The sequence below is a fragment of the Citrobacter sp. CK185 genome (assembly GCF_030333565.1).
Taxonomy (GTDB): domain Bacteria; phylum Pseudomonadota; class Gammaproteobacteria; order Enterobacterales; family Enterobacteriaceae; genus Citrobacter_B; species Citrobacter_B koseri.
In genome coordinates this window covers 1-84733 of record NZ_JAOWFR010000018.1, presented here as the reverse complement: position 1 = coordinate 84733, position 84733 = coordinate 1, and the positions used below count along the sequence as shown (strand labels likewise).

Below are 84733 nucleotides of genomic sequence, written 5' to 3'. Positions count from 1 at the left end.
GTGGAGCGGTAGTTCAGTTGGTTAGAATACCTGCCTGTCACGCAGGGGGTCGCGGGTTCGAGTCCCGTCCGTTCCGCCACCCTAATTAGGGGCGTAGTTCAATTGGTAGAGCACCGGTCTCCAAAACCGGGTGTTGGGAGTTCGAGTCTCTCCGCCCCTGCCAGAAAATTATCCTTAGCATTTGCTAAGGATTTTTTTTGCCTGAAAAACGGCCCCCGGCATATCCATTCAACTCCTTTCCCGGCATCCTTGCCATTGCTGTCCCTTTAATCTTCCAGGACGTTTGTTTTTAACAGATCGCGGATCAACGTATGTTTATCGCTATTTTGTAGCCATATTGCATATAACGGGCGTGAAAGCGTAGCGCTGTCGGCAACGGTATGAAGCCCGCCTTTTTCTTTGGCCCAGCCAACTGGAAGCCAACTGCATCCATTAAGAGCAGACAGTTGCTGTCTCGCCAGTTCAGCTGAACTGGTGGTAAGAACGGGAACCTCATCGCTCGCAATCAAACCCACTTCATGCTGTTGAAAATCAGGCCCCCACTCAAGACGCAGATAATTTAATTCATCTTTCATCTGTGATGGGCTGCTGCAATACAATGCGAGTGTGAAATGTCCCAGCAATTGGCTGCTAAACTCATCCATTTTTGGTGCTTCGGTGGTAATGAGCAGATCAAGCTGGCGTTCATGGAGTTGCTTTACTAACGACTGGCGTTGAGCGATCCTGGCTTCAAATTGCAGACTGGCTTGCGGCTCCAGAGACTGATATAAGCGTGCCAGCCAGCCATTGAGCATGCACTCCCACAGAGAAGCGCTGGCACCGATAGAAAACTCATTATGCCGCGATGTATGCGCCACTTCCTTACGTGCCGCCTGCCACGTATTCATCAGCGTTTCTGCATAGGGTAGTAGCTTCTCACCTGCTGCGGTTAAGCGGATATTGTTTCTGTGCCGGGTGAACAGGTTCACACCAAGCTGATTTTCCAGTTGTCTTATCCGAAAACTGACCGCCGATTGGGTCAGGTAGAGCGCTTCTGCCGCTCGTCCAAAGTGGCGTGTCCGGCTAACTTCCAGGAAAGTTTTTAACAATTCCGTATCCACAACGCTCTCCACAAAATTATTTGTCGTAATGATTTAAATCTTTTGTTTTACACTCTGTCAAGCGTAACTAATACTCCGCGCCATAAATAGCTCGGCCAAAGAATTAGGAGCGTGCAGGATGGCGGAAAGCTTTACGACGACTAATCGATATTTCGACAACAAATATTATCCACGCGGATTCTCTCGTCATGGTGATTTCACCATCAAAGAGGCACAACTGCTTGAACGTCATGGTTATGCCTTCAATGAGCTGGATCTGGGGAAACGTGAGCCAGTAACCGAAGAAGAGAGACTGTTTGTCGCGGTATGCCGTGGCGAACGTGAGCCGGTGACAGAAGCAGAACGCGTCTGGTCTAAATATATGACGCGTATTAAGCGTCCAAAACGTTTCCACACTCTGTCTGGCGGTAAACCGCAGATGGAAGGTGCGGAAGACTACACCGAATCTGACGATTAATAAAAAAAGGGCGAAATGCCCTTTTTTTACGTCAGTAGTTTTTGTAAATGAATCAGTAGTCTGTCTATTGCCCGATAGCCCACAGCCTCCTGCAAATGCAGGCGCGTAATATTCTCCGTTTGTTCCAGATCGGCAATGGTACGGGCAACCTTCAGTAAGCGCTGCCAGGCTCGTATAGACAATCCCAGATGTATCAGCGTCTCCTCCAGCCAGTGCGCATCATCACTGTGTAGAGAGCAGTACTTTCGTATACCCTGGCTGTCCAGATGGGCGTTTAGCTTCCCCTGTCGTTCGTACTGGCGTTTCCGTGCGGATATCACCCGTACTTTCACTGTAGCGCTGTCCTCGCCTTTCACCGCTGCCTGGCTGAGTATACCGGGCGGTGGCAGGGGAATTTCGAGCGAGAGATCGAATCGATCGAGAAAGGGGCCGGATAAACGGCTGAGGTAGCGCAACGTCTGTTCCGGGCTACAGCGATTATGGTTCCCCTGATAGTGACCGGTCGGGCTGGGATTCATTGCTGCAATCAGTTGGAAGCGCGCAGGATAGGTGATCTTTGCCCGGGTGCGCGAAAGGTGTATCTGACCAGACTCAATAGGTTCACGTAGCGCATCCAGCGTGCGTCGTTCAAACTCAGGCAGTTCATCCAGAAACAAAATACCGTTGTGCGCCAGCGATATTTCTCCTGGCGCGGGTATTGAACCTCCCCCCACCATTGCCGTTAATGACGCGCTGTGATGAGGCGAGCGGAAAGGACGTCGTTTCCACTGCCTTTGTACCGTATCGGCGTTCACCAGGCTGAGAATCGCCGCGCTTTCCAGCGCTTCTTTGTCGCTTAATGATGGCAGTAGCCCATTAATGCGGCTGGCCAGCATGGTTTTTCCCGTACCTGGCGGGCCTATCAGCAGCAGGTTGTGCCCTCCTGCGGCCGTGATTTCCAGGCCTCGTTTCCCCTGTTCCTGACCGATAACATCACTGAGATCGTCATGCAGTAAACAGGTGTCAGAATCGGTAGAGACTGGTTTCTCAAGATCCCGTTTCCCTTCCAGAAATGCGCATACCGTTTGCAGATGATCTGCAATCAGGCATCCCTCTCCGCTGATTAGCCCAACTTCTGTTGTATTCTCTTTTGCAACAATGATATGTCTGCCTGCCCGAATTGCCTCGGTTGCACTGGATATCGCGCCTGGAACGCCACGTAACGCACCTGTAAGGGCCAGTTCGCCCACCAGTTCATATTCATTAAGCTTATTTGTTGTAACTTGCTCTGACGCCGCCAGAAGCGCAATTGCGATAGGTAAATCATATCTTCCGCCCTCTTTGGGTAAATCTGCCGGGGCCAGATTAATGGTGATTTTCTTCGCCGGAAATTCATACCCGCTATTGATGATTGCGCTGCGAACCCGATCCCGGGCCTCCTTTACCGTCGTTTCAGGTAGCCCAACCATTGTTAAACCCGGCAGGCCATTACTGATATGCACCTCGATGGTTATTGGGGGCGCATTAACGCCAAGTGCGGCGCGTGTGTGAACAATCGACAGTGACATAATTCCTCCCGTTGAGAGAATTATGCTGCATTAAAAACCAGGAATATCCTGCACGATCGTTAACTTTCGGCGCGTATTCCGGTAATTTTATCGCCTTTTCAAAATATGCTTTGCTGTTCGGAAGCGTGCTCGCAAAAAATCACAGATGCGAAAAAAAGATGGGGGTTGCTGTTGTTTATGAAGCAAAAAGTGAAAATTTTTCATTTCCTGTTTTTTGTATAAAAAACAATGATTTTTTGCTAAACCGTTAGCTGCGTCAGAAAAATGAAAATAAAAATATCTTGTGCTATTGGCGAAAGCTATGGTAACTCTTTAGGCATTCCTTCGAACAAGATGCAAGAATAGACAAAAATGACAGCCCTTCTACGAGTGATTAGCCTGGTCGTGATTAGCGTGGTGGTGATTATTATCCCACCGTGCGGGGCTGCACTTGGACGAGGAAAGGCTTAGAAATCAAGCCTTAACGAACTAAGACCCCCGCACCGAAAGGTCCGGGGGTTTTTTTTGACCTTAAAAACATAAACGAGGAGCAGACAATGACTAATAGCATAAAATTCTGTTTCTCCAGATTTACGGCGGGGATGTAGCTATGAATGGGGCACAGTGGGTGGTACATGCTTTGCGAGCACAGGGCGTTGAAACCGTTTTTGGTTATCCCGGTGGCGCAATTATGCCGGTTTACGATGCGTTGTATGACGGCGGCGTGGAACATCTGTTGTGTCGTCACGAGCAGGGTGCGGCGATGGCGGCAATTGGCTATGCGCGTTCAACGGGCAAAACGGGCGTCTGTATCGCCACGTCCGGCCCTGGCGCTACCAATTTGATCACCGGTCTGGCTGACGCACTGTTAGATTCCGTGCCGGTTGTGGCCATCACGGGTCAGGTTTCCGCTCCGTTCATCGGAACGGACGCTTTTCAGGAGGTTGATGTGCTGGGGCTGTCGTTGGCATGTACGAAGCACAGCTTCCTCGTGCAATCGCTGGAAGAGCTGCCGCGCATCATGGCTGAGGCTTTCCGGGTTGCGAACTCGGGTCGTCCTGGCCCTGTTCTGGTTGATATCCCCAAAGATATCCAGTTAGCCAATGGTTCACTGGAGCCGTATTTCACCACCGTTGAAAATGAAACGGCTTTCCCGCACGCGGATGTTGAGCAGGCGCGTCGGATGATGGCGCAGGCGCAAAAACCGATGCTGTACGTGGGCGGCGGCGTAGGCATGGCGCAGGCCGTACCCGCGCTGCGCGCATTTATCGCTGCGACGCAAATGCCGGTGACCTGCACGTTAAAAGGCCTGGGCGCGGTGGATGCCGACTATCCGTATTATCTCGGTATGTTGGGGATGCATGGCACTAAAGCGGCAAACTTTGCGGTGCAGGAGTGCGATCTGCTGATTGCCGTAGGGGCACGTTTTGATGACCGGGTGACGGGCAAGCTGAATACCTTTGCGCCGAACGCCAGCGTGATCCACATGGATATCGATCCGGCGGAAATGAACAAACTGCGTCAGGCGCATGTCGCGTTGCAGGGCGATCTGAACGCATTATTGCCCGCGTTACAGCAACCGTTAAATATTGACGCCTGGCGCCAGCACAATGCTGAACTGCGTACTGAGCACGCCTGGCGTTACGATCATCCCGGTGAAGCCATCTATGCGCCGCTGCTGTTAAAACAGCTGTCGGAACGTAAACCCGCAGACAGCGTGGTGACGACGGATGTGGGCCAGCATCAGATGTGGTCTGCGCAGCATATGACGTACTCGCGCCCGGAGAATTTCATCACCTCCAGCGGCTTAGGTACGATGGGTTTTGGCCTGCCTGCGGCGGTTGGCGCGCAGGTTGCGAGGCCGAATGATACCGTTATCTGTATCTCCGGTGACGGCTCTTTCATGATGAATGTACAAGAGTTGGGCACCGTAAAACGCAAGCAGTTGCCGTTGAAGATTGTCTTACTCGATAACCAGCGGTTAGGCATGGTTCGACAATGGCAACAACTGTTTTTCCAGGAACGATATAGCGAAACCACCCTTACCGATAACCCCGATTTCCTCATGTTAGCCAGCGCCTTCGGCATTCCTGGCCAACACATCACCCGTAAAGACCAGGTTGAAGCGGCGCTCGACACCATGCTGAACAGTGATGGGCCATACCTGCTTCATGTCTCAATCGACGAACTTGAGAATGTCTGGCCCCTGGTGCCGCCTGGCGCCAGTAACTCAGAAATGCTGGAGAAATTATCATGATGCAACATCAGGTCAATGTGGCAGCTCGTTTCAACCCGGAAACGTTAGAACGTGTTTTACGCGTGGTTCGCCACCGTGGTTTTCAGGTGTGCTCCATGAATATGGAAGCCGCCACCGATGCGCAAAATATAAATATCGAATTGACCGTTGCCAGCCCCCGGTCGGTCGACTTACTGTTTAGTCAGTTAAGTAAACTGGTAGATGTTGCACATGTTGCTATCTGCCAGAGCACAACCACATCACAACAAATCCGCGCCTGAGCGCAAAAGGAAGAAAAATGACGACGAAAAAAGCTGATTACATCTGGTTCAATGGTGAGATGATTCGTTGGGAAGATGCGAAGGTTCATGTGATGTCCCACGCACTGCACTACGGTACTTCCGTGTTTGAAGGGATCCGTTGCTACGACTCTCACAAAGGTCCAGTGGTGTTCCGCCATTGTGAACACATGCAGCGTTTGCATGATTCAGCCAAAATCTATCGTTTTCCCGTCTCCCAGAGCGTTGATGAGCTGATGGAAGCCTGCCGCGACGTTATCCGTAAAAACAACCTGACCAGCGCGTATATTCGTCCGCTGGTGTTTGTGGGCGATGTGGGGATGGGCGTTAACCCGCCTCCGGGATACAGCACTGACGTCATCATCGCGGCGTTCCCATGGGGCGCATACCTGGGCGCAGAAGCGCTGGATCAGGGGATCGATGCGATGGTTTCTTCCTGGAACCGCGCAGCGCCAAACACCATTCCGACAGCGGCAAAAGCGGGCGGTAACTACCTTTCTTCACTGCTGGTAGGGAGTGAAGCGCGTCGTCATGGCTACCAGGAAGGTATCGCGTTGGATGTGAATGGTTATATTTCCGAAGGCGCAGGCGAAAACCTGTTTGAAGTGAAAGATGGCGTGTTGTTTACCCCGCCGTTTACCTCCTCCGCGCTGCCAGGTATTACCCGTGATGCGATCATTAAGCTGGCGAAAGAGCTGGATATCGAAGTGCGTGAGCAGGTGCTGTCTCGCGAATCTCTGTATCTGGCGGACGAAGTGTTTATGTCCGGTACTGCGGCAGAGATCACACCGGTTCGCAGCGTGGACGGTATCCAGGTAGGCGAAGGCCGCTGCGGTCCGGTCACCAAACGTATTCAGCAAGCATTCTTTGGCCTCTTCACCGGTGAAACCGAAGATAAATGGGGCTGGTTGGATCAGGTAAATCCATAAATTAAAAATAAATGGGACGGCACGCACCGTCCCATTTAACAGACAGACACTGGGAGTAAATTACGCATGCCTAAGTATCGTTCCGCCACAACCACACATGGTCGCAATATGGCGGGTGCCCGCGCGCTGTGGCGCGCCACCGGGATGACCGATGCCGATTTTGGCAAACCGATCATCGCCGTCGTGAACTCATTCACCCAATTTGTGCCGGGTCACGTTCATCTGCGCGATCTCGGTAAGCTGGTCGCCGAACAGATTGAAGCCGCTGGCGGCGTCGCCAAAGAGTTCAACACCATTGCCGTGGATGATGGCATCGCTATGGGTCACGGGGGCATGCTGTATTCACTGCCGTCTCGCGAACTGATCGCCGACTCGGTGGAGTACATGGTGAACGCCCACTGTGCGGATGCGATGGTCTGTATTTCCAACTGCGACAAAATCACCCCAGGGATGCTGATGGCCTCGCTGCGCCTGAACATTCCGGTAATTTTTGTCTCCGGCGGCCCGATGGAAGCCGGGAAAACCAAACTTTCCGATCAGATCATCAAGCTCGATCTGGTTGATGCGATGATTCAGGGTGCGGACCCGAAAGTTTCTGACGATCAGAGCAATCAGGTCGAACGCTCCGCTTGCCCGACCTGTGGGTCGTGTTCCGGGATGTTCACCGCTAACTCAATGAACTGCCTGACGGAAGCGCTGGGCCTGTCGCAGCCGGGCAACGGCTCGTTGCTGGCAACCCACGCCGATCGCAAGCAGCTGTTCCTCAATGCCGGTAAGCGCATTGTTGAGCTGACTAAACGTTACTACGAGCAGGATGACGCTTCCGCACTGCCGCGTAATATCGCCAGTAAAGCGGCGTTTGAAAACGCCATGACGCTGGATATCGCCATGGGCGGTTCGACCAACACCGTTTTACACCTGCTGGCGGCGGCGCAGGAAGCGGAAATCGACTTCACTATGAGCGATATCGACAAGCTTTCCCGCAAGGTTCCACAGTTGTGTAAAGTCGCGCCAAGTACGCAGAAATACCACATGGAAGACGTCCACCGTGCAGGCGGCGTGCTGGGTATTCTGGGCGAGCTGGATCGCGCCGGGCTGATGAATCGCGATGTAAAAAACGTGCTGGGTCTGACGCTGCCGCAAACGCTGGAGCAGTACGATGTTATGATCAGCCAGAATGAAGCGGTAAAACAGATGTTCCGTGCAGGCCCGGCGGGTATCCGCACGACGCAGGCGTTCTCGCAGGATTGCCGCTGGGATTCGCTGGATACCGACCGCGCCGAAGGCTGCATTCGCTCGCTGGAACATGCCTACAGCAAAGATGGCGGTCTGGCGGTGCTCTACGGTAACTTTGCTGAAAACGGCTGTATCGTAAAAACCGCAGGCGTGGATGACAGCATCCTGAAATTTACCGGCCCGGCGAAAGTCTATGAAAGCCAGGACGATGCGGTTGAGGCGATCCTCGGCGGTAAGGTGGTTGCCGGTGATGTGGTGGTTATTCGCTACGAAGGGCCGAAGGGTGGTCCTGGTATGCAGGAAATGCTCTACCCGACTACCTTCCTGAAATCGATGGGGCTGGGTAAAGCCTGTGCGCTGATCACCGATGGCCGTTTCTCCGGCGGCACGTCTGGCCTCTCTATCGGTCACGTCTCACCGGAAGCGGCCAGCGGCGGTAATATCGCCATCATTGAAGATGGCGACATGATTGCTATTGATATTCCAAACCGTGGTATTCAACTGCAACTGAGCGATGCGGAAATCGCCGCGCGTCGCGAAGCGCAGGAAGCCCGTGGTGATAAAGCCTGGACGCCGAAAGATCGTCAGCGTCCGGTCTCCTTTGCGCTGCGTGCTTATGCCAGCCTGGCGACCAGCGCCGATAAAGGCGCGGTACGCGATAAATCGAAGCTGGGAGGTTGATGATGGCCGAGTCGCAACCCCTGTCAGCCGCCCCGGAAGGGGCGGAGTACCTGCGTGCGGTACTCCGCGCGCCGGTATATGAAGCAGCGCAGGTGACGCCGCTGCAAAAAATGGAAAAACTCTCTTCGCGCCTCGACAACGTTATTCTCGTGAAGCGTGAAGACAGGCAGCCTGTACACAGCTTCAAGCTGCGCGGAGCCTACGCGATGATGGCGGGGCTCACCGAAGAACAAAAAGCCCACGGCGTTATCACCGCATCGGCGGGTAACCATGCTCAGGGCGTGGCGTTCTCCTCCGCGCGTTTGGGTGTGAAAGCATTGATTGTGATGCCGCTGGCGACCGCCGATATCAAAGTGGACGCGGTGCGCGGGTTTGGCGGGGAAGTGCTGCTGCACGGCGCGAACTTTGATGAAGCGAAAGCAAAAGCTATCGAGCTGGCGCAACAGCAGGGCTTTACCTGGGTTCCGCCGTTCGATCATCCGATGGTGATTGCCGGGCAGGGCACGCTGGCGCTGGAACTGCTCCAGCAGGATGCGCATCTCGACCGCGTATTCGTGCCGGTTGGCGGCGGTGGACTGGCGGCAGGCGTAGCGGTGCTCATCAAACAGCTGATGCCGCAAATCAAAGTGATCGCCGTTGAAGCGGAAGATTCGGCCTGCCTGAAAGCGGCGCTGGATGCCGGTCATCCGGTGGATCTCCCGCGTGTGGGACTGTTTGCCGAAGGCGTGGCGGTTAAACGTATCGGCGATGAAACCTTCCGTCTGTGCCAGGAATATCTCGACGACATTATCACCGTCGATAGCGATGCGATTTGCGCAGCGATGAAAGATCTGTTCGAGGATGTGCGTGCGGTGGCGGAACCTTCCGGTGCGCTGGCGCTGGCGGGGATGAAAAAATACATCGCCCAACACAATATTCGCGGCGAACGCCTGGCGCATGTGCTTTCTGGCGCGAATGTGAACTTTCATGGTCTGCGCTATGTGTCTGAACGCTGCGAGCTGGGTGAACAGCGCGAAGCGCTGCTGGCGGTGACTATCCCGGAAGAGAAAGGCAGCTTCCTGAAGTTTTGTCAGCTGCTGGGCGGTCGTTCCGTTACTGAATTTAACTACCGTTTTGCCGACGCTCAAGATGCCTGCATTTTTGTCGGCGTTCGTCTGAGCCGTGGACTGGAAGAGCGCAAAGAGATTCTCGCGCTGCTGCATGAAGGCGGCTACAGCGTGGTGGATCTCTCCGACGACGAAATGGCGAAACTGCATGTGCGCTATATGGTTGGCGGACGCCCATCGAAACCGTTGCAGGAACGTCTGTACAGTTTCGAATTTCCAGAGTCACCCGGCGCGCTGCTGAAGTTTCTGCACACGCTGGGAACGCACTGGAATATTTCGCTGTTCCACTATCGCAGCCACGGTACCGACTATGGTCGTGTGCTGGCGGCGTTCGAACTGGGCGAAAACGAGCCAGATTTCGAAACCCGGCTGAATGAGCTGGGCTACGAGTGCCACAACGAAACCCACAACCCGGCGTTCCGCTTTTTCCTTGCGGGTTAGGGTGTTCGGGAAAATGCCTGATGGCGCTGCGCTTATCAGGTCTACGTTCTTTTGAGCCGTAGGCCGGATAAGGCGCTTGCGCCGCCATCCGGCTAGTGGTTGGGCAGAATGTTCCAGAACGCATCAATAAGCGGCTCATGCAGCCGCTTTTTTTGTGCGCAAACGCCCAGCTCAAACGGCGTTTTCTCGTCGCTGCGCTCCAGGATCATCACGCGGTTACGCACGGGTTCAGGGCTATTTTCCAATACCACTTCCGGCAGCAGTGCCACGCCGCAGCCGAGCGCGACCATCGACACCATCGCTTCATGTCCACCGACCGTTGCGTATATCGACGGATTGCTGATTTTCTGACGGCGGAACCACAGCTCAATACGGCGACGCACCGGGCCTTGATCGGCCATGATAAACGGCACCGTTGACCAGTCGGGTTTATCCACTGAGACCTGATTTCGCACCGGGCAAGGCAATGCGGGAGCTATCAGCACCACCGCCAGATTCTCCAGCATTGAAAACGCGACCGCGCCGGGCAGGGTTTCCGGTTTACCAGCAATCGCCAGATCCGCCTCGCCCGTCACCACTTTTTCCATCGCATCGGCGGCATCGCCGGTGGTGAGTTTGATTTCCACAGAGGGATGCTCCGCCCGGAAACGGTCAAGAATGGGCGGCAGATGGCTATAAGCGGCAGTGACCGAGCAGAAGATATGCAGCTCGCCCGACAGCGACGGGCCTTGTTGGTCGATGGTGTGGCGTAACTGCTGATACTGCAACAGCGTTTGCTGGGCGAACGTTCGCAGCTCTTCTCCCGCTTCGGTGAGCGTAACGGTACGGTTATCGCGAATGAACAGCGGCTGACCGAGATCCTCTTCGAGGCGTTGAATCTGCCGGGAGAGCGTGGAAGGGCTAACGTGCATTGCCCGCGCGCTGCGGCCAAAATGGCGACTTTCCGCCAGATGCAGGAAGGTTTTCAGATCGCGTAAATCCACTGGCTTTACTCCCGATGTCTACGTTGCAGAAATTGCAATGTGATGTTGTGAATATATCAATTTCCGCAATAAATTTCCTGTCATATAGTGAGTTCATTCTCTCTTGCACAGACACGGCAAGCGAACCGAACAATAAGCACGACACAACATCACGGAGTTACAGATATGGCTAACTACTTTAATACACTGAATCTGCGCCAGCAGTTGGCGCAACTGGGTAAATGTCGCTTTATGGGCCGCGATGAATTTGCCGATGGCGCGAGCTACCTTCAGGGTAAAAAAGTGGTCATCGTCGGCTGTGGCGCTCAGGGGCTGAACCAGGGCCTGAACATGCGTGACTCCGGTCTGGATATCGCCTACGCCCTGCGTAAAGAGGCGATTGCCGAGAAACGTGCTTCCTGGCGTAAAGCGACCGAAAACGGCTTCAAAGTGGGGACTTACGAAGAGCTGATCCCGCAGGCTGATCTGGTGGTTAACCTGACGCCGGACAAACAGCACTCCGACGTGGTGCGTTCCGTACAACCTCTGATGAAAGACGGCGCGGCGCTGGGTTACTCCCACGGTTTCAACATCGTGGAAGTGGGCGAGCAGATCCGCAAAGATATCACCGTGGTGATGGTGGCGCCGAAGTGCCCGGGTACTGAAGTCCGTGAAGAGTACAAACGTGGTTTCGGTGTACCGACGCTGATCGCCGTTCACCCGGAAAACGATCCGAAAGGCGAAGGGATGGCGATTGCCAAAGCATGGGCGGCGGCAACTGGCGGTCATCGTGCGGGCGTGCTGGAGTCCTCCTTCGTGGCGGAAGTGAAATCTGACCTGATGGGCGAGCAGACCATCCTGTGCGGTATGCTGCAAGCGGGTTCTCTGCTGTGCTTCGATAAGCTGGTGGAAGAAGGTACCGACCCGGCATACGCGGAAAAACTGATTCAGTACGGCTGGGAAACTATCACCGAAGCGCTGAAGCAGGGCGGCATTACGCTGATGATGGATCGTCTGTCCAATCCGGCAAAACTGCGTGCTTATGCGCTGTCTGAACAGCTGAAAACCATCATGGCGCCGCTGTTCCAGAAACACATGGACGACATCATCTCCGGTGAATTCTCCTCCGGTATGATGGCGGACTGGGCGAACGACGATAAGAAACTGCTGACCTGGCGCGAAGAGACCGGTAAAACCGCATTCGAAACCGCGCCGCAGTATGAAGGTAAAATCGGTGAGCAGGAGTACTTCGATAAAGGCGTTCTGATGATCGCGATGGTGAAAGCGGGCGTTGAGCTGGCATTCGAAACCATGGTGGATTCCGGCATCATCGAAGAGTCTGCGTACTATGAGTCACTGCACGAACTGCCGCTGATCGCCAACACCATCGCCCGTAAGCGTCTGTATGAAATGAACGTGGTTATCTCTGATACCGCCGAGTACGGCAACTACCTGTTCTCTTACGCTTGCGTACCGTTGCTGAAAGCGTTCATGACTGAAATTCAACCGGGCGATCTGGGTAAAGCGATTGCTGAAGGCGCGGTTGACAACGCACAGCTGCGTGATGTGAACGAAGCGATTCGTGGCCACGCTATTGAGAAGGTTGGCCAGAAACTGCGTGGCTATATGACGGATATGAAACGCATTGCGGTAGCTGGTTAAACAGGTTGTCGGGTGGCGCTAACGCTTACCCGACCTACAAAAAGCCATTATTTCGTAGGCCGGGTAAGCGTTAGCGCCATCCGGCAAAAAAGCCCGGTGTTTATACTCACCGGGCTTTTTATTAGTTGCGATACAGCACCTTAATGATGTGGTATCCGAACTGAGTGTGCAGTGGGCCGGTTGGTTCCAGCACCGGGCAGGAGAAGACCACTTTGTCGAACGCCGGAACCATCTGGCCCTGACGAAACTCACCTAAGTCACCGCCTCTTTTGCCTGACGGGCAGATAGAGTGCTTTTTCGCCAGTTTGCCAAAGTCGGCGCCATTCTTGATTTGTTCCAGAAGATCCAGCGCCAGCTTCTCTTCTTTTACCAGGATATGCAGTGCTGCTGCGGTTTTCGCCATTATTTCGCTCTCATGTCTCAAAGGTTGCCCGCCACTTTATCATTCCTTAGGGCGTCGGACATATACTCTTCGCCATCGCAGGACAGATGTCCCGCCGGGTTTAATGAACCGGGAGATGAACGACACTTTTATCAGACATATTCCCTCTGCAACAGGACAGCCGTCCTGTCTTTCCATCTCAGGAGAGAGATAACATGAGCTCAATGAAAAACGCAGAATTTTCAGGCGACTGGCTGACAGGGCTAACCCAAATCGTACGCGATCCGCAGCTGTATGAGCTGCTCAAATATTGCCCGCTGGACATCATGCAGCGCTGGCGCGTTGAGGAAATACCTCGCGGAGCGCTGATTTGCCGTCAGGGCGACATTTGTCGGCAATTCTCGCTGATTGTTTCCGGTGAGGTGGATGTCTTTTACGAAGCTGAAGACGGGCGCCGTTATCGGCAGGCACATTACCGCAAAGGCGACATGCTGGGCGAGCTGGAGATTTTTGAGTCGCGGCATTACATCTGTTCGGTGATGGCGGTTGGTAGCGTTCAGTTGTTAAGCCTGCCGCAGGCGGATTTTCATCGCTGGCTGGCGCTGGATAACCATTTTAACCAGCGGATGCTGCGCTTTTTCAGCCAGCAATATTATCAGTTGTCGAAAAAGGCCAGCAGCGACAATTTGTACTCGCTGTATCAACGGGTTTGCCAGGCATTATGGCAGCGATATCAACATGATGAATCGACCACGATTTTGCTGGATAAACAAAATCTCAGTCAGGAATTTGCGGCGACGACGCGCAGTATCAACCGTATTTTGCACGATCTGAAATCGCTGAAAATTATTGATACCGACGGTGAGCGGATCGTCTTATTAGCCCCTGAAAAACTGAAACAGGAGGCGGAGATCTGAGTCCCTCAGCACAGTAAGGAGACAGAAGATGCAACCCCATATTCGATTAAGCAATAGCATGACCGGTGCGCGGTATGCGCTATTGCCCGGCGATCCTGAGCGGGTGGACAGGATCGCCCACTTTCTTGATAACCCTGAGATACTGGGGCAAAACCGGGAGTTTCGGGCGGCGCGCGGCACATATAAAGGGATTGAGATTCTGGTGCTGTCGACGGGAATCGGCGGGCCATCAACGGCCATTGCCATTGAAGAGTTACGGCAGATTGGTGTAGACACGCTGATTCGCATCGGTAGCTGTGGGGCATTGCAGGATACGCTGGCGCTGGGTGATCTGATTATCGCCAACGGTGCGGTCGCCGATGACGGCACCAGCAAAACCTACGCGCCAGCCTGCTATCCGGCCTGCGCAGACCCGCAGCTTATCGCCACGTTGATCCAGCAGGCGAAGCAGATGAACATTCCTGCGATTTGCGGGCTGGTGCGCAGCCACGACAGCTTTTATACCGATCGTGAAGCTGAACTGGATGCGGAATGGTCAGCGCGCGGCATTCTCGGGGCGGATATGGAAACGGCGGCGCTGATGGTGGTCGGCGCATTACGTGGGCTGCGTACGGCGTCGTTGCTGAACGTGGTCGTTGCCCACAACGGCTGTCTGGACAGCAGTATTAATGATTATGTTCAACAGGAAACGCTGTGTCTGCGGGGTGAAGAACGTCAGATTTCCCTGGCGCTACAGGCCATTTATTTCGATAGCCAGCAAGGAGAGCAGTGATGGACTTTTTCAGTATTAATAACGTGATGGTCAACATTCCTCTCGGCGAAGGCGGGTATGCGCTGTCGTGGATTGAGGCTATCGGCACGGTCTTTGGTTTATTGTGCATCTGGTGCGCCAGCCGGGAAAAAATCATCAATTACCTGTTTGGTCTGATTAACGTCACCCTGTTTGCCGCGATCTTTTTCCAGATTCAGCTATATGCCAGCCTGCTGCTTCAGGTGTTCTTCTTTGCCGCCAATATCTATGGCTGGTATGCGTGGAGCCGTCAGAATGAGGCGCAAGAGGCGGTGCTGAAGGTGCGCTGGCTCTCCCGCCAGCAAACGCTGGTGCTGAGCGGTGTGTGTATTGTCGCCATCCTGCTGATGACGCGGTTTATCGACCCGGTGTTCGCCATGCTGACCCATATTATGCTCGGGATGCTGCAAACGGTAGGAGTTCAGGTGGCGATGCCAGAGCTACAGCCAGACGCGTTCCCGTTCTGGGATTCCACCATGCTGGTGCTGTCAATTGCGGCGATGGTGCTGATGACTCGCAAATATGTGGAAAACTGGCTGCTGTGGGTGCTTATCGACGTCATTAGCGTGGTGATTTACGCGGTACAGGGCGTCTATGCGATGTCGCTGGAGTATGTCCTGCTAACGGCGATTGCGATTATGGGATCGTACAGCTGGGTCCTGAGCGCAAAACGCAACGGCTATACGCCGCTTGCCGCCAGCACCACCTGATTAACGCTTTCCAGGCTGTCTGAAAGGGCAGCCTGTTACTCCCTCGGCCCTGCTTTCTGCTACAATCCTTCCCCCGTTCGAAGATTGAGCAATATTCCCATGCGTTTAAACCCCGGCCAACAACACGCTGTCGAATTCGTCACCGGCCCCTGCCTGGTGCTGGCGGGCGCGGGTTCTGGTAAGACTCGCGTTATTACCAATAAAATCGCCCATCTGATTCGTGGTTGCGGCTATCAGGCGCGCCATATTGCGGCAGTGACCTTTACCAATAAAGCGGCACGTGAAATGAAAGAGCGTGTCGGGCAAACGCTGGGGCGTAAAGAGGCGCGCGGGCTGATGATCTCCACTTTCCATACGTTGGGGCTGGATATCATCAAACGTGAATATGCGGCGTTGGGGATGAAATCGAACTTTTCGCTGTTTGACGATACCGATCAGGTCGCATTGCTGAAAGAGCTAACTGACGGTCTGATTGAAGATGACAAAGTTATCTTGCAACAGCTGATCTCGACGATCTCTAACTGGAAAAACGATCTGATGACGCCCACTCAGGCGGCGGCAAGCGCAAAAGGGGAACGCGACCGCATCTTCGCTCACTGTTATGGTCTGTACGATGCGCATCTGAAGGCCTGCAATGTGCTCGATTTTGACGACCTGATTCTATTGCCGACGCTGCTGCTACAGCGTAATGAAGAGGTGCGTGAGCGCTGGCAGAACAGGATTCGCTATCTGCTGGTGGATGAATACCAGGATACCAACACCAGTCAGTATGAACTGGTGAAGCTGCTGGTGGGAAGTCGCGCGCGCTTTACGGTGGTGGGTGATGATGACCAGTCGATCTACTCCTGGCGCGGCGCGCGTCCGCAAAACCTGGTGTTGTTGAGTAAGGATTTCCCGGCGCTACAGGTGATCAAGCTGGAGCAGAACTATCGTTCCTCCGGGCGCATTCTGAAAGCGGCGAATATCCTGATTGCCAATAACCCTCACGTCTTTGAAAAACGCCTCTTTTCTGAACTGGGCTATGGCGCGGAACTCAAGGTGCTGAGCGCGAACAATGAAGAACACGAGGCCGAACGCGTTACCGGCGAGCTGATTGCCCATCACTTTGTGAATAAGACTGAATACAAGGATTACGCCATTCTGTATCGCGGGAACCACCAGTCGCGGGTGTTTGAAAAATTCCTTATGCAGAACCGTATTCCCTACAAAATTTCTGGCGGCACGTCGTTCTTCTCCCGCCCGGAGATTAAAGACCTGCTGGCCTATCTGCGCGTACTGACCAACCCGGATGATGACAGCGCTTTCCTGCGGATTGTGAATACGCCAAAACGAGAAATCGGCCCGGCCACGCTGCAAAAGCTGGGCGAATGGGCGATGGCGCGCAACAAGAGTCTGTTTACCGCCAGTTTTGATGTGGGGCTGAACCAGACGCTGACCGGGCGCGGCTATGATTCACTGACCCGCTTTACCCATTGGCTGGGGGAAATTCAGCGTCTGGCGGAGCGTGAGCCGATTGCCGCCGTGCGCGATCTCATCCACGGTATTGATTACGAATCCTGGTTGTATGAGACCTCGCCGAGCCCAAAAGCGGCGGAAATGCGCATGAAGAACGTCAACCAGCTGTTTAGCTGGATGACCGAAATGCTTGAAGGTAACGAACTTGACGAACCCATGACGCTCACCCAGGTGGTGACGCGCTTTACGCTACGCGACATGATGGAGCGTGGTGAAAGTGAAGAAGAGTTGGATCAGGTACAGCTCATGACGCTGCATGCCTCGAAAGGGCTGGAGTTCCCGTACGTGTTTATGGTGGGGATGGAAGAAGGATTCCTGCCGCACCAGAGCAGCATTGACGAAGACAATATCGATGAGGAGCGCCGTCTGGCCTATGTGGGGATCACCCGCGCGCAGAAAGAGCTGATCTTCACGCTGTGCAAAGAGCGTCGTCAGTACGGCGAACTGGTGCGCCCGGAACCAAGCCGCTTTTTGCTGGAACTGCCGCAGGACGATCTTATCTGGGAGCAGGAGCGTAAAGTGGTAACGGCCGAGGAGCGGATGCAGAAAGGGCAGGCCAGCATAGCCAATATCCGCGCCATGATGGCGAAAGCAAAAGCGAAGTAGGTATTTTCCAGGCCGGATAAGCGTAAGCGCCATCCGGCAGCCAGTATCTAATGAACGTCCAAAGGCCAGTGGACATAGCTTTGCCACTGGCTTTCCTGATCGATCAACTCTTTACCCAGCGGGTGATGCTCCAGCCACCCTTGCGGCAAGGTTAACGTCAGATTCTCATCCTGCGCCTGCAACGTAATCTGTGGCACCAGATCGTCACGGCGACGGCTGGCAAAAATGATCGCCAGACGCAACAGGCGACAAAGATGTTCAGCGACGCGCGGCGGCACCGCATTCTGCTGGTGGAGGGAAGAGAGGTCGATCGGGTTGGTCTGATTTAACAGCAGGGTGGCTAACAGCTTCTTTTGCGCGGGGGTGAATCCCGGTAAATCCAGATTACGTACCAGATAAGCCGCGTGCTGCGGCGCCTGTTTAAAATCAACGCTCAGGCCGATTTCATGCAGCTGACAGGCACTGGTCAGGAGTTCGCGACTGATCGGCTCAAGATGCCACTTATCTTCCACCTGATCGAGAAAGTTTACCGCCAGATCCGCTACGCGATGCGCCTGTTCGGTATCGACCATAAATCGACGCTGAATGTTACGCAGCGTGCGGCTGCGAATATCCTGATCCACCGCCAGATGCAGCATGCCATACACCAACCCTTCGCGCAGCGCTCCGCCCGCAAGCGTCATACACTGGATGTCCAGTTCGGTGAAAATCGCGATCAGAATGGCCAGACCGCTGGGGAATACCAGCGCGCGTTCCAGCGTTAACCCTTCAATTTCCAACTCTTCCAGACGGCCGCAATGAATTGCGCGTTGCTTCAGCTGTTGAAGTTTCGCCAATGTGATGCGCTCATCCATGCCCTGCGCCATCATGATTTCCTGCAACGCCTGGACGGTGCCAGACGCGCCTACGCAGACTTTCCAGCCATGCTTGCGTAGCTCATCGGCGACCGGACGCAGCACTTCACGCGCGGCTTTTTCCGCTTCATCGAAGTTTTCTTGCGCCAGATTGCGATCGGTAAAGTAGCGTTCAAGCCAGGTGACGCAGCCCATTGACAGGCTAAACAGAGAGGTGGTTTGTGCGCCGGTTCCGGTGACCAGTTCGGTGCTGGCGCCGCCAATATCGACCACCAGACGCTGATCGGCGCCGCCGGTGGTATGGGCAACACCCTGATAAATCAGCCGCGCTTCTTCTTCGCCGCTAATGACCTGGACAGGACAACCGAGGATCTCCTGCGCTTTGGCGATAAACTCGCCCGCATTGACGGCGAGACGCAGCGTTGCCGTGGCGACGACGCAGATTTGCGGTTGAGGAATATCCTGTAGGCGTTCAGCGAAAAGGCGCAGACATTGCCAGCCGCGCTCCATCGCTTCAGCGGAAAGCGAATTATCACTGTTCAGGCCCGCAGCCAGACGCACCTTGCGCTTAATTCGCGTGAGCGTCTGGATGCTTCCAGCCACCTCGCGTACAACCAGCATATGAAAACTATTGGAACCGAGATCAATTGCGGCATACAGCGAAGTGGAAGTGAGCATATATTACGTTAACCTGAACGACGACGATTACGCGGCGCGCCGGTGCGACGCGGTCCATTGCCTGGGCGCGAGCGCGTCAGGCGCAACGGCTTCGGCAAATTGGTCATCAGCGCTTCCGGGTTATATTTGCTGACCGGGATAGAGTGACCAATATAAGCCTCAATGGCAGGCAGGTTCAGCGCGTACTCTTCACAGGCCAGGCTGATAGAGTGACCGCTCGCTCCTGCGCGACCCGTACGTCCGATACGGTGAACGTAGTCTTCGCAGTCATCCGGCAGGTCATAGTTAAAGACGTGCGTTACGGCCGGAATGTGCAGACCGCGCGCGGCAACGTCGGTTGCGACGAGGATATCGAGATCGCCACGGGTAAACTCGTCGAGAATACGCAGACGTTTTTTCTGCGCAACGTCGCCGGTCAACAGGCCGACACGATGACCGTCAGCTGCCAGATGCCCCCAGATGTCTTCGCAGCGGTGCTTGGTATTGGCGAAAACAATGGCGCGATCCGGCCACTCTTCTTCGATCAGCGTTTGCAGCAAACGCATCTTCTCTTCGTTAGAAGGGTAGAAGAGCTCTTCTTTAATACGGTGGCCTGTCTTTTGTTCCGGTTCCACTTCAACATATTCGGCGTTGTTCATCTGCTCGAACGCCAGTTCGCGAACACGGTAAGAGAGGGTTGCGGAGAACAGCATGTTCAGACGCTGATTGGCCGGCGGCATACGGCGGAACAGCCAGCGGATGTCTTTAATAAAGCCCAGATCGTACATGCGATCGGCTTCATCCAATACGACGACCTGAATGGCGCCGAGGTTAATGTGGTTTTGTTTCGCGTAGTCGATCAGACGACCCGTGGTGCCGATCAGAATATCGACGCCGCTTTCCAGCACTTTCAGCTGTTTGTCGTAGCCGTCACCGCCGTAGGCCAGGCCTAATTTCAGGCCGGTGGTCTGCGCCAGCGGTTCCGCATCGGCGTGGATCTGCACGGCCAACTCACGCGTTGGCGCCATAATTAAGGCGCGCGGCTGGTTCACCTTGCGATCGTCAATCGCGGGATGAGAGAGAAGATAATGAAACGAAGACGTCAGGAACGCCATCGTTTTTCCGGTTCCGGTTTGCGCCTGCCCTGCGACATCACGACCCGCCAGCGTTAGCGGGAGGGCCAATGCCTGAATGGGCGTACAATTATGAAACCCTTTATTTTCAAGGGCTTCTATCACCTTTGGGTGCAGGGCGAAGTCGGAAAACTTCTGTTCTGTTAAATGTGTTTTGCTCATAGTGTGGTAGAATATCAGCTTACTATTGCTTTACGAAAGCGTATCCGGTGAAATAAAGTCAACCTTTAGTTGGTTAATGCGACATCAACACGTCGTTGATGAAGGCGAAACCAACACACCAGGCTTATTCCTGTGGAGTTATTATGAGCGATAAAATTATTCACCTGACTGACGACAGTTTTGACACGGATGTACTCAAAGCGGACGGGGCTATCCTCGTTGATTTCTGGGCAGAGTGGTGCGGACCGTGCAAAATGATCGCCCCGATTCTGGATGAAATCGCTGACGAATATCAGGGCAAATTGACGGTTGCTAAACTTAACATCGACCAAAACCCAGGCACTGCGCCGAAGTATGGTATCCGTGGCATCCCGACCCTGCTGTTGTTCAAAAACGGTGAAGTCGCAGCAACCAAAGTGGGCGCACTGTCCAAAGGTCAGCTGAAAGAGTTCCTCGACGCCAACCTGGCGTAAGACGGAAGTTTCATGTTCGGGTGACCAGCATCCTAAATTATTCGGATGACTGGACGCCCGGCTTGAGTCGTGCTAACTTAGTGTTGACTTCGTATTAAACATACCTTATTAAGTTTGAGTCTTGTTTTTTCCAACGCTTCCCGTTTTTTCTCGCGCGAGAAGTGAACAGATTCCTGGTTTGTCACTCAATCCGTCTTGTCGTTTCAGTTCTGTGTACTTTCCTGTGACCAGACAGCGAACAGACATGAGTTGGTGGCCGTAAACAGGCATGGATGATCCTGCCATACCATTCACAACATTAAGTTCGAGATTTACCCCAAGTTTAAGAACTCACACCATTATGAATCTTACCGAATTAAAGAATACGCCGGTTTCTGAGCTGATCACTCTCGGCGAAAATATGGGGCTGGAAAACCTGGCTCGTATGCGCAAGCAGGACATTATTTTTGCCATCCTGAAGCAGCACGCAAAGAGTGGCGAAGATATCTTTGGTGACGGTGTGCTGGAGATATTGCAGGATGGATTTGGTTTCCTCCGCTCTGCAGACAGCTCCTACCTCGCCGGTCCTGATGACATCTACGTTTCTCCCAGCCAAATCCGCCGTTTCAACCTCCGCACTGGTGACACCATTTCTGGTAAGATTCGCCCGCCAAAAGAAGGCGAACGTTACTTTGCGCTGTTGAAAGTTAACGAAGTTAACTACGACAAACCTGAAAACGCTCGTAATAAAATCCTCTTTGAGAACTTAACGCCGCTGCACGCGAACTCACGTCTGCGTATGGAACGTGGTAACGGTTCTACTGAAGATTTAACGGCTCGCGTACTGGATCTGGCTTCCCCGATTGGCCGTGGTCAGCGTGGTCTGATCGTCGCACCGCCGAAAGCGGGTAAAACTATGCTGTTGCAGAACATCGCGCAGAGCATTGCTTACAACCATCCTGACTGCGTACTGATGGTGCTGCTGATCGACGAGCGTCCAGAAGAAGTGACCGAAATGCAGCGTCTGGTAAAAGGTGAAGTGGTTGCTTCCACCTTCGACGAACCGGCATCCCGTCACGTTCAGGTTGCTGAAATGGTGATCGAGAAGGCGAAGCGTCTGGTTGAACACAAAAAAGACGTCATCATTCTGCTCGACTCCATCACTCGTCTGGCTCGCGCCTACAACACCGTGGTTCCGGCTTCCGGTAAAGTCCTGACCGGTGGTGTGGACGCCAACGCCCTGCACCGTCCGAAGCGTTTCTTCGGCGCGGCGCGTAACGTGGAAGAGGGCGGCAGCCTGACCATTATCGCAACGGCGCTGATCGACACCGGTTCTAAGATGGATGAAGTGATCTACGAAGAGTTTAAAGGCACCGGTAACATGGAGCTGCACCTCTCCCGTAAGATCGCTGAAAAACGCGTCTTCCCGGCTATCGACTACAACCGTTCCGGTACGCGTAAAGAAGAGCTGCTCACCACTCAGGAAGAGCTACAGAAAATGTGGATCCTGCGCAAAATCATCCATCCGATGGGTGAAATCGACGCGATGGAATTCCTCATTAACAAGCTGGCAATGACCAAGACCAACGACGACTTCTTCGACATGATGAAGCGTTCGTAAGTCCGGCTGATACCGAAAACGCCACGTTTTTACGTGGCGTTTTTCTTTTGCGATTTATCTGATCTGTTAGTCAAATAAACAAGTCATCATCACATTCATTATGTGGAATTGCTGTGGGCTGTATAAACTACGAGTGGTCGAAAGTGTAATGTTCTGAATGCTCTCTTCTAGAGACAGACGTAACGCATTATACTTTAAGGAAATGATATATGCTGAGAGCACATACACTGTGAATTTACTCGCTGCTTTATCTGAGCTAATCAGTATTTTTTTATTCACAACCATTTTTATTTTTCTTGCGCGAAAAGTAGCCATCAAGATAGGTTTAGTGGATAAACCCAATTTTCGTAAACGGCACCAGGGGGTGGTTCCTTTGGTTGGCGGGATTTCTGTGTTCGCAGGAATCAGCTTTATGTTTGCTCTCTCGGATTACTATATTCCGCACGCATCGTTATACCTTTTTTCTGCTGGTGTGCTGGTTTTGGTCGGCGCATTGGATGATCGTTTTGACATTAGCGTGAAAATTCGCGCTGTGGTACAGGCCGCTATTGCTGTTGTCATGATGGTGATAGGGAAACTCCATCTCAGTAGCCTGGGGTATATTTTCGGTCCCTGGGAATTGGTGCTCGGCCCCTTTGGCTATTTCCTCACGCTCTTTGCCGTCTGGGCGGCGATCAATGCTTTCAATATGGTTGATGGTATTGATGGCTTACTTGGCGGGCTGTCCAGCGTCTCATTTGCCGCAATGGGGCTGATTCTGTGGTTTGATGGGCAGACGAGTCTGGCGGTATGGTGTTTCGCCATGATCGCCGCGATTCTGCCCTATATCATGTTAAACCTTGGTGTTCTGGGGCGTCGTTATAAAGTCTTTATGGGCGATGCGGGCAGTACGCTGATTGGCTTCACGGTTATCTGGATCCTGCTGGAAACCACGCAGGGTAAAACGCATCCTATCAGCCCGGTTACTGCGCTGTGGATTATTGCGATTCCATTAATGGACATGGTGGCGATTATGTATCGTCGCCTGCGTAAGGGCATGAGCCCCTTTTCTCCCGATCGCCAGCATATTCATCATTTGATCATGCGTGCAGGGTTTACTTCCCGACAGGCATTTGTTCTCATTACGCTCGCCGCTGCGATTCTGGCTTCCATTGGCGTTGCCGCAGAATATTCCCATTTTGTTCCAGAATGGGTCATGTTGGTGCTCTTTTTGCTAGCATTCTTCCTTTACGGTTACTGCATTAAGCGTGCCTGGAAGGTGGCGCGATTTATTAAGCGCGTGAAGCGCAGACTACGCAGAAACCGTGATAACAATCCAACGATAACCAAGTAAATTGAGGATGCGATGACACAACCATTACCGGGGGCACACGCCGTGAGCGCTGAAAATGAACTGGATATTCGTGGGTTGTTTCGTACCTTGTGGGCTGGGAAGCTATGGATTGTGGGAACAGGGCTGGCTTTTGCGCTGATTGCGTTAGCGTATACGTTTTTTGCCCGTCAGGAGTGGAGTGCAACGGCGATTTCCGACCGCCCCACCGTCAATATGCTGGGCGGCTATTACTCCCAACAGCAGTTTTTGCGCAACCTTGATATCAAAGCCAGCCTCGCGCCGGCCGATCAGCCTTCGGTAATGGATGAAGCGTATAAAGAGTTCGTCATGCAACTGGCGTCCTGGGATACGCGTCGCGATTTCTGGCTACAGACCGATTATTACAAGCAGCGCATGGTCGGCAACAGCAAAGCCGATGCCGCGATGCTGGATGAAATGATCAATAACATTCAGTTCACGCCTGGCGATTTCACTCGCAACACCAATGATAGCGTGAAGCTGATTGCGGAAACGGCGCCCGATGCCAACAACCTGCTTCGCCAGTATGTGGCGTTTGCCAGCCAGCGTGCGGCGAGCCATCTGAATGATGAGTTAAAGGGTGCATGGGCCGCGCGGACTATCCAGATGAAAGCGCAGGTTAAACGCCAGGAAGAGGTGGCGAAAAGCATTTTCTCTCGTCGTGTTCATAGCATTGAACAGGCGCTCAAAATTGCCGAGCAGCATAATATTTCTCGTACGGCGACCGATGTTCCTGCCGATGAATTACCCGACTCTGAGCTGTTTTTGCTTGGCCGCCCTATGCTACAAGCGCGTCTTGAAAACCTTCAGGCTGTCGGTCCAGCATTCGATCTGGACTATGATCAAAACCGGGCCATGTTGAACACGCTGAACGTGGGGCCGACGCTGGACCCGCGTTTCCAGACCTATCGTTATTTGCGCACGCCGGAAGAACCGGTAAAACGCGATAGCCCGCGCCGTGCTTTCCTGATGGTTATGTGGGGCATTGTTGGGGCGCTGATCGGGGCTGGCGTCGCATTAACCCGCCGCCGCGCGATTTAGCAACATCTCAGCAGTGAGGGGTTAGGCCCTCACTGCCTATTCGAAGAGAATCGATGTGAAAGTACTGACTGTATTTGGCACGCGACCGGAGGCCATTAAGATGGCGCCTCTGGTTCATGCGCTGGCAAAGGACCCTCATTTTGAGGCAAAAGTCTGCGTTACTGCGCAGCATCGGGAGATGCTCGATCAGGTTTTGAATCTCTTTTCTATTGTGCCTGACTACGATCTCAATATTATGCAGCCGGGTCAGGGGCTGACAGAGATTACCTGTCGAATCCTGGAAGGATTAAAACCGATTCTTGCCGATTTTAAACCTGATGTCGTATTGGTGCATGGCGATACGACAACCACTCTCGCCACCAGTCTGGCGGCTTTCTACCAGCGTATCCCTGTCGGTCATGTAGAGGCCGGGCTGCGAACCGGCGATCTCTACTCCCCCTGGCCTGAAGAGGCGAACCGCACCTTGACCGGTCGCCTGGCGATGTACCATTTTGCGCCGACGGAAAATTCACGGCAGAATTTACTGCGGGAACAGATCCCTGATAACCACATCTTTGTCACCGGCAATACCGTGATTGATGCGCTGATCTGGGTGCGCGATCGCGTACTGGCCAGCGATACGCTACGCGCCGAACTGGCAAAGCGGTATCCTTTCCTGTGTGACGATAAAAAAATGATCCTGGTGACCGGACATCGCCGTGAGAGCTTTGGCCGGGGGTTTGAGCAAATCTGTCATGCGCTGGCGGAGATAGCCGCTACCAATCAGGATGTACAAATTGTGTATCCGGTTCACCTGAACCCCAACGTCAGCGAACCGGTTAACCGCATCTTGGGTCATGTTGAAAATGTGATACTGATTGAGCCGCAGGATTACCTGCCGTTTGTCTGGCTGATGAACCACGCCTGGCTGATCCTTACCGATTCCGGCGGGATTCAGGAAGAGGCGCCGTCATTAGGCAAACCGGTGTTGGTTATGCGCGAAATGACGGAACGGCCAGAAGCCGTTACCGCTGGCACGGTGCGTCTGGTGGGAACCGATTCACACCGTATTGTGGAAGAAGTTACACGTTTGCTGCACGACGAAAATGAATATCAAACCATGAGCCGCGCCCATAATCCTTATGGCGACGGGCAGGCGTGCGGCCGCATTTTACACGCGTTAAAAAATAATCGGGTATCGCTATGAGTTTTACGACCATTTCTGTTATTGGGCTGGGATACATCGGGTTGCCGACGGCTGCGGCCTTTGCTTCTCGCCAAAAGCACGTTATTGGCGTGGATATCAATCAGCAGGCGGTGGACACCATCAACCGTGGAGCCATCCATATTGTTGAGCCGGATCTGGATAGCGTCGTGAAAACTGCGGTTGAAGGAGGATTCCTCCGGGCCACGACAACGCCGGTAGCAGCCGACGCGTACTTGATCGCCGTGCCGACGCCGTTCAAGGGCGATCACGACCCCGATATGGTTTATGTCGAAGCGGCCGCGAAATCTATTGCTCCCGTACTGAAAAAAGGCGCGCTGGTCATCCTCGAATCCACCTCGCCGGTGGGTGCGACAGAACAAATGGCCGAATGGCTGGCGGAAATGCGCCCGGATCTGACTTTCCCGCAGCAGGCGGGGGAACAGGCTGATGTGAACATTGCCTACTGCCCGGAGCGCGTATTGCCGGGTCAGGTCATGGTGGAGCTCATCAAAAATGACCGCGTGATTGGCGGCATGACGCCGGTATGCTCCGCGCGTGCCAGCGAGTTGTACAAGATTTTCCTTGAAGGCGAGTGTGTGGTGACTAATTCCCGCACCGCCGAAATGTGTAAGCTCACGGAAAACAGCTTCCGTGACGTCAATATCGCCTTTGCGAACGAGCTGTCGCTGATTTGCGCCGATCAGGGGATTAACGTCTGGGAACTGATTCGTCTGGCGAATCGTCATCCACGCGTGAATATTCTCCAGCCTGGGCCGGGCGTGGGAGGCCACTGCATCGCCGTCGATCCGTGGTTTATTGTGGCGCAAAACCCGCAGCAGGCGCGGCTGATCCGTACCGCGCGTGAAGTGAACGACGGTAAACCACACTGGGTGGTGGCGCAGGTGAAAGCCGCAGTGGCGGATTGCCTGACGGCAACGAATAAGCGCGCCAGCGACATCAAAATCGCCTGCTTTGGTCTGGCGTTTAAACCAAATATTGACGATCTGCGTGAAAGCCCGGCGATGGGCATTGCGCAGGAGATTGCGCAATGGCATGCCGGTGAAACGCTGGTGGTAGAGCCTAATATTCATCAGTTGCCGAAAAAACTGGAAGGTCGCTGCACGTTAGCCACGCTGGAAAATGCGCTGGCGGAAGCGGATGTGCTGGTCATGCTGGTTGACCATCATCCGTTTAAAGCGATTAACGGCGATGCCGTGCGGCAACGCTACATTGTGGATACGAAAGGAGTCTGGCGCTGATGAAACGGATTCTGGTCACTGGCGGCGCGGGATTTATCGGCTCTGCCGTTGTGCGCCACATCATTGATGAAACCCCCGACGCCGTGGTGGTGGTGGATAAGCTCACCTACGCCGGAAACCTGATGTCGCTGGCGCCAGTTGCACAGCATGAGCGCTTTGCCTTTGAGAAGGTGGATATCTGCGATCGGGCATCGCTGGACCGCGTTTTTCAGCAGTACCAGCCGGATTACGTGATGCATCTGGCGGCGGAAAGCCACGTTGACCGGTCTATCGACGGCCCGGCTGCGTTTATTGAAACCAATATCGTGGGAACCTACACGCTGCTGGAAGCGGCCCGGACTTACTGGGCGACGCTCAATGATGAGAAAAAATCGGCGTTTCGTTTCCACCATATCTCCACTGACGAGGTGTATGGCGATCTGCATTCCACGGATGATTTCTTTACTGAGACCACGCCGTATGCGCCGAGCAGTCCTTATTCCGCCTCGAAAGCCAGCAGCGATCACCTGGTGCGCGCGTGGTTGCGCACCTATGGTCTGCCGACGCTGGTCACTAACTGTTCCAATAATTACGGCCCTTACCACTTCCCGGAAAAGCTGATCCCATTGATGATCCTGAACGCGCTGGCGGGTAAACCGCTGCCGGTGTATGGCAATGGACAACAGATCCGCGACTGGCTGTACGTTGAAGATCACGCCAGGGCGCTGTATCGCGTGCTGACGGCGGGCGAAGTGGGTGAGACATATAACATTGGCGGCCATAATGAGCGTAAGAATCTGGAGGTTGTGGAAACGATTTGCGATCTGCTGGAAGAACTTGCGCCACAAAAACGGCAGGGCGTGGCGCATTATCGCTCCCTGATCGCTTTTGTGGATGACCGTCCAGGCCATGATTTACGCTATGCCATCGACGCAGCGAAAATTGCGCGTGAACTTGGCTGGACGCCGCAGGAAACCTTTGAAAGCGGAATGCGGAAAACCGTGCAGTGGTATCTGGCGAATGAGGCCTGGTGGAAGCCCGTGCAGGATGGCAGCTATCAGGGTGAACGTTTAGGTCTGAAGGGCTAAACCCGGAGGAGGAACGCATGAAAGGTATCATTCTGGCGGGCGGCTCTGGCACCCGCCTGCATCCGATTACGCGCGGCGTGTCGAAGCAGCTTCTGCCGATTTATGACAAGCCGATGATCTACTATCCGCTGTCGGTACTGATGCTGGCGGGTATCCGGGAAATCCTGATTATCACCACACCGGAAGATAAGCACTATTTTCAGCGTCTGCTGGGCGATGGTTCGGAGTTTGGCATTGAGTTGCAATATGCCGAACAACCCAGCCCGGATGGGCTGGCGCAGGCCTTTATCATTGGTGAAACATTCCTTAACGGCGAGCCGTCCTGTCTTGTACTGGGCGACAATATCTTCTTTGGTCAGGGTTTCAGCCCGAAATTGCGTCATGTGGCGGCGCGAACCGAAGGGGCGACCGTTTTTGGTTATCAGGTTATGGACCCGGAACGTTTTGGCGTCGTGGAGTTCGACGACAATTTTCGCGCAGTCTCGCTGGAAGAAAAACCGAAACAGCCGAAATCAAACTGGGCGGTGACCGGTCTCTATTTTTACGACAGCAAGGTAGTAGAGTACGCGAAGCGCGTGAAGCCTTCCGAGCGCGGTGAGCTGGAGATTACGTCCATTAATCAGATGTACCTTAATGACGGCAAGCTGACGGTTGAGTTGCTCGGTCGTGGCTTTGCGTGGCTGGATACCGGCACCCATGACAGCCTGATTGAAGCGAGCACGTTTGTGCAGACGGTTGAAAAACGCCAGGGCTTCAAAATTGCCTGTCTGGAAGAGATCGCCTGGCGTAACGGCTGGCTGGATGACGAGGGCGTAAAACGCGCCGCCAGTTCTTTAGCGAAAACCGGTTATGGCCAATATTTACTGGAGCTACTCCGTGCCCGTCCGCGCCAGTATTGAACCATTAACGTGGGAAAATACGTTCTTTGGCGTCAATAGCGCTATTGTTCGCGTGAACCCTGCCGCGCCGGTGTTAACGCCAGAGGCATTGCAACCCTGGTCGCGCGTGCAGGCGAAAATTTCTGCTGCGCGCACGGATGAATTAGATGCGCTGCAACAGTTGGGGTTTTCGCTGGTAGAAGGCGAAGTCGACTTCAGCCTGCCGGTCGCTGGCGTTGAACGTATTTCTGGCGTGGAAATTGCACAAATTGCCGATATTCCCGCGTTACGTCAACAGGCGCCCGCCGCGTTTGCGCAAAGCCGTTTCCGCGCACCGTGGTATGCGCCGGACGCCAGCGCCCGTTTTTATGCTCAGTGGATTGAAAATGCCGTGCGCGGCACCTTCGATCACCAGTGTCTGGTTATCCGGGCGGCGAATAACGATATTCGCGGGTTTGTCTCGCTGCGCGAACTGAACGACACCGATGCGCGCATCGGCCTGCTGGCCGGGCGTGGCGCAGGAGCAGAATTAATGCAGGCAGCGCTCGCGTGGGCGCAGTCTCGCGGAAAGACAACATTGCGGGTGGCGACCCAGATGGGCAACACCGCCGCGCTTAAACGTTATATACAGAGCGGTGGCAACGTAGAAAGCATCGCGTACTGGTTATACAGGTGACAAAATGATTCCATTTAACGCGCCGCCGGTGGTGGGAACCGAACTCGATTACATGCAGTCAGCGCTGGGAAGCGGCAAACTTTGCGGAGATGGCGGCTTTACGCGCCGTTGCCAGCAGTGGCTGGAGCAACGTTTTGGCAGCGCTAAAGTGTTGCTGACGCCATCCTGTACGGCGTCACTTGAAATGGCGGCACTGCTGCTGGACATCCAGCCGGGCGATGAAGTCATTATGCCAAGCTACACCTTCGTTTCTACCGCCAACGCCTTTGTGCTGCGCGGGGCGAAAATCATTTTCGTCGATATCCGCCCGGATACCATGAACATTGATGAAACGCTGATTGAAGCGGCGATTACCGACAAGACGCGCGTCATTGTCCCGGTGCATTACGCGGGCGTCGCTTGCGAAATGGACACCATTATGGCGATTGCGAAGCGTCATAATCTGTTTGTGGTGGAAGATGCCGCGCAGGGCGTGATGTCAACCTGGAAAGGCCGTGCGCTGGGGACGATTGGTCATATCGGTTGCTTCAGTTTTCACGAAACCAAAAACTACACGGCAGGTGGTGAAGGCGGTGCGACGCTGATTAACGACCGTTCCCTGATTGAACGGGCGGAAATCATCCGTGAAAAAGGCACCAATCGCAGCCAGTTCTTCCGGGGACAGGTGGATAAATACACCTGGCGGGATATCGGCTCCAGCTATCTGATGTCCGATCTCCAGGCGGCGTATCTGTGGGCGCAGCTGGAAGCGGCCGATCGCATCAATCAACAGCGTCTGGCGCTGTGGCAGACCTACTATGACGCGCTGGCGCCGCTGGCGCGCGCGGGACGTATTGACCTGCCCTCTATCCCGGACGACTGTAGGCACAACGCACATATGTTTTATATCAAGTTGCGGGATATTACCGATCGCAGCGCGCTGATCAACTTCCTGAAAGAAGCGGAAATCATGGCGGTGTTCCATTACATCCCGCTACATGATTGTCCGGCAGGCGACAAGTTTGGCGAGTTCCGTGGCGAAGATCGGTACACCACCAAAGAGAGTGAGCGCCTGCTGCGCTTGCCGCTGTTTTATAATCTGTCTCCCGTTAATCAGCGAACGGTGATTTCGACCTTGCTGAACTATTTCTCCTGATATGTCGCTTGCGAAAGCGTCCCTGTGGACGGCCGCCAGTACGCTGGTGAAAATTGGCGCAGGCTTACTGGTCGTAAAACTGCTGGCGGTGTCGTTTGGCCCTGCGGGCGTCGGCCAGGCGGGTAACTTCCGCCAGATGGTGACCGTGCTCGGCGTGCTGGCCGGGGCCGGGATATTTAACGGGGTGACGAAGTATGTCGCTCAGCATCATGATAACCCTGCCCGGTTGCATAACGTGGTGGGCACTTCATCCGCAATGGTGATGGGGTTCTCCACGCTACTGGCGCTGGTCTTCGTGCTGGCGGCGGCCCCCATTAGCCAGGGGCTGTTTGGGCATAGCCACTACCAGGGGCTGGTGCGTTTAGTGGCGCTGGTGCAGATGGGGATCGCCTGGGCGAACCTGCTGCTGGCGCTGATGAAAGGGTTTCGTGACGCTGCCGGGAATGCGCTGTCGCTGATTGTGGGGAGCCTGGTGGGAGTTGTTGCCTACTATGGCTGCTACCGTCTGGGCGGCTATGAAGGTGCGCTGCTGGGTCTGGCGCTGGTGCCTGCGCTGGTGGTGATCCCGGCGGCGATTATGCTGGTTAAACGCGGCGCGATCCCGCTTAGCTACCTGAAACCGTCGTGGGATAAAGGGCTTGCCGGACAGCTCAGCAAATTTACGCTGATGGCGCTGATTACGTCCGTCACGCTACCGGTGGCTTATGTGATGATGCGAAACCTGCTGGCGGCGCATTACAGCTGGGATGATGTTGGTATCTGGCAGGGCGTAAGCAGTATTTCCGATGCCTATCTACAATTTATTACCGCCTCGTTTAGCGTGTACTTATTGCCAACGCTGTCGCGTCTGACCGAAAAGCAGGCGATTACGCGCGAAGTGGTGAAATCGCTGAAATTTGTTCTGCCTGCGGTGGCGGCGGCGAGTTTTACGGTCTGGCTGCTGCGCGATTTCGCCATCTGGCTGCTCTTTTCCGCCAAATTCACCGCCATGCGCGATCTGTTCGCCTGGCAACTGGTGGGCGATGTGCTGAAAGTGGGCGCGTACGTTTTTGGCTATCTGGTGATCGCGAAAGCGTCGCTGCGGTTTTATATTCTGGCTGAGATTAGCCAGTTCATTTTGTTGACGGCATTCGCTCACTGGCTTATCCCCGCGCATGGCGCGCTGGGGGCGGCACAGGCGTATATGGCCACTTATGTGGTCTATTTCTCTCTCTGTTGTGGCGTGTTTTTACTCTGGCGTAGGCGGGCATGACTGTACTGATTCACGTACTGGGATCGGATATCCCTCACCATAATCAAACCGTGCTGCGGTTTTTCAATGATGCGCTGGCCGCGACAAGCGAGCATGCGCGCGTGTTTATGGTTGCAGGTCAGGATGCGGGGCTCAGGGAAAGCTGCCCGGCTCTGTCGCTGAGTTTCTACGCCGGGAAAAAAACGCTGGCTGAGGCGGTCATCGCCAAAGCGAAAGCCAATCGCCGGCAACGTTTCTTCTTCCACGGTCAGTTCAATACCAGCCTGTGGCTGGCGCTGCTAAGTGGCGGAATCAAACCTGAGCAGTTTTACTGGCACATCTGGGGCGCGGATCTGTATGAAGTTTCCCGTGGGCTGAAATTCCGTCTGTTTTACCCCGTTCGCCGCATGGCGCAAAATCGAGTGGGCTGTGTGTTCGCTACTCGTGGCGATTTGAGCTATTTCGCCCGTCAGCACCCGCGCGTGCGTGGTGAACTGCTCTATTTCCCGACGCGAATGGACTCTTCGCTTAATAACATGGCAAACGATCGTCCGCGTGAAGGGAAAATGACGGTTCTGGTGGGTAACTCCGGCGATCGCAGTAACGAACATATTGCGGCGTTACGCGCGGTGTATCAGCAGTTCGGCGACACGGTAAATGTGATCGTGCCGATGGGCTATCCGGCCAATAACGACGCGTACATTGATGAAGTCCGTCAGGCGGGACAGGCGCTGTTCAGTGCGGAAAATTTACACATCCTCAGCGAAAAACTGGAATTCGATGCCTATCTGGCGCTGCTTCGCCAGTGCGACCTCGGGTATTTCATCTTTGCCCGTCAGCAGGGAATCGGCACGTTGTGCCTGCTTATCCAGGCGGGTGTCCCGTGCGTGCTTAACCGTGAGAACCCGTTCTGGCAGGATATGGCGGAACAGCATCTGCCCGTGTTGTTCACGACGGACGCGCTTAATGAAGGCGTGGTTCGTGAGGCGCAGCGGCAGCTGGCGTCCGTGGATAAAAGCGGGATCACCTTCTTTAGCCCAAATTACCTTGAACCGTGGCATAACGCGTTACGCATTGCCGCAGGAGAAGCCGCATGAGCCTGATGCAATTTAGCGGGTTACTGGTCGTCTGGCTGCTCTCCACGCTGTTTATCGCCACGTTGACCTGGTTTGAGTTTCGCCGCGTGCGCTTTAACTTCAACGTATTCTTTTCATTGCTGTTTTTGCTGACCTTTTTCTTCGGCTTCCCGTTGACCAGCGTGCTGGTGTTCCGCTTTGACGTCGGCGTGGCGCCGCCGGAAATCCTGTTGCAGGCGTTATTGTCCGCCGCGTGTTTTTATGCCGTTTATTACGTGACCTATAAAACCCGCTTACGTAAACGCGTGACGGATGTGCCGCGCAAGCCGCTATTTACCATGAACCGGGTGGAGACTCACCTTACCTGGGTCATGCTGATGGGGATTGCACTGGTGAGCGTTGGCATCTTCTTTATGCACAATGGGTTCCTGCTGTTCCGGCTGCACTCTTACAGCCAGATCTTCTCCAGCGAAGTCTCCGGCGTGGCATTGAAACGCTTCTTCTACTTCTTTATTCCGGCGATGCTGGTGATCTACTTCCTGCGCCAGGACAGTAAAGCGTGGCTGTTTTTCCTGGTGAGTACCGTTGCGTTTGGCCTGCTGACCTACATGATTGTCGGCGGCACGCGCGCTAACATCATCATCGCGTTTGCCATCTTCCTGTTTATCGGCATTATTCGTGGCTGGATCTCGCTGTGGATGCTGGTGGCGGCGGGTGTGCTGGGAATTGTCGGGATGTTCTGGCTGGCGCTGAAGCGCTATGGGCTGAACGTGAGCGGCGATGAGGCGTTTTACACTTTCCTGTATCTGACCCGCGATACCTTCTCGCCGTGGGAGAACCTGGCGCTGCTGTTGCAAAACTACGACAACATCGATTTCCAGGGACTGGCGCCGATCGTCCGTGATTTTTATGTCTTTATTCCTTCGTGGCTGTGGCCTGGGCGTCCGGGCATTGTGCTGAATTCAGCCAACTACTTTACCTGGGAAGTGCTGAACAACCACTCAGGCCTCGCCATTTCCCCCACGCTGATTGGTTCGCTGGTGGTGATGGGCGGCGCTCTGTTTATCCCTCTGGGGGCGGTCGCGGTTGGGCTGATTATCAAATGGTTTGACTGGCTGTATGAGCTTGGCAACCGCGAGACGAATCGCTATAAGGCGGCGATTTTGCACAGTTTCTGCTTTGGCGCCATCTTCAATATGATTGTTCTGGCGCGAGAAGGGCTGGATTCTTTTGTCTCGCGAGTGGTCTTTTTCCTCGTGATTTTTGGTGCCTGCCTGCTGGTAGCAAAACTCTTGTTCTGGCTTTTCGATTGTGCCGGGTTGGTCCATCAACGGGCGAAACCGCAGCCGCAGACTCAGGTTGAAGGATAATAATGACGGATAACACGACAGCGCCGCTCTATTCACTTCGTGGATTGCAGCTGATTGGCTGGCGCGATATGCAACATGCGCTGAATTACCTGTTTGCCGATGGGCAAATGAAGCAGGGTACGCTGGTGGCGATCAATGCTGAGAAAATGCTGACTGCAGAAGATGACCCGGAAGTCAGGGCGTTGATTGATGCCGCCGAGTTTAAATATGCGGATGGCATTAGCGTCGTGCGCTCAGTGCGTAAGAAATTCCCCCAGGCGCAGGTTTCACGGGTAGCCGGGGCCGATCTCTGGGAAGAACTGATGGCGCGCGCCGGTAAAGAAGGGACGCCTGTTTTTCTGGTCGGCGGTAAGCCGGAGGTGCTGGCGCAGACGGAAGCAAAACTGCGTGCGCAGTGGAACGTCAATATTGTCGGTAGCCAGGACGGTTATTTTAAACCTGAGCAGCGCCAGGCGCTGTTTGAGCGCATCCATGCCAGCGGGGCGAAGATTGTGACCGTGGCGATGGGATCGCCGAAACAAGAAATCCTGATGCGCGACTGTCGGGTGATTCATCCTCAGGCCTTATATATGGGGGTGGGCGGCACCTACGATGTCTTTACCGGTCATGTGAAACGCGCGCCCAAAATGTGGCAGACGCTGGGGCTGGAGTGGCTGTATCGCCTGCTGTCTCAGCCGAGCCGTATCACCCGCCAGCTGCGTCTGTTGCGCTATCTCCGCTGGCATTACACCGGCAATCTCTGAACGCTGCTTTTCTTACGGGTAGCGCATTCTGCTTAATGCGTTGCCCGCCTCCCACATTTTTGCTCCTTTTTTACACAAAACATGCATTTTTTTAATGCTTCATTTGCCATTTTGCCAAATTTAAGAAACCATTCGCATCGCTTGATGTACCCATAACAATAACCGGCAACAACGCCGGAACGAGTGCAAACACGACAAGAGGATTTATGGCAGAGAAAAAACCGGAGCTACAGCGTGGGCTGGAAGCTCGTCATATCGAATTGATCGCCCTTGGGGGCACGATTGGCGTTGGGCTGTTTATGGGCGCCGCCAGTACGCTGAAATGGGCGGGGCCGTCCGTGCTGCTGGCGTATATCGTCGCCGGGCTGTTCGTCTTTTTCATCATGCGCTCAATGGGCGAAATGCTGTTCCTGGAGCCGGTTACTGGCTCATTCGCCGTTTATGCACACCGTTACATGAGCCCCTTCTTTGGCTATCTCACCGCGTGGTCATACTGGTTTATGTGGATGGCGGTGGGGATATCGGAAATAACCGCTATCGGGGTATACGTGCAGTTCTGGTTCCCGGATATGGCGCAATGGATACCCGCCCTGATCGCCGTTGGGCTGGTGGCGCTGGCTAATCTGGCCGCCGTCCGTCTGTACGGCGAAATCGAGTTCTGGTTTGCGATGATCAAAGTCACCACCATCATTGTGATGATTGTGGTCGGACTGGGGGTGATTTTCTTTGGCTTTGGCAATGGCGGCCAGGCGATCGGTTTTGGCAACCTGACGGAACACGGCGGCTTCTTTGCCGGTGGCTGGAAAGGGTTCCTGACGGCGTTGTGTATTGTGGTCGCCTCCTATCAGGGCGTGGAGCTGATCGGCATTACCGCGGGTGAAGCGAAGAATCCGCAGGTTACGCTGCGCAGCGCGGTAGGCAAGGTACTGTGGCGTATCCTGATTTTCTATGTAGGGGCGATTTTCGTTATCGTGACGATCTTCCCGTGGAACGAAATCGGCAGTAACGGTAGTCCGTTTGTACTCACTTTTGCCAAAATCGGGATTACCGCTGCGGCGGGCATTATTAACTTCGTGGTGCTGACCGCCGCGCTTTCCGGCTGTAACAGCGGCATGTATAGCTGCGGACGTATGCTGTATGCCCTGGCGAAAAACCGACAGCTTCCGGCGGCGATGGCGAAAGTCTCCCGTCATGGCGTACCGGTCGCCGGGGTGGCGCTGTCGATCGCGATTCTGCTGATTGGTTCATGCCTGAACTACATTATTCCGAACCCGCAGCGGGTGTTTGTGTATGTCTACAGCGCCAGTGTATTGCCGGGTATGGTGCCGTGGTTCGTGATCCTGATTAGCCAGGTGCGTTTCCGTCGTGCTCATAAAGACGCGATGATCAGCCATCCTTTCCGTTCTATTATGTTCCCGTGGGCGAATTATTTGACGATGGCGTTCCTGGTTTGCGTTTTAATTGGCATGTACTTGAATGAAGATACTCGTATGTCGCTGTTTGTCGGCATCATCTTCCTGCTTGCCGTCACGCTCGTCTACAAGGTTTTCGGCCTGAATCGCGCCGGAACTGCCCATAAGGTGGGGGAATAAGCAGCAAAACGCGCAAAGCGTAACCAAACACGCATTTTATTTAAAAAGGCACTAGACAGAGGGGTGGGAAGTCCGTATTATCCACCCCCGCAACGGCGCTAAGCGCCCGTAGCTCAGCTGGATAGAGCGCTGCCCTCCGGAGGCAGAGGTCTCAGGTTCGAATCCTGTCGGGCGCACCATTTACCCGGTGCTGGAGCTGCGGTGGTTTTAATACCGCGTAAAAGATTTCAGTGGTGGCTATAGCTCAGTTGGTAGAGCCCTGGATTGTGATTCCAGTTGTCGTGGGTTCGAATCCCATTAGCCACCCCATTATTAAAAGTTGTGAAATGCGAAGGTGGCGGAATTGGTAGACGCGCTAGCTTCAGGTGTTAGTGTCCTTACGGACGTGGGGGTTCAAGTCCCCCCCCTCGCACCACGACTTAAAGAGTTGAACTAAAAATTCAAAAAAAGCAGTACATCGGCGAGTAGCGCAGCTTGGTAGCGCAACTGGTTTGGGACCAGTGGGTCGGAGGTTCGAATCCTCTCTCGCCGACCAATTTTGAACCCCGCTTCGGCGGGGTTTTTTGTTTTCATCTCTTCTTCCTCTTCTTTCCCGATCCCCTGTATCACTGTCGCAATGTTGAGACATTCCAGGCTTCTGTTGTCGCTATCTGGTGACGTCTAATGCCATGATTTATCAATAATTATCGGTGTTGCGTGTTATTTGTCTCCGTTCAGAGACAAAGAGGGGATTTTTATGGCGAAGAAGGTTGGCAGAAACCGCCGCAGAGCCGCGAATGGCCTGATACGTTAAAAAGTCTGAATCCTTATTTTTGGCGGTGCAATCCTGGCATGCAATGTGCAATAATATCCCTGTAGATGCTCATTCCATCTCTTATGTTCGCCTTAGTGCCTCATAAACTCAGGAATGATGCAGAGCCGTTTACGGTGCTTATCGTCCACAGACAGATGTCGCTTACGCCTCATCAAACACCATGGACATAACGTTGAGTGAAGCACCCATTTATGTTGTCATACAGACCTGTTTTGACGCCTGCTCATTTGAGCAGGCGTTTTTTTATGGGGAAGCGGAAGAGAACTGCCGGATGGCGGCTTCGCTTTATCCGGCCTACGGTGACCTGGCAGGCCCGGTAAGCGTAGCGTCACCGGGCAATGGGAATTACTGCGGAGGATTGTTCTGCAAGGTCAGCATAAGACCGTCGCGGCGCATGGTGGCCGCTTCTTCCGGCTGATGCAACCGGTCCAGCGCATCGGCGAGCCAGGCGTAGTCGTAGGCGTCAGGGCGTTGCTTGAGCGCGGCGCGGAAAGCGAACGTAGCCTCCTGCCATTCGCCATGCTTCATCAATGACTGACCCAGCGTGCTCCACAGTAGCGGGCGATCGCCAACGGTTTTAATCTGCTGGCGCAGCACTTTTTCCAGCTGCTCCGGGTTGTTGGTTTTCAGGCGCGGGATCGGCAGAACCAGGCGGTCGTCATACTGGCGCTTCAGGCCGTCGATGATGATCTGCTGCGCCATATCGTGATCGTCACACTCAATCAGATGCTCTGCCATTGCCACTTGCAGTGGAACCTGGTGGCGAGTTTTACGGCTCTGGTTCTTCCACCATTCGCGTAATCCTTCGCTGCCCTGATCGGCTCGCGCCTGATCCATCAGCCCAATCCAGGCCTGCTGTTCCAGCATGGCGCGATGTTCTTCATCGCCGACGTTGGCCTTCGCCATTGATGGGATGATGTCCAGCAGTGAACTCCATGCTCCGGTGCGGATGTAAGCCTGTTCCGCCAGGCGCAGCACTTCTGGATGACGCGGGGTAACTTCCAGCAGTTTATCCACGCCGTGACGCGCCGCATGATTCTCGTTGCGCGCCAGTTGCAGACGTACGCGGGCGATCTCCACCGGAATCGTGTCATTGCCCGCCAGTTCAGCGGCACGTTCCAGATGCTGATTAGCGCGCGCTTCGTCACCACGCTGCTGCGCGGCTTCGGCGGCCAGCAGATAGTTCACCACCGGCTGTTCAGCGTGATCGGCATTCTTCGCCATCAGCTTCTCAACCTGCTGGTAATCGCCTTCCGCCAGCTTAAGCAGCGCCTGTTCGGTCTGCTTACGTGCGCGGCGGCGTTTACGCCCGACAAACCAGCCGCGAGTGTGCGCGCCGGTGCGGAAAACGCGTCGCAGCAGCCACTCAATGGCGAACAGAATGACCATCATAACGATCAGGATGATCACCAGCCCCGTTACGCTGGTCTCAATGTTGTAATTATCGGTCTGGATCAGAACATAGCCCTGATGACCGGCGATCATTGGGCCTATGACGATACCGGCGATCAACAACACAAAGAGCAATAATACTTTCAGCATCATTATTCTCCTTGCGGCGCGGCTGCCGGTGCTTCTGCCTGCGGAGCAGGGGCCTGAGCCGCTTCGGTCGTGGCCGCCGCCGGCTGCGCCAGCAGGTTACGCACGCGAGTCTGCATCAGTTTTTCAAGAATCGGCTGGCTCTGTAACGTCTCCGGCACGTCCATCGTGATGCTCTGTTGACTCAGTTTATCCACGTCATCAAGGAACGCTTTGGTCGTTGCGTCGTCGGTGTCGTAGTACGCGCGTACCCAGGTGGAGACATTATCCAGCGCCTGACGGTAAGTCTCTTCCTGATGACGCGGCACGGCTTGCGCCGCCACTAACAGGCGGGAGCGGATGTTTTCACGTAAGTAAACGTCCTGGTTCGGCGCCAGCAGCGGGACGGCGGTGTCATCACGACGGCGAATGGTAATAAAGCTGTCCATAAAGTTCTGCCAGCTTTTTTGCAGATTAACGCGCCATTCGCTGATCGAGCTGGACAGCTCGCTGCTGTCGGAGTCCATTGGCGAATCGTCGGTGTCGTTATCGGCCAGACGCAGGTTATCAATCTGGTTAGAGAGCTGGTTCACTTTGAGGATAATGCCGTCGTAGTCCACCTGCGCCACCGCCGACAGGCTGGCAATATCATCGGTAATGGCGCGGCGCGCGGCGATCAGACTGGGGTCGTTCATATCCGCCAGGCTGGCATCCGCGCTTTTGAGCAGCGCCGCAGCGGTGGTGACATCCTGATCGCTCCACAATTTACGTCCGGCGAGTTTGACCAGAAAATCAGATTGCGCCAGCAGCCAGGTTTTGGCATCGCTGCCGGAGATCGTCGCGACTTTCTGTTGCACTTCATCCAGCTGTTTCGCCAGCGCGGCCTGTTGGCGATTTGCATCATCCAGTTGTGTCGCCTGCTGTTTGATAATGCCTTCCAGCTCCGCTTTTTGGCTTTCCTGGGCTTTTTGCAGCGCCGTAAGTTGGTTAACCAGCGCATCGCTGGTGGCCGTTTGTTTAACGGCCTGCTGCTTTCCCCAGCCATACAGACCGACGCCCGCGGCCAGGGCAATGGCGATTGCCACCGCACTCAATACCAGCGCGGCGCCGTTCTTACTCTTCTTTTCTGCATTGACTGGCTGCGGCGTGGTTTCCACGGCCTCCCTGGTCTCTTCAACCACGGCGGAGGATTTTTCTTGTTCCGTCATTATGGCATCCCATTATGAGAGTTATTGTAATGCGCGCAGTAGCGCATCGTTGTCGGCGTTATCAGCGACCTTAATATCTTGCCAGCCCAGTTCCCGGGCGAGGTGCGCCAGACGCTCACTGACGACCAGCAGCCGACAGCGTAGTAACCAGTGCTCACGATACCACTGCGGGATCAGCGACCAGAGCTGTTGCAGCATTTCACCGCTGGTGACAACAATCGTCGTCACGCCGCGAGAGTGCCAGCGCATCGCCTCTTCCGCGCCATCGTAATGTTTTGCACTGCGTTGATAACATTCACAAAAGGTGACTTCAGCGCCGCGTTCTGTGAGGGTTTTGCCTAACAGTTCACGCCCACCGTTGCCCCGTAAAATAAGCGCTCGTTTTCCCGCAATATTTTGTAATTCAGGTAATTGTAGCAAGACTTCGCTGATTTCCCGATCCAGAGGATAGCGAATATCGCATCCGCTAACGGTATGCAACGCCAGCGCCGTTGTGCGCCCGATGGCGAAGTAGCGTGGCTGCACAGGCCAGCCCAGCCCCTGCTGTTGCAGTTGGGCGTGGGCAAAGGCGACGGCGTGTTGCGAGAGGGCGAACACCAGATCGTTGTCCGTGAGCGCCGCCAGGCGATCGGCAAGCGTTACCAGTTCCCGGCCCGGCGTAAACTCAATAAGCGGAAAACTCCAGGCCACCTGCCCCAGTGTGCGCAGACGGCTCACTAACTCTTCCCCGGAGGGAGACGGGCGGGTGACCAGAATACTCATGCGGGCGCTTCTCCGTTATAAACCTCGGTCAGAATCGTGCGGGCGCCGTTTTCCAGCAGCTCTTCCGCCAGGGAAATGCCCATTTGCGCGGCGTCCTGCGGCAATCCGCGACGTTCTCCGCGAATCATCAGCGAACCGTCAGGCGCGCCAACCAGCGCACGCAGCCAGACTTCACCATCAATGATTTCAGCATAGCTGCCAATCGGCACCTGACAGCCCCCTTCCAGGCGGGTGTTCATGGCGCGTTCGGCTTTTACACGTAGCGCGGTTTCTTCATGATTCAGCGGCGCTAACAGCGCCTGAGTACGTGCGTCATCCAGTCGGCATTCAATGCCCACTGCGCCTTGCCCTACGGCAGGGAGAGAGATTTCGGGAGGCAGCGCGGTGCGAATACGCGACGTCAGACCTAACCGTTTTAACCCGGCAACCGCCAGGATAATTGCGTCATAATCACCGTTATCGAGCTTGCTCAGGCGTGTGCCGACGTTGCCGCGCAGCGAGCGGATGACGAGATCCGGGCGACGCTCGGCCAACTGGCACTGGCGACGCAAACTTGATGTGCCGACGATGCTGCCTGCGGGCAGTTCATCCAGATTGTTGTATTGGTTCGAGACGAAAGCATCGCGTGGATCTTCGCGTTCGCAAATCGTGACCAGGCCAAGCCCTTGCGGGAATTCTACCGGCACATCTTTCATCGAATGCACGGCGATATCGGCGCGCTTTTCCAGCAGCGCGACTTCCAGCTCTTTTACAAACAAGCCCTTACCGCCCACTTTTGCCAGAGGGGTGTCCAGAATCACGTCGCCGCGCGTTACCATCGGTACCAGTTCCACGACCAGTCCCGGATGCTGTGCTATCAACGCGTCTTTGACATAATGTGCCTGCCAGAGCGCAAGGGGGCTTTGGCGTGTGGCAATTCTTAAAACATTGTCTAACATGCTTGTTACCGTCATTATCGTCCGTGGACCATCCTAACATCCTTACAAGTGGGATGTCAGTGTTACGGTCAAAGGTGAGTAAGAGGATCAGGCGCGGCGTCGCGACTGGCAGTGAATAATGACGAGAAACCGCCTGACCGTATTAAGGAATTTACACGCAGCTAACGGTGCTACACTTGTATGTAGTGCATCTTTCTTTACGGTCAATGAGCAAGGTGTTAAATTGATCACGTTTTAGACCATTTTTTCGTCTTTACCCCTTAATGGGGAGAAGGATGAAAAAGGTAACGGTTATTTTTGACATACGGTTTATCCCGAATGGTTTGGTTGTCCGCACTCGCGATGGCAATCAGACGCATGACGGGTAGCAACATCAGGCGATACGTCTTGTACCTCTATATTGAGACTTTGAAACAGAGACTGGATGCCATCAATCAATTGCGTGTGGATCGCGCGCTTGCTGCCATGGGCCCTGCCTTCCAGCAGGTATACAGTCTGCTGCCGACATTATTGCACTACCATAATCCGCTGATGCCGGGTTACCTCGACGGTAACGTTCCCAAGGGCATATGCTTTTACACGCCTGATGAAACCCAACGCCACTACCTGAATGAACTTGAACTGTACCGGGGAATGTCCACGCAGGACCCGCCGAAAGGCGAGCTGCCGATCACCGGCGTGTACTCAATGGGCAGTACATCTTCAGTAGGGCAAAGCTGTTCTTCTGACCTGGATATCTGGGTCTGCCACCAGTCCTGGCTTGATAGCGAAGAGCGCCAGTTGCTGCAACGTAAATGCAGCCTGCTGGAAAGCTGGGCCGCTTCGCTGGGCGTGGAAGTCAGCTTCTTCCTGATCGACGAAAACCGTTTCCGCCATAATGAAAGCGGCAGTCTGGGTGGTGAAGACTGCGGCTCGACGCAGCACATCCTGCTGCTCGACGAATTTTATCGCACCGCTGTGCGTCTGGCCGGTAAGCGTATTCTGTGGAATATGGTGCCGTGCGACGAAGAAGAGCATTACGACGACTACGTCATGACGCTTTACGCGCAGGGTGTCCTCACGCCAAACGAATGGCTGGATCTGGGCGGATTAAGCTCGCTCTCCGCCGAAGAGTACTTTGGCGCCAGCCTCTGGCAGTTGTACAAGAGTATCGATTCCCCGTACAAAGCGGTGCTGAAAACGCTGCTGCTGGAAGCCTACTCCTGGGAATATCCCAATCCGCGCCTGTTGGCGAAAGACATTAAACAGCGCCTGCATGACGGCGAGATCGTTTCGTTTGGTCTCGACCCGTATTGCATGATGCTGGAACGCGTGACCGAATACCTCACGGCTATCGAAGATCCGACGCGTCTTGATTTAGTCCGTCGATGTTTCTACTTAAAAGTGTGTGAGAAACTGAGCCGTGAACGCGCCTGCGTTGGCTGGCGTCGTGAAGTGTTAAGTCAGTTAGTGAACGAGTGGGGATGGGACGACGCCCGTCTGACAATGCTCGACAACCGGGCGAACTGGAAGATCGATCAGGTACGCGAAGCGCATAACGAACTGCTCGACGCCATGATGCAGAGCTATCGTAATCTGATCCGTTTTGCCCGCCGTAACAATCTCAGCGTTAGCGCCAGCCCGCAGGATATTGGCGTGCTGACGCGTAAACTGTATGCCGCATTTGAAGCCCTGCCGGGCAAAGTGACGCTGGTGAACCCGCAGATTTCACCGGATCTCTCCGAACCGAACCTAACCTTTATCCATGTGCCGCCGGGCCGGGCCAACCGTTCTGGCTGGTATCTCTACAACCGTGCGCCGAACATGGATTCGATCATCAGCCATCAGCCGCTGGAATATAACCGCTACCTGAACAAACTGGTGGCGTGGGCCTGGTTTAACGGTTTGCTGACGTCGCGTACCCACCTTTTTATTAAGGGCAACGGCATTGTGGACCTGCCTAAGTTGCAGGAGATGGTGGCCGATGTGTCGCACCATTTCCCGCTGCGTTTGCCTGCGCCAACGCCGAAAGCGCTCTACAGTCCGTGTGAAATTCGCCATCTGGCGATCATCGTTAACCTTGAATATGACCCGACGGCGGCGTTCCGCAATCAGGTGGTGCATTTCGATTTCCGTAAGCTGGATGTCTTCAGCTTTGGCGAAGAGCAAAACTGCCTGGTCGGCAGTGTCGACCTGTTGTATCGCAACTCGTGGAACGAAGTGCGTACCCTGCACTTCAACGGCGAACAGGCGATGATTGAAGCGCTGAAAACGATTCTCGGTAAAATGCACCAGGATGCCGCGCCGCCGGACAGTGTGGAAGTGTTCTGCTATAGCCAGCATCTGCGCGGCCTGATCCGCACCCGCGTACAGCAACTGGTCTCCGAGTGCATTGAACTGCGTCTCTCCAGCACCCGCCAGGAAACCGGACGTTTTAAAGCGCTGCGCGTTTCGGGCCAAACCTGGGGGCTGTTCTTCGAGCGCCTGAATGTTTCGGTGCAGAAACTGGAAAACGCCATTGAGTTTTACGGCGCGATTTCGCACAACAAACTTCACGGACTTTCCGTTCAGGTTGAGACCAACCATGTGAAATTACCGTCGGTGGTGGATGGGTTCGCCAGCGAAGGGATCATCCAGTTCTTCTTTGAAGAAACCGGCGATGAGAAAGGCTTTAATATTTATATTCTGGACGAGAGTAACCGGGCGGAAGTGTATCACCACTGCGAAGGCAGCAAAGAAGAGCTGGTACGCGACGTGAGCCGCTTCTATTCGTCGTCGCACGATCGCTTCACCTACGGCTCCAGCTTCATCAACTTCAACCTGCCGCAGTTCTACCAGATTGTGAATACCGATGGTCGCGAGCAGGTCATTCCGTTCCGTACCCAGCCCATCAGCGCCGTGCCACCGGCAAACCAGGACAACGACGCGCCGCTGTTGCAGCAGTATTTCTCGTGAACATGATGCCGGGTGGCGGTGTTACAAATGACGCGAGATACGTAGGCCGGATAAGCGCAGCGCCATCCGGCAATAAAACTTAGCGGAAGCTCACCGCTTCTCCAGCCTGTTGTGTCGCGGCCTGCTCCAGCAGATCCCAGAAGGTTTCGCCGCTGCGATCGCAAATCCATTCGTCGCCTTTCAGGTCAAAATGGTAGCCGCCCTGTTTGGTCGCCAGCCATACCTGGTGCAGCGGCTCCTGACGGTTGATGATGATTTTGCTGCCGTTCTCAAAGGTAATGGTTAGCACGCCGCCGTTGATTTCGCAGTCGATATCGCTGTCGCCGTCCCAGTCGTCCAGACGTTCTTCAATGGTCATCCACAGGGTGTCTGCGAGGCGATGAAATTCACTGTCGTTCATTGTTGTTTCCCGTTTTTTACGTGATGGCGGCAGTATAACCTGGAAGAATTCATGATGCAGTTTTCAGCCAACTCTTGCTTTTACGTCTTCTCCTGCGATGATAGAAAACAGAAAGCATGAACTTACAGGCAATCCATAATGAAAAATGTGTTTCAGGCACTCGCTGTACTTCTCACTCTGTTCAGCCTGACCGGCTGCGGTCTGAAAGGCCCGCTCTATTTTCCACCTGCTGACAAAAACGCGCCGCCGCCGACGCATGAGGTTGATTCGCAAATCCAATCGACGACGCCCGATCAAAACGATCGCGCTACGGGAGACGGCCCTTCTCAGGTGAACTATTGACGGTACGTTTCTGTCCCCGCGTAAATGGAGTGAATGATGCAATTCTCTAAAATGCATGGCCTTGGCAACGATTTTATGGTCGTCGACGCGGTAACGCAGAATGTCTTTTTCTCGCCGGAGTTGATCCGCCGCCTGTCAGACAGGCATCTGGGCGTGGGGTTCGACCAGCTTTTGGTTGTCGAGCCTCCTTACGATCCTGAACTGGATTTTCATTACCGCATCTTCAACGCCGATGGCAGCGAAGTGTCGCAGTGCGGTAACGGCGCCCGCTGCTTTGCGCGATTTGTGCGTCTGAAAGGACTGACCAATAAGCGCGATATCCGCGTCAGCACGGCCAATGGCCGGATGGTGCTGAGTGTCACTGATGATGAACTGGTGCGGGTGAACATGGGTGAGCCAAACTTTGAACCCGCGCAGGTTCCTTTTCGCGCCAACAAAGCGGAAAAGACCTATATTATGCGAGCGGCCGAGCAGACAATATTGTGCGGCGTGGTTTCAATGGGGAACCCGCACTGCGTGATTCAGGTCGATAATATCGACACGGCGGCAGTCGAAACGCTGGGACCGGTTCTGGAAAGCCATGAACGTTTTCCAGAACGAGCGAATATTGGGTTTATGCAGGTTGTGAAGCGCGAGCATATCCGATTACGCGTTTATGAACGTGGGGCAGGAGAAACTCAGGCCTGCGGCAGCGGCGCATGCGCCGCCGTTGCGGTGGGCATTCAGCAGGGTTTGCTGGCAGAAGAAGTACGCGTGGAATTACCTGGCGGTCGCCTTGATATCGCCTGGAAAGGCCCGGGTCATCCGTTGTATATGACTGGCCCGGCGGCACATGTCTACGACGGATTTATTCATCTATGAAGCAACCAGGGGAAGAACTACAGGAAACACAGATGGAACTGGACGACCGGGCGGTCGTCGATTATCTACTGCGTAACCCTGAGTTTTTTATCCGTAATGCGCGCGCCGTTGAGGCGATGCGCGTTCCGCATCCCGTGCGGGGGACGGTGTCGCTTGTTGAGTGGCACATGGCCCGCGCCCGGAATCATATCCATGTTCTTGAAGAGAATATGACGCTGCTAATGGAACAGGCGAATGCCAACGAAAGCCTGTTCTACCGTCTGCTGCATTTGCAGGGACGGCTGGTTTCCGCCAGTAGCCTGGATGAAATGCTGATGCGTTTTCATCGCTGGGCGCGGGAGCTGGGGCTGGCGGGCGCGACCATCCGGCTGTTTCCCGATCGCTGGCGACTCGGCGCGCCGTCGAATCATACCCATCTGGCGTTAAGCCGTCAGGCCTTTGAACCGCTGCGTATCCAGCGTCTGGGGCAGGCGCAACACTATCTTGGCCCATTGAATGGCCCGGAACTGCTGGTGGTGCTGCCTGAAGCCAAAGCGATTGGCTCGGTGGCGATGTCGATGCTGGGGCGCGATGGCGATCTGGGGGTCATACTCTTCAGTAGCCGCGATGTGCATCATTACCAGCAGGGGCAGGGGACACAGTTACTGCAAGAAATCGCCTTGATGTTGCCGGAACTGCTGGAGCGCTGGATTGAACGTGTATGACCGAATTATCGCTTTCTCAGGACGTTGCGCGCTTCTTGCGTTACCTGGGCGTAGAACGGCAACTTAGCCCCATCACGCTACTGAACTATCAGCGTCAGCTTGATGCCATTATCGCTTTAGCCGGAGAAACCGGTCTGCAAAGCTGGCAACAATGTGACGCTGCGATGGTGCGCGCTTTCGCGGTACGCAGCCGCCGTAAAGGGTTAGGGCCCGCCAGCCTGGCGTTGCGCCTCTCTGCTTTACGCAGTTTCTTTGACTGGCTGGTGAGCAAGGGTGAACTCAACGCCAACCCGGCGAAAGGCATCTCTGCGCCGAAAGCGCCTCGCCACCTGCCGAAAAATATCGACGTGGATGATATTAACCGCCTGCTGGATATCGACCTTAACGATCCGCTTGCCGTGCGCGATCGGGCGATGCTGGAAGTGATGTATGGCGCGGGGCTGCGTTTGTCTGAACTGGTGGGGTTAGACATCAAACACCTCGATCTCGATACGGGCGAAGTGTGGGTGATGGGGAAGGGCAGCAAAGAACGGCGTCTGCCCATTGGCCGCAATGCGGTGGCGTGGATTGAGCATTGGCTGGATCTGCGCGGCCTGTTCGGCAGCGATGACGATGCGCTGTTTCTCTCGAAGCTCGGGAAACGGATCTCCGCGCGCAATGTACAAAAACGGTTTGCGGAGTGGGGCATTAAGCAAGGGCTGAACAGCCATGTCCATCCGCATAAACTGCGTCACTCGTTCGCGACCCATATGCTGGAGTCGAGCGGCGACCTGCGCGGCGTGCAGGAGCTGTTAGGCCATGCCAATCTGTCTACCACGCAAATCTATACTCATCTTGATTTTCAACACCTGGCCTCGGTGTACGATGCGGCGCATCCACGCGCCAAACGGGGGAAATAATGCGTTTTTACCGGCCTTTGGGACACATCTCAGCACTCACGTTCGATCTGGATGACACCCTTTATGATAACCGTCCGGTTATCCTGCGCACCGAGCAGGAAGCGCTCACCTTTGTGCAAAACTACCATCCTGCGCTGCGTACATTGCAGAATGCCGACCTGTATCGCCTGCGTCAGGCGGTACGTGAAGCAGAGCCGGAAATTTATCATGATGTGACGCGATGGCGTCATCGCGCCGTGGAGCGCGCCATGCTGGAAGCGGGCCTGTCAGCGGAAGAGGCAATGGCGGGGGCGAACGCCGCGATGATCAATTTCGCAAAGTGGCGCAGCTGTATCGATGTTCCGCAAGTGACGCATGACACGCTGAAGCGGCTTGCAAAAAAATGGCCGCTGGTGGCCATTACTAACGGCAATGCGCAGCCGGAACTGTTTGGGCTGGGCGATTACTTCGAATTTGTGCTGCGCGCAGGCCCGGACGGGCGCTCTAAACCGTTCAGCGACATGTACTCTCTGGCGGCGGAGAAGCTCAACATGCCGATCGGCGAGATCCTCCACGTCGGCGACGATCTGACGACCGATGTCGCCGGGGCGATCCGCTGTGGAATGCAGGCCTGCTGGATCAAACCAGAAAATGCCGACCTGATGCAGACCACTGACAGCCGTTTACTGCCGCATATCGAAATTTCACGGTTGGCATCTTTGACCTCGCTGATATAATCACCAGCAGTATTGTATATATACCCAGCTTTTTGGCGGATGGCGCTGCGCTTATCCGCCCAACACACTTTTACGCGGCGGTGCCAATGGACGTTTCTTACCTGCTCGAAAGCCTTAATGATAAACAGCGCGAAGCGGTGGCTGCGCCACGTAGCAACATGCTGGTGCTGGCGGGAGCGGGGAGCGGCAAAACCCGCGTGCTGGTGCACCGTATCGCCTGGCTGCTGAGCGTAGAGAATAATTCACCCTATTCCATTATGGCCGTTACCTTCACCAATAAGGCGGCGGCGGAAATGCGCCACCGTATCGGTCAGTTAATGGGAACCACGCAGGGCGGGATGTGGGTCGGCACCTTCCACGGTCTGGCGCACCGTCTGCTGCGCGCGCACCATATGGACGCCAACCTGCCGCAGGATTTCCAGATCCTCGACAGCGAAGATCAGCTGCGCCTGCTCAAGCGCCTTATTAAAGCGATGAACCTTGACGAGAAGCAGTGGCCGCCGCGTCAGGCAATGTGGTACATCAACAGCCAGAAAGACGAAGGTCTGCGTCCGCACCATATTCAGAGCTACGGCAACCCGGTGGAGCAGACCTGGCAGAAGGTTTACCAGGCCTATCAGGAAGCGTGCGATCGCGCAGGGCTGGTGGACTTTGCCGAACTGCTGCTGCGCGCGCATGAACTGTGGCTCAACAAGCCGCATATCCTTCAGCACTACCGCGAACGTTTTACCAATATCCTGGTGGACGAATTCCAGGATACCAACAACATCCAGTATGCGTGGATCCGTCTGCTGGCAGGCGATACCGGCAAAGTGATGATCGTCGGCGATGATGACCAGTCTATTTACGGCTGGCGCGGAGCGCAGGTGGAGAACATCCAGCGTTTCCTCAAGGATTTCCCGGGCGCGGAAACCATTCGTCTGGAGCAGAATTACCGCTCGACCAGCAACATCCTCAGCGCGGCGAACACCCTGATTGAAAACAACAATGGCCGTCTGGGGAAAAAGCTGTGGACCGATGGTATTGATGGCGAGCCGATTTCACTGTATTGCGCGTTTAATGAGCTGGATGAGGCGCGTTTTGTCGTTAACCGCATCAAAACCTGGCAGGACAACGGCGGGGCGCTGGAACAGTGCGCCATTCTCTATCGCAGCAACGCCCAGTCGCGCGTGCTGGAAGAGGCGCTGTTGCAGGCCAGTATGCCGTACCGTATTTATGGCGGTATGCGCTTCTTCGAACGTCAGGAAATTAAAGATGCGCTCTCCTATCTGCGCCTGATCGCCAATCGTAATGATGATGCGGCGTTTGAGCGCGTGGTGAACACCCCGACGCGCGGTATTGGCGATCGCACGCTGGACGTTGTGCGCCAGACCTCGCGCGACCGTCAGTTAACCTTGTGGCAGGCGTGCCGCGAGCTGTTGCAGGAGAAAGCGCTGGCTGGCCGCGCCGCAAGCGCCCTGCAACGCTTTATCGAGCTAATTGACGCGCTGGCGCAGGAGACGGCAGATATGCCGCTGCATGTTCAGACCGATCGGGTGATTAAAGACTCGGGTCTGCGCATGATGTACGAGCAGGAAAAAGGCGAGAAAGGCCAGACGCGTATTGAGAACTTAGAAGAACTGGTGACGGCGACGCGCCAGTTCAGCTACAACGAAGAAGATGAAGACCTGATGCCGTTGCAGGCGTTTCTCTCTCACGCCGCGCTGGAAGCGGGCGAAGGGCAGGCGGATACGTGGCAGGATGCGGTTCAACTGATGACCTTGCACTCGGCGAAAGGGCTGGAGTTTCCGCAGGTGTTCATCGTCGGCATGGAAGAGGGGATGTTCCCCAGCCAGATGTCGCTGGATGAAGGCGGGCGTCTTGAAGAAGAGCGTCGCCTGGCCTACGTCGGCGTAACCCGCGCGATGCAGAAGCTGACGTTGACCTATGCGGAAACCCGCCGTCTGTATGGCAAAGAGGTCTACCACCGCCCGTCGCGCTTTATCGGCGAATTGCCGGAAGACTGTGTGGAAGAAGTGCGGCTGCGTGCCACGGTCAGTCGTCCGGTGAGTCACCAGCGGATGGGAACCCCGATGGCGGAAAACGACACCGGGTACAAGCTGGGACAGCGCGTGCGTCACCCGAAATTCGGTGAAGGCACGATCGTTAATCTGGAAGGCAGTGGCGAGCACAGCCGGTTACAGGTCGCATTCCAAGGGCAGGGGATCAAATGGCTGGTAGCGGCCTACGCCAGACTGGAAACGGTTTAATCGGTTTGGCTTTGCCGGATGGCGACGCTGGCGCGTCTTATCCGGCCTACAGACCGGGTAACATTTTGATTTGTAGGCCGGATAAGGCGAAGCCGCCATCCGGCTATCTGTCGGTTAATATTCTGAATATCATAGATAAATAACTCCCCTCTGCTAACATTTTTGCATAAGGGGAAATTATTACTTTTTCGCGTTTCGTTGCGTGTTGACGTCAAATTTTTGCTGGCGTAACATGCGCGCACGATTACGCTAAGAGGACATTCGCCTTGGACACACCCAGTAGATGCTGGCTCATTATCCTGTCATTCAGGATCAACTCCTAAGGCTATCCCTTTTTGCTGATAGCCTTAGCGGTTGTCAGCGACCTTCTCTTTTTCCCGTCGCGCTGAGTCAGGCTGTTTAATGGTCTGAAACCCAATTTGTTTCTGTGTGCCCACCCGAACTGTCCGATATTTTTAAGCATTGGGAGTCCCGGTCATGCTGAGCGCATTTCAACTGGAAAATAATCGACTGACCCGGCTGGAAGTCGAAGAGTCACAAACCCTGATTGATGCCGTATGGGTCGACCTGGTCGAACCGGACGACGACGAGCGACTGCGCGTACAATCTGAACTGGGCCAAAGCCTGGCGACACGTCCTGAACTGGAAGACATCGAAGCATCCGCACGTTTCTTTGAAGACGAAGACGGGCTGCACATCCACTCCTTTTTCTTTTTCGAAGATGCGGAAGACCACGCCGGTAACTCCACGGTGGCATTCACCATTCGCGATGGCCGCCTGTTTACGCTGCGTGAACGCGAACTGCCCGCTTTCCGCTTGTACCGTATGCGCGCCCGTAACCAGGCGATGGTGGACGGCAATGCCTATGAATTACTGCTCGACCTGTTTGAAACCAAAATCGAACAGCTGGCGGATGAAATTGAAAACATCTACAGCGATCTGGAAGAACTGAGCCGCGTGATCATGGAAGGGCATCAGGGCGATGAATATGACGAAGCGCTCTCTACGCTGGCAGAGCTGGAAGATATCGGCTGGAAAGTTCGCTTATGTCTGATGGATACCCAGCGCGCGCTTAACTTCCTGGTGCGCAAGGCGCGTCTTCCGGGAGGGCAACTGGAGCAGGCGCGTGAGATCCTGCGCGATATCGAGTCCCTGCTGCCGCACAACGAATCCCTGTTCCAGAAGGTGAACTTCCTGATGCAGGCGGCGATGGGCTTCATCAACATCGAGCAGAACCGCATTATCAAGATCTTCTCGGTGGTATCCGTGGTATTCCTGCCGCCGACGCTGGTGGCGTCCAGCTATGGGATGAACTTTGAGTTTATGCCGGAGCTGAAGTGGAGCTTTGGTTACCCTGGCGCGATTATCTTTATGATCCTTGCGGGTCTGGCGCCGTATTTGTACTTCAAGCGTAAGAACTGGCTGTAATATTGCGCCCGGTGGCGCGTNCTACCGATCCCGTAGGCCGGATAAGCGACGCGCCACCGGCACGCTTTTATCCTCGAACTTTGCGTCTTTGTGTATAAATCGCATCCATCACAAAAATCGCCAGCGCCACCCAAATAAAGGCAAACGTCACCATCTTATCGGCGCCCGGTATTTCTCCATAGAACGTCACGGCCAGCAGGAACATCAGGGTTGGGCCAATGTACTGGAAAAAACCCAGCGTGGAGAGGCGCAGGCGCGTCGCCGCCCCGGTAAAGCACAGCAGCGGCACCGTGGTGACGATACCTGCCGCAATCAGCAACAGATTCAGCGACAGCGGATTCTGCCCCATATGGCTGGTTGGGCTATCCGCGATGCCAAACAGATAAATCGCGGCGACCGGCAATAGCCACAGCGTTTCGATCAGCATCCCCGTTTGTGCTTCAACCGCAATCTTCTTACGTACCAGGCCGTAAAACGCAAAGCTAAACGCCAGCCCCAGTGCGATGACCGGCAGAGAGCCGAAGGTCCAGAGCTGCACCAGTACGCCGCAGGCCGCCAGAATCACCGCCAGCCACTGCATACGACGGAAGCGCTCGCCGAGGAACAGCATTCCCAGCAGAATGTTAACCAGCGGGTTAATAAAATACCCGAGGCTGGCTTCCAGCATATGGTGGTTATTGACCGCCCAGATAAAGAGCAGCCAGTTTCCACCGATCAGCACGGCTGACAGCGCCAGCATGAAAATTTTCTTCGGCGTTTGCAGCAGTGTTTTAACGCCAGACCACTGGCGGCTGATGCTCATCAGCGCGATCATAAAGAAAAATGACCAGATCACGCGGTGCGTCAGGATCTCGTCTGCGGGCACGTAGTAAATCAGTTTGAAGTACGCGGGTGCGATGCCCCAAATAAAATAGGCGGCAAGAGCGAGTAACACGCCCTGCCGCGTTTGCTTAGCATCCATCGGGAAAACTCATATCAGAAATGTAACAACAGTTTACCTGTTTTTATCCCACCATATAAGTTGCGGTCGCACTGGCAATGTAAAGCTGTTCTTCGTTGTGCAGTTCCACACGCGCCACAGCGACTTTATTGCCCGCGCGCAACAGGCTGCTGGTGGCGGTGAAGCGGTTGCCTCTGCCCGGGCGCAGGTAGTCAACGCGCAGATCGATAGTTCCCATACGCGACATGCGCTGGCGTAGCTCGTCTTCGCTGATGGTCTCATGGCGGGTCAGCGTGCTGCCCACGCACACCAGTCCGGCGGCGACGTCCAGCGCGGAGGCGATCACCCCGCCGTGTAAAATACTTTGCGCCCAGTTGCCTACCATCATCGGCTGATTGTTAAAGGCCAGTTGGGCAAACTCCTTTTCATAGCGTTCCAGCTCCAGTCCTAATGCCCGGTTAAAAGGCATATGGTAAACAAACATCTCGCCCACCAGTTTCAGGGCCTGCTCAGCGGTAAGTACGGAAGACATACGATCCAGACACTCCGTTGGTTAATGAAATGTTGATATTATGCTTCTTATTTGTTGTTTTCTACTTTAAGAGAGGATAACTAAACAGGGATTAAGTAAGTATGTAGAATGGCTGGCAGATAATTATACCATTCAACACTTATTGCGTTCAGGAGAACACGACCGATGCGGGCGATTTTGGGTTGGTTATTACCAGCAGCAATGCTGCCATTGGCTGTATATGCGCAGGAAGCGACAGTGAAAGAAATTCATGACGCGCCTGCGGTACAGGGCAGTATTATCGCAAACATGTTGCAGGTGCATGATAATCCCTTCACGCTTTATCCTTATGATACGAACTACCTGATCTACACCAATACCAGCGATCTGAACAAAGAAGCGATCAGCTCTTATAACTGGTCTGAAAACGCGCGCAAAGACGAAGTGAAGTTTCAGCTGAGCCTGGCCTTCCCGTTCTGGCGTGGGATTGTTGGGCCAAACTCGGTGCTGGGGGCGTCGTACACGCAGAAATCCTGGTGGCAGTTGTCCAACAGCGAAGAGTCCTCGCCGTTTCGTGAGACTAACTACGAACCGCAGTTGTTCCTCGGCTTTGCCACGGATTACCACTTTGCAGGCTGGACGCTGCGCGATGTGGAGATGGGGTATAACCATAACTCCAACGGGCGTTCCGATCCGACTTCGCGGAGCTGGAACCGCCTGTATACGCGTCTGATGGCGCAAAACGGTAACTGGCTGATGGAAGTGAAACCGTGGTACGTCGTTGGCGGCACCGGCGATAACCCCGATATCACTAAATATATGGGCTACTATCAGCTTAAAATCGGCTATCACCTGGGAGATGCGGTGCTGAGTGCTAAAGGCCAGTACAACTGGAATACCGGTTACGGCGGGGCAGAAGTGGGGTTAAGTTACCCGATGACGAAACATGTGCGCCTCTATACCCAGGTATACAGTGGCTATGGCGAATCGTTAATCGACTATAACTTTAATCAGACGCGTGTCGGCGTGGGTGTTATGCTGAATGACATATTCTGATCTGCGCAATGATTGTGTTTAAAACATTGCAGTTTCTTTCGCAGGCGCTGAAAATAGCGCCTGTTTTTATTTCAGGCAAACGGGGTTAATGTGGCGCAGGCGGAAGTGTTGAATCTGGAATTGGGGGCTAAACAGGTTTTACAGGAAACCTTTGGCTACCAACAGTTTCGCCCAGGCCAGGAAGAGATCATTGAGACGGTCGTCTCGGGTCGTGATTGCCTGGTCGTCATGCCGACCGGCGGCGGCAAATCCCTGTGTTACCAGATTCCAGCCTTACTGCTTAACGGACTCACCGTTGTCGTTTCGCCGCTTATCTCCCTGATGAAAGATCAGGTTGACCAGTTGCTGGCAAACGGCGTGGCGGCGGCGTGCCTGAACTCGACGCAGAGCCGTGAACAGCAGCATGAGGTGATGGCCGGTTGCCGAACCGGGCAGGTTCGCCTGCTGTATATTGCGCCGGAGCGCCTGATGCTGGATAACTTCCTTGAGCATCTGGCGCACTGGAACCCGGTCTTACTGGCCGTCGATGAAGCGCACTGTATCTCGCAGTGGGGGCATGACTTCCGCCCGGAATATGCCGCGCTCGGTCAGCTCCGCCAGCGTTTTCCTTCCCTGCCGTTTATGGCGTTGACCGCCACCGCAGATGACACCACCCGACTGGATATTGTTCGCCTGCTGGGGCTGAACGATCCGTTAATCCAGATCAGCAGCTTTGACCGTCCGAACATCCGCTACATGCTGATGGAGAAATTTAAGCCGCTCGATCAGCTGATGCGCTATGTGCAGGAACAGCGCGGCAAGTCCGGTATCATCTACTGTAACAGCCGGGCGAAGGTGGAGGACACCGCCGCACGTCTGCAAAGTCGCGGCATCAGCGCGGCGGCGTATCATGCCGGTCTGGAAAATAACGTGCGCGCCGATGTGCAGGAGAAGTTCCAGCGCGACGATCTGCAAATCGTCGTGGCGACCGTCGCATTTGGTATGGGCATTAACAAACCTAACGTGCGTTTTGTGGTGCATTTTGATATTCCCCGCAACATTGAATCCTACTATCAGGAAACCGGCCGCGCCGGGCGTGACGGCCTGCCCGCAGAGGCGATGCTGTTCTACGATCCGGCTGATATGGCGTGGCTGCGCCGCTGTCTGGAGGAGAAACCCGCCGGGCAGCTACAGGATATTGAACGGCATAAACTGAACGCGATAGGGGCGTTTGCCGAAGCGCAGACCTGTCGTCGTCTGGTGCTGCTGAACTACTTTGGCGAAGGGCGGCAGGAACCCTGCGGCAACTGCGATATTTGCCTCGACCCGCCAAAACAGTACGACGGCCTGATGGATGCGCGTAAAGCCCTGTCGACGATTTATCGCGTTAATCAGCGTTTTGGTATGGGCTATGTGGTGGAAGTATTGCGCGGCGCGAACAATCAGCGTATCCGCGATTTAGCTCATGACAAATTGCCGGTGTACGGCATTGGTCGCGATCAGAGCCATGAGCACTGGGTCAGCGTGATTCGTCAGCTTATTCATCTGGGTATGGTTACGCAGAATATTGCCCAACATTCGGCGTTGCAGTTAACCGAAGCGGCGCGTCCGGTGCTGCGTGGCGAAGTGCCGTTGCAGCTTGCCGTGCCGCGTATCGTCGCGTTGAAGCCGCGAGTGATGCAGAAATCTTTCGGCGGCAATTACGATCGCAAACTGTTCGCCAAACTGCGCAAATTGCGTAAGGCCATTGCCGATGAAGAGAATATCCCGCCGTATGTCGTCTTTAACGATGCGACGCTGATTGAAATGGCCGAACAGATGCCGGTTTCGCCGAGTGAAATGCTGAGCGTTAACGGCGTCGGCATGCGCAAGCTGGAGCGTTTCGGTAAAGAGTTTATGGCGCTGATCCGCGCGCATGTCGATGGTGACGACGAAGAGTAGTCAGCCAGGTAAAAAAGTGCCAGGATGGTGACTCGGTAAACTATTCCCCCGCGAGTCATTTTTATGTTGATGCTATTTCTCACCGTAGCGATGGTGCATATCGTTGCGTTAATGAGTCCTGGACCGGACTTTTTCTTTGTCTCTCAAACCGCCGTGAGCCGCTCACGCAAGGAAGCGATGATGGGCGTGCTGGGTATTACCTGCGGCGTCATGGTTTGGGCGGGCGTTGCGTTGCTCGGCCTGCATCTGATTATCGAGAAAATGGCCTGGCTGCATACCATCATTATGGTGGGTGGTGGTTTGTACCTGTGCTGGATGGGCTATCAGATGCTGCGTGGCGCGCTAAAAAAACAGGACGTCGCCGCGCCTGCGCCGCAGATTGAACTGGCGCAAAGCGGTCGTAGCTTTGTGAAAGGTTTGCTGACGAACCTGGCGAACCCGAAAGCGATCATCTATTTCGGATCGGTCTTTTCACTGTTCGTTGGCGATAACGTCGGCGTAGCCGCGCGCTGGGGCATTTTCGCGTTGATTATCGTGGAAACGCTGGCCTGGTTTACCGTGGTTGCCAGCCTGTTCGCGCTACCGAAAATGCGTCGCGGTTATCAGCGTCTGGCGAAGTGGATCGACGGTTTTGCCGGTGCGTTGTTTGCCGGTTTCGGCATTCACCTGATTATTTCGCGTTAATTATCGTAGGCCGGATAAGCGTTAGCGCCATCCGGCAGTTTCTCAGGCATGCCTTGCGGACGCCAGCAGCGCACCCACCAGCATAAACAGCGAACCAAATACCTTATTCAACGCCTTCATTTGCTTCGGCCCTTTAATCCAGCCTGCGATACGTGTCGCCAGCGTCGCGTAACCGATCATCACAATGATATCAACGACAATGGTTGTGATGCCGAGCACGACGTACTGCATCAGTTGCGGCTCCTGCGGCTTGATAAACTGCGGAAATAGCGCGGCGAGAAAAACAATGCTCTTTGGGTTGGTCAGGTTTACAAATACCGCGCGCCTGAACAGACGGCTTCGGGACTGTGCGTGCGCCAGCGTGTTGAGATCGATGGCGCCTGCGGCACGCCATTGCTGGATACCCAGCCAGATCAGATAAGCGGCGCCCGCCCATTTCAGGACTTCGAATGCGACGACGGAACGTGAAAACAGCGTCCCCAGGCCCACGCCAACCAGTACGATGTGTATGCCAAGCCCGGTCTGCAAACCCGCAATAGACGCCGTTGCGCCGCGATAGCCGTGGCTGATTGCCGTGGTCATGGTATTGATAGCGCCGGAGCCGGGAGAAAGGCTCAAAATAATGGATGTCAGCAGATAAGCGAACCACCATTCGAAGGTCATGAGGAACTCCCTGATTGTCTGTTTTTATGCCACAATACCCTACTGTCGCTGTATTGTGTCAGGCATCATAAAGAAAACGATTTTTACCTGGTAAACGAGGCTGGATACCCGATGTTTCAGCAGCAAAAGGACTGGGAAACGAGAGAAAACGCGTTCGCTGCTTTTTCTATGGGGCCACTGACAGATTTCTGGCGTCAGCGGGAAGAAGCAGAATTCACGGGCGTGGACGACGTTCCCGTACACTTTGTCCGCTTTCACGCAAAGAAAAACGATCGTGTCATCGTCATCTGTCCAGGTCGCATTGAAAGCTACGTAAAGTATGCCGAACTGGCGTATGACCTGTTCCATCTTGGTTTTGATGTCCTCATCATCGACCACCGCGGGCAAGGGCGCTCCGGGCGTTTGCTGTCGGATACGCACCGTGGTCATGTGGTCAATTTTAACGATTATGTCGATGACTTAACCGCATTCTGGCAGCAGGAAGTGCAATCGGGGCCGTGGCGGAAACGCTATATTCTGGCGCACTCTATGGGGGGCGCTATCGCCACGCTGTTCCTGCAACGCAACGCCGTCCAGTGTGATGCCATCGCGCTTTGCGCGCCGATGTTTGGTATCGTGATGCGCTTACCGGAATGGATGGTGCGCCACATTCTTGACTGGGCCGAGGGGCATCAGCGAATCCGTGAAGGGTATGCCATTGGCACCGGGCGCTGGCGAGCGCTGCCCTTTAGTATGAATGTGCTAACGCACAGTCGGCAGCGCTATCGGCGCAATTTACGTTTCTATGCTGATGAACCCCGGCTACGCGTCGGGGGGCCGACTTACCACTGGGTGCGTGAAGGTATTCTGGCGGGTGAGCAGGCTCTGGCGGGGGCGGGTGATGATGCAACCCCTGTGCTACTCGTTCAGGCTGAAGAAGAGCGTGTGGTGGATAACCGCGCGCATGACCGTTTTTGTGAAATCCGCGCCGCAGCGGGCCATCCCGTAGAGGGAGAGCGACCGCTTGTCATAAAAGGCGCATACCATGAGATCCTTTTTGAAAAGGACGCAATGCGCTCAGTCGCGCTTAACGCCATTGTCGAATTTTTCGACAGGCATAACTAATTCATCCAGCGGAAACCGCTTTGCCTTGAGGTTTAATTTTCTTATGTATCAGGTTGTTGCGTCTGATTTAGATGGTACGCTGCTCTCTCCCGATCACACGTTGTCCCCTTACGCGAAAGAGACGCTGAAATTATTGACCGCCTGTGGCGTGAATTTTGTGTTCGCGACTGGCCGCCACCACGTCGATGTGGGGCAAATCCGCGATAATCTTGAGATTAAGTCTTACATGATTACCTCCAACGGCGCGCGCGTGCATGACACCGACGGGAACCTGGTGTTCACCCACAACCTTGACCGCGACATCGCCAGCGATTTGTTTGGCGTAGTGAATGCAAGCCCGGATATCGTGACTAACGTCTATCGCGATGACGAGTGGTTTATGAACCGCCACCGCCCGGATGAAATGCGTTTCTTCAAAGAAGCGGTATTTCACTATTCGCTGTTCGAACCGGCGATGCTGGAGCCCGAAGGGGTCAGCAAAGTGTTCTTCACCAGCGATGCGCATGAAAAACTACTGCCGCTGGAGCAGGCGATTAACGCACGTTGGGGCGATCGCGTGAACGTCAGTTTCTCTACGCTGACCTGTCTGGAAGTGATGGCGGGAGGTGTGTCGAAAGGGCATGCGCTGGAAGCCGTCTCGAAAGCGATGGGCTACAAATTGCAGGATTGCATTGCGTTTGGCGATGGCATGAACGACGCGGAAATGCTCTCAATGGCGGGGAAAGGCTGCATTATGGGCAATGCCCATCAGCGCCTGAAAGATCTGCATCCGGGCCTGGAAATCATTGGCATCAATGCCGACGATGCCGTACCGCATTATCTGCGTAAGCTCTTTTTGCGGTAATGCGATTGCTCTTTAGTTGACCAGTTGTCAACTAAACTCTCCGCTACAATGGGTGCCCTTTATTCAAAGAGACATCCATTGTGGCGCTACTCATCATTACCACTATCCTGTGGGCCTTCTCCTTTAGCCTGTTCGGCGAGTATCTCGCGGGTCATGTTGATAGCTATTTTGCGGTGCTGGTGCGTGTTGGGCTGGCAGCGCTGGTGTTTCTCCCGTTTCTGCGTACCCGTGGGCATAGCGTAAAAACCATTGGCCTGTATATGCTGGTGGGAGCGATGCAGCTTGGCATTATGTATATGCTGAGTTTCCGCGCCTATCTCTATCTGACGGTCTCCGAACTGCTGCTGTTTACCGTCCTCACGCCGCTTTATATCACGCTGATTTATGATTTGATGAGCAAGCGTCGCCTGCGCTGGGGTTATGCCTTCAGCGCGTTGCTGGCGGTCATCGGCGCAGGGATTATTCGTTACGACCAGGTTACCGATCATTTCTGGACGGGGTTACTGCTGGTACAGCTTTCCAATATCAGTTTTGCCATCGGGATGGTGGGCTACAAGCGTCTGATGGAAACCCGGCCTATGCCGCAGCATAACGCGTTCGCCTGGTTTTACGTCGGGGCGTTTCTGGTGGCCGTTGTCGCCTGGTCTATGCTGGGGAACGCGCAGAATATGCCGGAAACGACGCTACAGTGGAGCATTCTGATCTTCCTGGGCGTGGCGGCGTCGGGCATCGGCTACTTCATGTGGAACTATGGCGCGACCCAGGTGGATGCCGGTACGTTAGGCATCATGAACAATATGCATGTGCCTGCGGGACTGTTGGTTAATCTGGCGATCTGGCATCAACAGCCCCACTGGCCGAGTTTTATTACAGGCGCGCTTGTGATACTGGCTTCCCTGTGGGTACATCGGAAGTGGGTCGCTCCGCGCTCCGTACAAACGGCAGATGGTCGCATGCGTGGTTCCGCGCCGAGCGAATAAACGCTTCAGTCACCGCCTGACGCTGCTCGCCATCGCGCACCGCAGCGTAGAGGCGGCTCCATAAACCGTCTCCCAGGGTTTTGGTAACGACCAGCCCCTGGCGTTCGAAACTCTCCACTACCCAGTGCGGCAGGGCGGCAATGCCCATTCTGGCGGCGACCATCTGGATCAGCAGCAGGGTGTTATCCACGTTTTTCAGTGACGGGCTGATGCCGGCGGGTTGCAGGAAATGCCGCCAGACATCCAGTCGGCTGCGCTGTACCGGATAGATCAACAGCGTCTCGCTGGCTAAATCTTCCGGCGTAATCTGCGTCTTACTGGCCAGCGGATGATCGGGCGCCAGCACCAGTCGTACTTCAAAATCGAACATCGGCGAATAGTGCAGCCCGCTGCGCGGCAGGATGTCTGATGTCATCACCAGATCCAGCTCCCCCTGTTGCAGCGCGGGCTGGGGATCAAACGTCACGCCGGATTTGAAATCCATCTCAACCTGCGGCCACCTGGCGTGGAAGTTTTCCAGCGCCGGGGTCAGCCACTGAATACAGCTATGACATTCAATCGCAATGCGTAATCGGGTCTGCTGTGGTTCGTTACAGGCCTGTAGGGCGCGGCTAATCTGCGGCAGTACCTGGTTTGCCAGTTGCAGGAGAATTTCCCCCTGTGGCGTAAAACGCAGCGGCTGACTCTTACGGACAAATAACCGGAAGCCAAGGCGCTGTTCCAGATCGCTGAACTGGTGAGACAAGGCGGATTGGGTCTGGTGCAGCGTAGCCGCCGCAGCCGCCAGCGAACCGCTATTCCGCAACGCCTGGAGCGTTTTCAGGTGTTTAATCTCGATCATGAAAGTCCTTCACTTCGGCATGAGTAAATTGCGCTTGAGGAATATACAGTACCTGCCAATTATAGATGTGTAAACATCTGGACGTCTAAAACTCGTCATATTTCGACTTGCAGATGCGTTGGCTTCCTCGCTTACCCCAGTCACTTACTTCAGTAAGCTTCTGGGGATGCGCATCGTTGCCGCCTTCCTGCAAGCCGAACTATTTAGAGTTTTTTATTCAGATTCAATGAAATAAGAGAGGAATAAACATGACAATCCGCAATCACACCCTCGGTTTTCCTCGCGTTGGCCTGCGTCGTGAGTTAAAAAAAGCGCAAGAGAGCTACTGGGCGGGCAACGCCACCCGTGAAGACCTGCTGGCAACCGGACGTGAACTGCGTGCGCGCCACTGGGATCAACAAAAGCAGGCGGGCATCGACCTGCTGCCGGTGGGCGATTTCGCCTGGTACGACCATGTTCTGACCACCAGCCTGTTGCTGGGCAATGTACCGGCTCGTCATCAGAACAGCGACGGCTCGGTGGATATCGACACTCTGTTCCGCATTGGCCGCGGTCGCGCGCCGACCGGTGAGCCGGCTGCGGCGGCGGAAATGACCAAATGGTTTAACACCAACTATCACTATATGGTGCCGGAGTTTGTGAAGGGTCAGCAGTTTAAACTGACCTGGACTCAGCTTCTGGATGAAGTGGACGAAGCGCTGGCGCTGGGTCACAAGGTGAAACCGGTACTGCTGGGGCCTGTAACCTACCTGTGGCTGGGTAAAGTGAAAGGTGAGTCGTTCGACCGTCTGAGCCTGCTGAACGACATTCTGCCGGTCTACAAACAGGTACTGACCGAGCTGGCGAAACGCGGCGTTGAATGGGTACAGATTGATGAACCTGCGCTGGTGCTGGAACTGCCGCAGGAATGGCTGGATGCTTACAAGCCTGCGTATGATGCGCTGCAAGGCCAGGTGAAGCTGCTGCTGACGACCTATTTTGAAGGCGTCACGCCGAATCTGGATACCATCGCCGCGCTGCCGGTGCAGGGTCTGCATGTTGATCTGGTACACGGTAAAGATGACGTTGCCGAACTGCACAAGCGTTTGCCGTCTGACTGGCTGCTGTCTGCGGGGCTGGTTAACGGTCGCAACGTCTGGCGTGCCGATCTTACGGAAAAATATGCGCAAATTAAGGACATTGTCGGCAAACGCGACCTGTGGGTGGCCTCGTCCTGTTCTCTGCTGCACAGCCCGATCGACCTGAGCGTCGAAACCCGTCTGGATGCGGAAGTGAAGAGCTGGTTTGCTTTCGCGCTGCAAAAATGCGGTGAACTGGCGCTGCTGCGCGATGCGCTGAACAGCGGCGACACGGCAAAACTTGAAGCGTGGAGCGCGCCGATTCAGGCTCGTCGCCACTCCACCCGCGTGCACAACGCGGCGGTGGAGAAACGTCTGGCGGCGATTACCGCCCAGGACAGCCAGCGTGCCAGCCCTTATGCCGAACGTGCCCAGGCGCAGCGTAACCGTTTTAACCTGCCGTCATGGCCGACCACCACGATCGGCTCATTCCCGCAGACGACGGAAATCCGCGGCCTGCGCCTGGACTTCAAAAAGGGCAACCTTGATGCGAATCACTACCGTACCGGCATCGCTGAACACATCAAACAGGCGATCGTTGAGCAGGAGCGTTTAGGTTTAGACGTACTGGTACACGGTGAAGCCGAGCGTAACGACATGGTGGAGTACTTCGGTGAGCATCTGGACGGTTTTGTTTTCACCCAGAATGGCTGGGTGCAGAGCTATGGCTCCCGCTGCGTGAAACCGCCGGTCGTCATTGGCGATGTCAGCCGCCCGGAACCGATCACCGTGGAGTGGGCGAAATACGCGCAGTCCCTGACTGATAAACCGGTGAAAGGGATGCTGACCGGCCCGGTGACGATCCTCTGCTGGTCATTCCCGCGTGAAGATGTAAGCCGTGAAACTATCGCTAAACAGATTGCGCTGGCGCTGCGTGATGAGGTTGCCGATCTGGAAGCGGCGGGAATCGGCATCATTCAGATTGATGAACCGGCACTGCGTGAAGGGCTGCCGCTGCGTCGCAGCGACTGGGATGCTTACCTGCAATGGGGTGTGGAAGCCTTCCGCATCAACGCTGCGGTGGCGAAGGATGATACCCAGATCCATACCCACATGTGTTACTGCGAGTTCAATGACATCATGGATTCTATCGCGGCGCTGGATGCGGACGTGATTACCATTGAAACGTCGCGTTCTGATATGGAGCTGCTGGAATCGTTTGAAGAATTTGAATACCCGAACGAAATCGGGCCGGGCGTCTACGACATTCACTCGCCGAACGTACCGAGCGTCGAGTGGATTGAAGCCCTGCTGAATAAAGCCGCTCAGCGTATTCCGGCGGAACGTCTGTGGGTGAACCCGGACTGCGGCCTGAAAACCCGCGGCTGGCCGGAAACCCGCGCCGCGCTGGCGAACATGGTCAAAGCCGCGCAGAATCTGCGTCAGGCATAATTTGGTGCTCGGGAAGCGCTAGCGCTTACCCGGGTTACAGGAAATCGCAACTGTTGTAGGCCCGGTAAGGCGTAGCCGCCACCGGGCAATTAACGTTTATTTCTTCCCGCCGTACTGCGCAAACCACTCCAGCATTCTTTGCCAGCCATCTTTCGCCGACTCTTCATGATAGCTCGGACGATAATCCGCATTAAAAGCATGTCCTGCATCCGGGTAAACGACGATCTCCGCTTTGGCGTTTGCTGCGCGCAGCGCCTGCCGCATGGTTTCGACGGTATCCACGGGAATGCCAGTGTCCTGCCCGCCATACAGCCCCAGAACCGGCGCGTTCAGATCGGTCGCGATATCCACCGGGTGTTTGGGTGAGTTCAGGGTTTTGTCCCCGACCAGCTTTCCATACCATGCTACCGCGGCTTTTAACTGTGGATTGTGTGCAGCATACAGCCAGGTAATACGCCCGCCCCAGCAAAAGCCGGTTATCATCAGACGATGCACATCGCCGCCGTTGCGGGAAGCCCAACTGGCGACGTGGTCCAGATCCGCCAGTACCTGAGAGTCCGGTACTTTGGCCACCAGACCGCTTAACAGCGTTGGGATATCGGCAAAATCATTCGGATCGCCTTCGCGGAAATAGAGTTCTGGTGCGATAGCCAGATACCCTTCCAGCGCCAGGCGGCGGCAAACGTCGCGAATATGTTCATGAACGCCAAAGATCTCCTGCACCACAATGACAACGGGTAACGCGCCATCGTTCACTTTTGGCCGCGCGTGCCAGGCGGGCATCTCATCACCCTGAGTAGGAATAGATGTTACGCCTGCGATAATGGCGTCATCAGGGGTGTGAACCGTTGTGGTAGCAAGGGGGGAAGCAGCAGGTGCAAAGCCAGATTGTTGTATCGTTGTCATGGTATTCTCCGTACCCTTAAGGAAATAGCGCAATGTTAAATATAGACAGCATGCAACAAATCACATTGCCTGAAACAGGCTATCTTTTGTGCAATGGTGCGCGGTATTGATATATTTATGTGATGTAACTCACTATTTCATGGTAATTCAATGCAATTTATTTACTTCATGGTGATGAGCGTCACGAAACTATTTTTAGCTCTTCGGTAAAGTGTCTTTTTGCTTCTTCTGACAAACCCGATTCACAGAGGAGTTTTTATGTCCAAGTCTGATGTTTTTCATCTCGGCCTCACCAAAAATGATTTACAAGGGGCTACGCTGGCTATCGTCCCTGGCGACCCGGAGCGTGTGGAAAAGATCGCCGCGCTGATGGAAAAGCCGGTTAAGCTGGCATCTCATCGCGAATTCACCACCTGGCGTGCTGAGCTGGATGGTAAAGCTATCATCGTCTGCTCTACCGGTATTGGCGGCCCGTCCACCTCTATTGCGGTAGAGGAACTGGCGCAACTGGGTATTCGTACTTTCCTGCGTATCGGCACCACTGGCGCTATTCAGCCGCATATCAACGTGGGCGATGTGCTGGTCACAACCGCGTCTGTACGTCTGGACGGAGCGAGCCTGCACTTTGCGCCGATGGAGTTCCCGGCCGTCGCCGATTTTGAATGTACGACTGCGCTGGTTGAAGCGGCGAAATCCGTGGGCGCGACCACTCACGTTGGCGTTACTGCCTCTTCTGACACCTTCTATCCGGGTCAGGAACGTTACGACACCTTCTCTGGCCGCGTCGTTCGTCGTTTCAAAGGTTCTATGGAAGAGTGGCAATCGATGGGCGTCATGAACTACGAAATGGAATCCGCCACGCTGCTGACCATGTGCGCGAGCCAGGGTCTGCGTGCCGGTATGGTGGCGGGCGTCATCGTTAACCGCACTCAGCAAGAGATCCCGAATGCGGAAACGATGAAACAGACCGAAAGCCATGCGGTGAAAATTGTCGTGGAAGCGGCGCGTCGTCTGCTGTAATTCTTCCCTTCCCCACGAAAGGCCGACGCGTTCGGCCTTTTCTTTTTGCGTAGCGCCTCGCAGGAAAACCCTTTCAAACTGGACGTTTATACAGCACAATTCTATTTTGTGCGGGTAATTCCTTGATGCAGGGGGCGTGGTGGATATCACAATCATTTTGTATGCCGTGTTGGCGCTGGCAGGTGTGGGGGTAGGCTGGCTGATCGCCAGTTATCAACAGGCGCAGCATAAGGCCGAACAGCTGGCGGAGCGTGAAGAGATTGTGGCGTCGCTCAGCGCTGCAAGACAGCAGGTCGCGCTAAGCGAACACTGGCGCGAAGAGTGTGAACTGCTCAATAACGAACTGCGCAATCTGCGGGACATCAACACCTCGCTGGAAGCGGATCTGCGTGAAGTCACCACGCGGCTGGAGGCCACTCAGCTGCATGCGGAAGATAAAATCCGCCAGATGATCAACAGCGAACAGCGCTTAAGCGAGCAGTTTGAGAACCTTGCCAACCGCATCTTCGAGCAGAGCAACCGCCGGGTTGATGAGCAAAACCGCCAGAGTCTGAATAGCCTGTTAACGCCGCTTCGCGAACAGCTGGATGGCTTCCGTCGCCAGGTGCAGGACAGCTTTGGTCAGGAGGCGCGTGAACGCCACACCCTGGCGCATGAGATCCGCAATCTACAACAGCTGAATGCGCAGATGACGCAGGAAGCGGTGAACCTGACGCGCGCATTGAAAGGCGATAATAAAACCCAGGGTAACTGGGGAGAAGTGGTGCTGACGCGCGTGCTTGAAGCCTCGGGTCTGCGTGAAGGTTATGAGTATGAAACCCAGGTGAGTATTGAAAATGACGCCCGCTCGCGTATGCAGCCGGATGTCATTGTGCGTCTGCCGCAAGGGAAGGATGTCGTCATCGACGCCAAAATGACGCTGGTTGCCTATGAGCGCTATTTTAACGCTGAAGATGAGTACACGCGCGAAAGCGCGTTGCAGGAGCACATCGCGTCAGTACGTAACCATATTCGCTTGCTGGGGCGCAAGGATTACCAGCAGTTGCCGGGGTTACGCACGCTCGACTATGTGCTGATGTTCATTCCTGTCGAGCCTGCGTTTTTACTGGCGCTGGACAGACAGCCCGAACTGATTACCGAAGCGCTTAAAAATAATATTATGCTGGTCAGCCCGACGACGTTGCTGGTGGCGTTGCGTACGATTGCCAACTTATGGCGCTATGAGCATCAAAGCCGTAACGCGCAGCACATCGCAGACAGAGCCAGCAAACTCTACGACAAGATGCGCTTATTTATCGATGACATGTCGTCCATCGGCCAGAGTCTGGACAAAGCGCAGGACAACTACCGGCAAGCCATGAAAAAACTCTCCTCAGGGCGTGGAAATGTGCTGGCGCAGGCGGAGGCTTTTCGTGAACTGGGGGTGGAAATCAAACGCGAGATAAATCCAGATCTGGTTGAACGTGCGACCTCGCAGGATGAAGAGTATCGTTTACGCGCGGTTCCTGAAGATCAACAGGATACGCCTTGTGCTGACGATGAGCGGGTAAATCAGCAATCGCACTAGTTCATTCGGGGTAGCGGAGCCCGGTTGAAGGGTAGGGCAAATTGGCCCAATCTGTTACACTTCTCGAACATTTTATTGATGAGCAGGCACTGAGATGGTGGAAGATTCACAAGAAACGACGCACTTTGGCTTTCAGACCGTCGCTAAAGAGCAGAAAGCTGACATGGTGGCCCACGTTTTTCATTCTGTGGCGTCAAAGTACGATGTCATGAATGACTTGATGTCATTTGGCATTCACCGCTTGTGGAAGCGCTTCACCATCGACTGTAGCGGCGTACGTCGTGGTCAGACCGTTCTTGACCTGGCGGGCGGTACAGGCGACCTGACAGCCAAATTCTCGCGTCTGGTTGGCGAAACCGGCAACGTTATCCTGGCGGATATCAATGACTCGATGCTCAAAATGGGCCGCGAGAAGCTGCGTAACATTGGCGTGATTGGCAATGTTAAGTACGTGCAGGCCAACGCCGAAGCGTTACCTTTCCCGGATAACACATTCGATTGCATCACCATTTCGTTTGGTCTGCGTAATGTGACGGAAAAAGAGAAAGCGCTGCGCTCCATGTACCGTGTACTGAAACCGGGCGGGCGTTTGCTGGTACTTGAGTTTTCTAAACCAATTATCGAGCCGCTGAGCAAAGCGTATGACGCATATTCATTCCACATTTTGCCGCGTATTGGCTCAGTCGTGGCGAATGATGCGGACAGTTACCGCTATCTGGCGGAATCTATCCGTATGCATCCGGATCAGGACACCTTAAAAGCGATGATGCAGGACGCCGGGTTTGAAAGCGTCGATTACTACAACCTGACGGCGGGCGTTGTTGCGCTGCATCGTGGCTATAAGTTCTGACAGGAGACCGGGGATGCCTTTTACACCCTTCGTGACCGCAGGAATCGAAAATCTGCTCAATACCTTTCTGTACCGTTCACCGGCGCTGAAATCCGCCAGAGCGCGTTTGCAGGACAAGGTGCTGCGTGTGGAGCTCAAAGGATTTTCGACGCCGCTCGTATTGGTGTTCAGTGAACGCCAGGTCGATGTGCTGGGGGCATGGGAAGGCGAGGCTGATTGCACGGTCATCACGCATGCCAGCGTGTTGCCTGAATTGCGCGATCGCCAGCGGCTTACCGCGCTTATTCGCAGCGGCGAGCTGGAGGTTCAGGGCGATATTCAGGTGGTACAGAATTTTGTGGCGCTGGCCGATCTGGCGGAATTCGATCCCGCAGAGCTTTTGGCGCCTTATACCGGCGATATCGCGGCGGAAGGGATCAGCAAAGTCCTGCGTGGCGGCGCTAAGTTTTTACGTCATAACATTCAGCGTCAGCAGCGTTATATCGCTGAGGCGATAACTGAAGAGTGGCGTATGGCGCCTGGGCCGCTGGAAGTGGCATGGTTTGCAGAAGAAACGGCAGCCGTTGAGCGTGCAGTAGACGCGCTGACTAAACGGCTGGAAAAACTGGAGGCCAAATGACGCCAGGTGAAGTACGGCGCCTTTATTTCATCATTCGCACCTTTTTAAGTTACGGCCTTGATGAGCTCATCCCCAAAATGCGTATCACGCTGCCGCTTCGGTTATGGCGTTACTCATTATTCTGGATGCCGAACCGGCATAAAGACAAACCGCTGGGTGAACGATTAAGGCTGGCTTTGCAGGAGCTGGGGCCGGTGTGGATCAAATTTGGTCAAATGCTTTCCACCCGTCGTGACCTTTTCCCGCCTCAGATTGCCGATCAGCTTGCGCTATTGCAGGATAAAGTTGCCCCTTTTGATGGCGCGCTGGCGAAAGCACAAATTGAAGAAGCAATGGGCGGCCTGCCTGTTGAAGAGTGGTTTGATGACTTTGACATCCAGCCATTAGCCTCTGCGTCGATTGCCCAGGTACATACCGCGCGGCTGAAGTCGAACGGTAAAGAGGTGGTGATTAAGGTTATCCGCCCGGATATTCTGCCGGTTATTAAAGCCGATTTAAAACTGATCTACCGTCTTGCCCGTTGGGTGCCGCGCCTGCTGCCGGACGGACGACGCCTGCGCCCGACCGAAGTCGTTCGCGAGTATGAAAAAACGCTGATCGATGAGCTGAATTTGCTGCGTGAATCGGCAAACGCCATCCAGCTACGGCGTAATTTCGAAAACAGCCCCATGCTGTATGTTCCCGAAGTCTATTCCGACTACTGTAGTCAGGACATGATGGTCATGGAGCGGATTTACGGCATTCCCGTTTCGGATGTGGCGACGCTGGAAAAGAACGGCACCAACATGAAGCTGCTGGCTGAGCGTGGCGTACAGGTCTTCTTTACCCAGGTGTTCCGCGACAGTTTTTTCCATGCGGATATGCACCCTGGCAATATCTTCGTCAGCTATGAGCATCCTGAAAATCCGAAATACATTGGGATTGATTGCGGCATTGTGGGGTCGCTGAACAAAGAGGATAAACGCTATCTGGCGGAGAATTTCATCGCGTTCTTTAACCGTGACTACCGCAAAGTAGCGGAACTGCATGTGGATTCAGGGTGGGTGCCACCGGATACCAATGTTGAAGAGTTTGAGTTTGCTATCCGCACCGTGTGCGAGCCTATTTTCGAAAAACCGCTGGCGGAAATCTCGTTTGGTCACGTTTTATTAAACCTTTTCAATACGGCGCGTCGATTTAACATGGAAGTCCAGCCACAGCTGGTATTGTTACAAAAGACATTGCTGTATGTTGAAGGGGTTGGACGCCAGCTCTATCCACAGTTGGATCTGTGGAAAACGGCGAAGCCGTTTCTTGAATCCTGGATTAAAGATCAGGTTGGCATTCCTGCGCTCACCAGAGCACTTAAGGAAAAAGCGCCGTTCTGGGTCGAAAAAATGCCAGAAATACCTGAACTGGTGTATGACAGTTTGCGCCAGGGCAAATATTTACAGCACAGTGTTGATAAGATTGCGCGCGAGCTTCAGGAGAATCATGTGCGTCAGGGACAATCCCGCTATTTACTGGGCATTGGCGCGACGTTGTTGTTAAGTGGGACATTCCTGCTTGTCAGCCGCCCGGAATGGGGGCTGATGCCTTGCTGGTTAATGGCCGGAGGCCTGGTCGCCTGGCTGATTGGCTGGCGTAAAACTCGCTGATTTTTTCATCGCTCAAGGCAAGTCGTGTATAATGCGACCTTAATAATTCATCATCTATCACAGAGGAACTCGTATGGGTGGTATCAGTATTTGGCAGTTGTTGATCATTGCCGTCATCGTTGTACTGCTATTTGGCACCAAAAAGCTCGGCTCCATCGGTTCCGATCTTGGCGCGTCCATTAAAGGCTTCAAAAAAGCGATGAGCGATGATGATGCGAAGCAGGATAAAACCAGTCAGGACGCTGATTTTACCGCTAAATCTATCGCTGATAAGCAAGGTGAAGCGCAAGGCGAAGCGAAGAAAGAAGACGCCAAAAGTCACGATAAAGAGCAGGTATAATTCGTGTTTGACATCGGTTTTAGCGAACTGCTGTTGGTATTCGTGATCGGCCTCATCGTTCTGGGGCCTCAACGATTGCCGGTAGCGGTAAAAACGGTAGCGGGCTGGGTACGCGCGTTGCGATCCCTTGCGACCACGGTGCAGAATGAACTGACCCAGGAGCTGAAGCTCCAGGAGTTTCAGGACAGTCTGAAGAAGGTCGAAAAAGCGAGCCTCCAGAATCTGACTCCAGAACTGAAAGCCTCGATGGATGAACTTCGTCAGGCCGCGGAGTCGATGAAGCGTTCCTACAGCGCCAACGATCCTGAAAAAGCGAGCGATGAAGCGCATACCATCCATAATCCGGTGGTGAAGGATAACGAAGCGCAGCATGAAGGGGTTACACCTGCCGCCGCTGAAACCCAGGCCAATTCTCCTGAGCAAACACCGGAAACGGCTGATGCCGGGCAGCCTGAACAGACGGAAGCCGCTTCCGTAAACGAGATGGACGCAGAAAAGAAATCCGCCGCGACTGTTGTCGAATCCTCCCCCTCGTCGAGTGATAAATCGTAAACATGGCTGTAGATGATACCCAACCTCTTATTACGCATCTGATTGAACTGCGTAAGCGTCTGTTGAACTGCATTATTGCGGTTATTGTGATTTTTCTGGCGTTGGTCTATTTCGCCAATGACATTTATCACATGGTTGCCGCGCCGCTGATCGAACAGATGCCGCAGGGTGCGACGATGATCGCCACCGACGTGGCCTCGCCGTTTTTCACCCCTATCAAACTGACTTTCATGGTGTCGCTGATCCTGTCTGCGCCCGTGATTTTGTACCAGGTGTGGGCGTTTATTGCCCCTGCGCTGTATAAGCATGAACGTCGTCTTGTCGTGCCGCTGCTGGTGTCCAGCTCGCTGCTGTTCTATATCGGCATGGCGTTCGCCTACTTTGTGGTCTTCCCGCTCGCGTTTGGTTTCCTTGCCAATACCGCGCCGCAGGGCGTACAGGTTTCTACCGATATCGCCAGTTACCTCAGCTTTGTGATGGCGTTATTTATGGCATTCGGCGTCTCTTTCGAGGTGCCCGTCGCGATTGTCCTGCTCTGCTGGATGGGGGTAACTACCCCTGAGGACTTGCGTAAGAAGCGTCCTTACGTCGTGGTTGGCGCGTTTGTCGTGGGGATGCTGCTGACGCCGCCAGATGTCTTCTCACAAACATTGCTGGCGATACCGATGTACTGCCTGTTTGAGGTTGGCGTGTTCTTCTCTCGCTTCTATGTCGGTAAACGACGTCCACGAGAAGAAGATGACGAGGCCGAGACTGAGCAGGCCGGGAAAACTGAAGAATAAACGCAACCGCCCGTCAGGGCGGTTGTTATATGGGAGGAAGCATGTTTGATATCGGCGTTAATTTAACCAGTTCGCAATTTGCGAAAGATCGCGATGAGGTGGTGACGCGCGCGCTGGCGGCCGGGGTGTCGGGTATGCTTCTGACCGGAACCAATCTGCACGAAAGCCAGCAGGCGCAAAAACTGGCGCAGCGTTACGCCTGCTGCTGGTCGACGGCTGGCGTACATCCGCATGACAGCAGCCAGTGGCAATCAGAAACTGAAGACGCGATCGTCGCTCTGGCGAGCCAGCCGGACGTGGTGGCGATTGGCGAATGTGGTCTGGACTTCAATCGTAATTTTTCCACGCCGCAAGAACAGGAACGCGCCTTCCAGGCGCAGTTGCGCATTGCCGCTGAGTTGCAGATGCCCGTTTTTATGCACTGTCGGGATGCGCATGCGCGTTTTCTGGCGCTGCTTGAGCCGTGGCTGGATAAACTCCCGGGCGCGGTGTTGCATTGCTTTACCGGTACGCGTAAGGAGATGCAGGAGTGCATAGACAGAGGGCTTTATATCGGTATTACGGGTTGGGTCTGCGATGAACGTCGCGGTCTTGAATTGCGTGAGTTGCTGCCCTTCATCCCTGCGGAAAAACTGTTGATTGAGACCGACGCCCCCTACCTGTTGCCGCGCGATCTCACGCCTAAACCGGCTTCGCGGCGTAACGAACCGGCGCATCTGGCGCACATTCTTGCGCGCGTTGCCCACTGGCGCGGGGAAGACCCGCAATGGCTGGCGGCCACAACGGATGCCAATGTTAAAACGCTGTTTGGGATTGCCTTCTAAAGCGCGCTTAAACTTTACGAAACGCGGTGTTTTTCACGCTCTGCTTCACCTCTTTATTTAGCAGGTTAAGCAGCAGCATGGAGCGCGCTTCGCCATCCGGTTCGGTAAAAATCGCCTTCAGACCTTCAAATGCGCCTTCAGTGATAATCACGCTGTCCCCCGGGTAGGGCGTTTCGGGATCAACAACGCCTTCCGGTTTGTAGACAGAAAGCTGATGAATCACGTTGGACGGAACGGTGGCAGGGTGCGCGCCAAACCGCACGAAGTGGCTGACGCCGCGCGTGGCGTTGATCGTGGTGGTATGAATCACTTCCGGGTCGAATTCAACAAACAGATAGTTAGGAAAGAGCGGTTCGCTAACGGCGGTACGTTTGCCGCGCACCATTTTTTCCAGCGTGATCATCGGCGTCAGGCAATTTACCGCCTGTCTTTCGAGGTGTTCCTGGGCACGCTGAAGTTGCCCACGCTTGCAGTACAGTAAATACCAGGATTGCATAATAACTCTTATCCGCTTGTCCGGGGCGCAAGCATAACAAAAGCCATGCGCTAAGTTAATTATACCCGTTGTATTTCAGGCTGCTTCTTTGTTGGCTACCTCGCCGCAACCTGAAATTCATTGGGTAGATAACCCCTGGGTTCCCCTGTACCGTCAGAGTTCACGCTAATTTAACAAAAATACAGCATCACGATGATGAACGCCGTATAATGAGGCGCTTACAAAGAGGCCACAACTGACGCCATGAAATATCACGACTTACGCGACTTCCTGACGCTGCTGGAACAGCAGGGTGAACTCAAACGCATTACGCTTGCGGTAGATCCCCATCTGGAAATGACTGAAATTGCTGACCGTACGCTGCGTGCGGGCGGGCCTGCTCTGTTGTTTGAAAATCCCAAAGGCTATGCGATGCCGGTGCTGTGCAACCTGTTTGGCACGCCCAGACGCGTCGCAATGGGCATGGGCCAGGAAGATGTCACCGCTTTGCGCGAAGTCGGCAAGCTGCTGGCGTTTCTGAAAGAGCCGGAGCCGCCGAAAGGGTTCCGCGACCTGTTTGATAAGCTGCCGCAGTTTAAGCAAGTGCTGAACATGCCGACCAAACGGCTACGCGGCGCGCCGTGCCAGCAGAAAGTGTTCTCTGGCGACGACGTTGATTTACAGCGTATTCCCATCATGACCTGCTGGCCGGAAGATGCCGCGCCGCTTATTACCTGGGGGCTGACCGTGACGCGCGGCCCTCACAAAGAGCGGCAAAATCTGGGGATCTACCGTCAGCAACTGATCGGCAAAAACAAGTTGATCATGCGTTGGTTGTCGCATCGTGGCGGCGCGCTGGATTTCCAGGAGTGGTGCGCGGCGCATCCTGGCGAGCGTTTCCCGATTGCCGTGGCGCTGGGCGCCGATCCGGCCACCATTCTCGGCGCAGTGACCCCCGTACCGGATACGCTGTCGGAATACGCGTTTGCAGGGCTGCTGCGTGGCACAAAGACGGAAGTGGTTAAATGTCTCTCCAGCGATCTTGAAGTACCTGCAAGTGCGGAAATCGTCCTGGAAGGTTATATTGAACCGGGCGAAATGGCGGCGGAAGGGCCGTATGGCGACCACACCGGTTATTACAATGAAGTGGATAACTTCCCGGTTTTCACTGTTACGCACATTACGCAGCGTGAAGACGCCATTTATCACTCGACTTATACCGGCCGACCGCCTGATGAACCTGCTGTGCTCGGCGTGGCGTTGAATGAAGTCTTCGTCCCGATTTTGCAAAAGCAGTTCCCGGAAATTGTTGATTTCTATCTTCCGCCGGAAGGGTGTTCTTATCGACTGGCCGTTGTAACGATGAAAAAGCAGTACGCGGGCCATGCGAAACGCGTCATGATGGGCGTTTGGTCATTTTTACGCCAGTTTATGTATACCAAATTTGTTATCGTCTGCGATGACGACGTCAACGCACGCGACTGGAATGATGTGATTTGGGCGATCACCACCCGTATGGACCCGGCGCGGGATACGGTGCTGGTAGAAAACACCCCCATTGATTATCTGGATTTTGCCTCGCCGATCTCCGGGCTAGGTTCAAAAATGGGACTGGATGCCACAAACAAATGGCCGGGCGAAACCCAACGTGAGTGGGGGCGCCCTATCAAGAAAGATCCTGAAGTGACTGCGCGTATTGACGCGATTTGGGATGAGTTGGCCATCTTTAACGACGGTAAAGGCGCCTGAGGCGCGATCGTTTTGCCCTATAGACCCGACAGAGGGAGCGCATGACAACCTTAAGCTGTAAAGTGACCTCGGTAGAAGCTATCACCGATACCGTATATCGCGTTCGTTTAGTGCCAGACGCGGCGTTTTCCTTTCGCGCTGGTCAGTATCTGATGGTCGTAATGGATGAGCGGGATAAGCGTCCGTTCTCTATGGCCTCCACGCCGGATGAGCACGGATTCATTGAGCTGCACATTGGCGCTTCGGAGCTTAATCTGTATGCGATGGCGGTGATGGATCGCATTCTGAAAGACAGAGAAATTGTCGTTGATATTCCGCATGGCGAAGCCTGGCTGCGTGATGATGAGGAGCGCCCGCTGATTCTGATTGCGGGGGGAACGGGTTTCTCCTATGTCCGTTCAATTTTGCTGACGGCGCTTGCGCGTAATCCGAATCGCGACGTGACGATCTACTGGGGCGGGCGTGAAGAGAAGCATCTCTACGATCTCGCTGAGCTGGAGGCGCTTTCGGTTCAGCACCCGAATCTGCGCGTTGAGCCGGTGGTTGAGCAACCGGAAGAAGGCTGGCGTGGCCGCACGGGTACGGTATTAACTGCGGTATTGCAGGATCACGGTACGCTGGCGGGGCATGATATCTACATTGCCGGTCGTTTTGAGATGGCGAAAATCGCTCGTGACCTGTTCTGCAATGAGCGTAACGCGCGGGAAGATCGCCTGTTTGGCGATGCGTTTGCCTTTATCTAAGCAATAAAAAACCCGCCCCTGACAGGCGGGAAGAACGGCAACTAAATTGTTATAGAGTGGCATTTGCGTTGTAGGCCGGATAAGACGCCTGAGCGTCGTCATCCGGCATGGTCGCCGGGGGCGCTTCGCTTGCCCGGCCTGCAATAAATAACGCTCTATGATTGAACTCGCTCAAATACTGTCGCGATACCCTGACCTAATCCGATACACATCGTCGCCAGGCCAAACTGGGCGTCTTTGCGCTCCATCAGATTCAACAGCGTGGTGCTGATGCGCGCCCCGGAACAACCCAGCGGGTGGCCCAGTGCGATCGCGCCGCCGTTGAGGTTGATCTTCTCGTCAATCTGCTCCATCAGTCCCAGATCTTTTATACACGGCAGGATCTGCGCGGCAAACGCTTCGTTCATTTCAAACAAATCGATATCGCTGGCGGCAAGCCCTGCTTTTTTCAGCGCCAGTTTTGACGCCGGAACCGGGCCGTAACCCATAATTGAGGGATCGCAACCGACAACCGCCATTGAACGAATGCGGGCGCGTGGTTGCAGACCCAGTTCACGCGCACGGCTTTCGCTCATTACCAGCATGGCGGCTGCGCCATCGGAGAGGGCGGAAGAGGTGCCTGCGGTCACGGTGCCGCTGACCGGATCAAACGCGGGGCGCAGAGTCGACAGCGCTTCGACGGTGGTCTCCGGGCGGATGACTTCGTCGTAGTTAAACTGCTTCAGCACGCCGTCGGCGTCATGACCACCGGTCGGGATGATCTCGTTTTTAAACGCGCCGGACTGCGTGGCTGCCCAGGCGCGGGCGTGTGAACGTGCGGCAAACGCATCCTGCATTTCACGGCTGATGCCGTGCATACGGGAAAGCATTTCTGCCGTCAGCCCCATCATCCCGGCGGCTTTGGCCACGTTGCGGCTCAGGCCGGGATGGAAATCGACGCCATGACTCATTGGTACATGGCCCATATGCTCCACGCCGCCAATCAGGCACGCCTGTGCGTCGCCGGTCATGATCATCCGTGCGGCATCGTGCAGCGCCTGCATGGAGGAACCACACAGACGGTTAACGGTGACCGCCGGAACGGAGTGGGGGATTTCAGCCAGTAGCGCGGCGTTGCGGGCGATGTTAAAACCCTGCTCCAGCGTTTGTTGCACGCAGCCCCAGTAAATGTCGTCGATAGCGGTTGCTTCCAGCGCGGGATTACGCGCCAGCAGACTGCGCATTAAGTGTGCGGAGAGATCTTCTGCCCGCACGTTACGAAATGCGCCGCCCTTTGAACGGCCCATCGGGGTGCGAATTGCATCGACAATGACAACCTGTTCCATTGTGACTCCTTAAGCCGTTTTCAGGTCGCCAACCGGGCGGGCTGGCTCAACCGGGGGATAGTACGGTTCGTTATGGCGCGCTTTGTTACGCAGACCTTCCGGCACTTCATAGAGTGGGCCGAGGTGCTGATACTGCTGCGCCATATCGAGATATTTTGCGCTGCCGAGCGTATCCAGCCAGCGGAACGCGCCGCCGTGGAACGGAGGGAAGCCCAGACCGTAAACCAGCGCCATATCCGCTTCTGCCGGACTGGCGATGATGCCTTCTTCCAGACAGCGCACCACTTCGTTGACCATCGGAATCATCATGCGGGCGATAATCTCTTCGTCGCTGAAGTCGCGCTTCGGCTGGCTGACCTCTGCCAGCAGGCTGTCCACGGCCGCATCTTCTTCTTTCTTCGGCTTGCCTTTGCTGTCTTCTTTATAGCGCCAGAATCCCAGACCGTTTTTCTGACCATAGCGGCTGGCGTCAAACAGCGCGTCGATGGCATCACGATAATCTTTCTGCATACGCTGTGGGAAACCGGCCGCCATGACTGCCTGCGCATGATGCGCGGTATCAATCCCGACCACATCCAGCAGATAAGCCGGGCCCATCGGCCAGCCAAACTGTTTCTCCATCACTTTGTCGACTTTGCGGAAATCGGCGCCGTCGCGCAGTAGCTGGCTGAAACCGGCAAAATACGGGAACAGTACGCGGTTAACAAAGAAGCCGGGGCAGTCGTTGACCACAATCGGCGTTTTGCCCATTTTGCTGGCCCAGGCGACGACTTTAGCGATGGTTTCATCCGAGCTTTTCTCGCCGCGAATGATTTCAACCAGCGGCATCCGGTGTACCGGGTTAAAGAAGTGCATGCCGCAGAAGTTTTCCGGGCGCTTCAGCGCGCTTGCCAGTTCGCTAATTGGAATGGTGGACGTATTTGACGCCAGCACGGTATCCGGGCGGACGTTGTCTTCGGTCTCCGCCAGTACCGCTTTCTTCACTTTCGGGTTTTCCACTACCGCTTCGACCACCACATCAACGCGATCAAAACCGGCGTAGTTCAGCGTTGGGTGAATCGTTGAAATCACGCCCGCCAGTTTCAGGCCGTCGATCCTGCCGCGTTCCAGCTGCTTATTCAGCAGTTTCGCCGCTTCGGTCATGCCCAGCGTCAGGGATTTGTCGTTGATATCTTTCATGATCACCGGCACGCCTTTCCAGGCTGACTGGTAAGCGATGCCGCCGCCCATAATACCTGCGCCCAGTACGGCTGCCTGCTTCGGTGTTTCAACGTCTTTGGTCAGCTTTTTCGCTTTACCTTTCACGAACTGATCGTTGAGGAAGATGCCGACCAGCGCGCGGGCTTCATTGGTATGCGCCAGCGGGACAAAGCTTTTATTTTCCAGATTCAGCGCTTCTTCACGGCCAAAGCGTGCGGCGGCTTCGATCGTTTTCACGGCGGTCATCGGGGCGGGGTAATACTTCCCGGCTGTCTGCGCCACCATACCTTTGGCGATGGTAAAGCTCATCGCCGCTTCAATTTTACTGAGCTTCAACGGTTCCAGCTTCGGCTGGCGTTTGGCTTTCCAGTCCAGTGAGCCGTCAATCGCCTGACGTAATACCGCTATTGCGCCATCAAGCAGTTTTTCCGGTTTCACGATACCGTCAACCAGGCCGATTTTCAGCGCCTGCTCAGCGCCGATGTCTTTCCCGGCAGCAATAATTTCCAGCGCGCTGTCAGCGCCCAGCATACGCGGCATACGGACAGAACCGCCAAAGCCCGGCATGATGCCCAGCTTCGTTTCTGGCAGGCCAATGCGCAGATCCGGCGTCACCAGACGATAATCGGTCGCCAGTACGCACTCGCAGCCGCCACCCAGCGCATAGCCATTGATGGCGGAAAGCGTTGGTACCGGTAAATCTTCGAGGCGATTAAAGACGCTGTTGGCAAAGTGCAGCCACTGGCTTAACTGTTCTTCAGGAACAAGGAACAGCGAAAGGAATTCGGTGATATCAGCACCGACAATAAAGGCTGCTTTGTTAGAGCGCAGCAGCAGCCCTTTTAAATCTGTTTGCTTTTCCAGCACGTCCAGCGCCTGGCCGAGGCTGGCGACGGTCGCAGTGTCGAGTTTATTGACCGATCCTGGGGCATCGAACACCAGTTCGGCGATGCCATCTTCCAGCCAGTCGAGGTACAGGGTGTCGCCTTTGTAAAGCATGTCAGTCTCCTGAATCCGCAAGGTGATCTGGTCATACCAGATGAAGCGAGTGTGTATTTTGTGTTAAAAAAATGCAAATGAGAGATTAAAAAAATGCCGATGCGATCACGCTCGGCAGAAATCACGCTCTCCTGGAGCGATGTGCTAAGATGCGGAGACTCGAGGTCAAAAAAACAGAAGGGTAGAAAATGGAATCACTGGCCGCACTCTATAAAAATCATATCGTTACCTTACAAGAACGGACGCGTGACGCACTGGCGCGTTTTAAGCTGGATGCGCTACTTATTCACTCCGGCGAGCTTATCAACGTCTTCCTCGACGACCATCCCTATCCGTTTAAAGTTAACCCGCAGTTTAAAGCCTGGGTACCGGTCACACAGGTTCCAAATTGCTGGTTGCTGGTCGATGGCGTGAATAAACCCAAACTGTGGTTCTACCTGCCGGTGGATTACTGGCACAACGTTGAGCCGCTGCCCACGTCGTTCTGGACCGAAGAGGTAGAGGTGATTGCCCTGCCGAAAGCCGACGGTATTGGCAGCCAGCTCCCTGCCGCGCGCGGTAATATCGGTTACATCGGTCCGGTGCCGGAGCGGGCGTTGCAACTGGATATCGCCGCCAGCAACATCAACCCGAAAGGAGTGATCGATTACCTGCATTACTACCGTGCGTACAAAACGGATTACGAACTGGCCTGTATGCGTGAAGCGCAGAAAACGGCGGTGAACGGCCATCGCGCAGCAGAAGAAGCGTTCCGTTCCGGTATGAGTGAGTTCGACATTAACCTGGCTTACCTGACCGCGACCGGCCACCGTGACACCGATGTGCCTTATAGCAATATCGTGGCGCTCAACGAGCACGCTTCGGTTCTTCATTACACCAAACTGGATCATCGCGCGCCGTCTGAAATGCGCAGCTTCCTGCTGGATGCCGGGGCGGAATATAACGGTTATGCCGCAGACCTGACGCGTACCTGGGCGGCAAACAATGACACCGATTACGCTCAGTTAATCAAAGATGTGAATGACGAACAGCTGGCGCTGATTGCGACCATGAAAGCGGGCGTCAGCTACGTGGATTATCACATTCAGTTCCATCAACGCATCGCGAAATTGCTGCGTAAGCATCAGATTGTCACCGATATCAGCGAAGAAGCGATGGTCGAGAACAATCTCACCGGGCCGTTTATGCCGCACGGTATTGGTCATCAACTGGGTCTTCAGGTTCATGATGTTGCAGGCTTTATGCAGGACGATACCGGGACGCATCTGGCCGCGCCGTCGAAATACCCTTATCTGCGCTGCACCCGCGTGCTGCAACCGCGCATGGTGTTGACCATTGAGCCGGGGATCTACTTTATCGAATCGCTGTTGGCGCCGTGGCGCGAGGGGCAATTCAGCAAGCACTTCAACTGGCAGAAAATTGAAGCGCTGAAACCGTTCGGCGGCATTCGTATTGAAGACAACGTGGTGATTCACGAAAACGGTGTTGAAAATATGACGCGGGATTTGAAACTGGCGTGATGGACAGCTGGTTAATCCCTGCGGCGCCGGTCACTGTCGAGGAAGAGATCAAAAAAAGCCGCTTCATTACGCTGCTCGCCCACACGGACGGTGTTGAAGCGGCGAAAGCCTTTGTTGATGCTGTCAGAGCGGCGCATCCAGATGCGCGTCATCATTGCGTGGCATGGGTGGCGGGCGCGCCGGATGATTCACAACAGCTGGGATTTTCTGATGATGGCGAACCGGCGGGAACGGCGGGCAAACCGATGCTTGCCCAGCTAATGGGCAGCGGCGTTGGCGAGATCACCGCTGTTGTGGTGCGTTACTATGGCGGTATTCTGCTCGGCACCGGTGGGCTGGTAAAAGCCTACGGCGGCGGCGTGAATCAGGCGTTGCGTCAGTTAACGACGCAGCGCAAGACGCCGTTAACCGAATATACTTTGCAGTGTGAGTACGGCCAACTGGCCGGAATAGAAGCATTATTAGGGCAGTTTGCCGGTCAAATCGTTACCAGCGATTATCAGGCATTCGTTCGGCTCAGGGTGGCGCTTCCTTATGCAAATGTGGATGAATTTTCAGCAAGGCTGGCGGATTTTAGCCGTGGTTCATTGCAATTGTTAGCGATTGAAGAATAATCCCACCTCATTTTGAAGAACAAAGGAAGCGGCAGAGATGCATTTTCGCGCCATTACCCGAATCGTTGGACTGTTGGTCATTTTATTTTCGGGAACAATGATCCTCCCTGGACTGGTTGCGTTGATCTACCGTGATGGGGCGGGGCGGGCATTCACGCAGACATTCTTTGTCGCACTGGTGATCGGCTCTCTGCTGTGGTGGCCCAACCGCCGGGAGAAAGGCGAGCTTAAATCCCGCGAAGGGTTTCTCATTGTGGTGCTGTTCTGGACCGTACTGGGAAGCGTGGGGGCGTTGCCGTTTATCTTCTCTGAAAGCCCGAACCTCACCATTACCGATGCTTTTTTTGAATCATTCTCCGGCTTAACGACAACGGGCGCGACGACGCTGGTGGGGCTGGACTCTTTACCGCACGCGATTCTCTTTTACCGCCAGATGCTGCAATGGTTTGGCGGGATGGGGATCATTGTGCTGGCGGTGGCGATTCTCCCTATCCTCGGCGTCGGGGGGATGCAGCTCTACCGCGCAGAAATGCCGGGGCCGCTGAAAGACAATAAAATGCGCCCGCGTATTGCGGAAACGGCAAAGACGCTATGGCTGATTTATGTGTTACTGACGGTGGCCTGCGCGCTGGCGCTATGGTTCGCCGGAATGCCCGCGTTTGACGCCATTGGGCACAGTTTTTCTACTATCGCGATCGGCGGTTTCTCTACGCACGATGCCAGCGTCGGTTATTTCGATAGCCCGACCATTAACAGCATCATGGCTATCTTCTTGCTGATCTCTGGCTGTAACTACGGTCTGCACTTCTCTTTATTAAGCGGGCGCAGCCTGAAAGTTTACTGGCGTGACCCTGAATTTCGCATGTTCATTGGCGTTCAGTTGACGCTGGTAGTGATCTGTACGCTGGTGCTGTGGTTCCACGATATCTATAACTCGGCGCTGACCACGCTCAACCAGGCGTTCTTTCAGGTCGTATCAATGGCGACAACCGCCGGGTTTACCACCGACAGCATCGCCCGCTGGCCGCTCTTTCTGCCGGTGCTGCTGTTATGCTCTGCGTTTATCGGCGGCTGTGCGGGGTCAACGGGCGGCGGGCTGAAGGTGATCCGCATCCTGCTGCTGTTCAAACAGGGGAACCGTGAACTGAAGCGTCTGGTCCATCCGAATGCGGTTTACAGTATAAAACTGGGGCACCGTGCGTTGCCGGAACGTATCCTCGAAGCGGTATGGGGATTCTTTTCTGCTTATGCCTTAGTCTTTATTGTCAGTATGCTGGCCATTATCGCGACTGGCGTGGATGACTTTTCCGCGTTTGCCTCCGTTGTGGCGACCCTTAACAACCTGGGGCCAGGGTTAGGTGTGGTTGCGGACAACTTTGCCAGCATGAACCCTGTTGCGAAATGGATTCTGATCGCCAATATGTTATTTGGTCGTCTTGAAGTCTTTACTTTGCTGGTACTTTTTACCCCTACCTTCTGGCGTGAATAATGGAGTAACACGTGAAAACATTGATTCTTTTTTCTACCCGGGACGGACAAACGCGCGAGATAGCTTCTTATCTGGCCTCGGAATTAAAGGAGCTGGGGATCTGGGCGGATGTGATTAATCTCCATCGTACTGAAGAGCTGGACTGGCAAAGTTACGATCGCGTGGTGATTGGCGCCTCTATTCGTTATGGGCATTACCATGCCGCTTTCCAGGAGTTTGTGAAGAAGCACGCTACGCGCCTGAACGCGATGCCGAGTGCGTTTTATTCCGTTAACCTTGTCGCGCGTAAACCTGAAAAGCGCACACCGCAGACCAACAGCTACGCGCGCAAGTTTCTGATGAGTTCGCAGTGGCGACCCGATCTTTGCGCCGTTATTGCTGGCGCGCTTCGTTACCCTCGTTACCGCTGGTATGACCGTCTGATGATTAAGCTCATTATGAAGATGTCTGGCGGTGAAACGGATACGAGTAAAGAAGTGGTCTATACCGACTGGGAACAAGTGGCGAATTTTGCCCGCGACATCGCCCAATTAACCAACAAATCGTTGGCAAAATAAACGTAAAGAATAAAAAACACGCAGTCGGAAAATAATTTTAAATTTCCCCTTGTCAGGCCGGAATAACTCCCTATAATGCGCCTCCACTGACACGGAACAA

The 84733-nt window shown here is 54.6% G+C and carries 78 protein-coding genes, 6 tRNA genes and 1 pseudogene; 66 read left to right on the top strand and 19 right to left on the bottom strand.

Going from position 1 to position 84733, the window contains the following annotated elements; all coding sequences use genetic code 11:
• Positions 1-2 precede the first annotated feature (2 nt).
• Positions 3-79: transfer RNA gene (locus OGV79_RS04325), tRNA-Asp, on the top strand.
• Between the two features lie 8 nt (positions 80-87).
• A tRNA-Trp gene (locus OGV79_RS04320) sits at positions 88-163 on the top strand.
• 103 nt (positions 164-266) lie between these two features.
• On the opposite strand, the gene hdfR is transcribed toward OGV79_RS04320, so the two are convergent.
• The gene (hdfR, locus tag OGV79_RS04315; protein ID WP_012131114.1) at positions 267-1112 is read right to left on the bottom strand and encodes an HTH-type transcriptional regulator HdfR; all 846 of its coding nucleotides are present in this window, start codon (positions 1110-1112) and stop codon (positions 267-269) included.
• A 106-nt stretch (positions 1113-1218) separates the two neighbouring features.
• On the opposite strand from hdfR, the gene maoP reads away from it, so the two are divergent.
• Positions 1219-1557, top strand: coding sequence for a macrodomain Ori organization protein MaoP (gene maoP, locus OGV79_RS04310; protein ID WP_012131115.1), 339 nt, complete (start codon positions 1219-1221; stop codon positions 1555-1557).
• 26 nt (positions 1558-1583) lie between these two features.
• Here maoP and OGV79_RS04305 read toward each other — a convergent pair whose 3' ends face one another.
• Complete coding sequence (locus OGV79_RS04305; RefSeq protein WP_286467768.1) at positions 1584-3104, bottom strand: YifB family Mg chelatase-like AAA ATPase; 1521 nt, start codon at positions 3102-3104, stop codon at positions 1584-1586.
• Positions 3105-3455: 351 nt separating this feature from the next.
• Between OGV79_RS04305 and ilvL the strand changes: the two genes are divergently transcribed.
• From ilvL to ilvA, 7 genes are all read left to right on the top strand, one after another.
• Positions 3456-3554: an ilv operon leader peptide gene (gene ilvL / locus OGV79_RS04300; RefSeq protein WP_001311244.1), complete on the top strand. Its 99-nt coding sequence runs from the start codon at positions 3456-3458 to the stop codon at positions 3552-3554.
• An 86-nt stretch (positions 3555-3640) separates the two neighbouring features.
• Complete coding sequence (gene ilvX / locus OGV79_RS21630) at positions 3641-3691, top strand: peptide IlvX (RefSeq protein ID WP_202401504.1); 51 nt, start codon at positions 3641-3643, stop codon at positions 3689-3691.
• Between the two features lie 2 nt (positions 3692-3693).
• Positions 3694-5340 (top strand): acetolactate synthase 2 catalytic subunit, encoded by a 1647-nt coding sequence (gene ilvG, locus OGV79_RS04295; protein WP_047460048.1) that lies wholly within the window; start codon positions 3694-3696, stop codon positions 5338-5340.
• The gene (ilvM, locus tag OGV79_RS04290) at positions 5337-5600 is read left to right on the top strand and encodes an acetolactate synthase 2 small subunit (RefSeq protein WP_012131119.1); all 264 of its coding nucleotides are present in this window, start codon (positions 5337-5339) and stop codon (positions 5598-5600) included. Before ilvG ends, ilvM begins: the two co-directional genes overlap by 4 nt.
• A 17-nt stretch (positions 5601-5617) precedes the next feature.
• Positions 5618-6547, top strand: a complete 930-nt coding sequence (gene ilvE / locus OGV79_RS04285; RefSeq protein WP_286467763.1) for a branched-chain-amino-acid transaminase — start codon at positions 5618-5620, stop codon at positions 6545-6547.
• A 66-nt stretch (positions 6548-6613) separates the two neighbouring features.
• Positions 6614-8464: a dihydroxy-acid dehydratase gene (gene ilvD / locus OGV79_RS04280; RefSeq protein WP_153259166.1), complete on the top strand. Its 1851-nt coding sequence runs from the start codon at positions 6614-6616 to the stop codon at positions 8462-8464.
• Positions 8465-8466: 2 nt separating this feature from the next.
• Positions 8467-10011, top strand: coding sequence for a threonine ammonia-lyase, biosynthetic (gene ilvA, locus OGV79_RS04275; RefSeq protein ID WP_275376327.1), 1545 nt, complete (start codon positions 8467-8469; stop codon positions 10009-10011).
• 92 nt (positions 10012-10103) lie between these two features.
• Here ilvA and ilvY read toward each other — a convergent pair whose 3' ends face one another.
• On the bottom strand, positions 10104-10994 hold the full coding sequence (gene ilvY / locus OGV79_RS04270) for an HTH-type transcriptional activator IlvY (protein ID WP_024130093.1): 891 nt from the start codon (positions 10992-10994) through the stop codon (positions 10104-10106).
• Positions 10995-11159: 165 nt separating this feature from the next.
• Between ilvY and ilvC the strand changes: the two genes are divergently transcribed.
• On the top strand, positions 11160-12635 hold the full coding sequence (gene ilvC / locus OGV79_RS04265) for a ketol-acid reductoisomerase (protein WP_012131124.1): 1476 nt from the start codon (positions 11160-11162) through the stop codon (positions 12633-12635).
• A 121-nt stretch (positions 12636-12756) separates the two neighbouring features.
• On the opposite strand, the gene ppiC is transcribed toward ilvC, so the two are convergent.
• The gene (gene ppiC / locus OGV79_RS04260) at positions 12757-13038 is read right to left on the bottom strand and encodes a peptidylprolyl isomerase PpiC (RefSeq protein WP_001140251.1); all 282 of its coding nucleotides are present in this window, start codon (positions 13036-13038) and stop codon (positions 12757-12759) included.
• Between the two features lie 194 nt (positions 13039-13232).
• Here ppiC and OGV79_RS04255 point away from each other — a divergent pair, with 194 nt between their 5' ends.
• From OGV79_RS04255 to rep, 4 genes are all read left to right on the top strand, one after another.
• Positions 13233-13934 carry a Crp/Fnr family transcriptional regulator gene (locus OGV79_RS04255; protein WP_024130094.1) on the top strand — a complete coding sequence of 234 codons (702 nt, stop codon included), beginning with the start codon at positions 13233-13235 and terminating at the stop codon, positions 13932-13934.
• 28 nt (positions 13935-13962) lie between these two features.
• A complete protein-coding gene (locus OGV79_RS04250; protein WP_047460034.1) occupies positions 13963-14706 on the top strand; it encodes a nucleoside phosphorylase in 744 nt (247 codons plus the stop codon).
• On the top strand, positions 14706-15434 hold the full coding sequence (gene pnuC, locus OGV79_RS04245) for a nicotinamide riboside transporter PnuC (RefSeq protein ID WP_200076308.1): 729 nt from the start codon (positions 14706-14708) through the stop codon (positions 15432-15434). Before OGV79_RS04250 ends, pnuC begins: the two co-directional genes overlap by 1 nt.
• A 99-nt stretch (positions 15435-15533) precedes the next feature.
• The gene (gene rep / locus OGV79_RS04240) at positions 15534-17555 is read left to right on the top strand and encodes a DNA helicase Rep (protein WP_200076307.1); all 2022 of its coding nucleotides are present in this window, start codon (positions 15534-15536) and stop codon (positions 17553-17555) included.
• Between the two features lie 47 nt (positions 17556-17602).
• Here the strand turns inward: rep and gppA are convergent, their stop codons facing one another.
• Together gppA and rhlB are read right to left on the bottom strand one after the other, a co-directional pair.
• Positions 17603-19087, bottom strand: coding sequence for a guanosine-5'-triphosphate,3'-diphosphate diphosphatase (gppA, locus tag OGV79_RS04235; protein WP_012131131.1), 1485 nt, complete (start codon positions 19085-19087; stop codon positions 17603-17605).
• A gap of 8 nt (positions 19088-19095) precedes the next feature.
• Positions 19096-20361, bottom strand: coding sequence for an ATP-dependent RNA helicase RhlB (gene rhlB / locus OGV79_RS04230; protein WP_012131132.1), 1266 nt, complete (start codon positions 20359-20361; stop codon positions 19096-19098).
• Positions 20362-20504: 143 nt separating this feature from the next.
• Here rhlB and trxA point away from each other — a divergent pair, with 143 nt between their 5' ends.
• From trxA to OGV79_RS04130, 20 genes are all read left to right on the top strand, one after another.
• Complete coding sequence (gene trxA / locus OGV79_RS04225) at positions 20505-20834, top strand: thioredoxin TrxA (RefSeq protein ID WP_001280776.1); 330 nt, start codon at positions 20505-20507, stop codon at positions 20832-20834.
• A 169-nt stretch (positions 20835-21003) separates the two neighbouring features.
• The gene (locus OGV79_RS04220; RefSeq protein ID WP_223849128.1) at positions 21004-21096 is read left to right on the top strand and encodes a rho operon leader peptide; all 93 of its coding nucleotides are present in this window, start codon (positions 21004-21006) and stop codon (positions 21094-21096) included.
• A 78-nt stretch (positions 21097-21174) separates the two neighbouring features.
• Positions 21175-22434, top strand: coding sequence for a transcription termination factor Rho (gene rho / locus OGV79_RS04215; protein ID WP_002437993.1), 1260 nt, complete (start codon positions 21175-21177; stop codon positions 22432-22434).
• Between the two features lie 202 nt (positions 22435-22636).
• Positions 22637-23767: a UDP-N-acetylglucosamine--undecaprenyl-phosphate N-acetylglucosaminephosphotransferase gene (wecA, locus tag OGV79_RS04210; protein ID WP_012131134.1), complete on the top strand. Its 1131-nt coding sequence runs from the start codon at positions 22637-22639 to the stop codon at positions 23765-23767.
• Between the two features lie 12 nt (positions 23768-23779).
• The gene (gene wzzE, locus OGV79_RS04205) at positions 23780-24826 is read left to right on the top strand and encodes an ECA polysaccharide chain length modulation protein (RefSeq protein ID WP_049009048.1); all 1047 of its coding nucleotides are present in this window, start codon (positions 23780-23782) and stop codon (positions 24824-24826) included.
• 55 nt (positions 24827-24881) lie between these two features.
• Entirely contained in the window at positions 24882-26012 is a 1131-nt protein-coding gene (wecB, locus tag OGV79_RS04200; protein WP_012131136.1) for a non-hydrolyzing UDP-N-acetylglucosamine 2-epimerase, read from the top strand.
• Positions 26009-27271 (top strand): UDP-N-acetyl-D-mannosamine dehydrogenase, encoded by a 1263-nt coding sequence (gene wecC, locus OGV79_RS04195; RefSeq protein ID WP_199972388.1) that lies wholly within the window; start codon positions 26009-26011, stop codon positions 27269-27271. Before wecB ends, wecC begins: the two co-directional genes overlap by 4 nt.
• On the top strand, positions 27271-28338 hold the full coding sequence (rffG, locus tag OGV79_RS04190; RefSeq protein WP_200076306.1) for a dTDP-glucose 4,6-dehydratase: 1068 nt from the start codon (positions 27271-27273) through the stop codon (positions 28336-28338). The genes wecC and rffG overlap by 1 nt, the downstream gene beginning before the upstream one ends.
• 17 nt (positions 28339-28355) lie before the next feature.
• Positions 28356-29237, top strand: a complete 882-nt coding sequence (gene rfbA, locus OGV79_RS04185; protein ID WP_012131139.1) for a glucose-1-phosphate thymidylyltransferase RfbA — start codon at positions 28356-28358, stop codon at positions 29235-29237.
• Positions 29215-29892 carry a dTDP-4-amino-4,6-dideoxy-D-galactose acyltransferase gene (gene rffC / locus OGV79_RS04180; RefSeq protein ID WP_110494864.1) on the top strand — a complete coding sequence of 226 codons (678 nt, stop codon included), beginning with the start codon at positions 29215-29217 and terminating at the stop codon, positions 29890-29892. The genes rfbA and rffC overlap by 23 nt, the downstream gene beginning before the upstream one ends.
• A gap of 4 nt (positions 29893-29896) precedes the next feature.
• Entirely contained in the window at positions 29897-31027 is a 1131-nt protein-coding gene (rffA, locus tag OGV79_RS04175) for a dTDP-4-amino-4,6-dideoxygalactose transaminase (protein WP_049009039.1), read from the top strand.
• 1 nt (position 31028) lies between these two features.
• Positions 31029-32279, top strand: coding sequence for a lipid III flippase WzxE (gene wzxE / locus OGV79_RS04170; RefSeq protein ID WP_110494863.1), 1251 nt, complete (start codon positions 31029-31031; stop codon positions 32277-32279).
• Positions 32276-33355, top strand: coding sequence for a TDP-N-acetylfucosamine:lipid II N-acetylfucosaminyltransferase (locus tag OGV79_RS04165; RefSeq protein ID WP_110494862.1), 1080 nt, complete (start codon positions 32276-32278; stop codon positions 33353-33355). The genes wzxE and OGV79_RS04165 overlap by 4 nt, the downstream gene beginning before the upstream one ends.
• Positions 33352-34704 (top strand): ECA oligosaccharide polymerase, encoded by a 1353-nt coding sequence (wzyE, locus tag OGV79_RS04160; protein ID WP_012131144.1) that lies wholly within the window; start codon positions 33352-33354, stop codon positions 34702-34704. Before OGV79_RS04165 ends, wzyE begins: the two co-directional genes overlap by 4 nt.
• Positions 34705-34706: 2 nt before the next feature.
• Positions 34707-35447, top strand: coding sequence for a lipopolysaccharide N-acetylmannosaminouronosyltransferase (gene wecG / locus OGV79_RS04155; RefSeq protein ID WP_012131145.1), 741 nt, complete (start codon positions 34707-34709; stop codon positions 35445-35447).
• Between the two features lie 206 nt (positions 35448-35653).
• Positions 35654-37039 (top strand): bifunctional threonine/serine APC transporter ThrP, encoded by a 1386-nt coding sequence (gene thrP / locus OGV79_RS04150; RefSeq protein WP_114848757.1) that lies wholly within the window; start codon positions 35654-35656, stop codon positions 37037-37039.
• Positions 37040-37141: 102 nt separating this feature from the next.
• Positions 37142-37218: transfer RNA gene (locus OGV79_RS04145), tRNA-Arg, on the top strand.
• A gap of 54 nt (positions 37219-37272) precedes the next feature.
• Positions 37273-37348 (top strand) — tRNA-His (locus tag OGV79_RS04140).
• A 19-nt stretch (positions 37349-37367) separates the two neighbouring features.
• Positions 37368-37454, top strand: a tRNA-Leu gene (locus OGV79_RS04135).
• A 43-nt stretch (positions 37455-37497) separates the two neighbouring features.
• Positions 37498-37574: transfer RNA gene (locus tag OGV79_RS04130), tRNA-Pro, on the top strand.
• Between the two features lie 624 nt (positions 37575-38198).
• Here the strand turns inward: OGV79_RS04130 and hemY are convergent.
• Genes hemY through hemC form a run of 4 tightly spaced genes read right to left on the bottom strand, consistent with a single transcriptional unit; the run spans position 38199 to position 42279 of the window.
• A complete protein-coding gene (hemY, locus tag OGV79_RS04125) occupies positions 38199-39395 on the bottom strand; it encodes a protoheme IX biogenesis protein HemY (RefSeq protein ID WP_047460000.1) in 1197 nt (398 codons plus the stop codon).
• 2 nt (positions 39396-39397) lie between these two features.
• Positions 39398-40579, bottom strand: a complete 1182-nt coding sequence (gene hemX, locus OGV79_RS04120) for a uroporphyrinogen-III C-methyltransferase (protein WP_012131148.1) — start codon at positions 40577-40579, stop codon at positions 39398-39400.
• A 21-nt stretch (positions 40580-40600) separates the two neighbouring features.
• Positions 40601-41341: a uroporphyrinogen-III synthase gene (gene hemD / locus OGV79_RS04115; protein WP_110494860.1), complete on the bottom strand. Its 741-nt coding sequence runs from the start codon at positions 41339-41341 to the stop codon at positions 40601-40603.
• A complete protein-coding gene (gene hemC, locus OGV79_RS04110) occupies positions 41338-42279 on the bottom strand; it encodes a hydroxymethylbilane synthase (RefSeq protein WP_146235388.1) in 942 nt (313 codons plus the stop codon). Before hemC ends, hemD begins: the two co-directional genes overlap by 4 nt.
• A gap of 387 nt (positions 42280-42666) precedes the next feature.
• Between hemC and cyaA the strand changes: the two genes are divergently transcribed.
• Positions 42667-45213, top strand: coding sequence for a class I adenylate cyclase (gene cyaA / locus OGV79_RS04105; protein ID WP_071258135.1), 2547 nt, complete (start codon positions 42667-42669; stop codon positions 45211-45213).
• Positions 45214-45292: 79 nt separating this feature from the next.
• Here cyaA and cyaY read toward each other — a convergent pair whose 3' ends face one another.
• A complete protein-coding gene (cyaY, locus tag OGV79_RS04100) occupies positions 45293-45613 on the bottom strand; it encodes an iron donor protein CyaY (RefSeq protein WP_047459992.1) in 321 nt (106 codons plus the stop codon).
• Between the two features lie 138 nt (positions 45614-45751).
• Here cyaY and lptM point away from each other — a divergent pair, with 138 nt between their 5' ends.
• The 8 genes from lptM (at position 45752) to corA (ending at position 52812) form a co-directional block, all read left to right on the top strand.
• The gene (lptM, locus tag OGV79_RS04095; protein WP_012131153.1) at positions 45752-45955 is read left to right on the top strand and encodes an LPS translocon maturation chaperone LptM; all 204 of its coding nucleotides are present in this window, start codon (positions 45752-45754) and stop codon (positions 45953-45955) included.
• 36 nt (positions 45956-45991) lie between these two features.
• Positions 45992-46816, top strand: coding sequence for a diaminopimelate epimerase (gene dapF, locus OGV79_RS04090; RefSeq protein ID WP_024130100.1), 825 nt, complete (start codon positions 45992-45994; stop codon positions 46814-46816).
• Entirely contained in the window at positions 46813-47520 is a 708-nt protein-coding gene (locus tag OGV79_RS04085) for a DUF484 domain-containing protein (protein ID WP_012131155.1), read from the top strand. Before dapF ends, OGV79_RS04085 begins: the two co-directional genes overlap by 4 nt.
• Entirely contained in the window at positions 47517-48419 is a 903-nt protein-coding gene (xerC, locus tag OGV79_RS04080; protein WP_110494858.1) for a tyrosine recombinase XerC, read from the top strand. The genes OGV79_RS04085 and xerC overlap by 4 nt, the downstream gene beginning before the upstream one ends.
• Positions 48419-49135, top strand: a complete 717-nt coding sequence (gene yigB / locus OGV79_RS04075) for a 5-amino-6-(5-phospho-D-ribitylamino)uracil phosphatase YigB (protein WP_110494857.1) — start codon at positions 48419-48421, stop codon at positions 49133-49135. The genes xerC and yigB overlap by 1 nt, the downstream gene beginning before the upstream one ends.
• Positions 49136-49221: 86 nt before the next feature.
• Positions 49222-51384: a DNA helicase II gene (gene uvrD, locus OGV79_RS04070; protein ID WP_110494856.1), complete on the top strand. Its 2163-nt coding sequence runs from the start codon at positions 49222-49224 to the stop codon at positions 51382-51384.
• Positions 51385-51650: 266 nt separating this feature from the next.
• Positions 51651-51707: a YsgD/CorL family protein gene (ysgD, locus tag OGV79_RS04065; protein ID WP_213164972.1), complete on the top strand. Its 57-nt coding sequence runs from the start codon at positions 51651-51653 to the stop codon at positions 51705-51707.
• A gap of 154 nt (positions 51708-51861) precedes the next feature.
• Complete coding sequence (gene corA, locus OGV79_RS04060; RefSeq protein WP_012131160.1) at positions 51862-52812, top strand: magnesium/cobalt transporter CorA; 951 nt, start codon at positions 51862-51864, stop codon at positions 52810-52812.
• A gap of 67 nt (positions 52813-52879) precedes the next feature.
• On the opposite strand, the gene rarD is transcribed toward corA, so the two are convergent.
• The gene (gene rarD, locus OGV79_RS04055; protein WP_047459986.1) at positions 52880-53773 is read right to left on the bottom strand and encodes an EamA family transporter RarD; all 894 of its coding nucleotides are present in this window, start codon (positions 53771-53773) and stop codon (positions 52880-52882) included.
• A 43-nt stretch (positions 53774-53816) separates the two neighbouring features.
• On the bottom strand, positions 53817-54284 hold the full coding sequence (gene yigI / locus OGV79_RS04050) for an acyl-CoA thioesterase YigI (protein ID WP_024130101.1): 468 nt from the start codon (positions 54282-54284) through the stop codon (positions 53817-53819).
• A 165-nt stretch (positions 54285-54449) separates the two neighbouring features.
• Between yigI and pldA the strand changes: the two genes are divergently transcribed.
• The 3 genes from pldA (at position 54450) to rhtC (ending at position 57923) form a co-directional block, all read left to right on the top strand.
• Entirely contained in the window at positions 54450-55319 is an 870-nt protein-coding gene (gene pldA, locus OGV79_RS04045; protein ID WP_012131163.1) for a phospholipase A, read from the top strand.
• A gap of 90 nt (positions 55320-55409) precedes the next feature.
• Positions 55410-57239, top strand: a complete 1830-nt coding sequence (gene recQ / locus OGV79_RS04040; RefSeq protein ID WP_286467706.1) for an ATP-dependent DNA helicase RecQ — start codon at positions 55410-55412, stop codon at positions 57237-57239.
• A 63-nt stretch (positions 57240-57302) separates the two neighbouring features.
• Positions 57303-57923 carry a threonine export protein RhtC gene (gene rhtC, locus OGV79_RS04035; protein WP_012131165.1) on the top strand — a complete coding sequence of 207 codons (621 nt, stop codon included), beginning with the start codon at positions 57303-57305 and terminating at the stop codon, positions 57921-57923.
• Positions 57924-57965: 42 nt separating this feature from the next.
• On the opposite strand, the gene rhtB is transcribed toward rhtC, so the two are convergent.
• Positions 57966-58586, bottom strand: a complete 621-nt coding sequence (gene rhtB, locus OGV79_RS04030) for a homoserine/homoserine lactone efflux protein (protein ID WP_047459975.1) — start codon at positions 58584-58586, stop codon at positions 57966-57968.
• Positions 58587-58697: 111 nt separating this feature from the next.
• Between rhtB and pldB the strand changes: the two are divergent.
• The 3 genes and pseudogenes from pldB to OGV79_RS04015 all read left to right on the top strand — a co-directional run.
• Positions 58698-59687, top strand: a pseudogene (pldB, locus tag OGV79_RS04025) (lysophospholipase L2); the annotation flags it as partial.
• Positions 59688-59733: 46 nt separating this feature from the next.
• Positions 59734-60534 carry a sugar/pyridoxal phosphate phosphatase YigL gene (gene yigL / locus OGV79_RS04020; RefSeq protein WP_012131170.1) on the top strand — a complete coding sequence of 267 codons (801 nt, stop codon included), beginning with the start codon at positions 59734-59736 and terminating at the stop codon, positions 60532-60534.
• Positions 60535-60614: 80 nt separating this feature from the next.
• Positions 60615-61514 carry a carboxylate/amino acid/amine transporter gene (locus OGV79_RS04015; RefSeq protein WP_012131171.1) on the top strand — a complete coding sequence of 300 codons (900 nt, stop codon included), beginning with the start codon at positions 60615-60617 and terminating at the stop codon, positions 61512-61514.
• Here OGV79_RS04015 and metR read toward each other — a convergent pair.
• Positions 61402-62355 carry an HTH-type transcriptional regulator MetR gene (gene metR, locus OGV79_RS04010; protein ID WP_012131173.1) on the bottom strand — a complete coding sequence of 318 codons (954 nt, stop codon included), beginning with the start codon at positions 62353-62355 and terminating at the stop codon, positions 61402-61404. The genes OGV79_RS04015 and metR overlap by 113 nt on opposite strands.
• Before the next feature lie 248 nt (positions 62356-62603).
• On the opposite strand from metR, the gene metE reads away from it, so the two are divergent.
• Positions 62604-64865, top strand: a complete 2262-nt coding sequence (gene metE / locus OGV79_RS04005; RefSeq protein ID WP_200093335.1) for a 5-methyltetrahydropteroyltriglutamate--homocysteine S-methyltransferase — start codon at positions 62604-62606, stop codon at positions 64863-64865.
• A 96-nt stretch (positions 64866-64961) separates the two neighbouring features.
• Here metE and OGV79_RS04000 read toward each other — a convergent pair whose 3' ends face one another.
• A complete protein-coding gene (locus OGV79_RS04000) occupies positions 64962-65771 on the bottom strand; it encodes a dienelactone hydrolase family protein (RefSeq protein ID WP_200097416.1) in 810 nt (269 codons plus the stop codon).
• 258 nt (positions 65772-66029) lie between these two features.
• Here OGV79_RS04000 and udp point away from each other — a divergent pair, with 258 nt between their 5' ends.
• The 9 genes from udp (at position 66030) to tatD (ending at position 73962) form a co-directional block, all read left to right on the top strand.
• Complete coding sequence (gene udp, locus OGV79_RS03995; protein WP_012131176.1) at positions 66030-66791, top strand: uridine phosphorylase; 762 nt, start codon at positions 66030-66032, stop codon at positions 66789-66791.
• A 139-nt stretch (positions 66792-66930) separates the two neighbouring features.
• Positions 66931-68358 carry a DNA recombination protein RmuC gene (gene rmuC / locus OGV79_RS03990; RefSeq protein ID WP_024130102.1) on the top strand — a complete coding sequence of 476 codons (1428 nt, stop codon included), beginning with the start codon at positions 66931-66933 and terminating at the stop codon, positions 68356-68358.
• Between the two features lie 94 nt (positions 68359-68452).
• Positions 68453-69208 carry a bifunctional demethylmenaquinone methyltransferase/2-methoxy-6-polyprenyl-1,4-benzoquinol methylase UbiE gene (gene ubiE, locus OGV79_RS03985; RefSeq protein WP_012131179.1) on the top strand — a complete coding sequence of 252 codons (756 nt, stop codon included), beginning with the start codon at positions 68453-68455 and terminating at the stop codon, positions 69206-69208.
• A 13-nt stretch (positions 69209-69221) separates the two neighbouring features.
• Entirely contained in the window at positions 69222-69827 is a 606-nt protein-coding gene (ubiJ, locus tag OGV79_RS03980) for a ubiquinone biosynthesis protein UbiJ (protein ID WP_047459960.1), read from the top strand.
• The gene (ubiB, locus tag OGV79_RS03975; RefSeq protein WP_012131181.1) at positions 69824-71464 is read left to right on the top strand and encodes a ubiquinone biosynthesis regulatory protein kinase UbiB; all 1641 of its coding nucleotides are present in this window, start codon (positions 69824-69826) and stop codon (positions 71462-71464) included. The genes ubiJ and ubiB overlap by 4 nt, the downstream gene beginning before the upstream one ends.
• Positions 71465-71537: 73 nt before the next feature.
• Positions 71538-71804 (top strand): Sec-independent protein translocase subunit TatA, encoded by a 267-nt coding sequence (gene tatA / locus OGV79_RS03970; protein ID WP_012131182.1) that lies wholly within the window; start codon positions 71538-71540, stop codon positions 71802-71804.
• A gap of 3 nt (positions 71805-71807) precedes the next feature.
• Positions 71808-72356, top strand: coding sequence for a Sec-independent protein translocase protein TatB (tatB, locus tag OGV79_RS03965; RefSeq protein ID WP_012131183.1), 549 nt, complete (start codon positions 71808-71810; stop codon positions 72354-72356).
• Between the two features lie 2 nt (positions 72357-72358).
• Positions 72359-73138, top strand: coding sequence for a Sec-independent protein translocase subunit TatC (gene tatC / locus OGV79_RS03960; RefSeq protein ID WP_012131184.1), 780 nt, complete (start codon positions 72359-72361; stop codon positions 73136-73138).
• A 41-nt stretch (positions 73139-73179) separates the two neighbouring features.
• The gene (gene tatD / locus OGV79_RS03955) at positions 73180-73962 is read left to right on the top strand and encodes a 3'-5' ssDNA/RNA exonuclease TatD (protein ID WP_130028663.1); all 783 of its coding nucleotides are present in this window, start codon (positions 73180-73182) and stop codon (positions 73960-73962) included.
• Between the two features lie 7 nt (positions 73963-73969).
• Here tatD and rfaH read toward each other — a convergent pair whose 3' ends face one another.
• Positions 73970-74458: a transcription/translation regulatory transformer protein RfaH gene (gene rfaH / locus OGV79_RS03950; protein WP_012131186.1), complete on the bottom strand. Its 489-nt coding sequence runs from the start codon at positions 74456-74458 to the stop codon at positions 73970-73972.
• Positions 74459-74701: 243 nt separating this feature from the next.
• Here rfaH and ubiD point away from each other — a divergent pair, with 243 nt between their 5' ends.
• On the top strand, positions 74702-76186 hold the full coding sequence (gene ubiD, locus OGV79_RS03945) for a 4-hydroxy-3-polyprenylbenzoate decarboxylase (protein ID WP_012131187.1): 1485 nt from the start codon (positions 74702-74704) through the stop codon (positions 76184-76186).
• Between the two features lie 41 nt (positions 76187-76227).
• On the top strand, positions 76228-76929 hold the full coding sequence (gene fre / locus OGV79_RS03940; protein ID WP_012131188.1) for an NAD(P)H-flavin reductase: 702 nt from the start codon (positions 76228-76230) through the stop codon (positions 76927-76929).
• 155 nt (positions 76930-77084) lie between these two features.
• Here fre and fadA read toward each other — a convergent pair whose 3' ends face one another.
• Both fadA and fadB read right to left on the bottom strand, forming a co-directional pair.
• Positions 77085-78254 carry an acetyl-CoA C-acyltransferase FadA gene (gene fadA / locus OGV79_RS03935; protein WP_071258147.1) on the bottom strand — a complete coding sequence of 390 codons (1170 nt, stop codon included), beginning with the start codon at positions 78252-78254 and terminating at the stop codon, positions 77085-77087.
• Positions 78255-78263: 9 nt separating this feature from the next.
• A complete protein-coding gene (fadB, locus tag OGV79_RS03930; protein ID WP_275148107.1) occupies positions 78264-80453 on the bottom strand; it encodes a fatty acid oxidation complex subunit alpha FadB in 2190 nt (729 codons plus the stop codon).
• Positions 80454-80641: 188 nt separating this feature from the next.
• Between fadB and pepQ the strand changes: the two genes are divergently transcribed.
• The 4 genes from pepQ to hemG are packed head-to-tail and all read left to right on the top strand — an operon-like array spanning position 80642 to position 84633.
• On the top strand, positions 80642-81973 hold the full coding sequence (pepQ, locus tag OGV79_RS03925) for a Xaa-Pro dipeptidase (RefSeq protein WP_012131193.1): 1332 nt from the start codon (positions 80642-80644) through the stop codon (positions 81971-81973).
• A complete protein-coding gene (locus OGV79_RS03920) occupies positions 81973-82587 on the top strand; it encodes an IMPACT family protein (RefSeq protein WP_012131194.1) in 615 nt (204 codons plus the stop codon). Before pepQ ends, OGV79_RS03920 begins: the two co-directional genes overlap by 1 nt.
• 37 nt (positions 82588-82624) lie before the next feature.
• The gene (trkH, locus tag OGV79_RS03915; protein ID WP_012131195.1) at positions 82625-84076 is read left to right on the top strand and encodes a Trk system potassium transporter TrkH; all 1452 of its coding nucleotides are present in this window, start codon (positions 82625-82627) and stop codon (positions 84074-84076) included.
• Between the two features lie 11 nt (positions 84077-84087).
• On the top strand, positions 84088-84633 hold the full coding sequence (gene hemG, locus OGV79_RS03910; RefSeq protein WP_047459942.1) for a menaquinone-dependent protoporphyrinogen IX dehydrogenase: 546 nt from the start codon (positions 84088-84090) through the stop codon (positions 84631-84633).
• The last annotated feature ends 100 nt before the right edge of the window (positions 84634-84733 follow it).

Bases quoted from the DNA above. Each gene is read 5' to 3' on its own strand.
- maoP (WP_012131115.1), top strand. From the start codon at position 1,219: ATGGCGGAAAGCTTTACGACGACTAATCGATATTTCGACAACAAATAT.
- OGV79_RS04305 (WP_286467768.1), bottom strand. From the start codon at position 3,104: ATGTCACTGTCGATTGTTCACACACGCGCCGCACTTGGCGTTAATGCG.
- ilvL (WP_001311244.1), top strand. From the start codon at position 3,456: ATGACAGCCCTTCTACGAGTGATTAGCCTGGTCGTGATTAGCGTGGTG.
- ilvG (WP_047460048.1), top strand. From the start codon at position 3,694: ATGAATGGGGCACAGTGGGTGGTACATGCTTTGCGAGCACAGGGCGTT.
- ilvM (WP_012131119.1), top strand. From the start codon at position 5,337: ATGATGCAACATCAGGTCAATGTGGCAGCTCGTTTCAACCCGGAAACG.
- ilvE (WP_286467763.1), top strand. From the start codon at position 5,618: ATGACGACGAAAAAAGCTGATTACATCTGGTTCAATGGTGAGATGATT.
- ilvD (WP_153259166.1), top strand. From the start codon at position 6,614: ATGCCTAAGTATCGTTCCGCCACAACCACACATGGTCGCAATATGGCG.
- ilvA (WP_275376327.1), top strand. From the start codon at position 8,467: ATGGCCGAGTCGCAACCCCTGTCAGCCGCCCCGGAAGGGGCGGAGTAC.
- ilvC (WP_012131124.1), top strand. From the start codon at position 11,160: ATGGCTAACTACTTTAATACACTGAATCTGCGCCAGCAGTTGGCGCAA.
- ppiC (WP_001140251.1), bottom strand. From the start codon at position 13,038: ATGGCGAAAACCGCAGCAGCACTGCATATCCTGGTAAAAGAAGAGAAG.
- OGV79_RS04255 (WP_024130094.1), top strand. From the start codon at position 13,233: ATGAGCTCAATGAAAAACGCAGAATTTTCAGGCGACTGGCTGACAGGG.
- OGV79_RS04250 (WP_047460034.1), top strand. From the start codon at position 13,963: ATGCAACCCCATATTCGATTAAGCAATAGCATGACCGGTGCGCGGTAT.
- pnuC (WP_200076308.1), top strand. From the start codon at position 14,706: ATGGACTTTTTCAGTATTAATAACGTGATGGTCAACATTCCTCTCGGC.
- rep (WP_200076307.1), top strand. From the start codon at position 15,534: ATGCGTTTAAACCCCGGCCAACAACACGCTGTCGAATTCGTCACCGGC.
- gppA (WP_012131131.1), bottom strand. From the start codon at position 19,087: ATGCTCACTTCCACTTCGCTGTATGCCGCAATTGATCTCGGTTCCAAT.
- rhlB (WP_012131132.1), bottom strand. From the start codon at position 20,361: ATGAGCAAAACACATTTAACAGAACAGAAGTTTTCCGACTTCGCCCTG.
- trxA (WP_001280776.1), top strand. From the start codon at position 20,505: ATGAGCGATAAAATTATTCACCTGACTGACGACAGTTTTGACACGGAT.
- rho (WP_002437993.1), top strand. From the start codon at position 21,175: ATGAATCTTACCGAATTAAAGAATACGCCGGTTTCTGAGCTGATCACT.
- wecA (WP_012131134.1), top strand. From the start codon at position 22,637: ATGATATATGCTGAGAGCACATACACTGTGAATTTACTCGCTGCTTTA.
- wzzE (WP_049009048.1), top strand. From the start codon at position 23,780: ATGACACAACCATTACCGGGGGCACACGCCGTGAGCGCTGAAAATGAA.
- wecC (WP_199972388.1), top strand. From the start codon at position 26,009: ATGAGTTTTACGACCATTTCTGTTATTGGGCTGGGATACATCGGGTTG.
- rffG (WP_200076306.1), top strand. From the start codon at position 27,271: ATGAAACGGATTCTGGTCACTGGCGGCGCGGGATTTATCGGCTCTGCC.
- rfbA (WP_012131139.1), top strand. From the start codon at position 28,356: ATGAAAGGTATCATTCTGGCGGGCGGCTCTGGCACCCGCCTGCATCCG.
- rffA (WP_049009039.1), top strand. From the start codon at position 29,897: ATGATTCCATTTAACGCGCCGCCGGTGGTGGGAACCGAACTCGATTAC.
- wzxE (WP_110494863.1), top strand. From the start codon at position 31,029: ATGTCGCTTGCGAAAGCGTCCCTGTGGACGGCCGCCAGTACGCTGGTG.
- OGV79_RS04165 (WP_110494862.1), top strand. From the start codon at position 32,276: ATGACTGTACTGATTCACGTACTGGGATCGGATATCCCTCACCATAAT.
- wzyE (WP_012131144.1), top strand. From the start codon at position 33,352: ATGAGCCTGATGCAATTTAGCGGGTTACTGGTCGTCTGGCTGCTCTCC.
- wecG (WP_012131145.1), top strand. From the start codon at position 34,707: ATGACGGATAACACGACAGCGCCGCTCTATTCACTTCGTGGATTGCAG.
- thrP (WP_114848757.1), top strand. From the start codon at position 35,654: ATGGCAGAGAAAAAACCGGAGCTACAGCGTGGGCTGGAAGCTCGTCAT.
- hemY (WP_047460000.1), bottom strand. From the start codon at position 39,395: ATGCTGAAAGTATTATTGCTCTTTGTGTTGTTGATCGCCGGTATCGTC.
- hemX (WP_012131148.1), bottom strand. From the start codon at position 40,579: ATGACGGAACAAGAAAAATCCTCCGCCGTGGTTGAAGAGACCAGGGAG.
- hemD (WP_110494860.1), bottom strand. From the start codon at position 41,341: ATGAGTATTCTGGTCACCCGCCCGTCTCCCTCCGGGGAAGAGTTAGTG.
- hemC (WP_146235388.1), bottom strand. From the start codon at position 42,279: ATGTTAGACAATGTTTTAAGAATTGCCACACGCCAAAGCCCCCTTGCG.
- cyaY (WP_047459992.1), bottom strand. From the start codon at position 45,613: ATGAACGACAGTGAATTTCATCGCCTCGCAGACACCCTGTGGATGACC.
- lptM (WP_012131153.1), top strand. From the start codon at position 45,752: ATGAAAAATGTGTTTCAGGCACTCGCTGTACTTCTCACTCTGTTCAGC.
- dapF (WP_024130100.1), top strand. From the start codon at position 45,992: ATGCAATTCTCTAAAATGCATGGCCTTGGCAACGATTTTATGGTCGTC.
- OGV79_RS04085 (WP_012131155.1), top strand. From the start codon at position 46,813: ATGAAGCAACCAGGGGAAGAACTACAGGAAACACAGATGGAACTGGAC.
- xerC (WP_110494858.1), top strand. From the start codon at position 47,517: ATGACCGAATTATCGCTTTCTCAGGACGTTGCGCGCTTCTTGCGTTAC.
- yigB (WP_110494857.1), top strand. From the start codon at position 48,419: ATGCGTTTTTACCGGCCTTTGGGACACATCTCAGCACTCACGTTCGAT.
- uvrD (WP_110494856.1), top strand. From the start codon at position 49,222: ATGGACGTTTCTTACCTGCTCGAAAGCCTTAATGATAAACAGCGCGAA.
- corA (WP_012131160.1), top strand. From the start codon at position 51,862: ATGCTGAGCGCATTTCAACTGGAAAATAATCGACTGACCCGGCTGGAA.
- rarD (WP_047459986.1), bottom strand. From the start codon at position 53,773: ATGGATGCTAAGCAAACGCGGCAGGGCGTGTTACTCGCTCTTGCCGCC.
- yigI (WP_024130101.1), bottom strand. From the start codon at position 54,284: ATGTCTTCCGTACTTACCGCTGAGCAGGCCCTGAAACTGGTGGGCGAG.
- pldA (WP_012131163.1), top strand. From the start codon at position 54,450: ATGCGGGCGATTTTGGGTTGGTTATTACCAGCAGCAATGCTGCCATTG.
- rhtC (WP_012131165.1), top strand. From the start codon at position 57,303: ATGTTGATGCTATTTCTCACCGTAGCGATGGTGCATATCGTTGCGTTA.
- rhtB (WP_047459975.1), bottom strand. From the start codon at position 58,586: ATGACCTTCGAATGGTGGTTCGCTTATCTGCTGACATCCATTATTTTG.
- yigL (WP_012131170.1), top strand. From the start codon at position 59,734: ATGTATCAGGTTGTTGCGTCTGATTTAGATGGTACGCTGCTCTCTCCC.
- metR (WP_012131173.1), bottom strand. From the start codon at position 62,355: ATGATCGAGATTAAACACCTGAAAACGCTCCAGGCGTTGCGGAATAGC.
- metE (WP_200093335.1), top strand. From the start codon at position 62,604: ATGACAATCCGCAATCACACCCTCGGTTTTCCTCGCGTTGGCCTGCGT.
- OGV79_RS04000 (WP_200097416.1), bottom strand. From the start codon at position 65,771: ATGACAACGATACAACAATCTGGCTTTGCACCTGCTGCTTCCCCCCTT.
- udp (WP_012131176.1), top strand. From the start codon at position 66,030: ATGTCCAAGTCTGATGTTTTTCATCTCGGCCTCACCAAAAATGATTTA.
- ubiE (WP_012131179.1), top strand. From the start codon at position 68,453: ATGGTGGAAGATTCACAAGAAACGACGCACTTTGGCTTTCAGACCGTC.
- ubiJ (WP_047459960.1), top strand. From the start codon at position 69,222: ATGCCTTTTACACCCTTCGTGACCGCAGGAATCGAAAATCTGCTCAAT.
- ubiB (WP_012131181.1), top strand. From the start codon at position 69,824: ATGACGCCAGGTGAAGTACGGCGCCTTTATTTCATCATTCGCACCTTT.
- tatA (WP_012131182.1), top strand. From the start codon at position 71,538: ATGGGTGGTATCAGTATTTGGCAGTTGTTGATCATTGCCGTCATCGTT.
- tatC (WP_012131184.1), top strand. From the start codon at position 72,359: ATGGCTGTAGATGATACCCAACCTCTTATTACGCATCTGATTGAACTG.
- tatD (WP_130028663.1), top strand. From the start codon at position 73,180: ATGTTTGATATCGGCGTTAATTTAACCAGTTCGCAATTTGCGAAAGAT.
- rfaH (WP_012131186.1), bottom strand. From the start codon at position 74,458: ATGCAATCCTGGTATTTACTGTACTGCAAGCGTGGGCAACTTCAGCGT.
- ubiD (WP_012131187.1), top strand. From the start codon at position 74,702: ATGAAATATCACGACTTACGCGACTTCCTGACGCTGCTGGAACAGCAG.
- fre (WP_012131188.1), top strand. From the start codon at position 76,228: ATGACAACCTTAAGCTGTAAAGTGACCTCGGTAGAAGCTATCACCGAT.
- fadA (WP_071258147.1), bottom strand. From the start codon at position 78,254: ATGGAACAGGTTGTCATTGTCGATGCAATTCGCACCCCGATGGGCCGT.
- fadB (WP_275148107.1), bottom strand. From the start codon at position 80,453: ATGCTTTACAAAGGCGACACCCTGTACCTCGACTGGCTGGAAGATGGC.
- pepQ (WP_012131193.1), top strand. From the start codon at position 80,642: ATGGAATCACTGGCCGCACTCTATAAAAATCATATCGTTACCTTACAA.
- OGV79_RS03920 (WP_012131194.1), top strand. From the start codon at position 81,973: ATGGACAGCTGGTTAATCCCTGCGGCGCCGGTCACTGTCGAGGAAGAG.
- trkH (WP_012131195.1), top strand. From the start codon at position 82,625: ATGCATTTTCGCGCCATTACCCGAATCGTTGGACTGTTGGTCATTTTA.